Consider the following 97,685-nt stretch of genomic DNA (forward strand, 5'->3'; position numbering starts at 1 on the left):
TCATGCGCAGACTCCTCCGCGACGTCGCCGAAAACCGCACACTCGGCGACGTGACCACCCTCACCGACTCCTCCGTCATGGAACTCATCCAGAGCAAACTGCCCACCGCCGCAAGCGAAGACTGAGCGCGAAAGCCCATGGGGTGGGTAATTGCCGCCCAGCATGGACGCGTTGAGGGGGCCGACAGACACGGCAAGCGGGGGTCCCAAATTCCCGCCTGAAGAGTGCAGTTAGCATGTACCGGCCATGGCAGTCGACAGACAAGGCTCGCACCTTGACCATCGCGGGATTAGCGGTACTGCGGCAGAAATTGCAGCGGATTGGCGGTGAGGTCGGCAGATTCGGCGCCGTGGGCGCTGTCGGCTGGCTGGTGGACACGGCGGTGTTCAACCTCTGCTTGCACATGGTGAACCTGCAGACGGTCCGGTCCGGATTGATCGCCAACGCGGTCGCTATCGGCACCAACTACGTCGGGAACCGCTACTGGACCTACCGCCACCGGGACAAGAGTCGCACCACCCGTGAAGCGACCCTGTTCGTGCTGTTCAGCAGCGTGGGCATGGTCATCCAGAACGGTGTGCTCGCCCTGTCGCACTACGGCTTCGGCCATACCTCGCCCTTGGCCGACAACCTGGCAAAGAACGTCGTCGGCCTCGGCTTGGCCACCGGATTCCGCTTCTGGTCCTACCGCACGTGGGTGTTCCGCAGGGAGCCCCGGAGCGAAGACAACGCGTACAGAACCGATGACGCCCTCCAAAGTGCGGGAGCGGGGGGAAACCGTGCTCGCGACCTCTGAGCCATCCAGGTTACGAAGGCCGTGTTGCGCCCCGGAACTCCCGTCCGGGCGGGCCCGGTCGGATTTCGTCAGTCGTCCGCACCGCCCAGCACATTCAACCGGTGGAGCAGCCGCGCCAGTTCGGCGATCTCGGCGCGGTCCCAGCCCTCCAGCTTCTTGACGTACTGCTCTCGGCGCGCGCTCCGTACCGCCGCGAAGCGAGCGCGGCCCTCGCTCGTGAGGGCGACGAGGGAGGCGCGCCCGTCGGCGGGGTCGGGGCGGCGGGCGATCAGGCCCAGGATCTCGAGCGCCCGCAACTGGCGGCTCATGGTCGCCTTGCCGACGCCGAAGTACGCGGCGAGCTCGGTGGCGCGCTGCTCGCCCGCGTCCTCGAGCCGCAGGAGCAGCCCGTACGCGGCGGGCTCCAGGTCCGGATGGACCTCGCGCGCCATCTCGCCGGAGGAGGCACGGGCGCGGCGCAGGAAGACGGCCAACTCCCGTTCGAGCGCCAGAAACTCACGGTCCACGCCACTCACGCCTTCGGCACCTTTCCTCCGCGGCCGATTTCTTTCAGCTGCCGCTGTCATCGCAGCTCGGCCAGTATCCCGCCAGTATTTCGCAGGAGTAGACCATCGGCAGCGCGTTGGTCCTCTTTGACCCCCGTGGCCAGCGGGTATGGGCCTTATGGCATGGCCACACCAATGTGCCCATGCCCACCCCCTGCTTCCCCCCTCCCTCCCCCGCATCTGGTCACCGGAGGCACGCATGTCCGTGCACGGCTCCCTTCGCTGCCTATTCGTCGCCCTCCTCGCCCTCCTGATCGCCCTGACCTGTCCGGCTTTCGCCGTGAGCACCGCGAGCGCCGCCGACCGGCCCGGCCCTGCCGGACGCCACCCCGAGCTCAACTGGATGGGCTCGACCGTCCAGAAGCACGAGCCGGGGATCCCCAACCCCATCCCCGCGCCCTCACTCGCCGCCGCGAGCGTCGAGGGCGTGGACGTCAGCAGCCACCAGGGGAACGTCAACTGGCCGGCCCTCTGGAACAGCGGCGTCCGCTTCGCCTACGTCAAGGCGACCGAGGGGAACTACTACCGGAACCCCTACTTCACCCAGCAGTACAACGGTTCGTACAACATCGGCATGATCCGCGGCGCGTACCACTTCGCGACGCCGAACGACTCCAGCGGCGCCAACCAGGCGAACTACTTCGTCGACCGCGGAGGCGGCTGGTCGCGCGACGGCAAGACGCTGCCGGGCGTGCTCGACATCGAGTACAACCCGTACGGCGCGACGTGCTACGGCAAGAGCCAGGCAGCGATGGTCAGCTGGATACGCGACTTCACCACCACCTACAAGGCGCGGACCGGGCGGGATGCGGTGATCTACACGACCACCGGATGGTGGACGCAGTGCACCGGGAACAGCGGGAGCTTCGGGTCGACGAACCCGCTCTGGATCGCCCGCTACAACACGACGCCGGGCACGCTGCCGAACGGCTGGGCGTACCACACCTTCTGGCAGTACACCTCGAGCGGGCCGATCGTCGGCGACCACGACAAGTTCAACGGATCGTACGACCGCCTCAAGGTTCTGGCCAACGGTTAACGCTCGCTTCTGTCTTCGGACCGTCCGGCTCCGAGAGTCGAACGATCCGAACGGCCCGAATGGGCAACGACCCCTGCTGCGCGGGCAGTTCTCCTTCGCGGCAGGGGGCCGCCCGCCCCCTCCGCTCTGAATAGCCGGTTACGCCGCCTCTCCCGGCTTCCTCGAGCCGATTCCCTCCATGAGAAAAGCGTCTATTGGGGTGATCCGTCGTTGCCGGAAACGAGAATCATCGTTTCCCCGAGTAGCCCGCAGTTCCTCCCGGTAATTCTCTCAAGAATGGGGTTCACCGTGCGTTCTGTGCGTCCTCGGATCCGACGGAATGTGATCGTCGTCGGCATCGCTTCGGCCAGTCTCGTGGGCTGGTTCGCCTCTCCCGCTGCCCACGCAACCCATGACCGCCCAAAGATCTCCGACTGCGTCGGAAAGGAGAACGGCTACGACCGTTCCGGCCAACTGAGCAACAAGGAATGGGCCCGGGCAGAAAACCACAGTGAGGGATACGGCAAGTACGCGACGTGCCGTTTCGTCATCAAGGACAAGTCCAAGTACGTGGACCTCAGCCAAAGGGTCGTATCGGACACCTACGGCGCCTGCGAAGGACCGGCGTGGGGCGTCGAGCTGACGGCCGGCGACTCGTTGGCCAGGTCGAAGGCGAAGTCGCGGGAGAAGCAGCGGCTCAAGAGGCACGAGCACTTCATCGAGAGAACCGTCTCGGCGGAGATCTCCGCGACCATCGCGGAAGTGCTGACCATCAGCCTCGGCCGATCCAAGACCGTGGGCGACCTCTGGGCCCGCGAACACAGTCGTACCAAAGGTGAGTCCACGGAGTACACGGACACCAAGACGAAGGAGAGGACGGTCAGCGTCGACATCCCGGAAGGAAAGAGAGCGTATTTCCAGTACGCTCCCTGGCTCCAGAAGAGCTCCGGCTACCTGGAGATGAGCTACTGGGGTGGTGAGCCCGGCGACAGAAACAACCGGGTCGTGAAGCACGTCGACCTGACGACCCATACCCCCGTCCTGAAGGACGACAAGAAGCCGCGTCTGGACTACCAGACCAGGTGGCTGGACTGCCCCACCAAGAAGTCCGCGCGGAAGACGCGGAAGGCGTAAAGGCGTAGAAGGAAAAGCCAACGGCCCCTCTCCCTTCGGCGGGAGAGGGGCCGCGCCGCTCCGGTTGCGTCCGTCACGCCGCCACCGGAACTTCCTTCTCCGGCGCAGTGCGGGCCGGTTCCAGCGCCAGCTTCAGCACCTGCCGGACATCGCTCACCGCGTGCACGTCGAGCTTCTCCAGCACCTCGGCGGGCACGTCGTCGAGGTCCGCCTCGTTCCGCTTCGGGATCACGACGGTGGTGATCCCGGCTCGGTGTGCGGCGAGCAGCTTCTGCTTCACGCCGCCGACCGGCAGCACCCGGCCGGTCAGCGACACTTCGCCGGTCATCGCCACGTCCGTGCGCACCCGCCGCCCGGACAGCAGCGAGGCGAGCGAGGACGTCATCGTGATGCCCGCGCTCGGGCCGTCCTTCGGCACCGCTCCGGCCGGCACGTGCAGGTGCACGCCCCGCTCCTTCAGGTCGCCGACGGGGAGTTCGAGCTCCGCGCCGTGCGAGCGCAGGAAGGAGAGCGCGATCTGCGCCGACTCCTTCATGACGTCGCCGAGCTGTCCGGTGAGCTGCAGACCGGTCGCCCCGGTCTCCGGGTCGGCGAGCGACGCCTCGATGTAGAGCACGTCGCCGCCCGCACCCGTGACCGCGAGCCCGGTGGCCACGCCCGGCATCGCCGTACGCCGCTCCTCCGGATCCTGGGCCGACTCCGGCATGTGGTGCGGCCGCCCGATCCAGGGGCGCAGGCCGTCGGGACCGATGGTCACCGGCAGTTCCTGCTCGCCGAGTTCGTGCTTGGCCGCGACCTTGCGGAGCAGCCGGGCGACGGCCCGCTCCAGGTTCCGTACGCCCGCCTCGCGGGTGTACTCGCCCGCGAGCCTGCGCAGCGCGCCGTCCTCGAGCACGACCTCGCCGGGCTCCAGGCCCGCCCGCTCGAGCTGGCGCGGGAGCAGGTGGTCGCGCGCGATGACGACCTTCTCGTCCTCCGTGTAGCCGTCGAGCCGCACGAGCTCCATACGGTCGAGCAGCGCCTCCGGTATCGCCTCGAGGACGTTGGCCGTCGCCAGGAAGACCACGTCCGACAGGTCCAGTTCCACCTCCAGGTAGTGGTCCCGGAAGGTGTGGTTCTGGGCCGGGTCGAGGACTTCGAGCAGCGCCGCGGCCGGGTCGCCGCGGAAGTCGGAGCCCACCTTGTCGATCTCGTCGAGGAGGACGACCGGGTTCATCGACCCGGCCTCCTTGATGGCGCGGACGATCCGGCCGGGCAGCGCGCCGACGTACGTGCGCCGGTGGCCGCGGATCTCGGCCTCGTCGCGCACGCCGCCGAGCGCGACCCGGACGAACTTCCGGCCCATGGCGCGGGCGACGGACTCGCCGAGCGAGGTCTTGCCGACGCCGGGCGGGCCGACGAGCGCGAGCACGGCCCCGCCGCGCCGCCCGCCGACGACACCGAGGCCACGGCCCAGGCGCCGCTTCCGTACGGCCAGGTACTCGGTGATCCGCTCCTTCACGTCGTCGAGACCGGCGTGATCGGCGTCGAGTACGGCCTTGGCGCCCGGGATGTCGTACGCGTCCTCGGTCCGCTCGTTCCAGGGCAGCTCCAGGACGGTGTCGAGCCAGGTGCGGATCCAACTTCCCTCCGGGCTCTGGTCGGAGGACCGCTCCAGCTTGTCGACCTCCTTGAGGGCGGCTTCCCGCACCGTCTCCGGCAGGTCGGCCGCCTCGACGCGGGCTCGGTAGTCGTCGGACTCGTCCCCGGGTTCGCCGCCCAGCTCGGCGAGCTCCTTGCGGACGGCCTCCAGCTGACGGCGCAGCAGGAACTCGCGCTGCTGCTTGTCGACGCCCTCCTGGACGTCCTTGGCGATGGACTCGGCCACGTCCTGCTCGGCGAGGTGGTCGCTGAGCCAGCCGGTGGCCAGCTTCAGGCGGGCGACCGGGTCGAGGGTCTCCAGCAGCTGGACGCGCTGCTGGGGGGTGAGGAACGGCGAGTAGCCGGAGTTGTCGGCGAGCTGCCCGGGGCCGTCGATCTGCTGGACGCGGTCCACGACCTGCCAGGCGCCGCGCTTGCGCAGCCAGCTGGTGGCGAGGGCCTTGTACTCCTTCATCAGCTCGGCGACCGGGACCGGCAGGGGGTCCGGGGTCACCTCGTCGATCTGGGTGCCCTCCACCCAGAGCGCGGCCCCGGGCCCCGTCGTCCCGGCGCCGATGCGCACCCGGCTCACACCGCGGATGAGCGCGCCGGGGTCGCCGTCGGAGAGCCGGCCGACCTGCTCGACCGATCCGAGCGTGCCCACCGCCGCGTACGTCCCGTCGATCCGTGGGACCAGCAGCACGCGTGGCTTGCGCCCGGAGGATCGCGCAGCGGCCTGCGCGGCCTCCACGGCGGCTCGCACCTCGGCGTCGGACAGGTCGAGGGGCACCACCATCCCGGGCAGAACGACCTCGTCGTCGAGCGGCAGAACGGGCAGGGTGAGCGATGCGGACGTGGAAGCCATGATCTCCCCTTCGGCATTCAAGTTGAGCGTTAATGACTCAATGCGTCGGGGGTCCCGGGTGTTCCCTGAGCGCCGTTCGCTGTGAGCGATCGGCCTGTCGACTAGGGCGTGCGGGCCTCGAAGGCACGGCGGTACGCGTACGGGCTGGGCCTGCCCGCCCTCGCGCCTCAGAGGCATCACCGCGAGGCGGGCCGCGTCGGCGGCCATGGCGGACCCGTGGTCGCGCCGGATGGACAGCAGACGCCACCGCCAACACCGCGGACGCCACAGCCGCCACCGCCGACACCGCCGACACCGCCGTCACGCCCGAGCGGCCCGGCGTACGGCCGCCCGGCTGGCCATGTTCACCGGACTTCAACCTCCTGTGGGCGACGGTCACCGTCCTCATGATCGTGCGCCCCGGCTCCACCATGGGGCCCTGACGGCGACGACTACCCTGGGCGCGTCAGAGTCTCGTCGAGCCCCTTCCGGAGACCGTCCGCCATGCCGCCCCTGCCCAGCGCCCCCGCCGCACCGGTCACGGTCGACCGCCGCGAGGGCCCGTACGGCGAGGTGGTGCTGCGGCAGCGCGGCGAGCACTTCGAGATCATCGCCAACGGCTGCTTCCTGATGGACACCTCCGACGGGCGCTCGGAGCGGCTGCTCATCGACGCCGCGCTCGCCGCCCTCCCCGCGGACCGGGACGAGCCGTCCCTCCTCATCGGCGGTCTCGGCGTCGGCTTCTCGCTCGCCCGCGCCGCCGCAGAGCCGCGCTGGGGCCGGATCACCGTCGTCGAGCGCGAGCAGGCCGTCATCGACTGGCACCGCGCGGGACCGCTCGCACAGATCTCCGCCGAGGCCCTCGCCGACCCGCGCACCGCGATCCTCCACACCGACCTGGTCGCCCACGTCCGCACCCCGCGCGAGACATGTGGCGAGACGTATGACGCGCTGTGCCTGGACATCGACAACGGCCCCGACTGGACGGTCACCGAGGGCAACGACAGCCTGTACGGGCCGGCGGGTCTCGGCGCCTGCCGGGAGCGTCTCGCGCCGGGCGGCGTGCTCGCCGTGTGGTCCGCCGGACCGTCGGCGGCTTTCGAGGAAATGTTGCGGAATGCCGGATTCACTGGTGTAAGGACAGAAGAGGTCCAGGTCACCCGAGGTGTCCCGGATGTCGTCCACCTCGCCGTAAGGCCGGGGACTCCTGCGTAGCCGAGGTACGCACCGTGCCCGTACGCTGCTCCGTGCAGCGACGGTAAGTAAGCAAGGCTCGGCAGGACACGGGGAACATGCAGGGGCGGGCGATGGAGCAGACACACAACGGCGTGGCGAGCAGCGCGGCTGCCACTCCCGGCGCCCAGCGCCGCGTTCTGGTCGTCGAGGACGACCAGACGATAGTGGACGCCATTGCGGTGCGGCTGCGCGCCGAGGGCTTCCAGGTGCAGACGGCGTGCGACGGCCCGGCGGCCGTCGACACCGCCGAGGCCTGGCAGCCCGACCTGCTGGTTCTCGATGTGATGCTGCCGGGCTTCGACGGGCTCGAGGTCTGCCGCCGCGTACAGGCGCAGCGGCCGGTGCCGGTGCTGATGCTCACCGCGCGCGACGACGAGACCGACATGCTGGTCGGGCTCGGTGTCGGCGCGGACGACTACATGACCAAGCCGTTCTCCATGCGCGAACTTGCGGCGCGGGTGCACGTGTTGCTGCGCCGCGTGGAGCGGGCCACGCAGGCGGCGACCACCCCGCGCAGCGGCATCCTGCGCCTCGGCGAGCTGGAGATCGACCACGCACAGCGCCGGGTGCGGGTGCGCGGCGAGGACGTGCACCTCACCCCGACCGAGTTCGACCTGCTGGTGTGCCTGGCGAACACGCCGCGCGCGGTGCTCTCCCGCGAGCAGCTGCTCGCCGAGGTGTGGGACTGGGCGGACGCCTCCGGCACCCGCACCGTCGACAGCCACATCAAGGCGCTGCGCCGCAAGATCGGCGCGGAACGGATCCGTACGGTCCACGGGGTCGGCTACGCGCTGGAGACCCCTGCGACCCCGGCGACCTGACCGGCGGACGGCGGACCCGCGGATGAACAACCGGCCGCCGGAGCCCCTGCGGCCCGGCCTCTGGGCCCGGGTCTGGGAGGCGCTGCGCCCGCTCGACCCGTACCGGTCGGTCAAGGCCGCGCTGGGCGCCCTGGTCCTCGTCTCGGTGACTATCACCACACTGCTGGTGCTCGTCGCCATCCGGACGTCGACCGAGCTGCGGATCGTCACCATCTTCTCGATCATCGCCACGATGCTGATCACCCAATTCGTGGCGCATGGGCTGAGCTCGCCGCTGGACGAGATGAAGACCGTCGCCCGCGCGATGGCGAACGGCGACTACAGCCGGCGCGTCCAGGCCGTACGGCGGGACGAGCTCGGCGAGCTGGCCGCGACCTTCAACCACATGGCGGCCGACCTGGAGGCCGTCGACCGGCACCGCAAGGAGCTGGTGGCGAATGTCTCGCACGAGCTGCGGACGCCGATCGCCGGGCTGCGGGCGGTGCTGGAGAACGTCGTGGACGGGGTCTCCGCGGCCGACCCGGAGACGATGCGGACGGCGCTGCGGCAGACCGAGCGGCTGGGCCGCCTGGTGGAGACCCTGCTCGACCTGTCCCGGCTCGACAACGGGGTCGTACCGCTGCGGACCAGGCGCTTCGAGGTGTGGCCGTACCTGTCCGGGGTCCTGAAGGAGGCCAACCTGGCGGCCGCGGCCCGCGCCCACATCGGCGGGGCCGGCGCCCGCGCGGATGTCCACCTGCACCTGGACGTCTCGCCGCCCGAGCTGACCGCGCACGCCGACGCCGAGCGGCTGCACCAGGTCGTGGCCAACCTGGTCGACAACGCGGTCAAGCACAGCCCGCCGCACGGCCGCGTCACGCTGCGCGCCCGCCGCGGCGGCACCGGCCCCGGCAGCCTGGACCTGGAGGTCCTGGACGAGGGCCCGGGCATCCCGGAGCCCGAGCGGCACCGGATCTTCGAGCGCTTCAACCGGGGCAGCGTGTCCACGCCGCACGGGCCGGGGAGCGACGGCGGTACGGGTCTGGGGCTGGCGATCGCCCGGTGGGCGGTGGATCTTCACGGCGGCAGCATCGGGGTGGCCGAGTCACCTCGGGGGTGCCGGATACGGGTCATCCTCCCCGGGGCCCCGAAGGCGCAGGGTTGACTCAGGCCGAACGGTACGGGCCCGGACGGCAGCGGCTGGGGCACGCAGCTGGTGGCCGAGGAAGCCGCAACCGCGCCCGGACGTGCTCGTTCCGGGCGTAACCGGCGATGTTTCCCGCCTGATCATTCGGCGAAACCAGTCGATCAATGTGACTTGCACGACGACTGACCGGCCCGGCCTGCACCGAACCGTCTAAGAGGCGTAGCCTTTATTTCCGCTGTCCACCACCTAAGGAAGCGGAAGAGGGCGGTTGCCGCCGTGTCGCCACAGTCCCCCAATACCTCGAGCATCTCGACCGACGAAGACGGGCAGGGGAAGTCCCCCGCGACCGCATTCGGTCCCAACGAGTGGCTCGTCGACGAGATCTACCAGCAGTACCTCCAGGACCCGCACTCGGTAGACCGAGCCTGGTGGGACTTCTTCGCCGACTACAAGCCGGGACACGACACCGGCTCTGCGGTGGCTTCGCCACCGCAGGCAACGACCGGGGCGGGGGCCCCGACGGCCCCCGCGCCCAGCGCCACGGGCGCTGCCGCTGCTGCCACGACCGGCCGGACGGCCGCGGGCACGCAGGCCGCGCCTGGCGCGGGCAGCGCGGCTCCGGCCGCAGGCGCTGCAGGTGCTCCCACCACCGCCGCTCCGGCCGCCGCTCCGACGGCCCCCTCCGCGAACGGCGCCGCAGCCGCTGGCGCGAAGGCTCCAGCCGGCGCGCAGGCCGCGCCCGGCGCAGGCGCCACGACCGCCCCGGCCAGGCCCGGCGCCGGTGCCCCGGCCGCACCGCAGACTGCTGCCCCGACGGCGAAGCCCGCCGCGCAGGCAGCGCCCGGCGCTGCCGCCGCCACCGCCCCGGCGAAGCCGGGCGGCGGGGCGGCCGCAGGTGCCGCGCCTGCCGCCGCGCCCGCCAAGCCCGCCGCAGGCACACCCGCGCCCGCCCGGCCGGCGGCTGCCGGTAAGGCAGCTGAGCCGGCCGCGCCCGCCGGGCCGGAGTTCGTGCCGCTGCGCGGCCCGTCCGCCGCCGTGGCGAAGAACATGAACGCCTCGCTGGAGCTGCCGACGGCCACGTCCGTCCGTGCCGTTCCCGTGAAGCTGCTGTTCGACAACCGCATCGTCATCAACAACCACCTCAAGCGCGCCCGCGGCGGCAAGGTGTCCTTCACGCACCTCATCGGCTACGCGATGGTGCAGGCGCTGAAGGCGATGCCGTCGATGAACCACTCCTACGCGGAGAAGGACGGCAAGCCCACCCTCGTCAAGCCCCCGCACGTCAACCTCGGCCTCGCCATCGACCTGGTGAAGCCGAACGGCGACCGCCAGCTCGTCGTCGCGGCGATCAAGAAGGCCGAGACGCTCAACTTCTTCGAGTTCTGGCAGGCCTACGAGGACATCGTCCGCCGCGCCCGCGCGAACAAGCTGACGATGGAGGACTTCACCGGGGTCACCGCGTCGCTGACCAACCCCGGCGGCATCGGCACCGTCCACTCCGTGCCGCGCCTGATGCCCGGCCAGGGCGTGATCATCGGCGTCGGTGCGATGGACTACCCCGCCGAGTTCCAGGGCACCTCGCAGGACACCCTGAACCGGCTGGGCGTCTCCAAGGTCATGACGCTGACCAGCACGTACGACCACCGCGTGATCCAGGGCGCCGCCTCCGGCGAGTTCCTGCGGATCATGCACCAGCTGCTGCTCGGCGAGAACGAGTTCTACGACGAGATCTTCCAGGCGCTGCGCATCCCGTACGAGCCGGTGCGCTGGCTGCGGGACATCGACGTCTCGCACGACGACGACGTCACCAAGGCCGCCCGGGTCTTCGAGCTGATCCACTCCTACCGGGTCCGCGGCCATGTCATGGCCGACACCGACCCGCTGGAGTACAAGCAGCGCAAGCACCCCGACCTCGACATCACCGAGCACGGGCTGACCCTGTGGGACCTGGAGCGCGAGTTCGCGGTCGGCGGATTCGCCGGCAAGTCGATGATGAAGCTGCGCGACATCCTCGGCGTCCTGCGCGACTCGTACTGCCGCACCACCGGCATCGAGTTCATGCACATCCAGGACCCGAAGCAGCGCAAGTGGATCCAGGACCGCGTCGAGCGCCCGCACACCAAGCCGGAGCGCGAGGAGCAGCTGCGGATCCTGCGCCGCCTCAACGCCGCCGAGGCGTTCGAGACCTTCCTGCAGACGAAGTACGTCGGCCAGAAGCGCTTCTCGCTGGAGGGCGGCGAGTCCGTCATCCCGCTGCTCGACGCCGTACTGGACTCGGCCGCCGAGTCGCGCCTGGACGAGGTCGTCATCGGCATGGCCCACCGCGGCCGGCTCAACGTGCTGGCGAACATCGTCGGCAAGTCGTACGCCCAGATCTTCCGCGAGTTCGAGGGCAACCTCGACCCGAAGTCGATGCACGGCTCCGGCGACGTGAAGTACCACCTGGGCGCCGAGGGCACCTTCACCGGCCTGGACGGCGAGCAGATCAAGGTCTCGCTGACCGCGAACCCCTCCCACCTGGAGGCCGTGGACCCGGTCGTCGAGGGTGTCGCCCGCGCCAAGCAGGACATCATCGGCAAGGGCGGTACGGACTTCACGGTCCTGCCGGTCCAGCTGCACGGCGACGCGGCCTTCGCGGGCCAGGGCGTGGTGGCCGAGACCCTCAACATGTCGCAGCTGCGCGGCTACCGCACCGGCGGCACGGTCCACATCGTCATCAACAACCAGGTCGGCTTCACCGCCGCACCGGAGTCGGCCCGCTCCTCCATGTACGCCACGGATGTGGCGCGCATGATCGAGGCGCCGATCTTCCACGTGAACGGTGACGACCCGGAGGCCGTGGTGCGCGTCGCGCGGCTGGCCTTCGAGTTCCGCCAGGCGTTCAACAAGGACGTCGTCATCGACCTGATCTGCTACCGCCGCCGCGGCCACAACGAGTCCGACAACCCGGGCTTCACACAGCCGCTGATGTACGACCTGATCGACAAGAAGCGCTCGGTGCGCAAGCTCTACACCGAGTCCCTCATCGGTCGCGGCGACATCACGCTGGAAGAGGCCGAGCAGGCGCTGCAGGACTTCCAGGGCCAGCTGGAGAAGGTCTTCACCGAGGTCCGCGACGCCACCTCGCACCCGGCCCCGGCCCATGTCCCGGAGCCGCAGGCCGAGTTCCCCGTCGCTGTCGACACCAGCGTCAGCCAGGAGGTCGTCAAGCGGATCGCCGAGTCCCAGGTCAACATCCCCGACCGGGTGACCGTCCACCCGCGCCTGCTGCCTCAGTTGCAGCGCCGCGCGGCCCAGGTGGAGGACGACGCGATCGACTGGGGCATGGGCGAGACCCTCGCCGTCGGCTCGCTGCTGATGGAGGGCACCCCGGTCCGGCTGGCGGGCCAGGACTCCCGCCGCGGCACCTTCGGCCAGCGGCACGCGGTGCTGGTCGACCGGGAGACCGGGGACGACTACACCCCGCTGCTGTACCTGACCGAGGACCAGGCCCGGTTCAACGTCTACGACTCGCTGCTCAGCGAGTACGCGGCGATGGGCTTCGAGTACGGCTACTCGCTGGCCCGTCCCGAGGCGCTGGTGATGTGGGAGGCGCAGTTCGGTGACTTCGTCAACGGCGCCCAGACCGTCGTGGACGAGTTCATCTCCTCCGCCGAGCAGAAGTGGGGCCAGACCTCCGGCGTCACCCTCCTCCTGCCGCACGGCTACGAGGGCCAGGGCCCGGACCACTCCTCGGCCCGTATCGAGCGCTTCCTGCAGGTCTGCGCGCAGAACAACATGACGGTCGCCATGCCGACGCTGCCGTCGAACTACTTCCACCTGCTGCGCTGGCAGGTCCACAACCCGCACCACAAGCCGCTGGTCGTCTTCACCCCGAAGTCGATGCTCCGGCTCAAGGCGGCGGCGTCGAAGACGGAAGAGTTCCTGAGCGGCGGCTTCCGCCCGGTCATCGGCGACACCGCGGTTGATTCGGGCGTGGTGGACGCGAGCGCGGTCCGTAAGGTCGTCTTCTGCTCCGGCAAGGTCTACTACGACCTCGTGGCGGAGCGGGAGAAGCGCGGCACGAACGACACGGCCATCGTCCGGCTCGAGCGGCTGTACCCGCTGCCGGGTGCAGAGCTCCAGGCCGAGATCTCCAAGTTCCCGGGCGCGGAGAAGTTCGTCTGGGCCCAGGAGGAGCCCGCGAACCAGGGTGCGTGGCCGTTCATCGCGCTCAACCTGATCGACCACCTGGACCTGGCGGTCGGTGCCGACGTTCCGCACAAGGAGCGCCTGCGCCGCGTCTCCCGGCCGCACTCCTCCTCCCCGGCGGTCGGCTCGGCCAAGCGCCACCAGGTCGAGCAGCAGGCCCTGGTCAGCGAGGCATTCGACATCTGACCGGGACTGCGGCACGTACGGAAAGGGCCCGGCCCCGCGCGATGCGGGGCCGGGCCCTCCGGCGCTTCCGTGCCCTTCCGTTGGTCCACGCGCGCCCGTGGTGGCGCGCGTGGACCGGGATTCCTCAGATCGGCTGGGGCTCGAAGTCCCAGTACGGGCGGACGCCTTCGCGTATGGAGCGGGTGTGCGCGTGGTCCTCGCCCAGCAGCTCGGTGGCCGCCCCGATCACCTGCTGCCGCAGGGCGTCCGCCTCGTCGGCCCGGCCCGACGCGTGCAGGTCCTGGGCGAGGCCCGCCATGCAGTTGAGGGTCAGCGGGTGGCGCTCGCCGACCACCCCGCGCGCCCGGTCCAGGGCGTCGCGCCCCAGCCGGACGGCGCCCGCCGTGTCCCCGGCGCGGTGCCGCGCCAGCGCGGTGTTGAGCACGCAGCCGACCGTCCAGGGGTGTCCGTCGCCCACGGCCCCGGCCATCGCGTCCAGGGTCTCCTGGGCGGCCCGCACCGCGGCGCCGGGGTTTCCCGTCTCGCCCTGGATGAGCGCGACGTTGGCGCGCGTCCCGAGAGCGTACGGGTGGTCCTCGCCGAGCTGGGCGCCGTAGAGCTTGGCGGTCGACTCGGCGAGCTCGCGGGCCTGGGAGAGCTCGCCCTCGTACCGCAGCAGCATGGCGAAGTCGGCCGAGACCATCAGCGTCTCGGGATGCTGCAGGCCGCGCCGCTTGACCAGCCGATCGCGGACCTTGCGCATCATGGCGCGGGCGAACTGCACATTGCCGTCGCGTCGCAGGCAGAGGGCGAGGTTGTGCTCGGCGAGCAGCGTCTGGGTGTGGTTCTTGTCCAGGACCTGCCGGTGCAGGCGGCAGTTGTGGTCCTGGATGGCCAGCGCCTCGTCGTACCGGCCGAGCAGCCGGAGCGTCCAGGCCGTGTGCAGCGCGGAGTTGAGGGTGAGCGGGTTGCGCCCGCCGAGGAGGCCGACCCTGGCCTCGAGGATCGAGCGGTGGAGGCGGAGGGAGTCCTCGTACCGGCCCTGGAGGCCGAGGGCGACGGCGAGGTTGCTGCGTATGGCGAGCGTGCGCGGCACCTCCTGTTCGCCGAGTGAGGCGGCGGCCTCCTCCGCGGCCTCCTCGAAGAGGGCGGTCGCCTCGTCGTACTTGGCGAGCGCCATCAGGGTCCCGGCGAGGCCGTCCTTGGCGCGCAGCACCTCGATGACGCGGGCGCCGGTGCCGGCCGTGAGCCGTCCGAGGACGTCCCGGCCGACGGTTTCCGCCTCCGCGTACCGCCCGAGCCTGCGCAGCATGTTGGCCTGCTGGTGGACGGCGACGAGCAGGGTGCGGTCGGTGGGGCCCGAGGCTTCGCGCCAGCGGTCCACGGCCTGCCGGCTGAGCCACCAGCCGTCGTGGTACTCGCCGCGCGTCCGCAGGTATTCGATGCAGTTGAGGACCAGCTCCCGTACGTCCTCCTCGGACGAGTCGAGAGCGCCCGACTGATCCAGGTGCGGGATCAGCTCGGCGTAGCGCGCCCAGTTGCGCGGGGATGCGGGCTCCCTGGGGTCGGCGGCGACCAGCACCCGGCAGGCGGTGGCCGAGGCCTTCTTGCGGTCGTCGGGCGGCATGCTGGTGCGCACGAAGCGGTGGAAGAGCCGGTGCATGCGGAGCGTGCCGACGGTGAGGATGTCCATGCGGGGCCCGGTCTCGTACTCCAGGCGCATGGAGGTGGCCTCGGAGAGCGTGCGCAGCGCGGTGTTCCAGCTGCTGGGCTCGGCGACCAGCTCGGCGAGGTGCGGCGGCAGGTCGCTCGCGCGCGCCGACTGCAGGAGCCGTACGGGGACGACGTCCGGCGAGAAGAAGGCGAGCAGCTTGAGGAGCTCGTCCACCTCCGGGGACTGTTCGCGGAGGGTGTTGAGGGTGATCGCCCAGGCGACCTGGAAGCCGCGGGGGTAGTCCTTGGAGGGCAGGACGCCGAAGTCGTTCGGGTCGCCGGTGCGGATGTCCGCCACGTAGTCGCCGACCGAGGCCGTGGGGTTGTTGTCCAGCCACGCCGCCATCTGGTCGAGCAGCAACGGCAGATCCTGGAGGGCGTCCGCGAGCCGGTCCGCGTCCTCCTCGGTCAGCCGGGAGGCGCGGCGGCACGCGAAGGCGACGCTCTCGTTCCGGTCGAACGGCGGCAGTCCGACCAGTTCGGCGCCCTGCTGGGACCAGGCGGTACGGCGCGTGGTGATCAGGACGTGGCCGGGGCCCTCGGGGACGAGGGACTCCAGTTCCTCGGGCTCCTCCGCGCCGTCCAGGACGACCAGCCAGCGGCGGCGGGTGGTGCGCAGCTCCTGCCTGACGGCTTCGATGAGGCCGCCGACCTCGTGCTCCGCCCGGATGCCGAGCTCTTCTGCGAGCGCCGCGAACTGTTCCCGGGCCGCGGCCCGCACCGCGGCGCTGACGTGCCACACGATGTCGTACTCGCCCGCGAAGCGGTGGACGAACTCGGTGGCCACCTGCGTCTTGCCGACTCCGCTCGGGCCGTGCAGCGCCACGACCGCCGTCTGGTCACCGCCCGCCGCGAACGCGTCGTGGAGCCGCTCGAGGACCTGCTCGCGGCCGGTGAAACGGCGGTTGCGGCGCGGGGAGTTCCAGATCTCGGGCCGGTCGTCGGGGAAGCGGCGGCTGCGGGCCAGCTCGACCCGCGCGGGCCCGGTGGCCTCGGCCCCGACGGCGGCGAGCAGGCGCCGCCTGGCCTCCTCGGGCCCGAGTCCGCGCAGGCCGATGGGGTCGAGGGCGGCCGCGTCCTCGGGGAGCGGGCGGGTGGTGACGCTGACGGCGGCGATACGGTCGCGGTGGGGCGGCACGGCCAGCCGCAGCGCCTCGCCCCACGCCTCGTTCCGCCCGGACTCGAACCTGAGGTACCAGTCGTCGAGCACGAGGAGCACCCTGCCGTGGCCGCCCAGCAGGCCCGTGATGGCCGAAGCGGAGGGGGCACGGTGCACGGGATCCCAGCGGACCATGCCGGTGGTGCGGCCCGCCGCCTCGAACTGTTCCGCGATCCACTCGGCCCAGGACTGGCTGAGGCCCGCGAAGACGACCGTGACGTGCTCAGGCTTCTCGGTCACTGCGACCGTCTCCCTCTCCAGCAAAGCGATGACCCCCAGCGGGCGAAGCTCTTCAATTGTCCGTCAAAGTGCGGTTGCCGGGGCCGACTTGGTGCCACTCGGGCGGGTTGTGTGCAGTACGTCCCCGAGACGGCCCGCGGCGTGCCGGATGAGCCGCTCGAGGTCCGCGCAGTAGACGCTGGGGTGCAGAAATCCGGTCCCGCGCGCATAGCGGTGGGCGTAGTTCCCGCCGCCGCAGACCTGCCGCACCGGGCAGCCCGCGCAGTCGGCGGCGAGCCCCTCCGCGCCGATCTGCCGCGCCGCGACACCGGGGTGCTCCAGCGCCTCGTCGAAGGTGCCGCGGAAGACGTCGAGGCCCGTGGCCGGGGCCCCGGGATACGCGGACTTGAGCGAGTCGACCTGCTCGATCGCCCCGTCCGTGTCGACGACCACGGCCGCCATCGGGGACAGCCCGACGGATTCGGCGGTGCTGGGCGCGCCGAGAAGCAGGGCAACGATCTCGCGGAAGAGCCGCACGTCAGTCGTGCTGTGAGGGGCGCTCCACCACAGGTCGAAGACCTGGGCCAGCCAGTCGCCGTACGGGGTGGGGCGGGGGCGGCTGCGGCCGGGGACTGGGGGCAGGTCTTCGAGGCCGGGGGGCGGGGAGGCCCAGTTGGCGTGCGGGAGGAGGAGGTCGACGGCGGGCGGACGGAGAGCGAGGAGGGAGCGGTAGACCTCGGCGGGGCCGGCGGCGAGGTCCACCGTGCAGAGGATCCCGGCGTACTGCCCGGGGCGCTGGGCGAGCAGCCGTGCGGCACGGGATGCGGCGGGCCATGAGGGGCGGCCCGCGTGATCGCTGCGGCGGCGGTTGAGGGCGTGGCTGCCGCCGTCGAGGCTCAGACCGACCCGGATACGGGCGGCGGCCAGGCGGTCGATCACGGACGGGGTGAGCAGGGTGCCGTTGGTCTGTACGGAGGCGGTGACCTCGCAGTCGGCGGGCACCGCGTCCCGTATCGCCTCGGCGTACGCGATCACGGGTTCAGGCCCGGCGAGGAGCGGCTCGCCGCCGTGCAGCTCGATACGGATCCGGCGCAGGCGGTGGGCGGCGGCGTGCTCGGCGATCCTGCGGGCCACGTGGCGCACGGTGCGCGGGGGGACGCGGGCGGGGCGGTCGCGCCAGCTGTCGTCCCGGCCCTGGTAGATGTAGCAGTAGCTGCAGGCCAGGTTGCAGCGGCTGTGCACCTTGAGGACGAACTGCCGGAAGGGGACGGGGCGTACGCCTCTGCGGCGGAGGGCGGCGACATCGAGGCCACGGTGCGGCCAGAGGGGGGCGGGGTCGTCGCGTGTGGCGTCCGTGGTCACGGTGCGTCTTCGTAGTACGCGACGACGGTCTCGTCATCCGCGGCCGCCCTGTCCCTGAGGCCCGCGAGGATCGCGGAGAAGACAGGGTGGTCGGGGAGCTTCTCGGGGCCGGGGCCTGGGCCGGGGCCAAGGTCGAGGCCGGCGAATTCGGGCAGCGGTGTGTCGCTCTCGTCGGATGCGGGCGTCACGCGTCGCCCGCCTCGAGTGCCTCGATGCGGGCGGCGATGTAGACCGCGGCGATCGGATCCGCCTGATCCAGGCCACCGGCGTCCTCGAGCAAGGCCACCGCCTTGCGGTACTCCTCCAGGGCGTGCGCAGGACCGGCCGTGGTTTCCAGGACACTGCCTCGGCGCAGCCGAGCCTGAGCCGCCAGAACGGGGTTGCCCTGGCGCTCGGCGAACACGGCGGCGCGCCGGTAGTCGTCCGCTCCGCGTTGCCTGCGCTCACGCGAGCCCGTGATCCTGGCAAGAGCGACCGCCACGTCCCCGCGCAGCAAGGAAGCCCTGGCCACGATCTCGGGTTCCTCCGACTCGCGCGCGGCCGCTCCCAGTATCCAGTCGGCTTCATGAAGGTCGACGAGGGACCGCCCGTACTCGAAGCGCAGGCGCAGCGCGTCACCGAACAGCAGGCGTCGGCGGGCGAGTTCCGGGTGCCCGTCCGGGGTCTCGGCAAGCGCCTCGCGCAGGCACCGTACGGCCTGCTCGGCGTCGGCCGCCGATGCCCTGAGCGGCGCGCTCTTCGACAGCGCCTGTCCACGGAAGGTGAGCAGCTGCGCGTGGAGGGGGTGGTTCCTTCCGGCGAGGTTGGCGGCGGCATCCAACCACGTCTCGGCAAGCGAGAGTTCGCCGATGCCCCCGGTCTGCTGGTGACGGGCCCAGCCCGCTTCGGCCGACTTCCACAGGCAGGTGATCCGGAGCTCCGGATTCTGGGTGGTCAGTTGCCGCGCTCGGCTGAGGGCCTCCTTGACCGAGCCGTACACCACGTCGTCCATCAACCCACCCGCCGCCAGCTCCCGCGCCTCGGCGAGGTCGAGCCACACCCGCGCCAGCTCATCGTCCGGCCACGGTTGCTCGGCGAGCTCCGCGAGACCCTCCTCGATACGGGTCCGTGCCGACGCGGCGTACTCGCGCAAGTGCCCGGGACGGGCCGGATCGGCTGTCCCGCGGACCCATCCGGTACCCGCGTAGTGGCGGGCGATGTCCAGCAGCAACCGCCCTTTGATGATCTGCACCGCAGCCAGCGCGTCGGCAACCGGCCCCCACTCCAGCAGCGCGTCCGAAGCCCGGACGGCACGGCCCATCGTCGTGACGTACCAGTCTTCACCGGGTTCGATATCCCAGGGGGCCTGGGCCGGCGTGACGCCGATGTCCCGTCCCGCCTCTGCCGCCTTGCGGAGCACGTCCACGCGCAGGAGCCCGTAACGCAGTCCGTGTTCGATCGAGGTCCGGGCCACGTCTGGCATGTGGGCCAGGGATTGATCCGCCTGGAGCAGCATCTGGAAGGCGCGCTGCTCGTCCTGCTCTTCCCCGGCCATCTCCGTCAGGATCCGCCCGAGGGTCAGCAGGGCAGACCTGTCCCGCTCGGCGGCACGGTCGGCCGCCGCCCACGCGGCGCGGAGGTCCTCGCTCACGCGCCGGGCCTCCCAGCGCAGCAACAGCGCATCGGCCAACAGGGAGTGGACTGCGGCGCCCGCCTCCTCCCGCGGCTCCACCTCCACCGCGACCTGGAGCAGCCGGATCGCCTCGTCCAGGTCGCGGGCGGTGCCGTCCCGTTCGAAGCGCACCAGGAACTGGCGCGCCTGCTCGACGAGGGCCGCGGGGCCGCCCACGACGAACTCGGGCGCCACCGGCACCGCCCCGGAGGGCAGGAACCTCCGCAGCACCTGCTCCGAGACCCGGGCGAACCGGCGCAGCCCCGGGGCATCCGCCTCCCCCTGCCCTGCCGTCGGCCGCTCCACCGAGCCGGCCAGGTACGCCGCGGCCATCGCCGGGAAGTTGCGGGCCCTGCGGCCGAAGTGCCGCTCCACGTACTGCGAGCAGTGCTTGAGGACGAGCTGCGCGTCGCCCATCGGCAGCTGCCGCAGCAGTTCCTCGCGCACGCCGTCCAGGAACTCGTACCAGAGCTCGCCGCCGCCGTCCTCGCCCCCATCACCCTCCCCGCCCTCGGGGGTGGTCCGCCGCAGCAGTCCGCTGAGCAGCACCTCCGCGAGGACCGAGGGACCGGACCCGGCGAGCATCGCGCGCTGGACGAGCTGCATGACCGGCAGCACGAGCGGCACGGCGGACAGATGGACGGCGAGTTGGGCCGCCTCGGGGGAGGCGGAGCGGCGGAAGGCCTGGACCCGGGCGGGGGCTTCGCGCGAATCGGACGAGCGGCGGGCGGCCGTGGACCCGGCGTGGTCCGCGCGGACCCACCCCGCGGCCGCGTTGAGCGAAAGCCCCGCCGTGCCGGAGACCAGCCGGGCCCAGGTGCCGAGCGCCGCCTGCGCGGGCGCGAGCACCGGCACCGGGGTTCCGCCCTGCCCATCGCCACCCCGCGTAGGCGTGAACTCCAGGCGCCCCGCAGGGCCTTCGCGCCTGCGCAGCACCCCCGGCACGGCCGGCAGGTGCGTGCGCCGCCACATGCGCTGCGGCAGCGGCTGTACGACGGCGACCGGCGCCGTGGCCGTCCAGCGGTGCAGCAGCCGCTGCATCCGCCCACTGCGCCACATCGGCCCGGCGCAGTCGCTCAGCAGCAGGGTGAGCAGTCGCCCCGTCGGGTCGGCGAACTGCGCGGGAGCGTGCAGTACGGAGCCGGGTGCGGTGGTCGCGCCGATTCCGGGAGCCCCGCCCTCGTCCTCGTGCACGTAGTGCACCCGCACTTCGCGGAAGGCCCCGGCCCGCTCGCAGACCTGCCGTAACTCGTCGAGGGTCTGCTCCCATACGGCCATCGAGGTGGAGACGTCCATCAGCAGCTGGACGCGGGCCTCGCGCCGCCGCACGCCCCGGAGCACCGGTACGACGAGGCCGGTGTCGGCGGCCCGGTCGGCGGTGGTCTGCTCGTCGAGCGCCGTGCGTAAGGGGGGCGCGGGTGCCCGGAAGTGCTTCAGCGGGCGCAGCGCGCGCTGCAGCGAGCCCGGGTCGGGCAGCGCGGCCGCGACCGGTACGCGTACGGGAAGCGTGCCGCCTTCGCTGCCGTCTCCGCTGTCGCCGCCGCCCCGGTCGCGGTGCGGTGGACGGGCGAACAGCTCGGCCCGGCGGCGGCTGCCCGGCCGCCTCGCGTCGACCGGCTCCGGCCGCGCCGCGGCCGGTGGTTCGTTCGCGCCGGAAGCGGTGTCTTCGGGGGCAGGCTGCGCGGCCGGGTCCGCGGCGGCAGCCGACTCGGGACGCCCGCCGGCAGCACCCCGGTCCGGGCTCGCCAACGTGGCCAGCCACAGCGCGTCCGCCAGCTCCTCCGCCGTCGGATCGATCCCCGCCTCCCGGAGCCGCGCGACCAGCGCCGTGAGCGTCTCGCTCACGGCGCCGGCGGGGCCGGTACGGGAGGCGGGCACGGTCACCGCTGCCGTTGGTCGAGCGGTCGCATCAGCAGGTCCGCTATGACCTCGCGGCTGCCGATCGCCCCGCGGGCCGCGTACTGGGTGAGGAAGATGGCGTTGAGGAGTTGGTCGGTGGGACGGAGTTCGCCCGCACGCGCCCCCTGGGTGAAGAGGTTGATGAGGTCGAGGTACTGCTCGTCGGCACCCTCCCCGAAGTGGGCCTGCACCATGGCGGCCAGGCGTTCGTCGCGGGGCGGCGCGAGGTGGAGGTGGATGCAGCGGCGGAGCAGCGGCGCGGGGAAGTCCCGTTCGCCGTTGCTGGTCATGACGACGAAGGGGAAGGCCCGGCAGCGCACCCTGCCGCCCCGCACCGACACCCGGCGGCCGTCGTCGTCCAGCACCGCCACCTCCTCCTGGCCGGGCCGGTCGGCGATGCGCTCGAGCTCGGGGAGGCCGAACTCGCCCTCCTCCAGGGCATTGAGCAGGTCGTTCGGCAGGTCGAGGTCGCTCTTGTCCAGCTCGTCGATCAGCAGGACGCGCGGCAGTTCGCGGGGCAGCAGGGCGGTACCGAGGGGGCCGAGTCTGATGTACCGGCCGATGTCGTCCTCGGGGCCGCCGCCGGAACCGCCGCCGGAACCGCGGCCGGAACGGCCGGTGGGACCGCCGCTCTCGCCGCTGTGCCGCGACAGTTGCGCGTCCTGCAGCCTGCCGATGGCGTCGTACGCGTACAGCCCGTCCTTCAGCTCCGTGCGGCTGACGATCGGCCACTGCAGTACGCGCCCGAGGCCCAGCTCGTGGGCCACCGCGTGCGCGAGGGTGCTCTTGCCCGAGCCGGGCTCGCCGGTCACCAGCAGGGGCCGCCGCAGATAGAGCGCCGCGTTGATGAGCTGGAGGGCTTCCTTGTCCTCCGTGGGCAGCGGCACGGCCCGCTCGCCGAGCCGCCGCTTCGAGGCCGCGTCGATGGGAGGCGCTGCCGCCACGGCCGGGCCACCCTCGAAGTTCCGCCAGGGCGGGGGCGGCGGGAGCTCGCGGATCCGTTCGGGATCGGGCTCTCCTGTGCCGCGGTAGATCAGCCACTCGCTCACTGCTCGCTCCTCGTCGGCGGTCGGTGGGATGCCGCGTCCTGGCCGACGGGGGCAGGCTGTGCCCACAACGGGCCCCTGAAAATGTACCCGCGTGGCGTCCGTACAACGGCCTTATCCGGACAATGGTTCATGGGTCTCATGGCTCTCACGGGCTTCACCGGCTTCATCGGCTCCAGGTGTTCACGGCGAGTCCACGGTCCCGGCCTGTCCTGCGGGGACAGGCCGTCTGGGGTCGTCGTACAGCACGGCCACGGCCTCCGCCCAGTGGCTGGCGTCCCTCTCCTGGTAAATCTCCTCCCTGATACGGCGCAGCCGGTCGGGCAGTTCAGCCGCTGCGCCCAGCTGCCCCAGCAGCTCGGCCGCACCCGCATGGAAGGTCTCGCACGGGTCCAGGCAGCCGCTCGCGGTGTGTCCTTCGGTGTGCCAGAGCGCGATGCCGTGCCCGGCCTCCAGCGCCATGTCGATGGCCCTGCGGCCGAGGCCCCTGCTCGCGGGGCGGCACAGTACGGGGATGGCGGTGGCCGGCATCTCCTGAAACTGCCGGGACTTCGGCATCTGCCCGAGCGGCGGCGTACGGGACGCCCTGAACTCCCCAGCTCCGGCCGCGCGTTCCCAGCGCTCCCACCACACGTTGTCCGGATCTCCCCGGCGCGCGATGTCCCGCAGCACCACCCGGCGGCGCGCCCCCAGCGGCAGATGCGCCGCGTCGTACAGCTTGGCCATCTGGCTGAGCTGCCAGCGGTGCACCGCGGTGTCGAAGTGGTCGATGGGCAGCGCCACTTCGAGCGGGGCCGGGCAGTGCGGGGTGTCGACGCCGTGGAAGACCTCGGCGAGCGGCTGCCGCAGCCGCTGGACGAGGTCCTCGGGGGCGACCCCGCGGCCCGTCTCCTCCGCCGCGAAGGGCTCGCCGCCCCCGTCGCCGTCATCGCCGTCGTCGACCCGTATCCGCCAGTAGAAGCGGGTGGGTTCCTCGTAGAGCACGGGCTCCAGCTCAACGACGACCGTGGCGCCTTCGCCGGGTCCGGGGTACGGGATGACGACCTGGCCGGGGTCGCCTTCCGCCGCCTGCCGCACGGTGAGCTGATCCGGCAGCCGGGCGTCGGTGACCACGGTGCGCAGCGGCGGGCGTACCGTGGTCAGCCGCCGCTCGACCCAGTCCGACAGCGCCTTGGCGTCGCCGTCCCTGCTCTCGACGAGGAGGGCGACGAGCCGGAGGTAGTGCAGAAAGGCGATGGCCTCCAGCGGTCTGTCGTTCTCGTAGAGCCTGCCGTGGCCGTCGCGCCAGGTGTGCAGCAGCGGGGGGCGGCCGGGCGGCGGGGGCTCGCCCCGGGCCCGGTCCACCAGGGCGGCGACATCGGGCGAGGCCTGCGGCGGGTCCAGTTCCGCGAGGAGGCGCAGCGCCTCGGTGCGGTCGTCCGGAGTCCACTGGTCGCCGCTCGGGGGCACGCTGCTGCGTCCGGGCAGTTTCGCCTGCTCCGCGGTCCAGTGGTACGAGGTGACCGCGGACCGGCCGCCGTGCCAGCGGTCGTGCCAGGCCATGACCTCCTGGTAGACATCGCCGAACTGCCGCAGGGCCGCGGCCGCGATGGCCAGCCCGCCGTCCCGCTCGCTCCTGCGGGACTTGATGATGCCGACGACGGCACCGGCGGCGGGGTCGAGGACCGGCCCGCCCGAGGCACCCTTGGGGAACTCGGCCTGCGGCGCGAAGCGCATCCCGTACGTGTCGTCGCGCTGGTTGATCTCGGCGTCGGCGCTCCAGGGGACGGCCTGCCCGCGCCCGTGCTCCCCGGGCCGGAAGCCGTAGGCGGTCTTGGGGGCGCCGCCCGGCTGCTCCGCGCGGTCGGTGAACCAGACGCACTCGTGCTCGACGCTGTCGTCCAGCAGCCGGACCAGCGCGAGGTCCTCCGCCACCGGCACCTTGTCGTTCCGCAGGTCGGACAGGAGCCAGTGCGCGAGCCGCGCCTCCACCGGCGCGCCGCCGTTCACCACCTCATTGCGGACGGCGAAGACCCGGTCCTGCTGCTCCCGGAGATACGACCGCAGTACGTGGGCGCAGGTCAGCACCCAGCCGGGGGCGATGAAGAAGCCGCTGCCCCACATCGCCGCACCGGTCCCGGCCTGCGGGGTCTGCGCCTGCGCGGTGCCGGCCGGCGCGGTGCCGGCCGGCGCGGTGGTGTCCGCGGCAGGCATGAGCTGAACAGTTGCCGCCCGGGTCAGCGCGTCGAGATGCCCGGCCTCACCCATCCGCGCGCGCCGGGTCGTGCCCAGGGTCGGCGGCCCCGGCGCGCCCTCCGGCTCTCCCACGGCCGGCGAGCTGCCAGGTCAGGGTCACCTCGATCGACGCCTTGGCCTCTCCGTCGGCGAGCACGGCAAGGGCCTTGCCGGGCTTGGCGGCGAGCTCGATGCCGAAGGTGATGCTCGCCTCGTCCGGCCCGACCGCGGCGGCGGCGTCGAGCACGGCCGCGCCCACCCCGCTGATCACCTCTCCGAGCTGCTCGACCTTGGCCGCGGCGGCGTCGAGCACACCGACGTCCTCGTCGTCCTCCCCGTAGCCCCCCGCGCTGCTGACGCGGGCGAACACCTCGGCGCCCCCGGGCAGTTCGATCTTCTGGATGCGTGTCACGGCTCCCCCGCTCCTGACAGCAACTCGCCTTCCCTTGCTCCCACTTGAGCTCTGCAAGGGTAATGGCCTGCACCGACGGCAGGCGAGACCCCCGCCTCCCCGAGCGGGGCCCCGCCAGGCGCCGCAATACCCTGGAGGGGAGGAACCATCCGGACCAGGCTGTATCAGGAGCGCCCCCTTGTACTTCACCGACCGCGGCATCGAGGAGCTGGAGCAGCGGCGCGGCGAGGAAGAGGTCACCTTCGAGTGGCTCGCCGAGCAGCTGCGTACGTTCGTCGACCTCAACCCGGACTTCGAGGTCCCGGTCGAGCGGCTCGCGACCTGGCTGGCGCGCCTCGACGACGAGGACGAGGACGAGTAGTACACGTCCGGGTACGGGCCTGGCGCCGGCGCTCGCCCGGCGCCATCCCCGTGACCCTCTTCCCTTGACTTCCGACCTCCGCGATATATCGTGTCTTTTGAGAGACGCGATATGTCGCCGTACGCCCGTACGCCCGTCCGCAGGGGAGGCCGGAGCAGTGTCAGCCAGCAACGAGTGGTCGGTCTCCGAACCACGCACCCTCGACCTCGAGGAACCGGTCAAGCACCTCAGCGTCCGCATCGTCAACGGCGCCGTGAACGTCGTCGGCACCGACGAGGACACCGCCCGCCTCGAGGTCAGCGAGATCGAAGGCCCGCCGCTCACCGTCACGTACGAGGGGGGCACGCTCACGGTCACGTACGACGACCTGCCCTGGAAGGGCTTCCTCAAGTGGCTGGACCGCAAGGGCTGGCGCCGCAGCGCCGCGGTCTCCCTCGCCGTACCGGCCGGGACCCGGGTCGAGGTGGGGGTCGTGGGCGCGAACGCCGTGGTCTCGGGCATCGAGGGCCCCACCGATGTGCGCGGCATCAGCGGTGACACCACACTCGTCGGGCTCACCGGCGCGGTCCGCGCCGACACGGTCTCCGGCGGCGTCGACGCCCAGGGGCTGACCGGGGACCTGCGCTTCAACTCCGTCTCGGGCGACCTCACCGTGATCGAGGCGTGTGGTTCCTCGGTACGGGCCGACTCGGTGAGCGGCAACATGATCGTGGACGTGGACGGCAAGGGCGCGGACCTCGCCCTCACCACCATCTCCGGTGAGATCGCGATCCGCCTCCCCCACCCCGCGGACGCCAAGGTCGAGGCCAACACCACGAGCGGCTCGATCTCCAACGCCTTCGAGGACCTCAGGGTGACCGGCCAGTGGGGTGCCAAGCGGATCACCGGCACGCTGGGCGCGGGCAGCGGGCGGCTGAAGGCGACCACGATCTCCGGAGCCATCGCGCTGCTGCGCCGCCCGCCGGCCGAGGACGGAGGACCGTACGACGACGGCCCGGACGACGGCCCGGACGGCGACGGCCCGGACGACGCCGCCCCGACCAGCCCAGGAAAGGTCCTCTGATGCCTCCCGTCTTCGCCCACGGCCGGCTCCGCCTCTACCTCCTGAAGCTGCTGGACGAGGCCCCGCGCCACGGCTACGAGGTGATCCGCCTGCTGGAGGAGCGCTTCCAGGGCCTGTACGCGCCGTCCGCCGGCACCGTCTACCCGCGCCTCGCCAAGCTCGAGGCCGAGGGCCTGGTCACCCACGCCTCCGAGGGCGGCCGGAAGGTCTACTCGATCACCGACGCCGGGCGCGCCGAGCTCGCCGACCGGCAGGGCGAACTCGCCGATCTCGAGCTGGAGATCCGCGAGTCCGTCTCCGAACTGGCGGCAGAGATCCGCGAGGACGTCCGCGGCGTGGCGGGCGACCTCCGCCGCGAGATGCGCGCGGCCGCCCGCCAGGCCCGGACGGAGGGGGCCGCCAAGGAGGGCTGGGAGGGGGCATGGGGCGACAAGGAGGCCTGGCGCCAGGCCAAGGAGGAGATGCGGCGCGCCAAGGACGAGTGGAAGGAGCAGGCCCGCCGCGCCAAGGAGGAGAGCCGGCGCGCCAAGGAGGACGCCCAGCGGGCCCGCAAGCAGGCGCGGGACGCGCAGATCTTCGCGCGCGAGGAGATCCAGAAGATCGTCAAGCGGGTGCAGGAGCAGACCCAGGACCACATCCGCGCGGGCGACTGGCAGCACGCCGTACGCGATGCGCTCGCCGAAGTCACGCGCGAGATGCGGCGAGTGGCGCAGCAGGCGGGGCCGGAGGCCGCCGAGGGGACGGCGACAGCGGGGACGCCCGAGGCGACGGCTGAGGGGACTGCCGAGGGGACTGCGGCCGAGGAGGCGGAGAAGCCCGAGTGGGCCCGGGAGCCCGCCGCGCCCTCGGACGACCCGGCCCGCGACCTCGAGCGGATGCTCGACCGCTTCCGCGACGACGTCCGGGACGCGGCCCGCGACCACGGGGTGAGCCCCGAACAGCTGAAGGAGGCCCGCCGGCACCTCTCGACGGCGGCGGCCCACATCGGCGCGGTGCTGCGCACCCGCTCCCCGCGGTCCCCGCGGTCCTGAGGCGTCAGCCCCAGCGGTAGCCGTCCCCGATGAGGAGGGTGTGCTCCAGCACGTCCTCCATCGGGTCGTCGATCTGGCCGGTTGAGATCAGCGCCACCCGGGGCGCGTTGTGCGAGTTGTGGTGCGTCTCGTCGGCGTGCGCCGCCGCGGCCGGCAGCCCGGCCGCGACCGCCCCCGCCCCGCCCACGACCGCCCAACGCGCCCAGTTCCTCACCCGCTTGTCGTCCACCCGCGTCTCCTCGTCCATCGGATACAGCCCGATCGGCTGCCGACGTGCTCATCCGATGGATGGACGGGGAAGTTACGGGTGTCGGCGCGGCTCGCCGTGCCAGATCGATTCTGCGGGCCCGCGTTCACCGCGGGGCCGCGCCCACCGCGCCCCCGCACTCACCGCGCGCCGGCGCTCAGACCGTCAGCACGACCTTGCCGAAGAGACCCCCGCCCGCCATCTTCTCGAAGCCCTCCCGGGCCCGGTCCAGGGGCAGCACGGAGTCGATGACCGGCCGTACACCCGTGGCCGCACAGAAGTTGAGCAGGTCCTCCAGCTCGTCCTTGGTGCCCATCGTCGAGCCGACGACCTTCAGCTCCAGGAAGAAGATCCGGTTGAGCTCCGCGGACTTGGGGCTGGGGCCGCTCGTCGCGCCGGAGATGACCAGAGTGCCGCCCGGCCTCAGCGACTTGACGGAGTGCGACCAGGTGGCGGCGCCGACCGTCTCGATCACCGCGTCCACCCGCTCCGGCAGCCGCGCCCCCGGCTCGTACGCGTCGATGGCGCCCAGGTCCACGGCCCGCTTGCGCTTGGCCTCGTCACGGCTGGTGGCGTACACGCGCAGCCCGCCCGCCTTGCCGAGGACGATCGCGGCGGTCGACACCCCGCCGCCCGCGCCCTGCACGAGGACGGAGTCCCCGGGCCGTACGCCCGCGTTCGTGAACAGCATCCGGTACGCCGTCAGCCAGGCGGTCGGCAGGCAGGCCGCCTCCTCGAAGGACAGCTCCCTCGGCTTGGGCAGGAGGTTCCAGACGGGGACGGCGACCTGCTCGGCGAAGGTGCCCTGGTAGCGCTCGGTGAGGATGGAGCGGGGCTCCTTCGGGCCGACGCCGTGGCCGGTCTGGCCGATGACGGAGTGGATGACGACCTCGTTGCCGTCCTGGTCGGTCCCGGCGGCGTCGCAGCCGAGGATCATCGGCAGCGACTCCTCGCCGAGGCCGACGCCGCGCAGCGACCACAGGTCGTGGTGGTTGAGCGAGGCGGCCCTGACGTTGACGGTCGTCCAGCCGGGGCGCGCCTCCGGGGCGGGGCGATCGCCCAGCTCGAGGCCGTTCAGCGGCTGGTCACGGTCGATACGTGCGGCATAGGCGGCGAACATGATCCCGAGACTATGACGCGGGCCGGACGCGGCGGAACCGCACACCGGTGTGACGCGCGCCGCGGTCGCTCACGCCGGTGATGCCGATCGGGCCGCGGCGGATCGGCGCCCGGCGTCACCACTTCCCCGCCCCAGGCGCATCATCGCACCTCTACGCACCTCCGCACGGCCACCCTGCCCGTGCCCGAAGTGCCGGCGCGGCGACCGCCCACAGCCGGGTGACGGAGCCCCGAGGCCCACGATCCCCGGGGGGCGAACCACGGCCCGTATGCCGTATCAGTCAATCCCCGCCGGATGGCGGCCGCTGTGGCGTACACGCGCAGCCCGCCCGTCCTGCCGTGGACGATCGCGGCGGTCAATCCCTCCGGTACTGCGCGGGCGAGTCCTTGGTCTCCGGGTCCTCGTACGAGCCCGCCCTGCCCCGGTCCACGTGGAAGGTGGTGAGCGTGGTGACCGGCGAGGCCGGGTCGCGGCGGTCCGCGATCACCCGCATATGGGTGGACCACCGCTCCGGCGTGACCTCGTACACGTCGTAGCCGTAACGATTCCCCTCGAAGTACTGCAGATGCGGGTTGGCCCTGCCCATGACCGGGCCGTTGGTCTGGTTCCAGTCCGTGGAGTACCCGCCCGAGGTGACCGAGTGGGCCGTGAACTCGGTGCCGACGACGGGTGAGGACGCGTCGTCGAAGTCGGGCCGGACGTCGTCCACGAAGGCGGAGTGCCAGTCGCCGGTGATGACGACGAGGTCCTCGAAGCCGGAGTCGTGAACGTGCGTCAGCACCTCTTTCCGCTCGGCGAGGAACCCGTCCCACTGGTCGGTGAACATGTACGGGCCGCCGGGCCTGCCGCGCAGCTGGCTGAGCATGATCGAGTTTGCCCAGCAGTGCCAGGCGTCGGGCGCCCGGTCGATGCCCTGCTTGAGCCAGCTCTTCTGCTCGGCGCCCAGGATCGTGCCGTCGGCGAGGTTCTGCGCGGACCGGTACGAGCGCAGGTCGAGCACCGTCACCTCCAGCAGGTCGCCCCACCTCCGCACCCGGTGGATCTCGGGGTCGGGCAGGGCGGACGCGCCGCTGTCGCGGTGCGGCATGTGCTCGTACCAGGCCTGGTACGCGGCCGCGCGGCGCTGCATGAAGGGCGCGCCGCCGCCCGTGCCGCTGTAGTCGTTCGCGACCTCATGGTCGTCCCAGGTCAGGAACCAGGGGTGGGCGGCGTGCGCCTCGCGCAGAGATGCGTCGCCCTTGTAGAGGGCGTGCCGGACCCGGTAGTCGGCGAGGGTGAAGATCTCGGGCCCGTTGTGGTCGCGGACGGCGTCGCCGCCGACCGGCCCGTGCTCGTAGATGTAGTCGCCGAGATGGACCACGAAGTCGAGGTCCTCGCGGGCGATGCCGCGGTGCGCGGCGTAGAAACCGTCGTGGAACGCCTGGCAGTTGGCGGAGGCGAAGCGGACCCGCGGGACGCTCCCGACGGGTGCGGTCTTCGTACGGCCGGTACGGCTGCGCTTGCCGAGCGCGGTGAAGGCGTACCAGTAGTGCCGCCCGGCGCGCAGCCCGCCGACCGGCACGTGCACGCTGTGGCCGAGGGTCGCGGAGGCGGGCGCCGTGCCGCGGGCGACGACGCGCTTCAGCTCGCTGTCCTCGGCGACGACCCAGCCGACCTCGACGATCTCGGGCAGCTGCTGCTCGGCGGCGAGCGGCTCGGGCGCGAGCCGGGTCCACAGCACGACGCTGCTCGGCTGCGGGTCGCCGGAGGCCACGCCGAGCGTGAAGGGCGCGGGGTCGTAGTCGGCGCCCAGCGCCTCGGCGGCCTCGCGCGCCTGCGCGGGCGAGAGACCAGGGCTCAGCGGCCAGGCGAGGTTGAGGGCGCCCGCGGCGGCCGCGGCCTTCAGCAGATCACGGCGGTTCAGCTTCACGACCGGCCTCCGGCGGTGGGTTCGAGGGTCAGGACACGACGCTTCACGACCGGCCTCCGGCGGTGGTGCCTCCGGTGGGCTCGAGGGTCAGCGATATCGCGTCGGCGTAGCCGTCGTTGGACGTGCCGCTGCCGGAGCGGGTGAAGACGAGCAGCAGCCGGGCGGTGCGCGCGCCGGGCGGCACGGCGGCGCCGACCTTCCGCTCGACGAGGCCGGTGGCCGACTTCCGCTCGGCCGCGGTGACCGGGCCGAGCACGGCCAGCGCGAGCGGGGTCCCCTGCGCGTCCCGGAACTCCACGGAGAGCCGGGCGCCGTCCTCCTGCGTCGCGTATCCGCCGAGCCATGCGCTCGCGGTGAACCGCACGTCGCCCGCGTCCACGGCCGGACGTCCGGTGCGCCCGGTCGCGGGCAGGGTCACGTCCTGAACCAGGGCGGTACGGGGCGAGTTGCCGCCGGAGAAGAACCGGCTGCCGCGCTGCGCGGGCCCGGGGTCGCTCGGCGTCGGGTATCCCCCGCCGACCGCGTACCCGACGAGCGCCGGCGCGCCCTGTCCGACCGTCCATCCTGTGACCGACGGGACCGGCTCGGCGGTCCCTCCCGGCCCGCTCTCGGCGTCCCCGTTGACTACGAGATTCACTGGCGTATGCCTCCCCAACTCCCCGTCCGGCGCTGCGTCTCAGGCATCAGGCATCCCACCAGTCACGAGTGAACCAACGGAAGACCGCAGCGGAACGATGAGGGCGGCGCGGGCCGTTCCCTACGACCCGTCAGCCCTCGTCCGGGGGGACGGGAAACTGCCGAGCCCGGTTGCTCGGGTGGGCGGGATGGGAGACGAGAAACCCGCCGCAGGCGGGCGTCCGGGCGCTGGAGGGCCGCCGCAGGCGGGCGTCCGGGCGCTGGAGGGCCGCCGCCGGCGCGGGGGTGCGAGGTCGTGCCGCGCGCGAGCGAGCCCGTAGCCGCGCAGGGCGACACGGTCAGCCGCCGACGGCGCGCAACCATCCGCAGGACCCGGGAAACCCGCCCACCCAGCTGCACGGGTGGGCGGGTGCGAAGAAAAGCCCGCCGCAGGCGGGCGTCAGGGTGCGAGACGGGCCGTGGCCCACCCCGAGGGGCGAGCCACGGCCCGCACGAACGATCCGCCCGGCGGTGGCTACCGCCGGGCGACGCCCTCCGCCCTCGCCGCCGCGGCCACGGCCGCGGTGACCGCCGGAGCGACCCTCTCGTCGAACGGCGACGGAATCACCTTGTCCGCGCTCAGCTCGTCGGCGACCACCGCCGCCAGCGCCTCCGCCGCCGCCAGCTTCATCCCCTCCGTGATCCGCGACGCCCGCACCTGCAGCGCGCCCGCGAAGATCCCGGGGAAGGCCAGCACGTTGTTGATCTGGTTCGGGAAGTCGCTGCGCCCGGTCGCGACCACGGCCGCGTACTTGTGCGCAACGTCCGGGTGAATCTCCGGGTTGGGGTTGGCCATGGCGAAGATCAGCGACTTCTTCGCCATCTTCGCCACCGCCGCCTCCGCAACCGTCCCGCCGGACACCCCGATGAAGACGTCCGCACCGTCGAGCGCCGACTCCAGCGACCCGGTCAGCCCCGCCTTGTTCGTGAAGCCCGCCAGCTCCCGCTTCACATCCGTCAGGTCCTCGCGGTCCGCGCTGACGATGCCCTTGCGGTCGCAGACCGCGACATCGCCGATGCCCGCCTCGACGAGGATCCTGGCGATGGCGACCCCCGCCGCGCCCGCGCCGGAGATCACGGCGCGCAGCTGCCCGAGCGTACGCCCGGTGAGCTGCGTGGCGTTGCGGAGCGCGGCGAGCGTGACGACGGCCGTGCCGTGCTGGTCGTCGTGGAAGACCGGGATGTCCAGGCGCTCCTGGAGCTTCCGCTCGATCTCGAAGCAGCGGGGCGCGGAGATGTCCTCCAGGTTCACGCCGCCGAAGGACGGGGCGAACCGGGCGACCGTCTCGACGATCTCGTCCGCGTCCCGGCAGTCCAGAGCGATCGGGACCGCGTCGACGCCACCGAACTGCTTGAACAGGATGGCCTTGCCCTCCATCACCGGAAGGGAGGCCTCCGGCCCGATGTCGCCGAGCCCGAGCACCGCGCTGCCGTCCGTCACGACGGCCACGACCTGGGACTTCCAGGTGTAGTCGTGGACGAGCTCCGGCTGCTCCGCGATGGCGCTGCACACTTTCGCGACACCCGGCGTGTAGGCGAGGGACAGGTCGTCCTTGTCCCGGACCGGGACGGTCGCCTGGACGGCCATCTTGCCGCCGCGGTGCAGGGCGAAGGCCGGATCGAAAGGCTCGCCGTCGTCCGTCGTGTCCCTATCGCCGCGAGGATTCACGATCTCCGCTGCCACTTGTTGACCCCTTTGTCTGAATTCTGTCGAGGGTGGCCGCTCCAGGAATGAGGAGCGGGCGGGCACCGCGTCCGCGGCCCTGCGCGGCGGATGGCCGCTGCGCGGGGGGAGGTACGGACGCCGGGCGCGCCGCACACGCGCCCTGAGCCCCGGGTGAGGGGTGTAACCATCGTTTCTACCGCACGACTGTGGCCTGGAACGAGTCGCTTTCGTCACGCGGGTGTACGGCGCGAGGTTTTTCGGCCCCCGCCAACCGGCCGGGGACATATCACGCAAAGGAGTCGCACTGCGGGAACCGCACTTCAGCGGGCGGCGGCATACGCTCGACATGCGGTTACGTGATCCCGATGACGGGATCGCCCGTTATCCGATTTTGACATGGCTGGCCCCCTGTTCGGAGCCGTCCGGATGGCAAGATGCCTCAATCAATCACACGAGGTCGCGACACTCGACGCTGTGCCCGACCCATCGGCTACTCCCTGACTCTCCGGAGGAACCACCAATGACCGCAAGCACCACTCGTCGCCCGGCCGCTGCCCGTACCCGGTTGGCCGCCGCCGGCGCGATCGCGGTCGCGGGCGCCCTGCTGCTGACCGCCTGCGGTGACCAGACCGAAAAGGGCGGCAACGGCGACTCGACCGCCGCGGGCGCCGAGGCGCCCCTGTTCTCGAAGCTGCCCAAGGACATCCAGGACTCCAAGGTCATCAAGGTCGGCTCGGACATCGCGTACCCGCCGGTCGAGTTCAAGGAAGGCGGCAAGACCGTCGGCCTCGACCCGGACCTGGCCGACGCGATGGGCAAGGAGCTCGGCGTGCGGTTCGAGTTCCAGAACGGCACGTTCGACACCCTGCTCACCGGCATGCGCTCCGGCCGCTACCAGATCGCCATGTCGGCCATGACCGACACGAAGGAGCGGCAGAACGGCGTCGACCCGGAGACCGACAAGAAGATCTTCGAGGGCGTCGACTTCGTCGACTACTTCACCGCGGGCGTCTCCATCTACACCAAGAAGGGTCAGACCAAGGGCATCGAGACCTGGGACGACCTCTGCGGCAAGACGGTCGTCGTCCAGCGCGGCACGGTCTCGCACGACCTGGCCAAGGACCAGTCGGCGAAGTGCAAGAAGGGGGGCGAGAAGGTGATCACCATCGAGCCCTTCGACACCGACGTCGAGGCCCAGACCCGGCTGCGCGCGGGCGGCGCCGACGCGGGCGCCAGCGACTTCCCGGTCGCCGCGTACGCCGTGAAGACCTCCGGCGGCGGTAAGGACTTCGAGCTCGTCGGCGAGCAGGTCGAGGCCGCGCCGTACGGCATCGCGGTCGGCAAGAAGAACACCCAACTGCGCGACGCCCTGAAGGCGGCCCTCGAGTCCGTGATCAAGAACGGCGAGTACGACAAGCTCATGGACAAGTGGGGCGTCCAGGACGGCGCGGTCAAGGAAATCAAGATCAACGGCGGTTCCTGACGTACGACCTCCCCCGGTTTCGTACGACTCTCGAGGAACGCTGAAAGGCAACACCCGTGACTGTTCCGATCGACAAGACGGGCCCGGAGGACGCGCCGCCGCCGGGCCCGCCGCCTGAGACCATCAAGGCGATTCCCGTCCGGCACTACGGGCGGTGGGTATCCGGCCTCGTGGTGCTGGGGCTGCTGGCGCTGGTGGTGAATGCTTTCGCCGGTGCCGACATCAACTGGTCGGCCATCCCGGACTTCATGTTCGACTCCAGCGTGCTGGAGGGTTTGTGGAGGACGGTGCTGATCTCGGTGCTGTCCATGGTGGTCGGCCTGGTGCTGGGCATCGTGCTGGCCGTGATGCGGCTGTCGAAGAACCCGGTCACCTCCTCGGTGGCCTGGGGCTACATCTGGTTCTTCCGCGGCACCCCGGTCTTCGTCCAGCTGATCCTGTGGTTCAACCTCGCCCTGGTCTTCCCCTACATCAACCTGGGGTTCTACCGGGACGAGATGAGCGACTTCATGACCCCGTTCATGGCCGCTCTGCTGGGTCTCGGCCTCAACGAGGCCGCGTACATGTCGGAGATCGTCCGGGCCGGCATCCAGTCGGTCGACGAGGGCCAGACCGAGGCCTCGCACGCGCTGGGCATGACCCACGGCAGGACGCTGCGCCGGGTGGTGCTGCCCCAGGCGATGCGGGTGATCGTGCCGCCGACCGGCAATGAGTTCCTGAACATGCTCAAGACCTCGTCGCTCGCGGCGAGCGCCTGCCAGTACCCCGAGCTGCTGCGCTCCACCCAGGACATCGGCCAGACCTCGGGCGCCGTGGTCGAGATGCTGTTCCTGGCCGTGTTCTGGTACCTGGTGCTGACCAGCGTCTTCAGCGTCGGCCAGTACTACCTGGAGCGGTATTACGCTCGAGGCACGGTGCGCAGCCTGCCGCTCACCCCGCTCCAGCGGATCAGGGCGTTGGGCATCTTCAAGCGGTCCCCGGAGGTGCGGGCATGAGCGCGATGGTCAAGGCCGAGGGCGTGCACAAGTCCTTCGGTGCCGCCCACATCCTCAAGGGCATCGATCTCGAGGTGGCCCCGCGTGAGGTCTTCTGCCTGATCGGCCCCTCCGGCTCGGGCAAGTCCACCTTCCTGCGGTGCATCAACCACCTGGAGAAGATCAACGCCGGGCGGCTCTACGTGGACGGCGAGCTGGTCGGCTACCGGCAGCGGGGCGACAAGCTCTTCGAGCTCAAGGACAGCGATGTCGCGCGGAAGCGGCGCGACATCGGCATGGTGTTCCAGCGGTTCAATCTCTTCCCGCACATGACCGCGCTGGCCAACGTCATGGAGGCCCCGGTCCAGGTGAAGGGGGAGACCAAGGCGGTCGCGCGGGAGCGGGCGCTGCGGCTGCTGGACCGGGTGGGCCTGGGCGACAAGGCCGCGTCCTACCCCTCGCAGCTGTCCGGCGGTCAGCAGCAGCGGGTGGCCATCGCCCGCGCGCTGGCCATGGAGCCGAAGCTGATGCTCTTCGACGAGCCGACGTCGGCGCTGGACCCCGAGCTGGTCGGGGACGTGCTGGATGTCATGCGCGGCCTGGCCGAGGACGGCATGACCATGATCGTGGTCACCCACGAGATGGGCTTCGCCCGCGAGGTCGGCGACGCGCTGGTGTTCATGGACGACGGCGTCGTGGTCGAGTCCGGCCACCCGCGCGACGTCCTGACCGACCCGCAGCACGAACGCACCAAGTCGTTCCTGTCGAAGGTGCTGTAGGCATACATCGCGTGGGGCCCTCCGCAGTGCGCTTGCTGCGGAGGGCCCCACGCGTCGTGCGGTCGGCACGCATTGCTCAGTGATCACGCGTCGTGCGGTCAGCACGCGTGGTGCGGTCGTACGGGCGTGGGCTCACTGGAGCCCGAGGATCGCCGCGCGGCCGGGTTGCCGAAGATCTTGAAACGCTCGGCCGCCGGCCTGGCCTGCCAGGCCGCCCAGTCGGCGCGGGCCACCGTCTCCGTCATCCCGTCCCCTCCACCTCGTCCGCCCTCGTAATACCCTCGGAGCAGCAACGTCTGTTACACCGCCCGCGACCGACGCGAGACCGCATCCGTAAGGAAGACAAGTGGAACTGGCCTATTACTCGGACTATGCCGTCCGCCTGGTCAACAGTGAGGACCCGCCCCGCGGCAAGGACGGGCTCACGTCGGTCGATGCCGTGCGGGCTCTCTTCGGTGGCGGCTCCCAGGCGGCGCGGCGCGCGACCGACGCCGACGTGACCCGGCTGCGCGCCGTACGGGCCCGGCTCCGCGCCGTCTTCGAGGCGGCGGACGAGGGCGAGGAGGTCCGGGCGGTGGACCTCCTCAACGCGCTGCTGATGGAGTTCCCGGTGAGCCCGCAGATCTCCGGGCATGAGCTCCGCGACGAGGACGGCCGCCCCAAGTGGCACATGCACATCGCCGACCACGCGGCGAACGCGACCGCGGGCTACACCGCGGCCGCCGTCATGGGCCTCGCCTTCCAGCTCACCGACCTAGGCGTCGACCGGCTCGGCATCTGCCGGGCCACCCCCTGCCGGAACGCCTATCTCGACACGTCGACGAACCGGTCCCGGCGCTACTGCTCGGACCGCTGCGCGACGCGCGCCAACGTGGCCGCCTACCGCGCGCGCAAGCGCCTGGAGACGGAGCGGTCGGGCCGGCCGCCCGGCGACCGTACGGACGAGGGCGCGGTGGAGCGCACGAGCCGCACGGCGGAGAAGACCCAGGCCAGCAGCGCGGCCGGCGACCGCTGACCGTCGAGTGCGCCCAGCGGGCGCAGCCGCACACGGGCGCGGGCGAGCACGAACTCCTCCGGCACCGGGCCGAATTCCCGGCTGTCGTTCTCGGTGTACGGGTTGTCGCCCAGCACCCACCAGCCGCCCTCGCGCCGCTCCACGGCGCGCTTCACGATCAGCAGGTCCTGCTGCATCGGGTGGCGCAGCACGATGACGTCACCGGGGCGCACCGGGGCACCGTAGTGGACCACGAGCCGGTCGCCCGGCTTCAGCGTCGGCACCATCGAAGGACCGACGACGTCGGCGAGCCCGAAGGCCCGAGCCGCCCGTTGCTCACGGTCCGGCTCCGGCTCACGCCCGAGACCGTGTCCACGGCCCTGACCACGTTCGCTGCGTCCGCTGTGTTCACCGCGTACGCCGCGATCACCGTGCTCGCCGTCTTCACCGCGCTCGCCGTGTTCAAAACCCTGCCACCGGCCACCTTCCGGCATCCGGCACCTCCCGGCTCCCGGTCCGTTCCTCCACCAGTACCAGCCTGACACTGGACTTTTGTCCTAAGCCCCCTGGGGCACTCGCGAAAACGCCTCGCCCAGGGAGTAATCTCCCACCTGAGAAGACGATCACGAGGAAGGACAGCTCTATGCTCTCCCGCCTGTTCGCCCCGAAGGTACAGGTCAGCGCCCACTGCGACCTGCCCTGCGGTGTTTACGACCCGGCCCAGGCCCGGATCGAGGCCGACTCGGTCAAGGCCATCCAGGAGAAGTACCAGGCCAACGAGGACGCGCACTTCCGCGCCCGGGCCATTGTCATCAAGGAGCAGCGCGCGGAGCTCGCCAAGCACCACATCTCGGTGCTCTGGAGCGACTACTTCAAGCCGCCGCACTTCGAGAAGTACCCGCACCTGCACCAGCTGGTCAACGACGCCCTGAAGGCCGCGAGCGCCGCCAAGGGCTCGACGGACCCGGCGACCGGCCAGAAGCTGCTGGACCTGATCGCCGAGATCGACAAGATCTTCTGGGAGACCAAGAACGCCTGATCTTGATTTATCCCCTCTGACCTGTGGTTTTTCTTCACCGCAGGACGTTTCGGTCCGCACCCGGTCCGCAGGACTCCGAGCACGGAGTCCATGACGGACCGGGTGCGGTCGTATGCGCCGGTCCACAGGTGCGCGTGGATCCGCAGGTGATGACGGCGGATGCCTGCCCGAGCACCACCTGGACCCGCTGGACGCGGAGGGCCTTGTCGGTGATCCACGTGACTGCATCGCCCGCGATCGCCGCCTCCTGCCACTTCACTCATGCTGGGTCTTGTCCTCATGCGAAAGGGGCCCGAGTTTGTCCCAGGGGCTGGATGCATGCGACCGACCTGGCGGGAGAGGGTTTGCAGTACCTGGCTGGCCTTGGGGGTGTGAGTGGATCCATGCCAGGCCGCCGATATCGAGATGGTGGCGTGCGCGGGTCACGGCAACGTATGCGAGACGCGCTTCGCCGGGGTGAATCCGGCCGGGGCGGCCGAGAGCGTCTGGTTCGGGCTCGGGGAAGTCGTCACCGATGCGTACGCTCGACCACTCACGCCCCTTGGCCTTGTGGACGGTGGAGACGGTCACATCGCATTGGTCCTCCGCTCCGAGGCGGTCTACGGCGCCGAGTGCGGCCTCGGTGCCGATGTCGTCGATCAGCTCGACCCAGGGGAGAAGGTCAGCGCCATTTGGATCGTTCTCGGCGTACTCCTGTAGCTCGCCCCACGTCTTGAACAGGAACAACTCGTGGTGACGGGTTCCCTTGCCTGCCTTCAAATCACGGGCGGCCATGGCCAGACTGCGCAACGAGCCGCCTCCGCCGGCCATGGCAACCTGACGACCGTCATCCATGAGGTGGAGCACTTCGCTCATCGCTCCACCGTTGGTCCGGCACAGAATCGCGTCCGGACTCTTGGCCTCCTCGATCCGTGTCGTGATCTCGGAGTGCCCGGTCAGGCGTAGCGGGGAGCGCGTGATGGCAAGCCAACGGTTGGCTTCATCTGCCAGTGCGGAGCCGAACCGGAAGGACTGGGACAAGCTGAGGTGGGTGCCATTGAAGCCGGTCATGATGTCGCGAGCGCCGCGCCAACTGTAGATCTGCTGGGCGGAGTCACCAACCAACACCAACTGGGCGTGATCACGCTGCCCCATGAGGACATACTCCAGGGCGGGATTGGTGTCCTGAGCCTCGTCGAGGAGTAGGTAGTCGCCGGCGATGTAGGGATCAGTTAACTGCCAGACCTTTAGGTAGTGGTCATGGTCGACCCGCAGCTTGTCACCGTCGGGGCGACAAAGATCTTCCCAGGCGTGCTGTGCGTAGGGCAGGACAGCGCTCGTAAGGACACGATGGATCTGCGGGTCCTCGGCGCCACGCTGAACGGGAACGTGCTGAGGACCCAGCTCGCGGTCCGCGGACTGGCAGTACCGCAGCACCGTTTGTTTGGTGACATATGCCAGATTGGTTGCCTCGAAGACCTTATGCCCCACGGTCAACGCCCTGCGGAGGCCAAGGATTTCCGCCGTCCTCCATGCCGGTACGCGTGCACCTCCGAACCGGTGCCGGTACTGATATCCGACGGCGCGGTAGGCGAGTCCGTGGCCCGTGCTGCACTGTACGCGCGACGGGAATCGACTGGCTGCCTCGTCTTTGATCGCCCGGTTGAACGCGATGTAGACACCGCGGCGCGAGAGGTCGGAAGCAGCCAGAAGCTCCAGGGTGGAAGTCTTCCCCGTGCCCGCGCCGGCCTGCAGGACCAGGTCGTCGCCGGCAGTGAATCGTCGAATGGCAGCCTCTTGCTCCTCCGTCGGCCTCAGCAAGGTCAACTCCCGCCCTCCCAGCTCTCGTGCGGCGCCGCCGCTGTGATCGTTCCCGTACAGGCGGAGGGTGCCAGATCCCGCTGACATTCGCGGCCAGGAATCCGAACACCCCGGAAATCTGTCCGAATTCTTCAGGCTCGCTCGGGGGAAATCCGTAAGGAATCATGATGCGGAGACCCGTGCGCGTCTGCGCCCTTGTGTGCGCCCCGCGTACCGGCGTTAGCGTCCGGCCCTTGCTGTACCACTGAGCGTGATTCGGGGGCCCAATGGTGAGGGACGCAGCGGAAGTACTGAAGGACCTGTCGAAGCCGTGGAACGTACAGGCCCGCTCATCCTCCGCCCAACTGAGGAGCGGTGTATGAAGAGCGGGGGGCGCCCGTGGCAGCTTGTTGTTCCAGCCGGTGGCGACGCACTACGGCAAGAACGGCTGACGCGAGACCTACATGCCGCGCTGGGGAGCGCAGACGGGCTCGCCGTCGGGTTCGTCGATGGCGACGAGTCCGTCGAGGCCGGTCACAAGGGCGCCGGTGTGGGAGATGTGGCGCTATGGGCGGCCGCAGTCGCAGCCTCCCGCCCGATCTCCCAGATCCTGATCACGCTGATCACGGAATGGTGTGGCAAGGAACGGCACCGCAAGGTCGAGCTCACCTACGAAGAAAACACCGTCACGATCACAGGTCGGCCGGACGCGGCTCAGGAGCGAATGGTCCGCGACTTCCTGGACAAGGTGAGCGGCGACGTAAACGGCAGTACGGGAGGCGACGCCTCGTGACCCGGCTGATCCGTCGCAGGGCCCTGCTGATCGGCAACGACCGGTACGACGACGGTCGCTTCAGCGCTCTGCCGTCCACTCAGGCGGACATCTGGGAACTGCGCCAGGTCCTGGAGCACCGCAACATCGGCGCCTTCGCCTCGGTCATGACCCTGACCGACCTCACCGCAGACGACATGCGGCAGGCCATCAGCGAGTTCCTCGAGAGCTGTGACCAGGACGAGTTGGCCCTGGTGTACGTATCCGGGCACGGAACCCGACTGGTCCAGTCCGGCGGAGAGTTCTCTTTCATCGCCACGGACACGGACTTCGACCGGATCGCGGAGACCGGAGTGAGCGCCGGCTTCGTCAACGAGCAACTGGAGCAGTGCTGGGCTCCGCAGAAGGTCATGATGATCGACTGCTGCCGTAGCGGCGGATTTGCCGTGGGGCTGCGCACCTCCGACCGGCAAGCCGCGTCGGTGGCGAAGTCCGGCGAGGAAGCCCTGCTGACCAGCCGTGGCGTCTACGTACTGTCCTCCTCACGGGCCGGTGAGGACTCCTACGCCGACACCGTGGGCGCCGCCGAGGTGAAGCCGTCCGCCTTCACGACCGAGGTGATCGAGGCGCTGCGGACGGGGAAGGTGGGCAAGGACGGCAGCGGCGAAGTGTCGGTGGACGATCTGTTCCACTACGTCAACCGGCGTATGCGGGCCCAGGGCGGCGGCCGCCAGGTGCCGGTGAAGTCCGCGCACGGCGTCGACGACCGCATCGTCCTCGCCAGCTGCCCGCTCGGCAGCGCCCCGCTCCTCGTGCCGCTGAGCCGTAGGCCAGCGGCACAGCCAGAGGGTCCAGTGCGTCCCCAGCCCAAGGCGGCGCTGCCCCAGCCCACATGGAACGATCTCCTGGACTACTACCGGGAGTGCGTTCTGTCGGATGACACCGAGACGCCACTGATGTCGGTCGGCGATCATGACACGTCGTACGTCTGCCTCTCCGGCTCGGAGCGCTTCTTGGCCGGTGACGTGGACGATGACGGCTGCACGGCTCTCCCCGCGGAGGCGGCCTCGCTCGTCGAGTCGGCGGCGGAGCACGATGCCGAACTCTGGGCGGGCTATCCCGCCGTGGTCCTCAACGGACCGCGCGGTGGGCGCCCCTGGCGCCACCCGAAGTTCGCTCCGCTGCTGGTGCGCCGCATCGAAATCGTCCACCAGGACGGCCAGGTGCGCCTGAAGCCGTACGGTCCCGTCCAGCCGCATCCTCGTCTGGCCCGGGACTGGCTGGGTGAAGAAGAAGCCGCCCAGCTTGCCGACACGTACCAGCCCACCTGGCATCGCGGGCAGCACGATCGCATGGCCGTCGAGGTACGCAACCTGCTCACGCAGGAATTCGAGTTGCCGTGCGTGCAAGAGCCACGCCCCGATCAGCTCGACGACCACATCGATGTACGTACGCCCGGCCACGGAGCTCGCAACGCCGCCGTCCTCTTCCTGGCGCTTCCCGACACCAACTTCACGAAGAAGCTGATCGACGACTTCGACGCCATCGCAAGACTCACGACCCGCATACCTTCGACGGCACTCGCCGCCCTCTCCCCCGATCAGGCAGAGCGGACGCAGGCTCTCGCGCGCTCGGAATCGGCGCCCGCACGTCTGGTGACGCCTCTGCCCTGCAACGAGGCTCAGGCCGCGGTCCTCAACTCCGCGATGACGCACCGCCTCACCGTGGCGACCGGGCCACCGGGCACTGGAAAGAGCCAGCTCGTGGCCAACCTCGTTGCCACCGCGGTGGCCGGCGGCCAATCCGTGCTCGTGGCGTCCAACAACAACGAGGCCGTGGACGAGGTCTGGCGTCGTTGCGAGAAGCTAGTCCCCGGCACCGTGGTGCGCACCGGTTCCGCCCGGGCGAAGGCGATGGACTACACGCAGACCGAGGCCACCGCCCTCCACGCGCTGCGCGCCATGGCGATTCCCACACACACCGTGGCCACGGTGGCCATGGATGCGGAGGTGGCAAGCGGCCGGCTGTCACACGTGCGGCAGGACCTCGCTCGTGCGGCAGTACTCGAGAAGGAACTGCGCCGCGCAGGCGAGGCCCGGGAGGAACACGCCCATCAGCTCGGCATGCCGGCAGCCGAACTCGTCAGCCTCCTTGCGGAGGTGACGGACCTGGATCAGGTGATGCACAAGGCGAAACGCCTCGCCCGCGCACGCATCCTCGGCAGACAGCGGCGCAACCGCCTGCTGCGCCGAGTCGGTCTTGGCACCTACAACGGTGACTCCGCCGAGGGCTGTATCGCGCTTGCCGACTTCGCGGCCGCGGAGGCGAACTGGCGCCGCAGACACGGACAGGCAGCGGATGTGCATGATGACGAACTTGCTGCGGCGCTGAACACGGCGGAGCAGGCCGTCCAGAACAGCTCGCGTGCCCTCCTGGAGACCACAGTCCAGACCAATGCCCGCAGAGGACGTCAACCCATCCTCGGCCTGCTGAGTGCGCGGGACAGTGGCCGCAGCGACTGGCCGGCAGTGAAGGCGGCCCTGCCCGCGGTGCCCGCCTGGGCCGTGACCAGCCTCTCGGCGCGACGATTCCCACCCGAGCCCGCACTCTTCGACCTGGTCATCATCGACGAGGCCAGCCAGTGCGCCATCCCGCACGTCCTGCCTCTGCTCTTCCGGGCGCGACGCGCCCTGGTCATCGGCGATGCCATGCAGCTGCCGCACATCGCGAAGATAGGCCCGGAGCGCGAGGCCCTCATCCGGCGCAAGGCCGGGCTGCGTTCCGACTGGCAGGAGAAGCAGCGCCTCGCGTACCGGCGGCACTCCGCCTTCCACGCTGCCGAACGCTCCGCGGGAGGCACCCTGCTCCTCAACGAGCACTTCCGCTGCCACCCGGCCATCGCGGCCGTCTCCAACGGGCTTTTCTACGACGGCGGATTGACCGTCCTCACAGACACCCGGGACCGGCCGTCCCTACCTCGTCCCCCGATCTTCTGGTCCCATGTGGCAGGAAGGGCCGCTCGCCCTCACCACGGGAGCTCATGGGTCAACGGCGACGAGATCAGTCAGGTGGAACGCTTCGTACGGGATCTGCTGGAGCACTTGCCGGCCGAAGCCACCATCGGCGTGGTCACCCCCTTCAAGGGCCAGGCCGAAGAGCTGCGCAGCCAGTTGCGCCGATACGACCAGGAACGGCTGCGCGTCGGCACGGTGCACACCTTCCAGGGCGGTGAGCGCGACGTCATGGTGTTCTCTCTCGTCGCCGGTGAAGGGATGTACCCCGGCGCAATCAGCTGGGTCGACCGCCAGCTCAACCTCTGGAACGTTGCGATCACCCGAGCCCGCAGCCACCTCATCGTGGTGGGAGACGCGGGCCTCTGGAGAAAAAGAGGCGGTGTCGCCGCGACCCTGTTGGAGGCCGCCGGTGACATCGTTCCTCGTGCTGGCGAAGGCGAGACGGACGAGCTGTTGAAACGCCTCTACCAAGAGCTGTCCACACAACCGGGTACCAGCGTCGCGCTCGGAGAAAAGATCAATGGACACCCCGCCGATGCGATCCTGAGAAAGGCCGAGGACGCTCCGACTGCTGTGTTGTTCGACTCTGGTCCGAGCGACGACAGCAACGCGGCACGACACCTACGACTCATGCTGCACCGCAAGAAGCTTCTGGACGGCGGCAAGCACGGAGGCACCGCCATGCGTTATCCCGCCTGGAAGCTGTACGAAGATCAAGCGGACTGAGCGTGCGAGAGGCCGCCGAACTCCGCCCCCGCTGAGTAGCCACCTCAAGCCCTCCCTCCGCCGTCCCTTGCCGAGGAGTGTGGGCAGTGCCTGACAGACGGGAAAGAGCGCCCCTTGGTCATGGCCGAACACCGGCGCTGAGCGAGCCCATTGCCGCAGCCCACATCACCCACCCGCTCACGCGCACGGGACGTGCGCGCGTGGGTGGCTGCGGAGTCGTAGTCGCCGAGGCGTACAGCTCAAGGAGCGGATGGCTGACGTACGAGCGAGCGAGGCGCGCAACGTCAGCCTCCAACTGTTCCAGGAGCTTGTCGGCGAGGTTGGCGGCCTCGCGGACCTCACGGCGGCCCTCTCCCGTCTCGGGCTCGGAGCGCTCCAGCGCCACCACGGGCAGGGTCCGGGTGGTACGGGTCTGGTAGTCGGCGTATCCGGGCTCCGCGCGCACCACGCGCGCGAACAGCCGGTCGCGCCGCGCGCCCTCGGCGGGGACCGCGACCGCCTCGAAAACCTCGGTCCCGAGCTCCACACGCACGAGGGGATGGGCGAGCAGGTTGTGGTACCAGGCGGGATGACGGGGCGCGCCGCCGGCGGACGCGACGACCAGCAGCAGGCCGCCGTCGCGGACGTAGCCGAGGGGAACGGTGTGCTCCTGCCCCGACTTCGCGCCGGTGGTGGTCAGCAGAAGGAGGTCGCCGCCCTCGAAGGGACCACCGACCTTTCCTCCGTTGGCTCGGAACTCCTCGATGATCGGTTGGTTGAAGGATGTGGGCGTGGGCATGCGGTGTCGGGTCTCCAGAGAAAGTGTGGGGAGGTGCGGGGATCCGCGGACGGTTCGCCGGGACACGGGCACACGGCAGCCGTCTGCAGCATGACGTACTTGGGGGGCGTACGGACGTCACGCCCTGTGTGCCGGGCATCCGGGCACCGCAGGGAATAAGGGACTACGCGCGGAACAAGGGACCTCGCGCGGAGGCACTTACGTCAGGCGCGGCCTGTGGAATACGAACCCATGGCATCGTCCCTTCGCGAAGGGTGCCCGCCCAACTGCCAACCGGCCCACTGCTCTTTGGTCGGCGTCACGCGACACGCCCATCATTACAACCACCCGGTAGCCGCCTGTCAACGCGGAAGATCCTCCCGGTCCTCCGCCTCCGGGGCGGAGGACCGAAGTCTTCGTCAGGCCGGATCCGGGCGTATGCCGCGGCGCAATAACTCGCCCATGCACAGGTCGCACGGGGCGATCCGCGGGTCCCGGAGGGCCTTCGTCGCCTGGTCGGCGTTGAGCGTCGGCTCTCCCTCCCTCCAGCAGCCGCGGCGGTGGATGGTGCCGCGTCGCGTTACGCCGGGCCGGGTCCGCTCCCAGATGACCCACCACTCCACGTCGGTCCGGCCCCCGCGCTTCTCGGCCTTCACGATGGCGGCCTGGACGGCGGCGAGCTGGAGCCGGAGGTACGTCTCGAGGACGCGGAGGCGCGGCAGGTCGGGCGGCAATTCGTGCACGTGTTCGAGTCTAGGGGCGGGGTCGGGCCTCCTGCTGAACGGACCGGCTGAACGGACCGGGCGAAGGGTCACGCGCGCCGGGGCGCCATTGCCAGCAGGGCGAAACCGAGGGCGAATGCCAGCATCGTGAGCACGCCGCGGGGCCAGAAGATGTGGCTGTCGGTGAAGGACCAGCAGGCGATGAGGAGCAGCACCGCGCCGGGCAGGACGCGTGCCCGATGCCGTAGGAACAGCGCGACGGACGCGGCGAGTACGGCGCCGCCGAGGGCGTGGGCGCCGGCGTGACCGAGGGCGTCGCCGGTGCGGAAGAGGGGGTGCACGACGGTGCCGGGGTGCGCGCCCGCGTGCCCGCGGACCGTTCCTGCGGCGATCCCGGCCACCGCGTCCAGACCGGTGTAGAAGACCGCGTAGCCGAAGGCGCCGGCCCACGCGACGACGGTGGCAGCACCGGCCGCGTCACGGCCCGGCCGCCCCCACAGCGGCACCACCACGCCCAGAGCCAGCAGAGGAAACAGCGGCAGCAGCCAGATGTGCAGACCGGCCCAGTGGCCGGCGGTGGACCGGGTGAGCACGTCCGGGTGAACCAGCCCGGCCCCGGCCAGCATCAGGGGCGGAGCGCTGACGAGGACGATGTCGCGGAGGGCGATGGTGCGGAGGGCGATGGTGCGGAGGGCGGGGCCCAGCTCGCTGGTGGGCATGCCCGCGAGCGTAGAGGAGCGATACGGCCCGGCAGGGCGGGAACGACCCGCGTAAGCGAACCGTAAGACATGCGGCCCGCCTGCACGCGCGTGTAGGCGGGCTGTCGGTCGCGTATAGGGGCCCGCTGCGAGGGTCGTTGGGACAGGGGCCCGGCCCCGCGCCGGAGGGCCGTGCCCACTGGTCGGCCGCGTGGCCGCACCAGTACAGCTGCCAACCCCTACACGCATCCTTCAGGAGGTTCGTTCTATGGAGCAGCCGCTGCCCGTACGGCTCGTCCAGGTCACCGAGGTCAAGCGGGTCACGCCGCGCATGGCCCGCATCACTTTCGGCGGGGACGATCTCGCGGATTTCGGCCTCGACGGCCCCGACCAGCAGGTGAAGTTGTACTTTCCCAAACCGGGCCAGGCCGTGCCCCGCCTTCCCGAGGCGGGGACGGATGGCGACGTCATGCGGTGGTACGAGGCGTTCAGCGCGATCCCCGAGGACGAGCGGCCCTGGATGCGCAGCTATACGATCCGCGCGCACCACCCACAGCACCGCACCATCGACATCGATTTCGTCCTGCACCACGACGCGGGCGGGGGCCCGGCGACGCGGTGGGCGGGGGCCGCCGCGGCCGGGGACACGCTAGGGATGTTCGGGCCGTCGGCGATGTTCGCCAGGCCCATCCCTCTCGGTACGACCGACTGGCTGCTGCTGGCCGGGGACGAGGCTGCGCTGCCCGCCATGAGCACGCTGATCGAGGCGCTGCCCGAGGGCGCTCGCGCGGTGGCCTGGATCGAGGTCGCCGACGCGGCCGAGGAGCAGCGGTTCGAGACGGCGGGCGAGTTGACCGTCCACTGGCTGCACCGCGGCACGGACCCGGCCGGGCACGGCCCCACGCACAACCAGTCGCTCGGCCCCACGCACAACCAGTCGCCCGGCCACGCACACAGCCAAGCGCACAGGCACGCACAGGGCCGGGCGCTCGTCGAAGCCGTGCGCGCAGCGGAGTTCCCGTCCGGGTCCGGTTCGGTGTTCGCCTGGCTCGCCGGTGAGGCGGGCACCGTACGCGCGCTGCGGCGGCACCTGGTCAACGACCGCGGCATCGACAAGAGGTCCATCGACTTCACCGGGTACTGGCGGCTCGAGCTCACCCAGGACGACGCCCCGACCCCGGACGATCTCGCCGACGCACGGGAACTCCTGTCGCACGCCCGGTAGTGACCGGGACCTCGTCACGAGCCCTCAGACCAGGGCGGCGGCTTCCTTCACCGTGAGGCCGCCGCCCTCCGCGTACGCACGCTCGTACGCCGCCGCCTCCAGCACCCCCCGCACCGCACCCTCCGCCCGCTGCCGGATCTCGGCCTCGTCCGGAAACGGACGGAGACCGAAGCCCCCGGTCAGGGCGTTACGGTCGTACGCGCCCAGCAGCCGCGCCCCGTCCTCCGCCCCGCCCAGGTGCGCCTTGGCCCAGGCCGCGCCCAGGAACTGGTCGGTGACGAGCCGCGGCGCCACCAGATAGGCCAGGCTCTCAAAACGCCGCACCGCCTCCCGGATGTGTCCCTCGGCCTGCCCGTACTCCCCGTCCAGGCAGTCCAGCCAGCCGCGCAGCCCCGCCGCCACGCCGCCGAAGAACGCCGGTGTGCCGGGCGGGAACGCCCGCTCCGTCTCGTCCAGTTGCTCCCGCGCCCGCCCCGTACGCCCCGTGCGCCCGTAGTGCTGGATGAGCAGCAGCCCGGCCGTGCTGATGGTCTCCCCGCCGAACCGGCGCGACTCCGCCACCGCCTCGAGCAGCAGCCGCTCGGCGCGCTCCCGGGCCCCGGTGTCGACGGCGGTGCGCAGCCGTACGTCCGCAAGCCGGGCCTTGAACACCGGGACCTGGAGGCGGGCGCCGATCCGCGCGGAACCCTCCATCGCCCGCTCGAAGTCAGCGGCGGCCTCCTCGTACCTCCCGCGCCGCTCGTACGCCTCCCCGCGCGCGGACAGCGACTCGGCGATCCCCCACGGGTCCCCGGCGCGCTCGAACAGCTCCAGCGCCTGGTCGGCGTCGTGCGCGGCGCGGTCCAGCGCGTCGGGGCGGTGGCGCAGTTTGGCGCGCATCAGCAGCGTGAAGCCCAGTTCCCAGCCGTGGTCAGGCCCCAGCTCCCGGCAGTCGCGCACGACGGCGTCCAAGGTCTCCTCGAGACTGGCGAACTCGCCCGTCATCAGCCGGGCGAAGTACCACACGGAGCCCGGCTGCCGGCAGGTCTGCGGCTGTCCCTGCCGGTACGCGGTCACGATCCGGCCCAGATACGCCTGGGCCTCGGGCTTCGCCAGGTCGGCGGCGTCGTCCTCGGTGCTGCCTGCGCGGATCATCAGCCGTACTCCGCGCCTGGCCTCCCACAGCTGCTCCTCGGGCCAGGGCGGCGGAGCGTCCGTGCACCGGTCGCGCAGGGGTACGGCCGCCTGTACCGGCTCGTCGAAGGGGTCGGGTGCCAGCGTGGCGACCGCGGCCGACCAGATACCGGCGTCCACATGGTGGCCCAGCAGCTGCCAGAACCAGCTCATGGACAGCACAAGACAGAGCGCGTCCTGCTCCTCCCGCAGGTCAACTGCCGTGCGCAGCGCGGTCCGTACGTTGTCGTGCTCCGCCTCGAACCGCTCCAGCCACTCCACCTGCCGCGGCCCGCGCAGCTCCCCTTCACCGGTCCGGGCCAGCTCCCGGTAGGCGGTCAGATGGCGCCGCTCGACGGCCTCCCGCTCACCGGACGCGGCCAGCCGCTCGCCCGCGTACTCGGCGACGGTCTCCAGCAGCCGGTAGCGCATCCCGCCTCGCCCGTCCGGGGCGGCGACGACCAGCGACTTGTCGACAAGGGAGCTGAGCGGCCCGACGACATCACCTGGAAGACCCGCATCCGCACACACCGCCTCCGCCTCGTCCAGTCGGCAGCCGCCCGAGAAGACCGCCAGCCGCCGCAGGACGGCCCGCTCGCCCTCGTCCAGCAGGTCCCAGGACCAGTCCACCACCGCCCGCAGCGTCTGCTGCCTGGGCAGTACGGTCCTGCTTCCGCAGCTCAGCAGCCGGAAGCGGTCGTCCAGCCGGTCCGCGATCTGCCGTGGCGTGAGCGCCCGCAGCCGGGCCGCGGCCAGCTCGACGGCGAGCGGAAGCCCGTCGAGCCTGCGGCAGATCTCGGCACACGCCGACGGGTCCTCGTCCGTGCGGAATCCGGGCCGCGCGGCCCGGCCGCGGTCGGCGAGCAGCCGCAGCGCCGTCTCCTGCGGCAGCGGGCCCACGGGCCGTACGGACTCGCCGGGCACGCCCAGCGGCTCCCGGCTGGTGGCCAGTACGGTCACCCGGGGGCAGGAGGTGAGAACGGTCTCCGCCAACTCGGCCGCGGCGCCGATCACATGCTCGCAGTTGTCCAGCACCACCAGCATCCGCCGCTGCCCGCAGTGCTCCACCAGCTGCGCGAGGGGATCCCGGGCCCGGGCCGCCCGGGCCGCCGCCGACTCGGGCGCGCTCAGCTCCTGCGCCGCGCTCCGCACCCCGGTCGTACGCGCCCCGAGCGCCGTCAGCACCGCCTCCGGCACCGTCCCCGGATCCCGTACGGGCGCCAGCTCGGCCAGCCATACGCCGTCCGGCCACGCCCCGGCGGCAGCCGCCTCGGCCGCGGCCTCCGCCGCCTCCAGCGACAGCCGGGTCTTGCCCGCGCCGCCCGGGCCGGTCAGGGTGACCAGCCGCTGCCCCCTCAACTGCTCGGTCAGCTCCGCCAGTTCCGTCTCCCGCCCCACGAAGGAGGTGAGCCGGGCGCGAAGGTTGCCGGGCGGGTGCGCCCCGTCCCCTCCCGGGCGGTCCGGGGACGCGGGCTCTGACGGAGGTCCGGCTGCGAAGCCCCCGGGCTCGGAAAGGGCTGCTCCGGTGGGGACGGGGGCCGGGGAGAGCAACTCCGCGTACAGCGTGCGCAGTTCGGGCCCCGGATCGGCGCCCAGCCGGTCGGCCAGCCGAACCCGCACCTCCTCGTACGCCTGCAGCGCCTCGGCCTGCCGCCCCGCTGCCCGCAGCGCACGGATCCGCAGCGCCTGCAGCGGCTCGTCCAGGGGATGCCCCGCGGTCAGCGCCGCCAGCTCGGCCAGCGCACCCTCCGCCCGGCCCGCCGCCACCTCCGCTGCCAGCCGGAACCTGCACGCCTCCGCATACCGCCGATCGGCCCGTACGGTCAGCGGCTCACCGTCCCGGCCCGGCAGATCCGCCAGCACCGGCCCGCGCCAGAGCGCCAGCGCCTCGTCCAGCACCGCGGCCGCCTTCTCGGCCTCGCCCTCGTCCAGCGCGGCGGAGCCCTCCGCCGCCAGTCGCTCGAAGCGGAAGAGGTCGATCTCGTCCCGCTCCGCGGCCAGCCGGTAGCCCGCGGTCCCGGGCGCCGAGACCACGGTCTCCTTGCCCAGCGCTCGTCGCAGCCGCCCGACGAGCGCCTGGAGCGCGGCCGTCTCATCGGCGGGCGATGCCTCGTCCTCGCCCCACACCTGGGCGGCCAGCCGTCCCGTCGGCACCGCCCGGCCGCCGCCCGCGGCCAGCGCGGCCAGCAGGGCCCGCAGCCGTGCCCCGGCGAGCGGCACCTCGGTGCCGTCGGGGCGGAGCACTTGCGTGGCGCCGAGTACGCGATAGCGGTAGCGGTGGATCACCCGCCCATTGTCCCCGCGCCTGCGGCGCGGGCCTTCCCGCCCGCCCTCCCCGAAAAGGGCGGCGAGGCCTCAGGCCAGCCGGGCGGCGCGGCTCTGGAGGTAGCGGCGCTCCGGGATGCTCAGGGTCAGGCGGGCCGCCTTCCCGTACGCGGTCCTGGCCGCCTCCGTGTCACCGGCCATCTCCAGGAGGTGGGCGCGGACCGCCTCGAGGCGGTGGTGTCCCGCCAACCGGTCGTCGGTGTCGAGGGATTCGAGCATCGCGAGACCGGCCCGCGGGCCCCGCACCATCGCGACCGCGACGGCGTGGTTGAGCGTGACCATGGGCCCTGGCGAGAGGCGCTCCAGCAGCTCGTACAGCGCGAGGATCTCCCCCCAGTCGGTGTCCTCGGCACGTGCGGCCTCGTCGTGGACCGCGGCGATGGCCGCCTGCAGCTGGTACGGGCCGACGGACTCGCCGCGGGACGACAGCGCGTCGGTGACGAGCGCGACGCCCTCGGCGACCGACTCCCGGTTCCAGAGGGACCGGTCCTGCTCGGCGAGCGGGACGAGGGAGCCGTCGGGCGCCGTGCGCGCCGGCCGGCGGGCATCGGTGAGCAGCATGAGGGCGAGCAGCCCCGCCACCTCGCCCTCGTGCGGCAACAGGCGGCGCACGGCGCGGGTGAGCCGGATCGCCTCCGCGGCCAGGTCGGTGCGCTGCAGGCTGGTACCGGATGTGGCGGTGTAGCCCTCGTTGAATATCAGGTAGAGCACGTGCAGTACGGCGGCGAGCCGCCGCGCCCGCTCCCCCGGCTCCTCCGGCTGCCTGAAGTGGCTGCCCGTCGCCTTGATGCGCTGCTTCGCCCGGCTGATGCGCTGGGCCATCGTCGCCTCGGGGACGAGGAAGGCGTGGGCGATCTCGGCTGTGCTCAGACCGCCGACCGCGCGCAGGGTGAGCGCGATCCGGGAGGCCTGGGTGAGCGCGGGATGGCAGCACAGGAACAGCAGCGTGAGGGTGTCCTCCTCGGACGGCGCCCGGGCCTCGCCGGGCGGCGGGGCCACGAACTCGTCCGGCGGCGTCAGCGCCGCGGCCGTCTCCTCGCGGCGGCGGCGTGCCTGCTCGGCGCGCAGCAGGTCGGTCAGGCGGCGGGAGGCCACTTTGATCAGCCAGCCCCGGGGATTGCCGGGCACGCCCTCCTCCGGCCACTGCACGGCGGCCGCGAGCAACGCCTCCTGTACGGCGTCCTCGGCGGCGTCGAAGTGCCCGTAGCGCCGTACGAGCGCGCCGAGGACCTGCGGCGCCAGGCGTCGCAGCAGGTCCTCGGCTCCCTTGTCACCGGTCACGTCCCTGGTCCCTTGTCACGTCTCCCGTCGCTTGTCACCGGTCACATCTCGCACCCGCCCGGCCCCTGGATCGGGTGCACGATCACCGGATAGTTCGGGGCGCCTTCCGGCAGGGGGCAGGCGTACGCCCGGGCGGCGATCTCGGTGGCCCGGTCGGGGTTCTCGACGTCGATCACCCAGTACCCGGCCAGGACTTCCTTGCTCTCCCCGTACGGCCCGTCCGTCACGACCGGCCGGCCGTCCTGGTCCGCGGTGACGAGCTTGGCCTGGGACGGCTCCGCCAGCCCCTGGGCGTCGACCAGTTCGCCCGCCTCGGCGAGATCGTTGTTGATCGCCCCCATGTGCTCGAACATCGCCTTGAGATCGGACGGCGTCCAGGCGGGCCCGTCCGTCCGCTTGCCGCTCATGGCGTCGTAGTCGGACTGCTTTCCGAGAACCATCAGCAGGTACTTCATGTCGTGTCTCCTCAGGTGCCGGATGGTGCGGCTGGTGGCGGCGCCCCCTTCGGGCACCTCTCGCATGAGACGTCGGAGCCGGGGGCCCGTCCTCGACATCCGGTCGGCAGAAATTCCGAAGGAAATTCCGGCGGGAGATTTCCGCGGGACATTCCCGGAGCCGGGCGATCTCTCGCGCAGAACGTACCCAACCGGCACTTCCCGCCACCGGAGCCACACCCCGTCCGTGCCGGTCCGGTGAGAGCATCGATCTTGTGGCTTGCGGAGACGGAGGGCATCGATGACCGGTCAAGCACAGGGGGTGACCTGGCGGATCACCGGGAGCCGCGGCTTCGAGACGGCGTGGGTCGAGGTCTCCGGAACCGTCCTGCGAGCCCGCGGCCGCGTCCTCGGCACCGTGCCGGAACCGTACTGGATGACGTACGAGCTGGAGACCGGCGAGGACTACGTGACGCGCCGGCTGCTCGTCACGGCCGAGGACGCGTCCGGTGACTCCCGCAGCCTCGACCTGCGGCGCGGCGACGACGGGCAGTGGACCGCCAACGGGCAGCCGCTGCCGGAGGTGGCGGGCGCCGACGACTGCGACCTCGGCCTCTCCCCGCTGACCAACACCATGCCCGTGCTGCGGCACCGGCTGCACGAAGGGGCCGAGGCGGGGGCTGCCGCCGAGGACGGGCCCGGGCAGCAGGACTTCCTGATGGCCTGGGTCTCGGTCCCGGACCTGACCGTGCAGCCCTCGCTCCAGACCTATACGTACCTCGGCCCGGCGGAACACGGCGCGCGGGTGCGGTTCACCTCGGGCGACTTCCGCAGCGACCTCGAGTTCGACCGCGACGGGCTGGTCGTCACGTATCCCGGCCTCGCCTTCCGGCTGCACAGCCCGGGCCAGGACCTGGCCGCCGAGCAGCGGCGGCACTGGCAGGAGACGTACGAGGAGCGCCCGGACCTGTACGGGCCGCAGCCCTCCGAGCCGGCGGTCCACGCCGCGGTGATGTTCCGCAAGGCGGGCGCCCGTACGGTCCTTGAGCTGGGCGCCGGACACGGCCGCGACGCGGTGTACCTGGCGCGCGCCGGATTCGAGGTCACCGCCACGGACTTCAGCGCCACCGCGCTCGCGCGGCTGCGCGAGCACGCGGAGGCGGAGGGCGCGGCCGAGCGCGTGCACACGATCGAGCATGACGCACGGGACCCGCTGCCGCTGCCGGACGAGAGCGTGGACGGGGTCTACGCCCACATGCTGCTGTGCATGGCCCTGTCCACCGAGGAGATTCGTGCCCTTGTCGACGAAGTGATGCGCGTGCTGCGCCCGGGCGGAGTCTTCGTCTACACGGTCCGGCACACCGGCGACGCGCACTACGGGGTGGGCACGTCGCACGGCGACGGCATCTACGAACACGGCGGTTTCGCCGTCCACTTCTTCGACCGCGAGCTGGTCGACGCCCTCGCGGAGGGCTGGGAGCTGCGCGAGGTGCACGCTTTCGAGGAGGGCACCCTGCCACGGCGGCTGTGGCGGATCACCCAGACCAGACAGCCGGGGCCCGCCGTGGCCCCCTGAGCACAGCCCCGGCCGGTTGTGGGCATGCGTTCCGCGGGGCGATGGGTGTGCCCCCATGCCGGTCAGGCTATGGGGGAGGGTGGGCACAACCCGACCACCGGCCCGCACCCACGCACGAAACGGAAACCCCCGGGTAGGGCTGGCGCGCCGTCGCCGGATGCGGGTGCGGGTGGGCAACGGGCCCCGCCCGCGGCGGCGCCACTCAGCGCGTGCGGCGCGTGACGAACTCCGCGAGCGCCAGCAGTTCCCCGGCCTGGGCGAGGTCCGGCACCGCCCGGGCCAAGTGATCCACCGCGCCCGCCATCCGCACGCACGCCTCCCCCTGCGCCCAGTCCCGCCCGCCCGCGCGCTCGACCTCCTCAGCCGCCTGCCGCAGCTCGGCACCGTCCAGCGGGCCGGCCGCCGCGTATATTCCCGCGAGCTCGGCCGCGCCCGGCCTGCCGGAGGTCAGCGCGGCGACGACCGGGAGCGACTTCTTACGGGCCGACAGGTCGGCGCCGGCCGGCTTGCCGGTGGTCGCCGGGTCACCCCAGATCCCGATCAGATCGTCGATGAGCTGGAAGGCGAGCCCGGCCTGCCGGCCGAAGTCCTCCATCGCGTCGGCGGCGGCTCCGCCCGCCCCCGCGTAGAGCGTGCCGAGCGCACAGGCGCAGCCGAGCAGGGCCCCGGTCTTGGCCTCCGCCATGGCCAGGCTCTCTTCGAGCCCGACGTCCGCCCGGTGCTCGAACGCGCAGTCGGCGTGCTGCCCGTCGCACAGCTCCACGACGCACGCCGCGAGCCGGCCCGCGGCCTCGGTGCCCGCGGGATGCGGGTCCTCGGCCAGGGTCCGCAGGGCCAGCGAGTGCAGCGCGTCCCCCGCGAGGATCGCGTCCGCGACCCCGAACACCGCCCAGGCGGTGGGCCGGTGGCGGCGCGTGGAGTCGCGGTCGATGACGTCGTCGTGGAGCAGCGTGAAGTTGTGCACCAGCTCCACGGCGGCCGCGGCCCGCACGGCCTGCTCCGACCGCCCGCCCAGCGCCCGCGTCGCGGCCAGCACCAGCGCCGGGCGGATGGCCTTGCCCGCGGCCCCCGCGGTCGGTGAACCGTCGGCGTCCTGCCAGCCGAAGTGGTACGCGGCCACCCGCCGCATCGAGCCGGGCAGCGAATCGACCGCGGCGCGCAGCACCGGGTCCACGGCACCGCGCGACCGCGCGAGAAGATCCGCGGCGTCCCGCGGCTCCCGGCACCGTGCATACGTGTCCATGGTCCCCACCCCTCCCTCGCCAACGCAGGTCTCCCACCTGCCCATTCATCGTGGCAGCGGGCTCTTCGGCGGGCCATTACTCAAAGGAGTGGGAATAGGTCACGCCGGGTCGGGGAGACCCGCGATCCCGGCCCTCCCCCTGCACGGCGTACGAGGAGAGGCGCGATATCCGGTCTCGGTTAGGCTGAGAACGACCTTTTGACCGTGAATTCATGCATTCCGGGCGGAAGCGAGGGAACCCGTCCCGGATCGGAGCCGTTGTGCGGACTGAGGGACCGGAACCACCTCCGTCCCGGCCGCACCGATGAGCAGGAGGCAGCAATGGCAGGGTTCCTGGACCGCGCCAAGGAGCAGGCGCAGCGCGGGCTCGAGCAGGGCAGGCACAAGCTCGACGAGGTGCAGGCGCAGCGGGCCGGAGGCGACCTGCTGAAGAAGCTGGGCGCGGCCTACTACGCGCAGCAGCACGGCACCGGCTCTCCCGAGGCCACGCAGAAGGCCATGGCGGCGGTGGAGAGCCACGCCTCGTCGCACGGCGACTCCTTCATGCGGGGCGAGCGCAGCTGATCATGCGCCCCTGACCCGCCGCTGACCGCGGTCGCGAAGGACCGCGGTCGATCGCGGCGGACCGCGGCCGGTCCCAGCCGACCGCGCGCAGCACCGCGCGTGCCCCGCCGACCAGCCGGCTCACGTACACACGTGACAATGGGGAGGTGAGCATCCCCGCCCGCGCTCCCGCTCCCCTCCAGGGCCGCGACTTCGATCCCGCCCCCGGCCCCGTCCTCGACCTCGTCCTCGACCGGCTGGAACCGCGGCTGCCGTCGCCGCTGCAGCCGGTCGAGGACGAGCGGTTCGCCCGGCGGGGCGTCGGACTCCTCCTCAAGCGGGACGACCTCATCCACCCGGAGCTGCCGGGCAACAAGTGGCGCAAACTCGCGCCCAACCTGCGCGCCGCAGCCGAGCAGGGCCACACCACCCTCCTCACCTTCGGCGGCGCCTACTCCAACCACCTGCGGGCCACCGCCGCCGCCGGGCGGCTGCTCGGCTTCTCGACGATCGGCGTCGTACGGGGCGGGGAGCTGGCCGACCGCCCCCTCAACCCCTCTCTGGCGCGCTGCGCCGCGGACGGCATGCGGCTCACCTTCCTCGACCGCGATACGTACCGCCGGAAGGCGGAGCCCGAGGTGCCGGCCGCGCTGCGTGAGCGGTTCGGCGACTTCTTCCTGATACCCGAGGGCGGCAGCAACGCCCTGGCGGCCCGCGGCTGCGCCGAGCTCGGGCGCGAGCTGCGCGGCGCCGCCGACACCGTGGCCGTGGCCTGCGGCACCGGCGGCACCCTGGCGGGGCTCGCCGCCGGACTCGCCCCGGAGCAGACGGCCGTCGGCTTCCCGGTCGTCAAAGGCGGTTTTCTCGACAAGGAGACCGAGCGCCTCCAGCGTGCGGCGTTCGGCATGCGGACCGGCCACTGGCGGCTCGACGACCGCTTCCACTGCGGCGGATACGCCAGGACGACACCCGAACTGCACGCGTTCGCCGAGGACTTCGAGGACCGGCACGGCCTGCCCGTGGAGCGCCTCTACGTCGCCAAACTGCTCCTCGGGCTCACCACCCTCGCCGAGGAAGGCGCCTTCCCGCCCGGCACAACGGTCGCCGCCGTCGTAACCGGCACCCCGTCGTAACCGGCACCCCACCCTGACCCGACCGCCGCCCTGACAAGGCCCCGCCGCGACCAGCCCCCACCGTGGCCGGCCCCTGTCCGCGCCCCGGCCGTCGCCGTGAAACCGGACACCTCAGTCGGTCGCGTCCTCCCGGTAGAACGCCGCCGCCTCCTCCAGATCCAGCCTGCGCAGCAGCACGCGCAGCATCTCGTCGTCGATCCGCCGCTCGTCCCGCAGCCTCACGAACACGTCCCGCTCGGTGGCGATCACCTCCCGCGCCATCCGCCGGTACGTCGCGTCCGCCGACTCCCCCGTCACCTCGCTGACCGTGCCCAGCCGCTCCCAGACCGCGTTCCTGCGCCGCTCCAGTACGGCCCGCAGCCGGTCGGCCAAGGGCTGCGGCAGCGCGTTCCCCGGGTCGGCGAGCAGTTCCTCGAGCCGCTGCTCCGCGGCGCGCGACGCCTCGCTCTGCGCCTGGGCCTCCGCCAGCGTCTCCCGGTACAGGTCGCGCCCCGGCAGGCCCAGCAGCCGGATCAGCGGCGGCAGCGTGAGCCCCTGCACCACCAGCGTCCCGATCACGGTGGTGAAGGTCAGGAACAGCAAGAGGTTCCGCGCCGGGAAGGGATCCCCGCCGTGCACGGTCATCGGGACGGCGAAGGCGATCGCGAGCGAGACCACCCCGCGCATCCCGGCCCAGGACACCACGAAGGGGTACCGCCACGGCGGAGGGCTCCCCGGGCTGCGCAGCCCGGGGAGATATGTCGTCGTGTAGACCCAGACGAAGCGCCCGGCCACGACCGCCGCGAACACCACGGTCGCGTACGTCGCCGCCTCCCCCGCCTCGTACTCCCCCAGACCCTGCAGCACGACCCGCAGCTGCAGCCCGATGAGCGCGAAGACCGCCGACTCCAGGATGAAGGCGACCATCCGCCACACCGCCGCCTCCTGGAGTCTTGTCTCGAAGTCGACCTGCCAGGAGCGGTGCCCGAGGTAGAGGCCGACGACCACGACCGCGAGCACGCCGGAGGCGTGCACCGCCTCCGCGGCCGAGTACGCCACGAACGGGACGAGCAGCGACAGCGTGTTCAGCAGCAACGGCTCCCGCAGCCGGGTCCGCAGCCAGTTCAGCGGCCCCATCAGCACCAGGCCGACGCCCACCCCGCCCACGGCCGCGACCGCGAACTCTCCGAGCCCGCCCGCCCAGGTCGCCCCCTCCCCCACCGCCGCGGCCAGCGCGACCTTGTAGGCGGTGATCGCGGTCGCGTCGTTGAACAGCGACTCGCCCTTCAGAATCGTCGTGATCTTGGCGGGCAGCCCGATCCGGCGTGCGACGGCAGTGGCGGCCACCGCGTCCGGCGGGGCGACGACCGCGCCCAGCACCAGCGCGGCGGTCAGCGGGAGGTCCGGCACCACCGCGTACGCGACCCAGCCGACGACGCCCATCGCGAACAGCACGTAGCCGACCGAGAGCAGCAGCACGGGGCGCGCATGGGCCCGCAGCCCGAGATACGAGCTGTCCAGCGCCGCCAGGTGCAGCAGCGGGGGCAGCACCAGAGGCAGCACGACGTCCGGATCGAGGGTGTACTCCGGCACGCCCGGTACGAAGCTCGCGGCGAGACCGGCAGCCACCACCAGCAGCGGGGCGGGCACCGGCGTACGGCGGGCCGCGCCCGCGACAGCAGCGCTGACCGCGACCATCAGCAGCAGAGGAGTCGCGTCCATCTATGCCGTTCCGTCCCGGTCCGTCACTGCCCGCCACCGTCCGCTCTCGCCGGGCCACCGCGTTCCGCTCCCGGGCGATCTAACCTTGGCAATCATGAGCGAGTGCACTCATGTTCCCGGACTGCCGCGCCCCGAACCCCCGGCGGTGGGCGACACATGCCTGGACTGCCAGGCCGCCGGCAGCACCTACGTTCACCTGCGTCTGTGCCTGCAGTGCGGTCACGTGGGATGCTGTGACTCATCGCCGGAGCGGCACGCTTCGCAGCACTTCGAGGACACTGGACACCCGGTGATGCGTTCGTTCGAGCCGGGCGAGAGCTGGCGCTGGTGCTTCACCGACCAGACGATTATCTGATCTCGTCCGCCGCCCCAACCGGGCGCGCATCTCTTCGAATTGGGTCCGCCGACCCCTAGCCACTGTCCGTACCCGCAGACTTACAATGAGTGACGCTCCCCGGTCCGCGGGACCTCTGCCCGCGGATCGCGATAGCGTCGCAGCCGAACCATGTGCCGCGTCGGCCCGCCCCCGCCTCCGAGCGGGGCGCGAGACGGCGTTCATACCAGCTCAACGAGCTTGTGCCACCTTGGAGGTGAGGGTGTCCCAGATCGCAGGCGAGCCCGGGACCCAGGACTTCGTGGAAGTCCGGCTGCCCGCTGCGGGTGCCTACCTTTCGGTGCTGCGTACGGCCACGGCCGGTCTCGCAGCGCGCTTGGACTTCACCCTCGACGAGATCGAGGATCTGCGCATCGCGGTCGACGAGGCGTGCGCGATCCTGCTTCAGCAAGCGGTGCCAGGGTCCGTGCTGAGCTGCGTGTTCCGCCTGGTGGGCGACGCGCTGCGGGTGACCGTTTCGGCGCCGACCACCGATGGCAGGGCGCCCGAGCGGGACACCTTCGCCTGGACGGTGCTCTCGGCACTCGCCGGGGAAGTCGACTCGACGGTCGGGGAGGACCGGACGGTCAGCATCAGCCTGCACAAGAAGCGCGGCGCGGGCCCCGGCCAGCCGTGACGGACGGGACGGACGGGACGGGCAGGCCGATGCAGGACGAGAGGCGCATCTCGCGAGTGGTGCCCAAGACGGCCATTCCCGAGCAGCCGCAGGCAGAGCGGGCGGACCACATGGACCAGCACCAGCGCGAGCAGCGCGAGCACGAGCACCGCCGGCAGGAGCCGGAGCACGCTTACGAGCACGAGCACGGCCAGCTGCCGGATCCGCACGACCGCAGTGGCGCCCGGGCCATGTTCATCGAGCTGCGCAAGCTCCCCGACGGCTCCCCCGAGCGTGCCGAGCTGCGCAACCACCTGGTGCGGATGCACCTGCCGCTGGTGGAGCATCTGGCCCGCCGGTTCCGCAACCGCGGGGAGCCGCTGGACGACTTGACCCAGGTCGCCACGATCGGCCTGATCAAGTCGGTGGACCGGTTCGACCCGGAGCGCGGCGTGGAGTTCTCCACGTACGCGACGCCGACGGTCGTCGGCGAGATCAAGCGGCACTTCCGCGACAAGGGCTGGGCGGTGCGGGTGCCGCGCAGGCTGCAGGAGCTGCGGCTCTCGCTGACCACCGCGACCGCCGAACTGTCCCAGCGGCACGGCCGCTCGCCGACGGTCCACGAGCTGGCCGAGCACCTGAGCATCTCCGAAGAGGAGGTGCTGGAGGGCCTGGAGTCCGCCAACGCGTACAGCACGCTCTCGCTCGACGTGCCGGACACGGACGACGAGTCCCCGGCCGTCGCCGACACCCTGGGCGCGGAGGACGACGCGCTGGAGGGCGTGGAGTACCGGGAGTCGCTCAAGCCGCTGCTGGAGGAGCTGCCGCCGCGGGAGAAGAAGATCCTGCTGCTCCGCTTCTTCGGGAACATGACGCAGTCGCAGATCGCGCAGGAGGTGGGCATCTCCCAGATGCACGTCTCCCGCCTCCTGGCCAGGACGCTCGCCCAGCTCCGCGACAGGCTGCTGGTGGAGGAATAGCCACCGGCCCGGCCAGAGCAGTAGCTCGCCGTTGCAGCGGCCAGACTTTCCCGCCGCAACGGCGAGAACCCGTACGGTGCGGACCGGATGGGGGCACCTCCCAGCGGTAGCTGGGGGAGCCGGACCAACCGCAACCCGGCCCCGGAACCTGCCTGGACGGGCTTACGCGCGCGGGGCGATGCCGAGGGCCTCGGTCGCGGTGGGGTTGACGAGCAGGACCAGTACGGCGAGGGCGACGGCTCCCAGCGCGATCCCGGCCGCGATCATCGCCCCGCCCGTACTGATCAGAGTCCAGGCGACCGGCACGGCCATGATCTGGACGATCAGCGCCGGCCCGCGGCTCCAGCGGCGCCGCAGCAGTAGCCCGCGCGCCGCGGCCAGCGGCAGTACGGCCAGCGCCAGCAGCGTGAGCCCGCCCATCTCGGCCTGCCGCGGGCTGTTCGGGTCGCCGATCAGCCCCATGACGAGCAGGTACGCGCCGAACGCGGCGATCGCCGCACCCTCCACGGCGGCCAGCGCGGCCGCGGCCGTGAGCCGTGCCGGGCGGGGTCCGGCCGGCTCGGGGTCTTCGGTGGTCCTGGTCTGCTCGCTGCTCACCTCAGCAGCGTAGCCCGCGGCGGCCGCGATCTTTCCGGCGCCCGGCGGGGCTCCGTACCAGCGGTGATCTTTCCCGGGGCTGGGCCGCGTACCGGGGGGTAGGTAGTCTGCTTCGCATGCGCGCGCTCCTTGTGGTCAATCCGGCGGCAACCACCACCAGTGCCCGCACTCGGGATGTCCTCATCCATGCGCTGGCGAGCGATCTGAAGCTGGAGGTCGTGACCACCGAGTACCGCGGTCACGCCCGGAACCTGGCGCGCCAGGCGGCCGAGGGCGGCGAGACCGAACTGGTCGTCGCGCTCGGCGGCGACGGAACCGTCAACGAGGTCGTCAACGGGCTGCTGCACAGCGGCCCCGCCCCCGACGCGCTGCCAGGACTCGGCGTCGTCCCGGGCGGCTCGACCAACGTCTTCGCCCGCGCCCTCGGGCTCCCGAACGACGCGGTCGAGGCGACCGGCGCCCTGCTGAACGCGCTGCACGAGCGCAGCGAGCGAACAATCGGCCTGGGCCTCGCGGCCGGTACGCCGGGCACCGAAGACGAGGGGGTGCCCGCCCGCTGGTTCACCTTCTGCGCCGGCTTCGGCTTCGACGCGGGCGTGGTGGGCCGGGTGGAACAGCAGCGCGAGCGCGGCAAACGCTCGACCCACGCGCTCTACGTACGGCAGGTGATGCGGCAGTTCCTGGTCGAGCCGCACCGGCAGCAGGGCACGATCACCCTGGAGCGCCCGGGCGAGGACCCGGTCAAGGACTTGGTCCTGTCGATAGTCTGTAACACCGCCCCGTGGACCTACCTGGGCAATCGCCCGGTCTACGCGGCCCCGGCCGCCTCCTTCGACACGGCCCTCGACGTGCTCGGGCTCAGCAAGCTCTCCTCCGCCGCCGTGGCCCGCTACGCCACCCAGTTGCTCACCTCCTCGCCCGAGCGCGGGCCGCGCGGCAAGCACGCCCTGTCGCTGCACGACCTGACGGACTTCACCTTGCATTCCCAGGCGCCGCTCCCGTTTCAGATGGACGGTGACCACCTGGGACTGCGTAGGAGCGTGACGTTCACAGGCGTACGGCGTGCACTGCGTGTGATTGTGTGAGCGGAAGAGGCAAAAGTCCTTCCACTCGAACGTTTAGGCCAGCCTCCACCCCCCGGAAGTACGGCTGTGACCGAGGCGACACCAAGGAATCAAAAAAAACTTTCCAGAAGGGGTTGTATCCGCCGCCGAGGTTTGCGAGTCTCTTCATGGCGATCGGGACGGCCCCAGCAACACGGCCCCCTTGAGAGCCCGAATCCCCCTCACTCCCCCTGGGACCGCACCAGGTAACTGGAAGACGGCCCCTTCCCTTGCGAGGGGATTCGTGAAAGCGTTCACATTCACAAGCAATCAGCTGGTAACACAAGGAGATGGAGCAGCCATGGACTGGCGTCACCGCGCCGTTTGCCGCGAGGAAGACCCCGAGCTCTTCTTCCCCATCGGCAACACCGGTCCTGCGCTGCTGCAGATCGAGGAAGCCAAGGCCGTCTGCCGTCGCTGCCCCGTGATGGAGCAGTGCCTGCAGTGGGCGCTGGAGTCCGGTCAGGACTCCGGCGTGTGGGGTGGCCTCAGCGAGGACGAGCGCCGCGCTATGAAGCGCCGCGCCGCTCGCAACCGGGCGCGCAACGCCAGCGCCTGACCCAGCCCCTGTGCCAGGGCGGCGCGTACGGTGTGTGCGCACCTCCCGCCCCCGAGCCGCAGCGCGCAGTACACCAAGAGCGCTCAGCAACAGCAGCCTTGAGCCCCGGACCGACTGGCCCGGGGCTCAAGGCTGTTCAGCGCTGTTGAGTCCTGTTCAGTGCCGCTGTTCAGCTCTTCTCCGCGCGGACCGGCATGTCCAGGACCACGCGGGTGCCGCGGCCGGGTGCGGGCAGCATGTCGAACGTTCCGCCCAACTCGCCCTCCACCAGCGTCCGTACGATCTGCAGGCCCAGGTTGCCCGCCTTCTGCGGGTCGAAGCCCTCCGGCAGCCCCCGCCCGTCGTCCTGCACGGTCACCAGCAGGCGGCCCTCGGTGCGCGTACCGCCGCGTACCGCCGACACCTCCACCGTGCCCGTCTCCCCGGGCCCGAAGCCGTGCTCCAGGGCGTTCTGCAGGATTTCCGTGAGCACCATCGACAGCGGGGTCGCGACCTCGGCGTCGAGGATGCCGAAGCGGCCCGTACGGCGCCCGGTGACCCGGCCGGGCGAGATCTCCGCGACCATGGCGAGCACCCGGTCGGCGATGTCGTCGAACTCCACGCGCTCGTCCAGGTTCTGCGACAGCGTCTCGTGCACGATCGCGATCGAGCCGACCCGGCGCACGGCCTCCTCCAGCGCCTCCCGCCCCTGGTCCGAGTCCATCCGGCGCGCCTGGAGGCGCAGCAGGGCGGCGACGGTCTGGAGGTTGTTCTTCACCCGGTGGTGGATCTCCCGGATGGTGGCGTCCTTGGTTATCAGCTCGCGCTCGCGGCGGCGCAGTTCGGTCACGTCGCGGAGCAGGACGAGCGAACCGATGCGGGTGCCCTTGGGCTTGAGCGGGATGGCGCGCAGCTGGATGACGCCGCCGTTGCCCTCGACCTCGGTCTCGCGAGGTGCCCAGCCGCTGGCGAGCTTGACCAGTGCCTCGTCGACCGGGCCGCGGGACGGGGCGAGTTCGGCGGTGGTCTGGCCGAGGTGACAGCCGACGAGGTCGGCCGCCAGGCCGAGCCGGTGGTAGGCGGAGAGGGCGTTGGGGCTGGCGTACTGGACGATGCCGTCGGCGTCGAGCCGGATGAGGCCGTCCCCGACGCGCGGCGAGGCGTCCATGTCGACCTGCTGGCCGGGGAAGGGGAAGGAGCCCGCGGCGATCATCTGGGCGAGGTCGGAGGCGCTCTGGAGATAGGTGAGTTCGAGCCGGCTGGGGGTCCGTACGGTCAGGAGGTTGGTGTTGCGCGCGATGACGCCGAGGACCCGGCTCTCCCGGCGCACCGGGATGGACTCGACCCGGACCGGCACCTCCTCGCGCCACTCGGGGTCGCCTTCGCGGACGATCCGGCCCTCGTCGAGTGCGGTGTCGAGCATCGGGCGGCGGCCGCGGGGAACGAGATGGCCCACCATGTCGTCCTGATACGAGGTGGGGCCGGTGTTGGGCCGCATCTGCGCGACGGAGACATACCGGGTGCCGTCGAGGGTAGGGACCCACAGCACGAGGTCGGCGAAGGAGAGGTCGGAGAGCAGCTGCCACTCCGAAACCAGCAGGTGCAGCCACTCGAGGTCGGACTCGGTGAGGGCGGTGTGCTGGCGTACGAGGTCGTTCATGGAGGGCACGTGTGCGAGCCTACCGGGGTGGAGGAGAATGGATTCGGCGCCGATTCCTCGGCGAACGCGTAGACAGACGAGAATGGTCTAGTCCACAATGAAATAGTAAAACGTCCATCCTCCCCGCACAGGAGGATGGAACGGGGATCGCGGCGCTCTCTGCCCTGACTGCGCCGTGGCCTCCAGGCCGGCAGAACCGTCCGCGGGGAACCGCACACCTCGCGGCCGCGGCTCGTCGGCATAAGCTCCGGGCTGCGGTGCCGGACAGGTTGAGGGTCCTGTCCCGGCGCCGCGGCCCGCGGGTGTTTCCGGGCCCTGCAGGCCCTTACGGGCCCTGCCTCAGTGAGTCTCGGTGACCTTGGCGAGGGCGCGCGGGGCGTCCGGGTCCTGGCCGCGGGCGATGGTGACCTCGTACGCCAGCATCTGCAGCGGCAGGATCTCCAGGATCGGCTGGACCTCCTCCGCGACGCCCTCGGTGGGCAGCGCGAAGCCTGCCGAGGCCTTCTCGACCTCCGCGCGGCTGCCGATGACGACCAGGTCGGCGCCCCGGCCGCGGAGCCGGTCGAGGACCGGCTGGAGGGCCTCGCCGCCCTTGCCCTCGGTGACGATGGCGATGACCGGCGAGATGTTGTCGACCATGGCGAGCGGGCCGTGCAGCAGGTCCGCGCCGGAGTACGAGAGCGCCGGGATGTAGCTGGTCTCCATCAGCTTCAGCGCGGCCTCCTTGGCGGTCGGGTAGCCGTAGCCGCGGGAGGTCAGGACCATGCGCTCGGCGAAGCGGTAGCGGCCGGCCAGCGCCTTGACCTCGTCCCTGCGGTCCAGGACCTGCTGGGCCAGCTCCGGGAGCACCTTGGCCGCCGAACCGTCGCCGCCGCGCAGGCCCTCGACGAACAGATAGAGGGCGAGCAGCTCGGCGGTGTAGGTCTTCGTGGCCGGGAGGGCCTTCTCCGGGCCGGCGAGGACGTCGATGTGGAACTCGGACACCGCGGCGAGCGGCGAGTCCGCGTTGTTGGTGACCGCGAGGGTGATCGCACCGGCCTCGCGGGCCGCCTCGGTGGAGGCCACCAGGTCCGGGGAGCCGCCGGACTGGCTGACGGTGATGACCAGCACGTCGGTGAGGTCCGGCTTGGCGCCGTACGCGGTCGTGGTGGACATGGAGGTCAGACCGCACGGCTTGCCCAGCAGCACCTCGAGCAGGTACTTGGCGTACAGCGCCGCGTTGTCGGAGGTGCCGCGCGCGGTGAGCAGGACGAAGCGCGGGTTGCGGGCCGCGATCCGCTCCGCGATCTCCCGGATCCTCGGCGCACCTTCGTCGAGGATCCGCCGCAGCACGGCCGGCTGCTCGGCCATCTCGCCGGACATGATCCGGCCCGGCTGCGAGCTCGGCTGGGTCGGCGTCGTGGCGGACATGCTGGGTGCCTCCAGTTGGCGTAAGTGTTCTTGCGCCGAGGCCTTCAGCCCCCGGCGCCCTTGCCGGTGATGACCTCCGCGGCGGCCCGTCCGCAGACGCGGGCGGCGCCATGCGTCGCGATGTGCAGTGCTCCGGCCGGCGGCGCCTGCGGGACTCCCATCTCGACCACGGTCGTGTCGGGCCGGGTGGCGATCAGGACGGCCAGTGCGTCGGCCATCCAGGGGTGCCGGTGAACGTCGCGTACCACAGCGACGATCCTACGGTCAGCGGCCGCCTCGAGCATATTTGCGATCATTGCAGACAGCCCTCCGGCGGCCCCGTCCGGATTGCCGTACGAGCCGGTGCCGGTGCCCGGCAGCAGCCGCGCGAGCTCGGCGCCGACGCCCCAGGGTGTCTCGTCGCCGACGGCGATGTTGGCGACCGGTGTGAGGGCGGCGACGTAAACCGGCTCGGTGGCGGGCCCGTACGTGCCGGTCACCCGCAGGGCGCGGCGCGCGGCGGTCAGGCCCACCTCGGGCGCGGCCCCTTCGTCCGTGCCCGCCTCAGCGCCCACCCCGAGCGTCCAGCCGGCCAGGGCCCGTACGCGGGCGGCCGCGTCCGCGAGCCGCTCCTCGGCGAGTTCGCCCTCCCGTACGGCCCGTACGAGCGCGTCGCGCAGCCGCAGCACGGTCTCCTCGTCCGCGAGCCCGCCGCCGACGCAGATGGCGTCCGCGCCCGCCGCGATGGCCAGCACGCTGCCGCGCTCGATGCCGTACGCCGCCGAGATCGCCCGCATCTCCATGCCGTCGGTGACGATCAGCCCGTCGAAGCCGAGGCCGCCTTGGTCCGCGGGGGCGCGGAGCAGGCCGTTCAGGGCGGAGGGGCTGAGGGTGGCCGGGCGGTCCGGGTCGAGCGCGGGCAGCAGGATGTGCGCGCTCATCACGGCCCTGGTGCCTGCTTTCACGGCGGCGCGGAAGGGCACGAGTTCGCGGTCGTAGAGGGTGCGGAGGTCGGCGGCGATGCGCGGCAGGTCGTGGTGCGAGTCGACGTCCGTGTCGCCGTGGCCGGGGAAGTGCTTGGCGCAGGCGGCGACGCCCGCGGACTGGAGGCCGTCGATGTACGCGGCGGTGTGGCGGGCCACGAGATCCGGGTCCGCGCCGAAGGAGCGGACGCCGATGACGGGGTTGTCCGGGTTGGAGTTGACATCCGCGGACGGGGCCCAGTTGAGGTTGACCCCGCACTCGGCGAGCCGGCGGCCCAGCTCGCGGGCGACGGACCGGGTCAGCGCCGTGTCGTCGACGGCGCCGAGCGCGAGGTTGCCGGGGAAGGAGGAGCCGGTGCGGACCTCGAGCCGGGTGACGTCCCCGCCCTCCTCGTCGATCGCGACGAGGACATCGCCGCGCTCGGCGCGCAGCTGGGCGGTGAGCTCGGCGAGTTGCCCGGGTGAGGTGATGTTGCGGCCGAACAGGCCGACGGCGGCGAGGCCTTCGCCGAGCCGGCGCAGCAGCCAGTCGGGGGCGGTGGTTCCGGTGAACCCGGGCTGGAGGACAGCGAGGGCGTCGCGGGTGAGGGTGTCAGTGCCTCGTGCGAGGGTCGTCATGGAGGTGCGTCATCCCTTCACTGCGCCGGAGGTGAGTCCCGCGGCCATCTTCTTCTGGATGATCATGAAGAAGATCACGACGGGGAGGGCGATGAGGACGGAGGCGGCCATGAGCGCGCCGTAGTCGGTGCCGCGCTCGGTGGTGAAGGTCATCAGCCACACGTTGAGGGTGTACTTGTCGTTGTCGTTCATCAGGACGTACGCGAACAGGTACTCATTCCACGCGTTGACCAGGGCGAAGATGGAGGCCGCCGCGAGCCCGGGGGCGAGCAGCGGGAAGACCACCCGCCGGAAGGCCCCCATCCGCGTACAGCCGTCGACCATCGCGGATTCCTCGAGTTCCACCGGGATGTTGACCACGAAGCCGCGGATCATGATGACCGCGAACGGCAGCGTGGAGACCAGATAGACGATGATCACGCCCCAGTACTCGTTGAGCGCGCCCATCGCGTTGAGCTGGATGTAGATGGGGATCAGCATCGCGGTCGGGGGCAGCATCTGGACCATGATCAGCACGATCAGGAACGCCTTGCGGCCGTAGAACCGGAACCGGCCGACGGCGAAGGCCGCGATGGTGGCGATGACCATCGCTCCGATGACCGCGGTGAGGCAGATGATGAGGCTGGACTGGATCGCGGTGGTGAAGTTGGGCTGCCCGGTGGCGCGTACGAAGTTGTCGAAGGTGATCGACGACGGCCACAGCGTCTGCTCGTAGCTGCGGATCTCGTGGTTGGGCCGGAGGGCGCTGATCACCAGCCAGTAGACCGGGAAGGCCACCGCCAGGAACGTGATCAGGCCGAGGACGTCGTAGACCAGCCGGTGCTTCTTGCGGTCGGGGCGCAGGGCCTGCGGAGCGGCGGACGCGGAGGCACTCATTCGACCTCTCCTGTCTTCATCAGCTGGCGCAGGTAGTAGACGGCCACGCCGGCCAGCAGCAGCACGGTGACGAGGGCGATCGCGGTGCCCTGGCTGAAGGAGGTGGACTCGAAGGCCTTGCTGAACGAGTAGAGGCCCAGGGTTTCGTACTCGGGCTCGGGCTTGTTGCCGCGCAGCAGGAAGATCTGGCCGAAGACGTTGAAGTCCCAGATCACCGACAGGGTGGCGACCATCTGGAAGACCGGCCTGATGACCGGCCAGGTCACGAAGCGGAACACGCCCAGGGAGCTCGCCCCGTCCAGCTGGGCCGCCTCCTCGAGCTCGCCGGGGACCTGGGTGAGGGCCGCGTAGAGCGTGATCACCACGAACGGGATGGCGCCCCAGACGACCAGGACGACGATGATCGTGAAGCCCTGCCAGGGGTCGAGGAACCAGTTGTGGCCCAGGAATTCGATCCCCGGGAGCTTGTCGATCAGGGTGTTGATCAGGCCGTAGTCGGAGTCGGACAGCCAGCGGAAGATGGAGGTCGCGACCAGCAGCGGCATCGACCAGGCGGCGACCAGCGCGCCGGTCAGCAGCAGCCGCACCCAGGCGGACAGACGCTGCATCAGCAGCGCGATGAGCAGCCCGAGCCCCATGGTCAGCAGCACGCAGACCGCCATGAAGAGCACCGTGCGGCCGGTGACCGACCAGAACTCCGCGTCGCCGAGGATGTCGGTGAACTGCTCGAAGCCCACCCACGGCGGGGAGTCCCCGGTCCACAGCTCCCGCCGCCCCATGTCCTGGAAGGACATGACCACGGTCTTGACCAGGGGGAACGCGAACACGGCAGCAATGGCCACGATCGCGGGGGCGATGAGCAGATACGGCAGTGCCGCGCCCGCTCTCCTGCCGCGGCGCGGCGACCCGGCCTTGGAGGCCGGCCGGGGGCCGGGTCTCCCGGGCGCGCGCGGGGCGCGCACCTCGGCCACCCCGGGGGGAGGAGCGGCTGCTCGTGTGTCGGCGGCAGTCACAGTGCTGACCTTCCGTTCGTTCTCTGCACCGGAGGGGGCGGCGGCAGGCAGGGGCCCCGGGTGCGGGCCCCCGCCTGCCGCGCATGGCGCGGTCGGACCGATCGGGTCAAGACGCCTTGTTGATCAGCTCGTTGATCTTCTCGTCGGCCTTCTTCGTGGCGTCGGCCACCGAGGTGCCCTTGAGGATGTCGAGCAGCATGACCTCGAGGACCTCCTCCTTCTCGATCGCGGTCCAGCCGGGGGCGATCGGGGTGAACCAGGCGTCCGGCACCGCATTGGCGATCGGAGCGGTGGACTCCTTCTGCTTCAGCGGCTCGAGCTGCTTGGTGTTGTTGGGGAGGATGTCCTTGGAGGCCAGGACCTCCTGGGACTTCTCGCTGGTGAAGAGGGAGATCCACTCCTGACCCAGGTCCTGGACCTCGGACTTGCTGACCACGGCGAGGTCCGAGCCGCCGATGAAGGAGGGCAGGGCCTTGCCGTTCGGTCCCGGCATACCGGCCGTCTTGATCTTGCCCTCGAGCTTCGGGTTGCCGTTGTTCTTGCCGTCGATGACGCTGCCGGCCTCCCAGCCGTTGCCGTAGAGGAGGGCGGCCTTCTCGTTGGCCATCACGTTGGCGTGGTCCTGCTCGTCCTTGGTCTGGTCACCCTTGTTGTACTTCTTGACCAGGTTGACGAAGTGCTCGATGCCCTGCTGCGCCTCGGGGGTGCTGAGGGTGGCCTTCCACTCCTTGGACCCCTCGTCGTACTCGGCGATCTGCCCGCCGTACGCAGCGACGTAGGACATCGCGGCGTACCAGTAGCGGCCGGGCAGGTAGAGCGAGGAGAAGCGCTTGTCCTTCTTGCCGTACTCGGCCTGGACCTTGTCGGCGGCCTTCAGGAGGTCGTCCTCGGTCTCCGGGAGCGCGTCCGAGCCGGTCGCCTTCTTGAACTGATCCGCGTTGTAGATGGCGACGCGCGCACCCGCGTAGTACGGCACGCAGAACTGCTTGCCCTCGAAGGTGCAGGTGTCCTTGAGGCCCTGGATCCAGGTGTCGGAGTTGTCGTACTTCTTGGGGTCGATCTCGGCGAGCGCCCCGTTGAGGATGTACGTCATGGTCTCGGTGTTCCCGAGCTCGACCACGTCGGGGAACTTGCTGCCGCCGAGTGCGGTGTCCAGCTTCTTGGCCTTGTCCGCCCACTGCTGGTACTGCACCTTGACGGTGACCTTCGGGTACTTCTTCTTGAACTGCGCATTGACGTCCTTGACCAGCTCGGGCCAGGTGCTCTGCGCGTCGACCATCAGCCAGACCGTGAGCGTCTCGTTCCGGTCCTTGGGATCCTTCGACGCCCCCGAGTCTTCCGACCCGCACGCCGCCACTCCGGTGATCATTGCCGCGACGCCGACCGCCGCGATGAGCTTGCGCCTCACGCCACCCTCCTTCAACGGATGCCAGAGAACTCCCCCACCCCCGTCAGGTCGCTGAGCCCTTGAACCGACTCGTTACGGGCGCGCACTGTGTGTGGCTCGGGGACATGGTCTTTAATGGTTTAGACCAGTGCTCGGCAGCTTGGCCTAGACCTTTTGGGGTGTCAAGGGTGTATAAGAGTCGCGTCGGCTCCGTTACCGGACCGACACCTGAGCTGGATGGCCGCCATTGGCCGGGACCGTGCCACGATGTGAGCCGCTGAGGACGGAGGAGCCGGTGACGGCAGCAGGACAGCAGTCGGGAAGGCTGGCCATGGAAACCGAAGGGGACAACGCCGAGGGCAACGGCAACAACGGCACCCTCGCCGCGCGGAGCGCGCGCGTGCCCAAGTACTACCGGCTCAAGCGTCATTTGCTGGAGATGACCGAGACGCTGCCGCCCGGCACGCCCGTACCCCCGGAGCGGACTCTCGCCGCCGAGTTCGACACCTCGCGTACGACCGTGCGCCAGGCCCTGCAGGAGCTGGTGGTCGAGGGGAGACTCGAGCGGATCCAGGGCAAGGGCACCTTCGTCGCCAAGCCCAAGGTCTCGCAGGCCCTGCAACTGACCTCCTACACCGAGGACATGCGGGCCCAGGGCCTCGAACCGGCCTCCCAGCTCCTGGACATCGGCTATGTCACCGCCGACGACCGGCTCGCGGGGCTGCTCGACATCGCGACCGGGGGGCGGGTGCTGCGCATTGAGCGGCTGCGGCTCGCGAGCGGCGAGCCGATGGCGATCGAGACGACACATTTGTCGGCAAAGCGATTCCCCGCGCTGCGCCGGAGCCTGGTCAAGTACACCTCGCTCTACACGGCGCTCGCGGAGGTCTACGACGTCCGGCTGGCAGAGGCCGAGGAGACGATCGAGACCTCGCTGGCCACGCCCCGCGAGGCCGGGCTGCTGGGTACGGACGTGGGGCTGCCGATGCTGATGCTGTCGCGGCACTCGCTGGACGCGGACGGCCGTCCGGTGGAGTGGGTGCGGTCGGTCTACCGCGGCGACCGCTACAAGTTCGTCGCGCGTCTGCAGCGCCCTCAGGGCTGATCAGCGGGAGCTCGGGACACCTCCGTGACCTGGGGGTTTGGCAACCGTGTCCGTACCGGTATGCGGACGGGTGGTGACGGTTCCCACACCGCTGGCTTAGATTTCCTGCGCGTTACACAGGAGTCGGCCGCAGGGACGGAGTTCGTTGCCATGCCAGAGCCAGCAACACCACCACAGACCCCCACGCGCAACCTGAATCCCAAATCCGTGGCGGTCTGGACGCTCGTCGCCCTGATAGGCGCGGCCGGCTGGGCCGTGCTGGCGCTCTCCCGGGGCGAAGAGGTCTCAGCGGCCTGGATGGTGGCGGCGGCCCTCGGCTCGTACGCCATCGCGTACCGCTTCTACGCGCGCTTCATCACCAACCGGGTCCTGAAGGTCGACAAGTCCCGGGCCACGCCCGCCGAGCGGCTCAACAACGGAGTGGACTTCCACCCGACCGACCGGCGGGTGCTGTTCGGCCACCACTTCGCGGCGGTCGCGGGCGCGGGCCCGCTGGTCGGCCCGGTCCTCGCGGCGCAGATGGGCTACCTGCCCGGCACCATCTGGATCATCGTCGGCGTGATCTTCGCCGGCGCGGTGCAGGACATGGTCACGCTGTTCTTCTCGATGCGCCGCAACGGCCGGTCGCTCGGCCAGATGGCGCGGGACGAGATCGGGCCCTTCGGCGGTGCCGCCGCCCTGGTCGCGGTCTTCGCGATCATGATCATTCTGCTGGCGGTGCTGGCGCTGGTCATCGTGAACGCCCTGGCGAACTCGCCGTGGGGCGTCTTCTCCATCGGCATGACCATACCGATCGCCCTCTTCATGGGCTTCTACCTGCGCGTACTGCGGCCGGGCCGGGTCACCGAGGTCTCCGCCATCGGCGTCGCGCTGCTGCTGCTCGCCATCGTCGCGGGCGGCTGGGTCGCCGAGTCCTCGCTCGCCGACTTCTTCACGCTGTCGCCGGGCGCCCTGGTCATCTGGATGGTCGTCTACGGCTTCGTGGCCTCCGTGCTGCCGGTGTGGATGCTGCTGGCGCCGCGCGACTACCTCTCGACCTTCATGAAGGTCGGAACGATCGCACTGCTGGCGCTCGGCGTCGTCATCGCGCTGCCGACGCTGAAGATGGACCCGGTGACCAGCTTCGCCACGAGCGGCAACGGGCCCGTCTTCGCCGGGTCGCTCTTCCCGTTCGTCTTCATCACCATCGCGTGCGGCGCGCTCTCCGGCTTCCACTCCCTGGTCTCCTCGGGCACCACCCCGAAGATGATCCAGAAGGAGACGCAGATCCGGATGGTCGGCTACGGCGCCATGCTGACCGAGTCGTTCGTCGCCGTCATGGCGATGATCACCGCCTGCATCATCGACCCCGGGCTGTACTTCGCGGTCAACTCGCCGGCGGGCGTAATCGGTTCGACGGTCGACTCGGCATCGCAGGCCGTGGCCGGCCTCGGCTTCTCCATCTCGCCCGACCAGCTCGCCGCGGCGGCCAAGTCGGTCGAGGAGCAGAGCCTCCTCTCCCGTACGGGCGGCGCGCCCACCTTCGCCCTCGGCATGTCGGAGATCTTCTCCTCGGTGATCGGCGGCGCCGGGCTGAAGGCGTTCTGGTACCACTTCGCGATCATGTTCGAGGCGCTGTTCATCCTCACCACGGTGGACGCGGGCACCCGGGTCGGGCGCTTCATGCTCCAGGACATGCTCGGCAACGTCTACAAGCCGTTCCGGCAGGTCAGTTGGAAGCCGGGCGTGTGGTTCGCCAGCGCCGTCGTCGTGGGCGGCTGGGGCTACTTCCTGTGGGTCGGCGTACACGACCCGCTGGGCGGCATCAACCAGCTCTTCCCGCTCTTCGGCATCGCCAACCAGCTGCTCGCGGCGGTCGCCCTGGCCGTCTGCACGACGCTGCTGGTGAAGTCCGGGCGGCTGAAGTGGGCCTGGGTCACGGCGGTTCCGCTGGCCTGGGACGCGGCGGTCACGCTGACCGCGAGCTGGCAGAAGGTCTTCTCCGACGACCCGCGGGTCGGCTTCTTCAAGCAGCGGGCCCTCAACCAGGAGGCCATCGACGCCGGGAAGGTCCTGCCGCCCGCCAAGAACATGGACGACATGCACACCATCGTCACCAACGCGACGGTGGACGGCGTGCTCGCGGCGCTCTTCGCGCTCCTCATCGTCGTGGTGATCGCCGACGCAGGCCGGGTCTGCTACAAGGCGATCCGCGACCCGCAGAGCGTCACGCTGCACGAAGTGCCATTCGAGGAGTCGAAGATCGTTGCCCCCGCTGGGCTCTTCCCGACCAAGGAGGAGAAGGCGGAGCTCGTGGCGGCCGGGGTCGGTGCGGACGCCGGTTCCGGGGAGCAGGGCGGAGCCCGCGACCGGGAGCCCCAGCCGTGAAAGGCGCGGCGGGCCTCCGCAGGACGGCCTCGAAGATCCGCTGGTTCTGGCGCGAGGCGTCGGGCGAGGCGACGTACGACCGGTACGTCGCCCACGCCCGGGCCCGTGACCCGCGGGCGGAGGTGCTGAGCCGACGCGAGTTCGAGCGGCAGCGCACCGATGCGCGGGAGGCCGACCCGCGGGAGGGCTTCCGCTGCTGTTGAACTCGTGGTCGTAGGACGGCCGCCGTACCCCGCCACCGGGGATTGCGGCGGCCGTTCGCCGTCAGCGCACCCAGTCCTTGAGAGGCGCGGTCTCCACGGTGATTCCCACGGGATCGGGCAGCTCGACGGCCTTGCCGAACGGCGGGTCTCGGTCTCGGCCTCGGCGGGGTGCTGCTGGTCGTCGGCGGCGTCTGGCGGGCCCTCGTCCACGCCCGCGTGGACGTACACCCTTCCCTTCATGGGAATGGTGGGCCTGGTCGCGGCGACCGTGGTGGAGCGTGTCCGCCGGCGGCTGCACGACAAGTGCCGTGCTCTTCACCGGGATCACCCTCTGCGCGGGCGGCGTCGCGCCCCCGTATTCCCCGGTTTCTGGGCCGCGATCGCGTGGGTGGTCGGCCGCTTCGCGATGTTCGGCAAGACACTGTCGCCGCTCCGGGCATGCTCGTGTGCACGGCGGCGGTGGCCGTGGTGCACGCGCCCGGGTCCGCGCCGCGGGCGTCCATCACCACGGAGTCCACGCCGACGGCGTCCGTGCCGTCGGCATCCGACGCGGCGTCCGGGCCCGCGGAATCTCCGGTGACGGGTGTCAGACGCCTCCTGCAGACTGATGCTCATGGACATCACGATTCGTGCCGCCCGCCCGGAGGAGTTCGACGCCCTCGGGGAGATCACGGCGGAGGCCTACCTGGGGGACGGGCTGCTCGACTTCGGGGCCTCGGACCCGTACCTGGAACAGCTGCGGGATGTCAGGAGCCGGGCTGAGCACACGGAGGTGCTGGTGGCGGCGGACGGGGCGAGCGATGAACTCCTCGGCGGGGTCGCGTTCGTAGCGCCGGGGAGCCCGTATGCGAACGTGGCCGGGCCCGGGGAGGCCGAGTTCCGGATGCTGGCGGTGGCGCCTGCGGCGCGGCGCCGCGGGGCCGCAGAGGGGCTCGTACGGGCGTGCCTGGAGCGGGCGCGGCAGCTGGGCCTCGGGCGTATGGTCCTGTCCAGCCAGCAGCGGATGCTGACGGCCCACCGGCTGTACGAGCGGCTGGGGTTCGTACGGGCTCCGGAGCGCGACTGGGAGCCGATACCCGGGTTCCCGCTGTGGGTGTTCACCGCCGAGCTCGGGACGGCGGCGGAGTAACTCACCCACCGCCTCTACCCCGTTCCCCCGCTGACACAATATGTAGGGGTGCGCACGGACGGCGACACAAGATGTATGCTCGTGCTCGCTGCCACCACAGGGGAATCCGGTGCGAATCCGGAACTGTCCCGCAACGGTGTGGATGTGCGTGTTCGCGCATGTCCCGAGTCCGAGGACCTGCCGGCAGCACCGCCCGGCTCGACCGGACCGGGCGGCGAATCGTCCCGGGTCTCGTGGGTTGGGCCGACGGACGCTGCGCGGTGTGCTGCCGCCCTTTCCCGGGGGTGACGTACGCCCGCACGCGCCCGTGGCGCACCACCCCTCGCGGCCCCAGCCGAGCGAGGGAGAGCCACGTGACCATCGCGCCCGCGGATCCTGCGTCACGCGAGTCCGTATCGGAGCCCGCCACAGCCGCGGTGACCGCACCAGCAGCCGTGGAGGCGGGCGTCGCCGGCGGCCCCGGCGCCGCCCTGCTGCGCACCCTGACCGACCTCACCGCCGACCTGCCCGCGACCGACCCGGGCCGGGTCGCCGCGGCCGCGCTCCGCGGCCGCCACGCGGGCTCCGACGAGGCCGAGTTGCGGGAGCTGGCCACAGAGGCGGCGGCCGGGCTCATCTCCGAGGACCCCGAGTACTCGCGGCTCGCCGCGCGCCTGCTCACCCGCGCCATCGCCGAAGAGGCCGCGAGCCAAGGCGCCGTCTCCTTCTCCGCCTCGGTCGCGACCGGCCACCGGGAGGGCCTGATCGCCGACGCCACGGCCGAGTTCGTCCGCGCCCACGCCGCCCGCCTCGACGCGCTCGTCGAGTCCGCCCTCGCCGGCGGCGCCGACGACCGGTTCGGCTACTTCGGTCTGCGCACCCTCCACAGCCGCTATCTGCTGCGCCACCCCATCACCCGTCAGGTCATCGAGACCCCGCAGCACTTCATGCTCCGTGTGGCCTGCGGACTCGCGGAGGACGGCTCGGAGCGGGCTGTCGGCGAAGTGGCCGCGCTCTACGGGCTGATGAGCCGCCTCGACTACCTCCCCAGCTCCCCCACCCTCTTCAACTCCGGTACCCGCCACCCGCAGATGTCCTCCTGCTATTTGCTGGACTCCCCGCTGGACGAGCTCGACTCGATCTACGAGCGCTACCACCAGATCGCGCGGCTCTCGAAGCACGCGGGCGGCATCGGCCTGCCGTACAGCCGCGTCCGCTCGCGCGGCTCGCTGATCCGCGGCACGAACGGGCACTCCAACGGCATCGTGCCGTTCCTGCGCACCCTCGACGCCTCCGTCGCCGCGGTCAACCAGGGCGGGCGGCGCAAGGGCGCGGCCTGCGTCTACCTCGAGACCTGGCACGCGGACATCGAGGAGTTCCTGGAGCTGCGCGACAACACCGGCGAGGACGCGCGCCGCACCCACAACCTCAACCTCGCGCACTGGATCCCGGACGAGTTCATGCGCAGGGTCGAGGCGGACGGGCCGTGGTCGCTGTTCTCGCCCGCGGACGTACCGGAGCTGGTCGACCTGTGGGGCGCGGAGTTCGACGCCGCGTACCGGAAGGCGGAGGCGGAGGGCCGCTACGTCAAGCAGATCCCGGCCCGCCAGGTCTACGCCCGGATGATGCGCACCCTCGCGCAGACCGGCAACGGCTGGATGACCTTCAAGGACGCCGCGAACCGGACCGCCAACCAGACCGCCGAGCCCGGCAGGGTCGTCCACTCCTCCAACCTCTGCACCGAGATCCTCGAGGTCACGGAGGACGGCGAGACCGCCGTCTGCAACCTCGGCTCGGTCAACCTCGCCGCCCACCTGGGCGAGGACGGCGAGATGGACTGGGAGCGGCTCGACGCCACCGTCCGTACCGCCGTGACCTTCCTCGACCGGGTCGTCGACATCAACTTCTACCCCACGCCGCAGGCCGCGGCCTCCAACGAGCGCTGGCGGCCGGTGGGCCTCGGCGTGATGGGCCTCCAGGACGTCTTCTTCCGGCTGAAGCTGTCCTTCGACTCCCCCGAGGCCGCCCGGCTCTCCACGCAGATCGCCGAGCGCATCATGCTGGCGGCGTACGAGGCGTCGTGCGCCCTCGCCGAGCGGCACGGCCCTCCCCCCGCCTGGTCCGCCACCCGCGCCGCGCGTGGCGTCCTGCACCCCGACCACTACGCCGCGCAGCCGCGCTGGCCCGAGCGGTGGGCCGCGCTGCGCGCCCGTATCGCCCGGACCGGCATGCGCAATGCGCTGCTGCTGGCGATTGCGCCGACGGCGACGATCGCCTCCATTGCGGGCGTGTACGAGTGCATCGAGCCGCAGGTGTCCAACCTCTTCAAGCGCGAGACGCTGTCGGGCGAGTTCCTCCAGGTCAACTCCTACCTGGTGGCGGAGCTCAAGCGGCTCGGCGTGTGGGACGCGCAGACCCGGGAGGCGCTGCGCGAGTCCAACGGCTCGGTGCAGGACTTCACCTGGATTCCGGAGGACGTACGGGCGCTGTACCGGACGGCGTGGGAGATCCCGCAGCGGGCGCTGATCGACATGGGCGCGGCCCGTACGCCGTACCTCGACCAGAGCCAGTCGCTGAACCTCTTCATGGCTTCACCGACCATCGGCAAGCTCAGCTCGATGTACGCGTACGCGTGGAAGAAGGGCCTGAAGACCACGTACTACCTGCGGTCGCGCCCGGCGACGCGGATCGCCCAGTCCGCGCGCGCCGCCACCGCGGCGACGGCCGACACCGCCGCCACCGCGGCGACCGCGGCGACCGCGGCGACCGCGGCGACCATTCCAGTCCAGCAGGCCGCCCCCGACGAGGCGGTCGCCTGCTCCCTTGAGAACCCCGAGTCCTGCGAGGCCTGCCAGTAAATGAGTGCCCACCCGTCACCCGACCACCACCCCTCGAAGACGGCGCTTCGCGCCGACACCTCTACCTCCAAAAACCTTCTCGACCCGGGCTTCGAGCTGACCCTGCGTCCCATGCGCTACCCGGACTTCTACGAGCGCTACCGCGACGCGATCAAGAACACCTGGACCGTGGAGGAGGTTGACCTCCACTCCGACGTGGCCGACCTCGCCAAACTCTCCGCGGGCGAACAGCACATGATCGGCCGCCTGGTCGCCTTCTTCGCGACCGGCGACTCGATCGTCGCCAACAACCTCGTCCTCACCCTCTACAAGCACATCAACTCCCCAGAGGCGCGTCTCTATCTCTCCCGCCAGCTCTTCGAGGAGGCCGTCCACGTCCAGTTCTACTTGACGCTGCTGGACACCTACCTCCCCGACCCCGACGACCGCACGGCCGCCTTCGCCGCGGTCGAGAACATCCCGTCCATCCGCGAGAAGGCGCAGTTCTGCTTCCGGTGGATGGACTCGGTGGAAGAGATCGACCGGCTGCGCACGAAGGAGGACCGGCGCCGCTTCCTGCTCAATCTGATCTGCTTCGCGGCGTGCATCGAGGGCCTGTTCTTCTACGGTGCCTTCGCCTACGTCTACTGGTTCCGCTCGCGCGGTCTGCTGCACGGCCTGGCGACCGGTACGAACTGGGTGTTCCGTGACGAGTCGATGCACATGGAGTTCGCCTTCTCGGTCGTGGACACCGTCCGCCAGGAGGAGCCGGATCTCTTCGACGAGGAGCTGGGCAAGCAGGTCACGGCGATGCTGGAGGAGGCCGTGGAGGCCGAGCTGCAGTTCGCCCGCGACCTGTGCGGGGACGGCCTGCCCGGGATGAACACCGACTCGATGCGCGAGTATCTGCAGTGCGTCGCGGACCAGCGGCTGCGCCGCCTGGGGCTGCCGGCGCGCTACGGCTCGGAGAACCCGTTCTCCTTCATGGAGCTGCAGAACGTCCAGGAGCTGACCAACTTCTTCGAGCGCCGCCCGTCCGCGTACCAGGTGGCGGTCGAGGGCTCGGTCGCCTTCGACGACGACTTCTGAACGACCGACTGCCGCAGGCCCGGTGTCGCGGGTCTGCGGCAGCCCCCAAGCATGGCGCACAGGTAAGGGGGCGGCCTCAAAGGAGGCCGCCCCTTACGCGAGCACGGAGAAGGTCAGTCGTTCGGGACCGTCTCGTAGCGCGGCGTGCCCTCGGCCATCTGCCGGAGCGCGTCCTTCCGGTCCCGCTTCGACAGCCGGTCGATGTAGAGGTAGCCGTTCAGGTGGTCGGTCTCGTGCTGCAGGCAGCGCGCGAAGTAGCCGGTGCCCTCGACCGCGATCGGATTGCCCTGGAGGTCCTGGCCGCGGCAGACCGCGTAGTCGGGGCGGGCCAGCGGGGCATAGGCGGTCGGCACCGACAGGCAGCCCTCGTTGGAGTCGTCCAGCACCCGGAGCTCGGCGGGCAGGTCGTCGATCACCGGGTTGCAGATCGCGCCCACGTGCCGCTCACCGTTGTCGTCCGGGCAGTCGTAGACGAAGACCCGCAGGTCGACGCCGATCTGGTTGGCGGCGAGGCCCACGCCCTCGGCGGCCCGCTGGCTGGCGAACATGTCGTCGACGAGCTGCGCGAGCTTGTCGTCGAACTCGGTCACGTCCTTGCAGCGCCGGTGCAGCACCGGGTTGCCGACGACGGTGATCGGGCGGGCGGTGCCGCGCTCGCGGTGCGCCTTCTCCCGCGCCTCGGCGTCCACCGTGTCGTCGATGAACTCCGAGGATTCCGCCTCGGCATCCGCCACCTGCTGCCCGCTCTCCTGCTGCGCCATCTCCGCCGTACGCCTTCCTCATGCCTGATGCGATGCCCGTGACAGGGCTCCGTACAGGGTACGGCCAGTGGCGACGGCGGCGGGCCAGGTCCTCAAGACCCTCCGGACTCAGCAGACCTCTTCCAGATCGCGCCACGCGCGCGTGTCCGGACTGTCGGCGACCCACCCGTCGAGCAGGCCGCGGACGAGCCCCGAGGGCGCCGCGATCCCGCATTCCCGCTCCGGCACCCACAGGTCGCCCGCCGTCCTGTGCCCCAGCGGCCCCGGGTGGCCGGGCTCACTGTGGTCGTGGGGGTCCAGGTGCTGCTCGCCGTCGCCCTCGTCGCTGGGCATCCGGCTCTCCGAGCACGAGCGGCACAGCAGCCGCACCGAGGACGACCAGTCCTCGGCCGCGAAGCCCGCGTCGGCCGCGAGCTGCTCCAGCGCGTCCCGGTCGGACTCCGCTGCAGCCTCGAGCAGCACCACCCAGGTCGGCACCGGCGAGGGCGCCCACAGCTCGATCTCGTCGAAGACGGGGTACGAAGGGCCCGCCGAGGTGATCCGCTCACCGTGCGGGACGCCGTCGTGCAGCACGACCTCGCCCCAGCGCCGCCCGGACGACGGCAGCGGAATCGACAACACCTCGATCCGCGCGGGATCGAGCCTGCGCCCCCAGACGACCTCGGCCTCGCCCTCGGGCGAGAGGCGCACCGCCGCGCTGCCCAGCTCCATACCGACCGGCTCGGTGGCCGGGGCGCCCTCGCCGGGCACCTTCAGCCCGTACGCCTGCCAGGCGCGGCGGGCCAGCGGCCAGTCCTGGAGGGCGGTCGCGGCGATCCCCACGTTCCACCAGTCAGGCGCGCCCGCCTCGCGGTCGAGGAGCGCGACAGCGCGCAGCCCCGCGGCGCGCGCCTGCTCCCAGTCGTGCCGGAACTTGTGCAGCAGGGCGAGGTTGAACCAGGACTCGGAGAGCCAGGGCTCGAGATCGGCAGCCTGCGTGAGCAGGGCCCCGGCGTCCTCGTACCGGCCGTCGCCGATCAGAGTGAAAGCCCGGTCGGTCGCCTGCCGCCACGAGGCGGAGGGCCGATGCCGTACCTTGCCGAAGATCCTCACGATTCCCGCCTGCCGGTTCGCTCCGTGTCCTTTTGCCGTGTTTGGTGTGCGCCCTGTGTGGGTCAGCCGATGACGGCCAGGACGTGCCCCTCCAGTACGACGTACCCCGCGTCGCCCTCCTTGAGGACAACCTGCCACAGATTGCCCGTCATCTCAGCCTGGATCCCGACGCTCACCACTGCTCCTTGCCGCCCGGGCGAACTCCGAACCCCCTCTCCTCGCATCCAACCATGCCCGTCTCAGCGTCCGCTCATTACCCACGGGTTCTGCGGCTTCAGGGACGGCTGTTACCTGCTGGGTGCCGCTGGTCGAAGCGCCGCTGCGGCACGTACGGCGCTGCTTGCGGGCGGGCTCGCGGCTCGGTTCACGGCCCGCTGCGGGCTGGATGCACGGCCGGCGCTGCGGGCACGGTTGACGGCCGGGCTTCGCCGGTGGATTCCCGCCGGATTCACGACGGCGGGCCGCCACCGCGCGCGAGCACCCGCGCCAGCGCCTCCACGACCCGCGGCTCGTAGTCCCTGGCGGTGCCGAGCCGGAGCCGCTCGAGCGCACAGAGCGGACCGCCGAGGCCCCCGCCGCAGCCCGCGAGGTCGTCGAAGGCGTTGACGGTGCGGACGATCCGGGCCGAGAGCGGCTGCTCCCGGTACGGGTCGGCCTGCCGCTCGACGACCACGGCGACCTCGGCGGGCACCCCGGTCTGCCGTACGACCGCGCCGCCGAGCAGGGCGATCCGGCGCTGCTCCTCGGCGGGCAGCGGCTCGGTGGCGCCCGCCGGAACCGGGTCGACGAGGGAGAGCTGGCCGATGTCGTGCATCAGCGCCGCGTACTCCAGCACGGTCAGGTCGGGCTCCGACAGGCCCAGCTCGCGGCCGACGGCCCGGCTGAGCGCGGCGACCCGGCGGGCGTGACCGGTGGGCGTGTAGCCGGCGATCTCGGTGGCGCGGGCGAGCGAGGCGATGGTCTGGCGGTAGGTGGCCCGTACGGCGGCGTAGCGGCGGAAGGAGAACTGCGTGAGCAGCAGGGGCACGCAGAACACCGGAAGCGCCCAGAGCCCGGCAACGGCCATGGCGAGGGCGATGACCACGCCGGTCGCGCAGATCGCGGACCCGACGCCGAGCAGGGCGCGCAGCTCGTCGCGGAGCAGCGGGCCGTACGGCCAGCCGGTGCGGGCGCGGGCGAGCGCGGCGCCGAGGACGGCGTCGCAGAGGCAGGTGAGGGTGAGGAGCAGGAGCAGCAGGACGGCGTAGTACGGGCCTTGGCCGAGCCACTCGTCCAACGCGCCGGACCCATAGAGGGGTTGGAAGCAGGTGGCCGCGAAGCCGGCCGTCAGCACGCGGCGGGCGAGGTGGTCGAGAATGGGGGCGCGGCCGAAAGCGACGTGCGGGGCGGTGCCGGCCAGGGCGGCGGCGCCGACGACGGTGACGACCTGGGGAACGCCGTGCGTCGCGGGGTGCCCCGCGATCTCCCCGAGCAGCGCGTACGCGAGGGCTCCGGCGGCGGCGAGCGGCGCGGCCTCGCGGCCGTCGGGCCCCCCGCGGACGAGCTCGCCGACGGCGATGAGCACCCCGAAGGCGAGCGCGGTCCCCGGCTCGTCGACGCCGTGCCACAGCGTCCACCCGAAACCGGCGCCCCCCACCCCGGCGGCGACGACCCGCACTCCCACCACGACCCAGGGCACGCGCGCGTGTCCCCGCCGCCCGTGCGGAGCCCGATGCCGCCCATGCGCGTGCGTCGCGTGCCCACCGCTGCCGCCGGGCTCCCACCGGGCCACCGCCCCGCCACCGGCGGCGCCCTCCGCTGCGGCCTCATGCCCCTCTGCCGACCCAGACGTGGCCGCCGCCGCGCCAGGGCCCGGCGCGTCTGCCCCGGCCATGGCGTCCATCGCGGCCCTTGCGTCCATGGGTCCGCTGACACCCGCGTCGGCGGGCCCATGGCCCTTTCCCAGCGGGCCCCCGACCCCCGCCGGTCCAGGGATGCGCCCCTCTGCTCCCGCATCGTCCGCTGCCGAAGGGGACCCGCCAGCCGCCGGTCCGGCGGCACGCGCGCGGGCGCCGGGGATGCCGTCAGTGCCGTCCGCAAGCGGGGCAACCCGCGCGTCCGGCGCACCGGGTGGCCTGCGCGGTGGGCGCTCGGAGGCGGAGCCGCTCGTCATGCGGGACCTCCCCGGTCGGACCGCCCGGCAGCCGAACCGCCGGGAAGCCCCGCGCGCTGCCCCGCCGGGGCATCCGGCTCCGGGCCGGAAGCGGGTATGCCTCCAGGCCCTGCCGAAAGCCGCGCGGGGGACGGGGATCCCGGCCCGCGCGCGCCCGCGTGCCCGAACGCGTGCCCGGCCGGGGGCGTGCCGAGCGCCGGGTCCGGCACGCGCGCGGAGCCGGTGGCCGGTTCCCCCACGGCGGGAGGTGCGTACCCGGCCGGCCCCGGGCGTGGGGCCGCCCCGCGCTCCGGTGGCGGGACGTTTCCGCTGAGGTCGACGGCCTCCGGAGCGTCCGCGGTGACGCCCGGGCGCCAGCCGTGCCGGTCGATCGCGCGGGCCAGCGCCAGCACCATGCGCGGGTCGAACTGCGCCCCCATGCACCGCCGTAGCTCCTCGACGGCCACGGGCACCGGCCGCGCCCGCCGGTACGACCGCGTCGACGTCATCGCGTCGAAGGCGTCGGCGACCGCCACCACGCGCGCACACTCCGGGATCCGCCCGCCCGACAGCCCGTACGGATAGCCGCGCCCGTCCAGCCTCTCGTGGTGGTGCAGGATCGCCGCCCGCGCCTCCCCCAGGAAGCCGATGCCGCGCACCATCTCGTGCCCGTACTCCGGGTGGAGCTCGATGATCCGCCGCTCCTCCGGGGTGAGCGGCCCGTCCTTGCGCAGCAGCCGCGTCGGGACGCCCAGCTTGCCGACGTCGTGCAGGATGCCCGCGAAGCGCAGCACCTCGATCCGGTCGTCGTCCATGCCGAGTTCGCGGGCGATCATGACCGAGGCGCGCCCGACGCGCTCGCTGTGGCCGCGCGTGTAGCGGTCCTTGATGTCGACGGCCTGGACGAGGGCGCGGATGGTGGCCTGGTGCGCTGCACGCTCGCGGTGGTACAGCGCGAAGATCCAGCAGGAGACGTACATCGGCAGCAGCACAAGCAGCGCGGCGACCGGCCCGTACGGACTGCGCCACAGCACCGCCATCATCAGCCCGGCCAGGCCGTGCACGAGGTGCGGCGCGAGCGAGCGCAGCGCCAGTCCGCGCCAGGCGGTACGGGGCGAGCAGCGCTCGGCGGTCACGAGGATCCCGCCGTCGAGGGCGGCGAGGACCAGGCAGAAGGTGACGGCGCCGGCGGCCGCGGGCAGAAGGGCGTATGGGAAGTCGGCGGCGGAGACGGCGTTCCGGCCGCCCTCGGTGAAGCTCCCGCCGCTGAACGCGTGCGCCGCGGCGTACGAGGCGAGCGCGAACCGGGCAGCGTGCCACACCCGCCGCGGCCACGCCGGCTGCTGCTCGACGCGGCCGACGAGGGCGCCGGGCAGAGCCACGAGCGCCGCCGCGGCCGGCGGCAGCAGATAGGCCCCGGCGAGCAGGACGGGGACGAAGGAGCCCATGCCGGTGGGCGCCCGGTGCCCCATGAAGGGGATCCGGGTCAGCTGCTCGCACCCGGCGTACAGCAGGGCGAGCAGAAGGACGGCCCCCCAGGGGGTCCCGGCGCCGGGTCGCAAAGCGGGTCCGGCGCACGCAACGGTGGCGAGCACGGCGCACAGGATGTACGCGCGAGCCCCCGGCGGCACACCTCGCATGGCATGTCCTCCCCCTGCTCGCTGCGCGCTGATCTCTTTATCGACGCACGCGTCAGGAAGGGGAGAATAGGGCCGCGTCCGCGCCGGGGTAGGCCCATCGGCGTATAAAGGGGTCCGACGAGTCCCGATTCGCACCTACGGGTGACATGACAGGAAGAGGGGCCCGGCAGGACTATTGCGCGCCAGGGTCTCTGCGTGCCCTCGGTGAGGGCTGCCGCGGTCAGGCAGACTCGGCCGTGCGCGTGGCTCGCGCGGACACGTCGGCGTCCTGCGCCTGCCGGGCCGCCTGCTGGTCGGCCACCGCCTGCTCCATCACGGTCTGTTCGGGCACGGCCTCACCCGACCTGATGAGCTCGATCCTGCCCATCACCTTGGACCGGAGGTCGGTGGGCACGTCGTCATGGCCGCAGCAGCGCTTCACGAGCTTCTTCACGGCCTGCTCGAGGCCGTACTTCTCGAGGCACGGCGAGCACTCGTCGAAGTGCTCCTTGAACTTGTCGGCCTCGCCTGCGGGCATCTCACGGTCGAGAAACTCGTAGAGGTGGTCGAGGACCTCCGAGCAGTCCGTCTCGTGCGGATCTCCGCAGCTCATGATCCCGCGCCTTTCCGATCGTGCGACTCGGTCGACGCAGCGCCCGCGCCCGCAGGGACCAGCCCGCGTTCCAGGGCGTAGTCCTCGAGCAGACCGCGCAGTTGGCGGCGACCGCGGTGCAGCCGCGACATCACCGTACCGATGGGTGTACCCATGATGTCCGCGATCTCCTTGTACGCAAAGCCCTCAACGTCCGCGAGGTAGACCGCTATCCGGAACTCCTCGGGGATCGCCTGCAGCGCCGCCTTCACGTCCGAGTCGGGCAGGTGGTCGAGCGCCTGCGACTCGGCGGAGCGCAGCCCGGTCGACATGTGCGACTCGGCGCGCGCGAGCTGCCAGTCCTCGATCTCCTCCGTGGCGCTGCGCTGCGGCTCGCGCTGCTTCTTGCGGTAGGAGTTGATGAAGGTGTTCGTCAGGATCCGGTACAGCCACGCCTTCAGGTTGGTGCCCTCGCGGAACTGGTGGAACGAGCCGTACGCCTTGGCGTACGTCTCCTGCACGAGGTCCTCGGCGTCCGCAGGGTTGCGCGTCATGCGCAGCGCGGCGGAGTACATCTGGTCGAGGAAGCCCAGGGCATCCCGCTCGAAGCGCGCGTTGCGCTCGGCGGCCGTCTCATGCGGCTGGCCGTCGTCGGTCCCTGCCTCGGTACCAGTGACCGGACCCACCTCCTCCAACGCGTCCACGGACCCGAAAGCGGATCCGCTCGAATCGGAGGATAGACGACGATCCACTCCGCCCGCCGCTCCTTGGAGGGCAGGCTGCGCCACCGCCATCTGCGACCACACAGCCTGGGCGGCCTGCGGACGGGGCGGGCATTGGATCGAACCCATGCGGGAGACTCCCTCTGCTGTGCCTTGCGGTGCCTACGTACGGACATCCCCCACAACGCCATCGGTCCCCGGCGCATTCCCGACGGTCGGAGCGATCTCGGCGGGCATCAGACGGAGATCGAGTCCAGCCACTCGGCGACGGCATCGGTGATCACTGCGAGGGCCTCCTCCTGCGTGGGGCCCAAGGCCTTGGGGACGGCGAAGCCGTGATCCCCGTACGGCACCTCGACGATCCGGGTGCCTGACGGGAACTCCTCGGGGCGGCCGAAGGGGTCGCGCCCGCCCTGGACGACGAGGATGGGCACGCCTGCGCCGGTCAGCTCGTCGGCGCGGGACTTCTCGGGCCTGCCCGGGGGGTGCAGCGGGAAGGAGAGCGCGAGCACGGCCTGTGCGCCGAGGTCGCGCGCCGTACGGCAGGCGACGCGCGCGCCCGCGCTGCGGCCGCCCGCGACGACCGGGAGCCCCGGCTTCTCCAGGGCGGGCCAGAGCGCGGTCCAGGCCGCGTCGAGGGCCTTGGGGGCGGGGGCGACCTTCTTGCCCGCGACCCGCCAGGGCTGCTCGACGAGCGCGACGGCCACGCCGTGTGCGGGGAGGGTGGCGGCCAGCGCCTGGAGGTCACGGGCCTCGATGCCGCCGCCGGCGCCGTGGCTCATGGCCAGCACGAGCCGCGCCGTTCTGGCGCCCCGGCACCAGGTGATCCGCGCGTCGCCCGCCGGAGTGGAAACAACCTGGGTCTCGATCACGCCACCATCCTGCCGCGCCGAGGCCCGGCCCGCCGCGCGGGCACGCCCGCGTGGGGGCAGGGTCCCGCCCGTCAGGCCTCGGAAGCAGGCGTCGGAAGCGCGCCGAAAAGCAGACCCGCGGGCGTCAGAAGAGCGTGCCCTCCTCCGGGGCCTCGAGTTCCTTCAGCAGCTCCGGGCCGTTGTTACGGACGTTGCTGACGTCCGTCGAGACGGGATATGCCCGCATCATCCCGGCCGGCGGCGGCGCCAGCAGCGAGCGCAGATCGTCCGGATCCGTCCGCGCCGGGTCGAGCCATGCCGCCCACCGGTCCTCCGGCAGGACCAGCGGCATCCGCGGGTGGATCTCCGCGAGCGCCCGCGGCCCGTCCCCGCCTGCCGCCGGCGCCCCGGCCAGCGGCGTCGTCTCCGCCTCCGTCGTGACGACCGTGCAGGTCACCCACCAGGCCCGGGGGTGCTCCCCCGGCAGCGTCCGGTCCCGCCAGAACTCGTACAGGCCCGCCATGGCCATCACCGACCCGTCGGCCGGCGTCACGAAGTACGGCTGCTTCCGCGCCCGCTTCCGCTTCCCCCGCTCCTCGAGGTCGCGCTCGGACTTCCCGGTGACCCACTCGTAGTAGCCGTCGGCGGGCAGCAGGCAGCGCCGCGCGGCGAAGGCCTTGCGGAAGGACGACTTCTCGTGCAGCGACTCGGCCCTGGCATTGATCATCTTCGCCCCGACCTCGGGCGACTTGGCCCAGGACGGAACGAGCCCCCACCGCAGCATGCGCAGCTGACGCACCGGATCCGGGCTCTCCGACTCCCGGTCCGGGCGCTCCAGGACCGCGTACACGTCCTTCGTCGGGGCGACGTTCCAGTCCGGGGCGAGGGTCTCCTCGGGCTCCCATTTCGCCACGTGGAACAGCCCGACCAGATCCTCGGGCCGCCGACTCGCTGAGTATCGACCGCACATGAGTGCAACACTGCCACGACGCCCGTACCGAGCGACACGTCCGCACCCGTACACGTCATGAGGGAGCCGCCCGTCCATGGACAGCACGAGCATCGGCGATCTGTGGGACCGCGTCATAGGGACCCAGCCGGACCCCTCCGTCTGGCTGGTGGCCGTGACAGCGGTCTTCGCGCTCGCGGCCGTCGTGCCGCAGACCGCCTGGCGGCTGAGCCGCAACGCCGTGACGATCGCACACGAGGGCGGCCACGGCCTCGTCGCCCTGCTCAGCGGCCGCCGCCTGGATGGCATACGGCTGCACTCGGACACCTCGGGACTGACCGTCTCGCGCGGCAAGCCCACCGGCATCGGCATGATCCTCACGGCGGCCGCCGGCTACACCGCGCCCCCGCTGCTCGGGCTCGGCGGCGCCTGGCTGCTGGTCGCCGGGCACATCACCCTGCTCCTCTGGGGCGCGATCCTGCTGCTCGTCGCGATGCTGGTGATGATCAGGAACGCGTACGGCGTGCTGACCGTCGTCGTCACCGGCGCCGCCTTCTTCCTCGTCTCCTGGCTGACGGAGCCCGCCATCCAGGCGGCCTTCGCCTACGGCGCGGTGTGGTTCCTGCTCCTCGGCGGAGTGCGGCCGGTCTTCGAGCTGCAGGCCAAGCGCCGCCGCGGAGGGGCGCCGGACTCCGACGCCGACCAGCTCTCGCGGCTCACGAATGTCCCGGCGGCCCTGTGGCTGTTCCTCTTCCACGCCGTCTCGCTGAGCTCTCTCATCGGCGGAGGGCGCTGGCTTCTCGGACTGTGACTCCTCTACCACTGCAGTATTTCGGCGGGGTTTCTCCGCTTTTGATCAAGATCTGTGCCGGGCGTGAACCACTAAAGTGAGGGCCATGACCGGTAACCCCGTGCACTCCGCCCTCTGGCCCGCCCCGCTCGCGTCGGGCCCCGTCGACGCGACCGTCACCGTGCCCGGATCGAAGTCGGTCACCAACCGCGGCCTCGTCCTGGCCGCGCTCTCCTCGGAGCCGGGCTGGCTGCGCCGCCCGCTGCGCTCCCGCGACACCCTCCTCATGGCGGAGGGGCTGCGCGCACTGGGCGTCGGCATCGAGGAGACGGTGTCCAGTACGACGTCGGGCGCGGGCAGCAGCACCGACGGCGGCGAGGCCTGGCGGGTCATCCCCGCCGGACTGCACGGGCCCGCCACCGTCGGCGTCGGCAACGCCGGCACCGTCATGCGCTTCCTGCCGCCCGTCGCCTCCCTGGCCGACGGGCCGGTCCGGTTCGACGGCGACCCCCGCTCGTACGAGCGCCCGCTGCACGGCGTCATCGACGCCCTGCGCGCGCTGGGCGCCCGGATCGACGACGACGGCCGCGGCGCTCTGCCGATGACCGTGTTCGGCGGCGGGGCGCTGGACGGCGGCCCCGTCGAGATCGACGCCTCCTCGTCCTCGCAGTTCGTCAGCGCGCTGCTGCTGTCGGCCCCGCGCTTCAACCAGGGCGTCGAGGTGCGGCACATCGGCAACTCCCTGCCCTCCCTCCCGCACATCCGGATGACCGTGGACATGCTGCGGGTCGCGGGCGCCCAGGTGGACACCCCCGAGGCCGGCGGCGAGCCGAACGTCTGGCGGGTCAAGCCCAGCGCGCTGCTCGGCCGCAACCTGGTCGTCGAGCCCGACCTGTCGAACGCCCAGCCCTTCCTGGCCGCGGCCCTGGTCACCGGCGGCCGGGTCACCATCCCCGACTGGCCGGAGCGCACGACTCAGCCCGGTGACGCGCTGCGCGCGATCTTCACCGAAATGGGCGGTTCGTGTGAACTCACCGACGCGGGCCTGACGTTCACCGGCAGCGGCCGCATCCGCGGCATCGACGTCGACCTCGGCGACGTGGGCGAGCTGACCCCGGGCATCGCGGCGGTCGCGGCGCTGGCCGAGTCCGAGTCCGTGCTGCGTGGCGTGGCGCACCTGCGGCTGCACGAGACCGACCGGCTGGCCGCGCTGACCAAGGAGATCAACGAGCTGGGCGGGGACGTCACCGAGACCGCGGACGGGCTGCGCATCCGGCCGCGCCCGCTGCACGGCGGGATCTTCCACACGTACGACGACCACCGGCTGGCCACAGCTGCCGCGGTGATCGGTCTCGCGGTCGAGGGCGTCGAGGTGGAGAACGTCGCCACGACCGCGAAGACCCTGCCGGACTTCCCCGACCTCTGGGCCGCGATGCTCGGCGAGCCGTCCGGGCAGATTCCCGTGCGGAGAGCCTGAGAGCGGCCCCGCAATGCGCCGCTATGGCAAGCACACCGACGAGGACGACGTCAGGGTCCGGCCAGGACGCAGGGGCAGCAGGCCGCGTACGAGCATCCGGCCCAAGCACGAGGACGCCGCCGAGGGCTTCGTCCTGACCGTCGACCGCGGCCGGCTGACCTGCCTCGTCGAAGGCCGCACGATCACCGCGATGAAAGCCCGCGAGCTGGGCCGCAAGGCGGTGGTGGTCGGTGACCGCGTCGGCATCGTCGGTGATCTGTCCGGCGGCAAGGACACCCTCGCCCGGGTCGTCCGGGTCGAGGAGCGGTCGTCGGTGCTGCGGCGGACGGCGGACGACGACGACCCGTACGAACGGGTGGTCGTCGCCAATGCCGACCAGCTCGCCATCGTCACCGCCCTCGCCGACCCGCCGCCCCGGCCCCGCATGATCGACCGCTGTCTGGTCGCCGCCTATGACGCGGGCCTCGAGCCGCTGCTCGTACTCACCAAGTCGGACCTCGCCCCGGCCCGGCCGCTGTTGGAGACCTACGAGCCGCTGGGCGTGCCGTTTGTGGTGACCAGCCGGGAGGAGCTGGCCGACGGCGCCGCCGCGGAGCTGGTGCGGGACCGGCTGACCGACCGGGTCACCGCCTTCGTCGGGCACTCTGGCGTCGGCAAGACGACGCTGGTCAACGCCCTGGTCCCGGACCGCCAGCGGGTCACAGCCGTGGTCAATCCGGTCACCGGGCGCGGCCGCCACACCACGACCTCGGCCCTCGCGCTCCCGCTGCCCGACGGGGACGGCTGGGTCATCGACACCCCGGGCGTGCGGTCGTTCGGGCTGAACCACATCGACCCCTCGCGGGTCATCCACGCCTTCCCGGACCTCGAGCCGGGCACCGAGGGCTGCCCGCGCGCGTGCAGCCACGACGAGAAGGACTGCGCGCTGGACCAGTGGGTCGCCGACGGGCACGCGGAGCCGGCCCGGCTCTACTCGCTGCGGCGGCTCCTCGCGACGCGTGAGCGGCGCGAGGGAGACTGATCTCCTGACGTTTGCCCGCCGTTCCGGATGGTAAGGGCATAATCGCGCCAAGGCAGACAAGGGCACCAGGCGGTCGCTGCAGACGGGGAGGCACATCGGATGGCGTGGCTGCTGGTGATCGTCGCCGGGCTGCTGGAGGTCGGTTTCGCGGTGGGCCTCAAGCTCTCGCACGGCTTCACGCGCCTGTGGCCCACGGTCGCGTTCTGCGCCTTCGCGCTCGGCAGCTTCGGACTCCTGACCCTCGCCCTGAAGAGGCTGGAAGTGGGTCCTGCGTATGCGGTGTGGACGGGCATCGGCGCCGCCGGAACGGCGCTCTACGGCATGATCTTCCTCGGCGACGTCGTCTCCACGCTGAAGATCATCTCGGTCACGCTGGTGATCATGGGCGTCATCGGCCTGCAGCTGTCAGGCGGCGTTCACTGACCTCGCACCAGCACGGCCTGCCGGATCTCGGCGGCCACTGACGCGCCGCCGGGGGTACACGGGGCACCGGGAGCACCGGGAGCACCGGGGACAACGCCCCGCACGAGCACGGCGGGATCATCCGCCCCCGCGGGCACGACGACGTACGACAGCGCCAGCCGCACGGCGACCTCGCACGCGCGGGCCAGCCGTTCCGCCTCCTCCTGCGGACGCTCCCGCTCCAGCACCGCCAGGGCGCGGTCACGGACCTGGCGCAGCAGTTCGCCGGGCGAGGGCAGCGCGGCGTCGGCCCGCCGCTGCGCCGGCACGTACGAAGGCGACGGCCCCGCAACCCGTACGGGTACGGGCAGCCGCTCACTCCAGAAACCGGTCAGCACGGCTCTCAGCAACGGACTCCGCCGGGCGCTGCGCACGGTCCAGTCCGCCACGGCGGCCAGCCGCCCGCTGGGATCCGCACCGCCGTCCGCGTCCGCGCCGTGGCTCGCCGCGCCCGCGCCGGTGGACAAGGCGCCGTCGACGCCGGCGAGATACGCGTCGGCCTCACGCCGGACCAGGGCTCTGGCCAGCCCGTCCTTGCTGCCGAACTCGTTGTAGAGCGTCTGTCTGGACACCCCGGCGGCCGCCGCGACGTCGACCATCCGCACTCCGGACCACGGCCGGCCCGCGAGTGCCGCGAACGCGGCGTCCAGCAGGGATTCACGCGCAGTAGGCACCATCGCCTCCCCGGCCATGCGGCTCACATGACCTGCACTGCGCAAAAAGGATTGACGCGCCACATGGGGGTGTCAATAGCTCTGACGGAGCACGACCACACCCGTACGGACATCCCATGTGTTAGGTCCGAACCTAGCTGGATACTGTTCGCTCATGCCCGACTATCACGATGATCTGCGTCTGGCCCATGTGCTGGCCGACGCCGCGGACGCCGCGACCATGGACCGGTTCAAGGCGCTCGACCTCAAGGTCGAGACCAAACCGGACCTGACGCCGGTGAGTGAGGCCGACAAGGCCGCTGAGGAGTTGATCCGCTCCTCGCTCTCTCGCGCGCGACCGCGCGACGCGGTACTGGGCGAGGAGTACGGCAGCGAGGGCGCGGGCCCCCGCCGCTGGATCATCGATCCGATCGACGGCACCAAGAACTACGTCCGCGGGGTCCCCGTGTGGGCCACGCTGATCTCGCTGATGGTGCCGGGTGGTGGCGGGTACCAGCCGGTCGTCGGCGTGGTGTCGGCGCCCGCCCTGGGGCGGCGATGGTGGGCCGCGCAGGGGGCGGGCGCGTACACCGGCCGCAGCCTCTCCTCCGCGACCCGGCTGCGGGTCTCCAAGGTCAGCAAGATCGAGGACGCGTCGTTCGCGTACTCGTCGCTGACCGGCTGGGAGGAGCAGGGCCGGCTGGACGGGTTCCTGGATCTGACCCGCGCCTGCTGGCGGACCCGCGGCTACGGCGACTTCTGGCCCTACATGATGGTCGCCGAGGGTTCGGTGGACATCTGCGCGGAACCGGAGCTGTCCCTGTGGGACATGGCGGCGAACGCCGTCATCGTGCAGGAGGCGGGCGGCGAGTTCACCGACCTGGACGGCGTACGCGGTCCAGGCGGCGCGAACGCTGCGGCGTCCAACGGCCTGCTGCACAACGAGCTGCTGGGGTATCTCAACCAGCGGTACTGAGCCTTACGAGCCTCCGCACGCCCTCTTGTTGGCCTCCCGTGCGCATGTGAACATGAGAGTCCCCCAGCTTGTGAACTTGTGAATCCCTTCACGTGGAGATGTGCCACGTGGCTGCGGCACGCCTGGTGCGGCACGCGGATTCACGGCTCACCTGGATCACGAGAGAGGTGGCTCCATTCCATGCTCGTCCGTGACGCCATGAGCACGGTGGTCCTCACCATCGGGCCGACGCACACGCTCCGCCAGGCGGCCCGCCTGATGTCCGCGCGGCGGGTCGGCGCGGCGGTCGTCCTCGACACCGACACCAGCGGCCTCGGCATCCTCACCGAGCGCGACATCCTCAACTCCGTGGGCGCGGGCCAGGACCCCGACCGGGAGACCGCCCATGCCCACACCACGACCGACGTCGTCTTCGCCGCCCCGGAGTGGACCCTGGAGGAGGCCGCGGCAGCCATGACGCGCGGCGCATTCCGCCATCTGATAGTCCTCGACGACCGCGAACCGGTCGGGGTCGTCTCGGTCCGCGACATCATCCGCTGCTGGGTCCCGGCCCGGCCGCAGCCGTCCGTACTGGCGGGCTGAGCGCAGCACGAGGGGCCGGACCCCCGACCGGGATCCGGCCCCTCGTCACTCGCCACGACAAGCGTCCGTCAGCCGCGCAGGGCCTGGACCGCGGCCTCGAGCCGCTTGCCGTAGTCCTCGTCCGCCTTGCGGAAGTTGGCGATGGCCCGCTCGGCGATGTCGTCGCGCGAGACCTTGGCGATGAAGCCGGCGAGGTTGTCGATCAGACGCTGCTTCTCGTCCTCGGACATCAGGCGGTAGAGGTTCCCCGCCTGGACGAAGTCGTCGTCCTCGGCGTGCGAGGGCGCCTCGTGGTCACCGGTCCGGCCGGAGACGTCGACCGGCTGCCACAGCGGCCTGCCGGTCTGGGCCGGGCCGCCGAAGCTGTTCGGCTCGTAGTTCTTGGCGCCCGCGTGGCGGCCGTCGTACAGGAGGCCGTCACGCCCGTACGTACGGGCCTCGGTGGCGTGCGGCCGGTTGACCGGGAGGTGGTCGGCGTTGATCCCGACGCGGTAGCGGTGCGCGTCGCCGTACGCGAACAGGCGGCCCTGCAGCATCTTGTCCGGGGACGGGCCGATGCCCGGCACGAAGTGGACCGGCGAGAAGATCGACTGCTCGACCTCGGCGAAGATGTTCTGAGGGTTGCGGTTGAGCTCCAGCTTGCCGATCTCGATCGGCGGGTAGTCCTCGTGCGGCCAGACCTTGGTCAGGTCGAAGGGGTTGAAGCGGTAGTCGGCCGCCTCGGCCGCGGGCATGATCTGCACCTGCACGGTCCAGCTCGGGAACTCGCCGCGCTCGATGGCCTCGCGCAGGTCGCGCTGGTGGCTGTCCGGGTCCTCGCCCGCGAGCTTCGCCGCCTCCTCGGAGGTCAGGTTCTTGATGCCCTGGTCGGTCTTGAAGTGGTACTTGACCCAGAAGACCTCGCCCGCCTCGTTGTTCCACTGGAACGTGTGCGAGCCGTAGCCGTTCAGGTGGCGGTACGAAGCCGGGATGCCGCGGTCACCGAACAGCCAGGTCACCTGGTGGGTCGACTCGGGCGAGAGACCCCAGAAGTCCCAGACGTTGTCCGCCTCCTGGGAGCCGGTGTACGGGTCGCGCTTCTGGGTGTGGATGAAGTCCGGGAACTTGATGGCGTCCTTGATGAAGAACACCGGGGTGTTGTTGCCAACGAGGTCGTAGTTGCCGTCCTCGGTGTAGAACTTCAGCGCGAAGCCGCGCGGGTCGCGCACCGCGTCCGCCGAGCCCAGGTTGCCCGCGACCGTGGAGAAGCGCAGGAAGACCTCGGTCTGCTTGCCGACCTCGGAGAGGAACTTCGCGCGGGTGTACTTGGTCACATCGGCGGTGACCGTGAACGTGCCGTACGCACCGGCACCGCGCGCGTGCACGATCCGCTCCGGGATGCGCTCGCGGTTGAAGTGCGCGAGCTTCTCCAGCAGGTGCTGGTCCTGGACCAGGACCGGGCCGCCGACGCCTGCGGTCTCGCTGTTCTGGTTGTCCGCGACCGGAGCACCGGACTCCGTCGTCAGCGGGCCTGTCGTCTCAGCCTGCACCGTCACGTGCGCCTCCTGCGTATCGTCTGTCCCTTGGCTAATACCGAAACCGATCCTACATTGGACTTAGTCCAAGTCAAGAAATGACCGAAGACCGTACCCGTTCGTGGCACGGGTTCCCCACTGTTAGGCTGAATGTCATGAGTGACCTGCTGGAACGCCTTCGTGAACGCGGCTGGCGGCTCACCGCGCAGCGGCGGGTCGTGGCCGAGGTTCTCGATGGGAACCACGTCCACCTGACCGCCGACGAGGTCCATGCGCGCGCCGCCGAGCGCCTGCCCGAGATCTCGCGCGCGACTGTGTACAACACGCTGGGTGAGCTGGTCTCACTCGGCGAAGTGATCGAGGTCAGCACGGACCGCCGCGCCATGCGGTACGACCCGAACGCGCACCAGCCGCACCACCACCTGGTGTGCGCGAAGTGCGGCACGGTCCGCGACGTCCACCCCGGCGGCAACCCGCTCGCAGACCTGCCCGACGAGGAGCGCTTCGGCTTCACCGTCTCGGACGTCGAGGTCACCTACCGCGGGCTCTGCCCGAACTGCGCCTCCGGCTGAGCGGCAGCACGACCCGCACAGCCCGCACGTCACCTTCTGCGCAACCCCTCAGCGACCTGACGGACCCTTCAGATCGCGTGCAGGCGTGGCATCCGCACCAGAACCCGTACCCGGCGGAGATGCGCGCCCGGGCGCTCGACCGTCCTTCGGGCGCGGGGCCCCGTGCGGTGGGGCGCCATGGCCCGTTGGTGCCACCGCTGGTGCCAGCCACACCCCACATGCCGAAGGCCCGGATCCTCAAGGATCCGGGCCTTCGCTCTCGTAGCGGGGACAGGATTTGAACCTGCGACCTCTGGGTTATGAGCCCAGCGAGCTACCGAGCTGCTCCACCCCGCGTCGGTAGTGACAACTGTAGCCGCACGCGATCGACCAGCGCAAATCGTTCAGGAGGCGCCCTCCGCCTCCGAACGGGACAAGCCCCTCGGCGGCGCCGCTACGCCGGAATACGGCTTCACGCCGACTGCGGTCGGGGCGGTGCGCACCCAC

The 97,685-nt window shown here is 71.4% G+C and carries 78 protein-coding genes, 1 tRNA gene, 3 pseudogenes and 1 riboswitch; of the genes and pseudogenes, 39 read left to right on the forward strand and 43 right to left on the reverse strand.

Translation table 11 applies throughout. The features are described 5' to 3' along the window. The first annotated feature begins 274 nt into the window (after positions 1-274). On the forward strand, positions 275-796 hold the full coding sequence (locus tag ACTWQC_RS26510) for a GtrA family protein (RefSeq protein ID WP_443318318.1): 522 nt from the start codon (positions 275-277) through the stop codon (positions 794-796). 68 nt (positions 797-864) lie between these two features. Here the strand turns inward: ACTWQC_RS26510 and ACTWQC_RS26515 are convergent, their stop codons facing one another. Further along, entirely contained in the window at positions 865-1,362 is a 498-nt protein-coding gene (locus ACTWQC_RS26515; protein WP_443318319.1) for a MarR family winged helix-turn-helix transcriptional regulator, read from the reverse strand. 178 nt (positions 1,363-1,540) lie between these two features. Between ACTWQC_RS26515 and ACTWQC_RS26520 the strand changes: the two genes are divergently transcribed. Then, positions 1,541-2,380: a lysozyme gene (locus tag ACTWQC_RS26520; RefSeq protein WP_443318320.1), complete on the forward strand. Its 840-nt coding sequence runs from the start codon at positions 1,541-1,543 to the stop codon at positions 2,378-2,380. Positions 2,381-2,677: 297 nt separating this feature from the next. After that, positions 2,678-3,493, forward strand: a complete 816-nt coding sequence (locus ACTWQC_RS26525) for a hypothetical protein (protein WP_443318321.1) — start codon at positions 2,678-2,680, stop codon at positions 3,491-3,493. A gap of 73 nt (positions 3,494-3,566) precedes the next feature. Here the strand turns inward: ACTWQC_RS26525 and lon are convergent, their stop codons facing one another. Continuing rightward, positions 3,567-5,978 (reverse strand): endopeptidase La, encoded by a 2,412-nt coding sequence (lon, locus tag ACTWQC_RS26530; protein ID WP_443318322.1) that lies wholly within the window; start codon positions 5,976-5,978, stop codon positions 3,567-3,569. Positions 5,979-6,461: 483 nt separating this feature from the next. On the opposite strand from lon, the gene ACTWQC_RS26535 reads away from it, so the two are divergent. The 4 genes from ACTWQC_RS26535 to ACTWQC_RS26550 all read left to right on the forward strand — a co-directional run bounded on the left by ACTWQC_RS26535 (position 6,462) and on the right by ACTWQC_RS26550 (position 13,517). Then, positions 6,462-7,172 (forward strand): spermidine synthase, encoded by a 711-nt coding sequence (locus ACTWQC_RS26535; RefSeq protein WP_443318323.1) that lies wholly within the window; start codon positions 6,462-6,464, stop codon positions 7,170-7,172. A gap of 92 nt (positions 7,173-7,264) precedes the next feature. Next, a complete protein-coding gene (locus ACTWQC_RS26540) occupies positions 7,265-8,014 on the forward strand; it encodes a response regulator transcription factor (RefSeq protein ID WP_443318324.1) in 750 nt (249 codons plus the stop codon). Between the two features lie 22 nt (positions 8,015-8,036). Next, complete coding sequence (locus tag ACTWQC_RS26545) at positions 8,037-9,158, forward strand: HAMP domain-containing sensor histidine kinase (RefSeq protein WP_443318325.1); 1,122 nt, start codon at positions 8,037-8,039, stop codon at positions 9,156-9,158. A 258-nt stretch (positions 9,159-9,416) separates the two neighbouring features. Continuing rightward, positions 9,417-13,517 carry a multifunctional oxoglutarate decarboxylase/oxoglutarate dehydrogenase thiamine pyrophosphate-binding subunit/dihydrolipoyllysine-residue succinyltransferase subunit gene (locus tag ACTWQC_RS26550; RefSeq protein ID WP_443318326.1) on the forward strand — a complete coding sequence of 1,367 codons (4,101 nt, stop codon included), beginning with the start codon at positions 9,417-9,419 and terminating at the stop codon, positions 13,515-13,517. 124 nt (positions 13,518-13,641) lie between these two features. Here ACTWQC_RS26550 and fxsT read toward each other — a convergent pair whose 3' ends face one another. The 7 genes from fxsT to ACTWQC_RS26585 form a co-directional block, all read right to left on the reverse strand. Then, the gene (gene fxsT, locus ACTWQC_RS26555; RefSeq protein WP_443318327.1) at positions 13,642-16,608 is read right to left on the reverse strand and encodes an FxSxx-COOH system tetratricopeptide repeat protein; all 2,967 of its coding nucleotides are present in this window, start codon (positions 16,606-16,608) and stop codon (positions 13,642-13,644) included. 63 nt (positions 16,609-16,671) lie between these two features. Further along, on the reverse strand, positions 16,672-17,949 hold the full coding sequence (locus tag ACTWQC_RS26560) for an FxsB family cyclophane-forming radical SAM/SPASM peptide maturase (protein WP_443318328.1): 1,278 nt from the start codon (positions 17,947-17,949) through the stop codon (positions 16,672-16,674). Next, complete coding sequence (locus ACTWQC_RS26565; protein WP_443318329.1) at positions 17,946-18,137, reverse strand: hypothetical protein; 192 nt, start codon at positions 18,135-18,137, stop codon at positions 17,946-17,948. Before ACTWQC_RS26565 ends, ACTWQC_RS26560 begins: the two co-directional genes overlap by 4 nt. Further along, entirely contained in the window at positions 18,134-21,445 is a 3,312-nt protein-coding gene (locus tag ACTWQC_RS26570) for an SAV_2336 N-terminal domain-related protein (protein WP_443318330.1), read from the reverse strand. The genes ACTWQC_RS26565 and ACTWQC_RS26570 overlap by 4 nt, the downstream gene beginning before the upstream one ends. A gap of 35 nt (positions 21,446-21,480) precedes the next feature. Further along, complete coding sequence (locus ACTWQC_RS26575; RefSeq protein ID WP_443318331.1) at positions 21,481-22,548, reverse strand: AAA family ATPase; 1,068 nt, start codon at positions 22,546-22,548, stop codon at positions 21,481-21,483. 180 nt (positions 22,549-22,728) lie between these two features. Further along, complete coding sequence (locus tag ACTWQC_RS26580; RefSeq protein WP_443318332.1) at positions 22,729-24,738, reverse strand: VMAP-C domain-containing protein; 2,010 nt, start codon at positions 24,736-24,738, stop codon at positions 22,729-22,731. 46 nt (positions 24,739-24,784) lie between these two features. Beyond that, the gene (locus ACTWQC_RS26585; protein WP_443318333.1) at positions 24,785-25,171 is read right to left on the reverse strand and encodes a CU044_2847 family protein; all 387 of its coding nucleotides are present in this window, start codon (positions 25,169-25,171) and stop codon (positions 24,785-24,787) included. A gap of 178 nt (positions 25,172-25,349) precedes the next feature. On the opposite strand from ACTWQC_RS26585, the gene ACTWQC_RS26590 reads away from it, so the two are divergent. The 3 genes from ACTWQC_RS26590 (at position 25,350) to ACTWQC_RS26600 (ending at position 27,626) form a co-directional block, all read left to right on the forward strand. Then, positions 25,350-25,532: a DUF6104 family protein gene (locus tag ACTWQC_RS26590; protein ID WP_443318334.1), complete on the forward strand. Its 183-nt coding sequence runs from the start codon at positions 25,350-25,352 to the stop codon at positions 25,530-25,532. Between the two features lie 157 nt (positions 25,533-25,689). Continuing rightward, positions 25,690-26,595 carry a DUF4097 family beta strand repeat-containing protein gene (locus tag ACTWQC_RS26595; protein ID WP_443318335.1) on the forward strand — a complete coding sequence of 302 codons (906 nt, stop codon included), beginning with the start codon at positions 25,690-25,692 and terminating at the stop codon, positions 26,593-26,595. Continuing rightward, a complete protein-coding gene (locus ACTWQC_RS26600; protein WP_443318336.1) occupies positions 26,595-27,626 on the forward strand; it encodes a helix-turn-helix transcriptional regulator in 1,032 nt (343 codons plus the stop codon). Before ACTWQC_RS26595 ends, ACTWQC_RS26600 begins: the two co-directional genes overlap by 1 nt. Before the next feature lie 4 nt (positions 27,627-27,630). Here ACTWQC_RS26600 and ACTWQC_RS26605 read toward each other — a convergent pair whose 3' ends face one another. The 5 genes from ACTWQC_RS26605 to ACTWQC_RS26625 all read right to left on the reverse strand — a co-directional run bounded on the left by ACTWQC_RS26605 (position 27,631) and on the right by ACTWQC_RS26625 (position 33,261). Next, positions 27,631-27,873, reverse strand: a complete 243-nt coding sequence (locus ACTWQC_RS26605) for a hypothetical protein (RefSeq protein WP_443318337.1) — start codon at positions 27,871-27,873, stop codon at positions 27,631-27,633. A 157-nt stretch (positions 27,874-28,030) separates the two neighbouring features. Next, complete coding sequence (locus tag ACTWQC_RS26610; protein ID WP_443318338.1) at positions 28,031-28,993, reverse strand: zinc-binding dehydrogenase; 963 nt, start codon at positions 28,991-28,993, stop codon at positions 28,031-28,033. Positions 28,994-29,348: 355 nt separating this feature from the next. Then, positions 29,349-30,902, reverse strand: a complete 1,554-nt coding sequence (locus ACTWQC_RS26615) for an alkaline phosphatase D family protein (protein WP_443318339.1) — start codon at positions 30,900-30,902, stop codon at positions 29,349-29,351. Positions 30,903-30,945: 43 nt separating this feature from the next. Continuing rightward, positions 30,946-31,539, reverse strand: coding sequence for a phosphoesterase (locus tag ACTWQC_RS26620; RefSeq protein ID WP_443318340.1), 594 nt, complete (start codon positions 31,537-31,539; stop codon positions 30,946-30,948). Between the two features lie 513 nt (positions 31,540-32,052). Then, positions 32,053-33,261, reverse strand: a complete 1,209-nt coding sequence (locus tag ACTWQC_RS26625; protein WP_443318341.1) for an NAD(P)-dependent malic enzyme — start codon at positions 33,259-33,261, stop codon at positions 32,053-32,055. 502 nt (positions 33,262-33,763) lie between these two features. Between ACTWQC_RS26625 and ACTWQC_RS26630 the strand changes: the two genes are divergently transcribed. From ACTWQC_RS26630 to ACTWQC_RS26640, 3 genes are read left to right on the forward strand one after another with little or no spacing between them, the layout of a single operon-like run. After that, entirely contained in the window at positions 33,764-34,726 is a 963-nt protein-coding gene (locus ACTWQC_RS26630; RefSeq protein WP_443318342.1) for an ABC transporter substrate-binding protein, read from the forward strand. A gap of 56 nt (positions 34,727-34,782) precedes the next feature. After that, positions 34,783-35,721, forward strand: coding sequence for an amino acid ABC transporter permease (locus ACTWQC_RS26635; RefSeq protein WP_443318343.1), 939 nt, complete (start codon positions 34,783-34,785; stop codon positions 35,719-35,721). A gap of 5 nt (positions 35,722-35,726) precedes the next feature. Continuing rightward, positions 35,727-36,479, forward strand: coding sequence for an amino acid ABC transporter ATP-binding protein (locus tag ACTWQC_RS26640; RefSeq protein WP_443318388.1), 753 nt, complete (start codon positions 35,727-35,729; stop codon positions 36,477-36,479). A 98-nt stretch (positions 36,480-36,577) separates the two neighbouring features. On the opposite strand, the gene ACTWQC_RS26645 is transcribed toward ACTWQC_RS26640, so the two are convergent. Next, entirely contained in the window at positions 36,578-36,724 is a 147-nt protein-coding gene (locus ACTWQC_RS26645; protein WP_443318344.1) for a hypothetical protein, read from the reverse strand. 101 nt (positions 36,725-36,825) lie between these two features. Between ACTWQC_RS26645 and ACTWQC_RS26650 the strand changes: the two genes are divergently transcribed. Beyond that, entirely contained in the window at positions 36,826-37,494 is a 669-nt protein-coding gene (locus ACTWQC_RS26650) for a CGNR zinc finger domain-containing protein (protein WP_443318345.1), read from the forward strand. Positions 37,495-37,589: 95 nt separating this feature from the next. On the opposite strand, the pseudogene ACTWQC_RS26655 reads toward ACTWQC_RS26650, so the two are convergent. Continuing rightward, positions 37,590-37,967: pseudogene (locus ACTWQC_RS26655) on the reverse strand (S24 family peptidase); the annotation flags it as partial. A gap of 149 nt (positions 37,968-38,116) precedes the next feature. Between ACTWQC_RS26655 and sodN the strand changes: the two are divergent. Continuing rightward, positions 38,117-38,512, forward strand: coding sequence for a superoxide dismutase, Ni (gene sodN / locus ACTWQC_RS26660; protein WP_443318346.1), 396 nt, complete (start codon positions 38,117-38,119; stop codon positions 38,510-38,512). Positions 38,513-38,767: 255 nt separating this feature from the next. On the opposite strand, the gene ACTWQC_RS26665 is transcribed toward sodN, so the two are convergent. Continuing rightward, positions 38,768-40,318 (reverse strand): UvrD-helicase domain-containing protein, encoded by a 1,551-nt coding sequence (locus tag ACTWQC_RS26665; RefSeq protein ID WP_443318347.1) that lies wholly within the window; start codon positions 40,316-40,318, stop codon positions 38,768-38,770. Between the two features lie 352 nt (positions 40,319-40,670). Here ACTWQC_RS26665 and ACTWQC_RS26670 point away from each other — a divergent pair, with 352 nt between their 5' ends. Continuing rightward, the gene (locus tag ACTWQC_RS26670) at positions 40,671-41,084 is read left to right on the forward strand and encodes a hypothetical protein (RefSeq protein ID WP_443318348.1); all 414 of its coding nucleotides are present in this window, start codon (positions 40,671-40,673) and stop codon (positions 41,082-41,084) included. After that, positions 41,081-44,803 carry a caspase, EACC1-associated type gene (locus ACTWQC_RS26675; RefSeq protein WP_443318349.1) on the forward strand — a complete coding sequence of 1,241 codons (3,723 nt, stop codon included), beginning with the start codon at positions 41,081-41,083 and terminating at the stop codon, positions 44,801-44,803. Before ACTWQC_RS26670 ends, ACTWQC_RS26675 begins: the two co-directional genes overlap by 4 nt. 298 nt (positions 44,804-45,101) lie before the next feature. Here the strand turns inward: ACTWQC_RS26675 and ACTWQC_RS26680 are convergent. From ACTWQC_RS26680 to ACTWQC_RS26690, 3 genes and pseudogenes are all read right to left on the reverse strand, one after another. After that, a pseudogene (locus ACTWQC_RS26680) lies at positions 45,102-45,581 on the reverse strand (nitroreductase family deazaflavin-dependent oxidoreductase); the annotation flags it as partial. A gap of 398 nt (positions 45,582-45,979) precedes the next feature. Then, positions 45,980-46,303, reverse strand: coding sequence for a DUF6233 domain-containing protein (locus ACTWQC_RS26685; protein ID WP_443318350.1), 324 nt, complete (start codon positions 46,301-46,303; stop codon positions 45,980-45,982). Positions 46,304-46,371: 68 nt separating this feature from the next. Then, positions 46,372-47,001 (reverse strand): hypothetical protein, encoded by a 630-nt coding sequence (locus ACTWQC_RS26690; RefSeq protein WP_443318351.1) that lies wholly within the window; start codon positions 46,999-47,001, stop codon positions 46,372-46,374. 247 nt (positions 47,002-47,248) lie between these two features. On the opposite strand from ACTWQC_RS26690, the gene ACTWQC_RS26695 reads away from it, so the two are divergent. Then, positions 47,249-48,205 (forward strand): siderophore-interacting protein, encoded by a 957-nt coding sequence (locus tag ACTWQC_RS26695; protein WP_443318352.1) that lies wholly within the window; start codon positions 47,249-47,251, stop codon positions 48,203-48,205. Between the two features lie 24 nt (positions 48,206-48,229). Here ACTWQC_RS26695 and ACTWQC_RS26700 read toward each other — a convergent pair whose 3' ends face one another. The 3 genes from ACTWQC_RS26700 to ACTWQC_RS26710 all read right to left on the reverse strand — a co-directional run bounded on the left by ACTWQC_RS26700 (position 48,230) and on the right by ACTWQC_RS26710 (position 53,418). Further along, complete coding sequence (locus tag ACTWQC_RS26700) at positions 48,230-51,643, reverse strand: AfsR/SARP family transcriptional regulator (RefSeq protein ID WP_443318353.1); 3,414 nt, start codon at positions 51,641-51,643, stop codon at positions 48,230-48,232. A 69-nt stretch (positions 51,644-51,712) separates the two neighbouring features. Further along, positions 51,713-52,963, reverse strand: a complete 1,251-nt coding sequence (locus ACTWQC_RS26705) for an RNA polymerase sigma factor (protein WP_443318354.1) — start codon at positions 52,961-52,963, stop codon at positions 51,713-51,715. Positions 52,964-53,004: 41 nt separating this feature from the next. Continuing rightward, positions 53,005-53,418, reverse strand: a complete 414-nt coding sequence (locus tag ACTWQC_RS26710) for a YciI family protein (protein WP_443318355.1) — start codon at positions 53,416-53,418, stop codon at positions 53,005-53,007. Positions 53,419-53,698: 280 nt separating this feature from the next. On the opposite strand from ACTWQC_RS26710, the gene ACTWQC_RS26715 reads away from it, so the two are divergent. After that, positions 53,699-54,973 carry a putative glycolipid-binding domain-containing protein gene (locus ACTWQC_RS26715; RefSeq protein ID WP_443318356.1) on the forward strand — a complete coding sequence of 425 codons (1,275 nt, stop codon included), beginning with the start codon at positions 53,699-53,701 and terminating at the stop codon, positions 54,971-54,973. Positions 54,974-55,175: 202 nt separating this feature from the next. Here the strand turns inward: ACTWQC_RS26715 and ACTWQC_RS26720 are convergent, their stop codons facing one another. Beyond that, positions 55,176-56,216: a family 2 encapsulin nanocompartment cargo protein polyprenyl transferase gene (locus tag ACTWQC_RS26720; protein WP_443318357.1), complete on the reverse strand. Its 1,041-nt coding sequence runs from the start codon at positions 56,214-56,216 to the stop codon at positions 55,176-55,178. Positions 56,217-56,537: 321 nt separating this feature from the next. On the opposite strand from ACTWQC_RS26720, the gene ACTWQC_RS26725 reads away from it, so the two are divergent. Both ACTWQC_RS26725 and ACTWQC_RS26730 read left to right on the forward strand, forming a co-directional pair. Continuing rightward, a complete protein-coding gene (locus tag ACTWQC_RS26725; protein ID WP_443318358.1) occupies positions 56,538-56,780 on the forward strand; it encodes a hypothetical protein in 243 nt (80 codons plus the stop codon). 236 nt (positions 56,781-57,016) lie between these two features. Further along, positions 57,017-57,892, forward strand: coding sequence for a 1-aminocyclopropane-1-carboxylate deaminase/D-cysteine desulfhydrase (locus ACTWQC_RS26730; protein ID WP_443318389.1), 876 nt, complete (start codon positions 57,017-57,019; stop codon positions 57,890-57,892). A gap of 111 nt (positions 57,893-58,003) precedes the next feature. Here ACTWQC_RS26730 and ACTWQC_RS26735 read toward each other — a convergent pair whose 3' ends face one another. Next, positions 58,004-59,593 (reverse strand): Na+/H+ antiporter, encoded by a 1,590-nt coding sequence (locus tag ACTWQC_RS26735; protein ID WP_443318359.1) that lies wholly within the window; start codon positions 59,591-59,593, stop codon positions 58,004-58,006. Positions 59,594-59,687: 94 nt separating this feature from the next. Between ACTWQC_RS26735 and ACTWQC_RS26740 the strand changes: the two genes are divergently transcribed. The 3 genes from ACTWQC_RS26740 (at position 59,688) to ACTWQC_RS26750 (ending at position 61,562) form a co-directional block, all read left to right on the forward strand. Beyond that, positions 59,688-59,948 carry a UBP-type zinc finger domain-containing protein gene (locus ACTWQC_RS26740; RefSeq protein WP_443318360.1) on the forward strand — a complete coding sequence of 87 codons (261 nt, stop codon included), beginning with the start codon at positions 59,688-59,690 and terminating at the stop codon, positions 59,946-59,948. Positions 59,949-60,189: 241 nt separating this feature from the next. Then, positions 60,190-60,603, forward strand: a complete 414-nt coding sequence (locus tag ACTWQC_RS26745; RefSeq protein ID WP_055471204.1) for a hypothetical protein — start codon at positions 60,190-60,192, stop codon at positions 60,601-60,603. A gap of 29 nt (positions 60,604-60,632) precedes the next feature. Next, positions 60,633-61,562 (forward strand): RNA polymerase sigma factor SigF, encoded by a 930-nt coding sequence (locus ACTWQC_RS26750; RefSeq protein WP_443318361.1) that lies wholly within the window; start codon positions 60,633-60,635, stop codon positions 61,560-61,562. A 162-nt stretch (positions 61,563-61,724) separates the two neighbouring features. On the opposite strand, the gene ACTWQC_RS26755 is transcribed toward ACTWQC_RS26750, so the two are convergent. After that, entirely contained in the window at positions 61,725-62,159 is a 435-nt protein-coding gene (locus ACTWQC_RS26755; RefSeq protein ID WP_443318362.1) for a hypothetical protein, read from the reverse strand. 116 nt (positions 62,160-62,275) lie between these two features. Between ACTWQC_RS26755 and ACTWQC_RS26760 the strand changes: the two genes are divergently transcribed. Beyond that, positions 62,276-63,244: a diacylglycerol/lipid kinase family protein gene (locus ACTWQC_RS26760; protein WP_443318363.1), complete on the forward strand. Its 969-nt coding sequence runs from the start codon at positions 62,276-62,278 to the stop codon at positions 63,242-63,244. 319 nt (positions 63,245-63,563) lie between these two features. Continuing rightward, complete coding sequence (locus tag ACTWQC_RS26765) at positions 63,564-63,821, forward strand: WhiB family transcriptional regulator (protein WP_003983230.1); 258 nt, start codon at positions 63,564-63,566, stop codon at positions 63,819-63,821. A 169-nt stretch (positions 63,822-63,990) separates the two neighbouring features. On the opposite strand, the gene ACTWQC_RS26770 is transcribed toward ACTWQC_RS26765, so the two are convergent. From ACTWQC_RS26770 to ACTWQC_RS26795, 6 genes are all read right to left on the reverse strand, one after another. Then, complete coding sequence (locus ACTWQC_RS26770) at positions 63,991-65,460, reverse strand: sensor histidine kinase (RefSeq protein ID WP_443318390.1); 1,470 nt, start codon at positions 65,458-65,460, stop codon at positions 63,991-63,993. Between the two features lie 339 nt (positions 65,461-65,799). Beyond that, positions 65,800-66,870: an SIS domain-containing protein gene (locus ACTWQC_RS26775; RefSeq protein ID WP_443318364.1), complete on the reverse strand. Its 1,071-nt coding sequence runs from the start codon at positions 66,868-66,870 to the stop codon at positions 65,800-65,802. A 44-nt stretch (positions 66,871-66,914) separates the two neighbouring features. Then, entirely contained in the window at positions 66,915-68,450 is a 1,536-nt protein-coding gene (locus tag ACTWQC_RS26780) for a glycoside hydrolase family 3 protein (RefSeq protein WP_443318365.1), read from the reverse strand. Between the two features lie 9 nt (positions 68,451-68,459). Beyond that, positions 68,460-69,326, reverse strand: a complete 867-nt coding sequence (locus ACTWQC_RS26785) for a carbohydrate ABC transporter permease (RefSeq protein WP_443318366.1) — start codon at positions 69,324-69,326, stop codon at positions 68,460-68,462. Next, the gene (locus ACTWQC_RS26790) at positions 69,323-70,339 is read right to left on the reverse strand and encodes a carbohydrate ABC transporter permease (protein WP_443318367.1); all 1,017 of its coding nucleotides are present in this window, start codon (positions 70,337-70,339) and stop codon (positions 69,323-69,325) included. Before ACTWQC_RS26790 ends, ACTWQC_RS26785 begins: the two co-directional genes overlap by 4 nt. A 106-nt stretch (positions 70,340-70,445) precedes the next feature. Continuing rightward, positions 70,446-71,747, reverse strand: a complete 1,302-nt coding sequence (locus ACTWQC_RS26795) for a sugar ABC transporter substrate-binding protein (protein ID WP_443318368.1) — start codon at positions 71,745-71,747, stop codon at positions 70,446-70,448. 310 nt (positions 71,748-72,057) lie between these two features. Between ACTWQC_RS26795 and ACTWQC_RS26800 the strand changes: the two genes are divergently transcribed. The 6 genes from ACTWQC_RS26800 to ACTWQC_RS26825 all read left to right on the forward strand — a co-directional run bounded on the left by ACTWQC_RS26800 (position 72,058) and on the right by ACTWQC_RS26825 (position 80,435). Then, on the forward strand, positions 72,058-72,831 hold the full coding sequence (locus ACTWQC_RS26800) for a GntR family transcriptional regulator (RefSeq protein ID WP_443318391.1): 774 nt from the start codon (positions 72,058-72,060) through the stop codon (positions 72,829-72,831). 150 nt (positions 72,832-72,981) lie between these two features. After that, positions 72,982-75,198, forward strand: a complete 2,217-nt coding sequence (locus tag ACTWQC_RS26805) for a carbon starvation CstA family protein (protein ID WP_443318369.1) — start codon at positions 72,982-72,984, stop codon at positions 75,196-75,198. Continuing rightward, positions 75,195-75,401 (forward strand): YbdD/YjiX family protein, encoded by a 207-nt coding sequence (locus ACTWQC_RS26810; protein ID WP_443318370.1) that lies wholly within the window; start codon positions 75,195-75,197, stop codon positions 75,399-75,401. Before ACTWQC_RS26805 ends, ACTWQC_RS26810 begins: the two co-directional genes overlap by 4 nt. Before the next feature lie 613 nt (positions 75,402-76,014). After that, complete coding sequence (locus ACTWQC_RS26815) at positions 76,015-76,530, forward strand: GNAT family N-acetyltransferase (RefSeq protein WP_443318371.1); 516 nt, start codon at positions 76,015-76,017, stop codon at positions 76,528-76,530. A 68-nt stretch (positions 76,531-76,598) separates the two neighbouring features. After that, a riboswitch (cobalamin riboswitch) is annotated at positions 76,599-76,729 on the forward strand. Positions 76,730-76,883: 154 nt separating this feature from the next. Further along, the gene (locus ACTWQC_RS26820) at positions 76,884-79,367 is read left to right on the forward strand and encodes a ribonucleoside-diphosphate reductase subunit alpha (protein ID WP_443318372.1); all 2,484 of its coding nucleotides are present in this window, start codon (positions 76,884-76,886) and stop codon (positions 79,365-79,367) included. After that, complete coding sequence (locus ACTWQC_RS26825) at positions 79,368-80,435, forward strand: ribonucleotide-diphosphate reductase subunit beta (protein ID WP_443318373.1); 1,068 nt, start codon at positions 79,368-79,370, stop codon at positions 80,433-80,435. It begins immediately after the preceding gene. A gap of 113 nt (positions 80,436-80,548) precedes the next feature. On the opposite strand, the gene def is transcribed toward ACTWQC_RS26825, so the two are convergent. From def to ACTWQC_RS26865, 8 genes and pseudogenes are all read right to left on the reverse strand, one after another. Next, complete coding sequence (gene def, locus ACTWQC_RS26830; RefSeq protein ID WP_443318374.1) at positions 80,549-81,196, reverse strand: peptide deformylase; 648 nt, start codon at positions 81,194-81,196, stop codon at positions 80,549-80,551. Positions 81,197-81,304: 108 nt separating this feature from the next. Next, positions 81,305-82,288, reverse strand: a complete 984-nt coding sequence (locus ACTWQC_RS26835) for a tetratricopeptide repeat protein (RefSeq protein WP_443318375.1) — start codon at positions 82,286-82,288, stop codon at positions 81,305-81,307. A gap of 448 nt (positions 82,289-82,736) precedes the next feature. Further along, a complete protein-coding gene (locus ACTWQC_RS26840; protein WP_443318376.1) occupies positions 82,737-83,966 on the reverse strand; it encodes an HD domain-containing protein in 1,230 nt (409 codons plus the stop codon). A gap of 698 nt (positions 83,967-84,664) precedes the next feature. Beyond that, positions 84,665-86,059 (reverse strand): annotated as a pseudogene (locus ACTWQC_RS26845) (HD-GYP domain-containing protein); the annotation flags it as partial. A 220-nt stretch (positions 86,060-86,279) separates the two neighbouring features. After that, positions 86,280-86,651 (reverse strand): mycothiol system anti-sigma-R factor, encoded by a 372-nt coding sequence (gene rsrA, locus ACTWQC_RS26850; protein WP_443318377.1) that lies wholly within the window; start codon positions 86,649-86,651, stop codon positions 86,280-86,282. Continuing rightward, positions 86,648-87,316, reverse strand: coding sequence for a sigma-70 family RNA polymerase sigma factor (locus ACTWQC_RS26855; protein ID WP_443318392.1), 669 nt, complete (start codon positions 87,314-87,316; stop codon positions 86,648-86,650). Before ACTWQC_RS26855 ends, rsrA begins: the two co-directional genes overlap by 4 nt. Positions 87,317-87,588: 272 nt before the next feature. Next, positions 87,589-88,221 carry an alpha/beta hydrolase family protein gene (locus ACTWQC_RS26860; protein ID WP_443318393.1) on the reverse strand — a complete coding sequence of 211 codons (633 nt, stop codon included), beginning with the start codon at positions 88,219-88,221 and terminating at the stop codon, positions 87,589-87,591. Positions 88,222-88,348: 127 nt separating this feature from the next. Continuing rightward, on the reverse strand, positions 88,349-89,173 hold the full coding sequence (locus tag ACTWQC_RS26865; protein ID WP_443318378.1) for an SOS response-associated peptidase: 825 nt from the start codon (positions 89,171-89,173) through the stop codon (positions 88,349-88,351). 76 nt (positions 89,174-89,249) lie between these two features. On the opposite strand from ACTWQC_RS26865, the gene ACTWQC_RS26870 reads away from it, so the two are divergent. The 4 genes from ACTWQC_RS26870 (at position 89,250) to ACTWQC_RS26885 (ending at position 92,863) form a co-directional block, all read left to right on the forward strand. Continuing rightward, entirely contained in the window at positions 89,250-89,963 is a 714-nt protein-coding gene (locus ACTWQC_RS26870; RefSeq protein ID WP_443318379.1) for a M50 family metallopeptidase, read from the forward strand. 85 nt (positions 89,964-90,048) lie between these two features. Next, positions 90,049-91,419 carry a 3-phosphoshikimate 1-carboxyvinyltransferase gene (gene aroA / locus ACTWQC_RS26875; protein ID WP_443318380.1) on the forward strand — a complete coding sequence of 457 codons (1,371 nt, stop codon included), beginning with the start codon at positions 90,049-90,051 and terminating at the stop codon, positions 91,417-91,419. Positions 91,420-91,432: 13 nt separating this feature from the next. After that, positions 91,433-92,440 carry a ribosome small subunit-dependent GTPase A gene (gene rsgA, locus ACTWQC_RS26880; RefSeq protein WP_443318381.1) on the forward strand — a complete coding sequence of 336 codons (1,008 nt, stop codon included), beginning with the start codon at positions 91,433-91,435 and terminating at the stop codon, positions 92,438-92,440. Between the two features lie 99 nt (positions 92,441-92,539). Beyond that, positions 92,540-92,863 (forward strand): DMT family transporter, encoded by a 324-nt coding sequence (locus ACTWQC_RS26885; RefSeq protein ID WP_443318382.1) that lies wholly within the window; start codon positions 92,540-92,542, stop codon positions 92,861-92,863. Here the strand turns inward: ACTWQC_RS26885 and ACTWQC_RS26890 are convergent. After that, entirely contained in the window at positions 92,857-93,579 is a 723-nt protein-coding gene (locus ACTWQC_RS26890) for a TetR/AcrR family transcriptional regulator (RefSeq protein WP_443318383.1), read from the reverse strand. The two genes, ACTWQC_RS26885 and ACTWQC_RS26890, sit on opposite strands and share 7 nt — an antisense overlap. A 151-nt stretch (positions 93,580-93,730) precedes the next feature. On the opposite strand from ACTWQC_RS26890, the gene hisN reads away from it, so the two are divergent. Together hisN and ACTWQC_RS26900 are read left to right on the forward strand one after the other, a co-directional pair. Further along, positions 93,731-94,531 carry a histidinol-phosphatase gene (gene hisN, locus ACTWQC_RS26895; protein WP_443318384.1) on the forward strand — a complete coding sequence of 267 codons (801 nt, stop codon included), beginning with the start codon at positions 93,731-93,733 and terminating at the stop codon, positions 94,529-94,531. Positions 94,532-94,711: 180 nt separating this feature from the next. Further along, positions 94,712-95,113 carry a CBS domain-containing protein gene (locus tag ACTWQC_RS26900; protein ID WP_443318385.1) on the forward strand — a complete coding sequence of 134 codons (402 nt, stop codon included), beginning with the start codon at positions 94,712-94,714 and terminating at the stop codon, positions 95,111-95,113. 68 nt (positions 95,114-95,181) lie between these two features. Here the strand turns inward: ACTWQC_RS26900 and ACTWQC_RS26905 are convergent, their stop codons facing one another. Beyond that, a complete protein-coding gene (locus ACTWQC_RS26905; protein WP_443318386.1) occupies positions 95,182-96,648 on the reverse strand; it encodes a catalase in 1,467 nt (488 codons plus the stop codon). Positions 96,649-96,782: 134 nt separating this feature from the next. Here ACTWQC_RS26905 and ACTWQC_RS26910 point away from each other — a divergent pair, with 134 nt between their 5' ends. After that, complete coding sequence (locus ACTWQC_RS26910; RefSeq protein WP_443318387.1) at positions 96,783-97,199, forward strand: Fur family transcriptional regulator; 417 nt, start codon at positions 96,783-96,785, stop codon at positions 97,197-97,199. Positions 97,200-97,461: 262 nt separating this feature from the next. On the opposite strand, the gene ACTWQC_RS26915 is transcribed toward ACTWQC_RS26910, so the two are convergent. Continuing rightward, positions 97,462-97,535, reverse strand: a tRNA-Met gene (locus ACTWQC_RS26915). Positions 97,536-97,685 lie beyond the last annotated feature (150 nt).

The sequence above is a fragment of the Streptomyces sp. 8N616 genome (assembly GCF_052246385.1).
Taxonomy (GTDB): Bacteria; Actinomycetota; Actinomycetes; order Streptomycetales; family Streptomycetaceae; genus Streptomyces.

What these genes read in the sequence shown, in the direction of transcription:
- ACTWQC_RS26515 (WP_443318319.1), bottom strand. Translation starts at nt 1,362, where the DNA reads ATGACAGCGGCAGCTGAAAGAAATCGGCCGCGGAGGAAAGGTGCCGAA.
- ACTWQC_RS26520 (WP_443318320.1), top strand. Translation starts at nt 1,541, where the DNA reads ATGTCCGTGCACGGCTCCCTTCGCTGCCTATTCGTCGCCCTCCTCGCC.
- lon (WP_443318322.1), bottom strand. Translation starts at nt 5,978, where the DNA reads ATGGCTTCCACGTCCGCATCGCTCACCCTGCCCGTTCTGCCGCTCGAC.
- ACTWQC_RS26535 (WP_443318323.1), top strand. Translation starts at nt 6,462, where the DNA reads ATGCCGCCCCTGCCCAGCGCCCCCGCCGCACCGGTCACGGTCGACCGC.
- ACTWQC_RS26540 (WP_443318324.1), top strand. Translation starts at nt 7,265, where the DNA reads ATGGAGCAGACACACAACGGCGTGGCGAGCAGCGCGGCTGCCACTCCC.
- ACTWQC_RS26545 (WP_443318325.1), top strand. Translation starts at nt 8,037, where the DNA reads ATGAACAACCGGCCGCCGGAGCCCCTGCGGCCCGGCCTCTGGGCCCGG.
- ACTWQC_RS26580 (WP_443318332.1), bottom strand. Translation starts at nt 24,738, where the DNA reads ATGCCTGCCGCGGACACCACCGCGCCGGCCGGCACCGCGCCGGCCGGC.
- ACTWQC_RS26600 (WP_443318336.1), top strand. Translation starts at nt 26,595, where the DNA reads ATGCCTCCCGTCTTCGCCCACGGCCGGCTCCGCCTCTACCTCCTGAAG.
- ACTWQC_RS26605 (WP_443318337.1), bottom strand. Translation starts at nt 27,873, where the DNA reads ATGGACGAGGAGACGCGGGTGGACGACAAGCGGGTGAGGAACTGGGCG.
- ACTWQC_RS26610 (WP_443318338.1), bottom strand. Translation starts at nt 28,993, where the DNA reads ATGTTCGCCGCCTATGCCGCACGTATCGACCGTGACCAGCCGCTGAAC.
- ACTWQC_RS26630 (WP_443318342.1), top strand. Translation starts at nt 33,764, where the DNA reads ATGACCGCAAGCACCACTCGTCGCCCGGCCGCTGCCCGTACCCGGTTG.
- ACTWQC_RS26640 (WP_443318388.1), top strand. Translation starts at nt 35,727, where the DNA reads ATGGTCAAGGCCGAGGGCGTGCACAAGTCCTTCGGTGCCGCCCACATC.
- ACTWQC_RS26645 (WP_443318344.1), bottom strand. Translation starts at nt 36,724, where the DNA reads ATGACGGAGACGGTGGCCCGCGCCGACTGGGCGGCCTGGCAGGCCAGG.
- sodN (WP_443318346.1), top strand. Translation starts at nt 38,117, where the DNA reads ATGCTCTCCCGCCTGTTCGCCCCGAAGGTACAGGTCAGCGCCCACTGC.
- ACTWQC_RS26670 (WP_443318348.1), top strand. Translation starts at nt 40,671, where the DNA reads ATGAAGAGCGGGGGGCGCCCGTGGCAGCTTGTTGTTCCAGCCGGTGGC.
- ACTWQC_RS26690 (WP_443318351.1), bottom strand. Translation starts at nt 47,001, where the DNA reads ATGCCCACCAGCGAGCTGGGCCCCGCCCTCCGCACCATCGCCCTCCGC.
- ACTWQC_RS26695 (WP_443318352.1), top strand. Translation starts at nt 47,249, where the DNA reads ATGGAGCAGCCGCTGCCCGTACGGCTCGTCCAGGTCACCGAGGTCAAG.
- ACTWQC_RS26710 (WP_443318355.1), bottom strand. Translation starts at nt 53,418, where the DNA reads ATGAAGTACCTGCTGATGGTTCTCGGAAAGCAGTCCGACTACGACGCC.
- ACTWQC_RS26715 (WP_443318356.1), top strand. Translation starts at nt 53,699, where the DNA reads ATGACCGGTCAAGCACAGGGGGTGACCTGGCGGATCACCGGGAGCCGC.
- ACTWQC_RS26720 (WP_443318357.1), bottom strand. Translation starts at nt 56,216, where the DNA reads ATGGACACGTATGCACGGTGCCGGGAGCCGCGGGACGCCGCGGATCTT.
- ACTWQC_RS26725 (WP_443318358.1), top strand. Translation starts at nt 56,538, where the DNA reads ATGGCAGGGTTCCTGGACCGCGCCAAGGAGCAGGCGCAGCGCGGGCTC.
- ACTWQC_RS26735 (WP_443318359.1), bottom strand. Translation starts at nt 59,593, where the DNA reads ATGGACGCGACTCCTCTGCTGCTGATGGTCGCGGTCAGCGCTGCTGTC.
- ACTWQC_RS26740 (WP_443318360.1), top strand. Translation starts at nt 59,688, where the DNA reads ATGAGCGAGTGCACTCATGTTCCCGGACTGCCGCGCCCCGAACCCCCG.
- ACTWQC_RS26750 (WP_443318361.1), top strand. Translation starts at nt 60,633, where the DNA reads ATGCAGGACGAGAGGCGCATCTCGCGAGTGGTGCCCAAGACGGCCATT.
- ACTWQC_RS26760 (WP_443318363.1), top strand. Translation starts at nt 62,276, where the DNA reads ATGCGCGCGCTCCTTGTGGTCAATCCGGCGGCAACCACCACCAGTGCC.
- ACTWQC_RS26765 (WP_003983230.1), top strand. Translation starts at nt 63,564, where the DNA reads ATGGACTGGCGTCACCGCGCCGTTTGCCGCGAGGAAGACCCCGAGCTC.
- ACTWQC_RS26770 (WP_443318390.1), bottom strand. Translation starts at nt 65,460, where the DNA reads ATGAACGACCTCGTACGCCAGCACACCGCCCTCACCGAGTCCGACCTC.
- ACTWQC_RS26775 (WP_443318364.1), bottom strand. Translation starts at nt 66,870, where the DNA reads ATGTCCGCCACGACGCCGACCCAGCCGAGCTCGCAGCCGGGCCGGATC.
- ACTWQC_RS26780 (WP_443318365.1), bottom strand. Translation starts at nt 68,450, where the DNA reads ATGACGACCCTCGCACGAGGCACTGACACCCTCACCCGCGACGCCCTC.
- ACTWQC_RS26785 (WP_443318366.1), bottom strand. Translation starts at nt 69,326, where the DNA reads ATGAGTGCCTCCGCGTCCGCCGCTCCGCAGGCCCTGCGCCCCGACCGC.
- ACTWQC_RS26800 (WP_443318391.1), top strand. Translation starts at nt 72,058, where the DNA reads ATGGAAACCGAAGGGGACAACGCCGAGGGCAACGGCAACAACGGCACC.
- ACTWQC_RS26805 (WP_443318369.1), top strand. Translation starts at nt 72,982, where the DNA reads ATGCCAGAGCCAGCAACACCACCACAGACCCCCACGCGCAACCTGAAT.
- ACTWQC_RS26815 (WP_443318371.1), top strand. Translation starts at nt 76,015, where the DNA reads ATGGACATCACGATTCGTGCCGCCCGCCCGGAGGAGTTCGACGCCCTC.
- ACTWQC_RS26825 (WP_443318373.1), top strand. Translation starts at nt 79,368, where the DNA reads ATGAGTGCCCACCCGTCACCCGACCACCACCCCTCGAAGACGGCGCTT.
- def (WP_443318374.1), bottom strand. Translation starts at nt 81,196, where the DNA reads ATGGCGCAGCAGGAGAGCGGGCAGCAGGTGGCGGATGCCGAGGCGGAA.
- rsrA (WP_443318377.1), bottom strand. Translation starts at nt 86,651, where the DNA reads ATGAGCTGCGGAGATCCGCACGAGACGGACTGCTCGGAGGTCCTCGAC.
- ACTWQC_RS26865 (WP_443318378.1), bottom strand. Translation starts at nt 89,173, where the DNA reads ATGTGCGGTCGATACTCAGCGAGTCGGCGGCCCGAGGATCTGGTCGGG.
- ACTWQC_RS26870 (WP_443318379.1), top strand. Translation starts at nt 89,250, where the DNA reads ATGGACAGCACGAGCATCGGCGATCTGTGGGACCGCGTCATAGGGACC.
- aroA (WP_443318380.1), top strand. Translation starts at nt 90,049, where the DNA reads ATGACCGGTAACCCCGTGCACTCCGCCCTCTGGCCCGCCCCGCTCGCG.
- rsgA (WP_443318381.1), top strand. Translation starts at nt 91,433, where the DNA reads ATGCGCCGCTATGGCAAGCACACCGACGAGGACGACGTCAGGGTCCGG.
- ACTWQC_RS26885 (WP_443318382.1), top strand. Translation starts at nt 92,540, where the DNA reads ATGGCGTGGCTGCTGGTGATCGTCGCCGGGCTGCTGGAGGTCGGTTTC.
- ACTWQC_RS26890 (WP_443318383.1), bottom strand. Translation starts at nt 93,579, where the DNA reads ATGGTGCCTACTGCGCGTGAATCCCTGCTGGACGCCGCGTTCGCGGCA.
- hisN (WP_443318384.1), top strand. Translation starts at nt 93,731, where the DNA reads ATGCCCGACTATCACGATGATCTGCGTCTGGCCCATGTGCTGGCCGAC.
- ACTWQC_RS26900 (WP_443318385.1), top strand. Translation starts at nt 94,712, where the DNA reads ATGCTCGTCCGTGACGCCATGAGCACGGTGGTCCTCACCATCGGGCCG.
- ACTWQC_RS26910 (WP_443318387.1), top strand. Translation starts at nt 96,783, where the DNA reads ATGAGTGACCTGCTGGAACGCCTTCGTGAACGCGGCTGGCGGCTCACC.